Origin of the sequence: Pseudomonas kitaguniensis (genome assembly GCF_009296165.1) — a bacterium.
Taxonomy (GTDB): Bacteria; Pseudomonadota; Gammaproteobacteria; order Pseudomonadales; family Pseudomonadaceae; genus Aquipseudomonas; species Aquipseudomonas kitaguniensis.
Genome location: NZ_VUAZ01000105.1, coordinates 1 through 90364 on the forward strand (window position 1 = coordinate 1; position 90364 = coordinate 90364).

Sequence of the window (90364 nt, forward strand, 5' to 3'; positions counted from 1 at the left end):
TTGAGCCAAACCTTGCGCGCGGCCTGCATGCGCTGCCAGAAGGTGGCCATGTCCGCGCTGGTGCTGAAATCGTCGGTTACCTTCACCCACATTTTTAATTGAGGCCCACCACCGGGTACTTCCCACAAGGTGGTGAAGCTGTGATGACCGTCGGTCAGGTACAACTGGCCGCCGGGGCCGACCACCACGGTTTTCATCGGCATCGGGATGGGGCGCCCACCGGGTCTTTGCAGGTGAAGCTTTGAGGTTGCTGCAGGTCGGCCTTTTTGGGCACGTTGTCGGCCTCGCCCTGGCCGTTGGTTTCGCAGTATTCGTCGAAGACTTTGGCCGGCTTGTCGGCGAACAACGCCAGGCTGTAGCCAATCTGGTCAAACCCGACCACGGCTTGGGTGGGGTGCAGTTGTTCGAGGCTCACCTCGACTACTTGGCCAGGCTTGGGCGTTGAGAACGCTTGGGCTTGAGCCGCCAGCACGCTGAGCAGCAGCGCAGCGGTCCATGGGTATAAACGCATAGGTTTTCAGATCCTTGTGAAGGGTGTGAGCCGATACTACAAACGATTGCCGGTGCCAGGCTGTACCGCTGCTGAAAAAGCCAGCGGTCATTTACGGCGCGAGCGGCTAGAATCAACTGTATCCGTGAACCCCCAAATAGCCAGGAGCCATGATGAGCTCGACTAACCCGCCCTCCCACACTGCCAAGCTGGACCGCATCCTTGCCGATGCCCAGCGCGACCGGGAAATGGGCTACCGCGACAAAGCCTTGAAGATGTACCCGCACGTGTGTGGTCGCTGCGCGCGAGAATTTGCCGGCAAGCGCTTGAGCGAACTGACCGTACACCACCGTAACCATAATCATGATGACAACCCCCAGGACGGTTCCAACTGGGAGTTGCTGTGCCTGTACTGCCACGATAACGAACACTCGCGCTACACCGATCAGCAGTACTTCGGCGAAGGCTCCACCAGCAGCCCGACGATTGCCAAGGCGACGCACAACCCGTTTGCGGCGTTGGCCGGATTGATGAAAAAAGACGACTGATTACGCGTGTTTGCCGGGCGGGCCTCTTCGCGAGAAGCCCGCTCCCACAGTTGACTGCATTGCAACTGTGGGAGCGGGCTTGCTCGCGATGGCGGCAGCGCCGGCAACACACCTCTTCCCGTATAATCGCGCTTTTACTCCAAGGCACCCTTCCCCGTGGGCAATAAACGCTACAGCTGCATCGGTCTGTATAACCCCAAATCCCCCGAAAACGTCGGTTCGGTGATGCGTGCCGCTGGCTGCTACGGCGTGGCCTCGGTGTTCTACACCGGGGTGCGTTACGCGCGCGCGCGGGATTTCATCACCGACACCAAAAAAGTCCACCACGACATTCCGTTGATCGGCATCGACGACTTGAAAAAGATCCTGCCGCTGGGCTGCATCCCGGTCGCTGTGGAACTGGTCGAAGGCGCGCGCCCGCTGCCCGAATACACCCATCCCGACCGCGCGCTGTATATTTTCGGCCCCGAAGACGGCTCGCTCGATAAAGACATTCGCGACTGGTGTGAAGACGTGGTGTACATCCCGACCACCGGCTGCATGAACCTTGCCGCCACCGTCAACGTGGTGCTTTACGACCGCTTGGCCAAAGGCAACAACACCCGTTCAGGCCCCAAATACTGATTTTTCGGGAACATCCGACGCCTGCCAACAGTCAGCTATTCACACTAGCCCTTGTTGGAGACAGACCATGAGCGACAGCAAAATCCTGCGACCTATCATCGAACACGCGCCACTTGAAACCCAACCCGGCCAAAACGTGCACGGCTGGGAACGCATCGGCTCAGTCGCCGGCGGCGTTATGCTGGTCGGCAAGGGCCTGCGCCGAGGCGGGATCTTCGGGCTGATCCAGGTGGCGATTGGCGGCGTGGCGCTGGTGCGCGGCGTGACCGGGCACAGCTCGCTCAAAGACAAGCTGGAGGAGGGCCGTCAGGAAATGAACACGGTGCGCACAAAGATCGAGCGCGCAGGCCAAGAGTTGAAAAACTTGAAGACCAAGGCCGAAGTGGCGGCTGAAAAAGCCGTTAAAACTCCGGCCTGATCCACGCCTTGCAGAGGTGCAAGGCCAAACTGTGAGAGCGGGCTTGCTCGCGATGGCGCTGTCTCAGACGAGTATTTTTCGACTGACCTACCGCTATCGCGAGCAAGCCCGCTCCCACAAAAAAGCGCGTTTGACCTAACCCATCAGCGCAGCAGTTTGGAATCGAGCACCACTGAAGACTCGCCGATAACAGCGTCGGCCAACTGCACAAACTCGGCGGTGGTGACGCTGTTTGCACGCATCACCGCGTGTGCCAAGTCATCCAGCGAGCGTTTGTTGTGAGTTTTTACGCGGATCTCCCGGTCCAGCTCCTGCAACACCACCACCGCGCGTGAAACGGTTGCGCCGCTGACGTGCTCGCCGCGCAGCGTGGTCACGTCCTTGCCTTCCTTGGCCAGTCGCGCCTGGATCGCGGCATACCGATCATCGGTGATACCGCCCGCACGGCGCATCAGTTCGATGGCATAGAACTGCGCCATGCCTTCGCTGATCCAGTCACTCTTGCCGTGATCGTTAAAACGACCGACGGCCTGCACCACTTCGCGAATCAGCGGGCTGCTGCCGTTCTCGCTGACCAGCGGCGTGCGGCTGTTGAGGTAGAGTGAGTCGCGCGACGCAAACACCCCGCGGCGCATCGGATCGCTGGCGCCCAGCACCAGCAACTTGGCAGGGTGACGCGGGAACGCGGCCTCAACCTGCGGCCAGACGAACGTCAGCAACGTGAGCACATCCATGCGGTGCATGCCCTGGCCCTTGGGCGACGCCACCGTGACATCGGTGTCGCCCAAGCGTACGCGGCGGCTGCCAAGATTGCCGGCGAGCATCCATCCGGTGGGCCGATCAAACAGGCGGGATACGTTGTCGATGCGAAAGGTGTTTTTGCCGATGCGCGGCCAAGCGGTTTCGACGCTTTTCCAGCCTGCCGGCAATTCGAACGCCAGCCGCGAGACCAACTCGACGCCGTCCTGCTGGTCGAGCCGCGCCGGCGGCACCAGGTCTTCACCCCGAAACAGCGCCCAACCGGGGGTCATCCGCGCTTCATAAATGCCGGTTTTACGCGCGTGGGTCAGGCGTACACGGTAGGTCAGGCTGGCCTTGCCGGCGCTCGGTTGCCACAGGCCACGGTGCCCGTTGAGGCTCCATTGGCCGTCGGCCTTGAAGTCACTGTAGTCGCCGCCTGCGCCCAGGTCGAAGTTCAGGCTGCGCACCGCCGAGCCTTGCGACACGCTCACGCGCACTTGCGCCTGATCGCTTTGCGGCAGCAGTTTGACGTGGTAGTCCAGCTTGACTTTGTTCGCGCACCACGCGGGCAGGCTCAGCGCCAGCAACACCAAAAGCGCCGCCAGCCGGGTTTGCAGCGTCATACACACGCCTCCTTTAGCCTGCACGGAAGATCAGGTAATCCTCCCAGTCGTCTTCGGGCACGCTGCCTTCGGCGAGCATGCGGCCAGACTGGGAAATGCGTTCCTGGTGCACCGCATCGCGGTCGCCGCAGACCAGGTGATGCCACAGCGGCAGGTCTTTGCGCTCGCTGACCAGGCGATAGCCGCAGGTTGGCGGCAACCATTTGAACTGGTCGGCCTGGCCCGGCGTGAGCTGGATGCAGTCGGGCACCGAGGCGCGGCGGTTGGGGTAGTCGGTGCACTGGCAGGTTTTCAGGTCGAGCAGTTTGCAGGCGATACGCGTGTAATAGACGCTGTTGTCGTCCTCATCCTCAAGCTTTTGCAGGCAGCACAGGCCACAGCCGTCACACAACGACTCCCATTCCTCCTGGTCGAGGTGTTCAAGGGTTTTGCGTATCCAGAAAGGTTCGACTTTGGCGGCCATGGCTCTGCATCAGTATCGGTAGGTGAAAAGGCCGCCAGTCTAGTGCCCAAGGCCGTTGCGGCCAAGCGCTTACGAGTGGCTGCGTTACACCACTTGTCAGTCTGGCGGGGGCGCAGTAGTTTTGAGCGCCCAATTGTCGATCAGGAAGAGCCCATGACACGCGTTGCCGATTACCCGATCCACCCGCAGTTCACCGAGCGCTGGTCGCCCCGCGCCTTCAGCGGCGAGAGCATCGCGCAGGACACCCTGCTGAGCTTTTTCGAAGCCGCACGCTGGGCGCCATCAGCCTACAATTCGCAGCCTTGGCGGTTTCTCTACGCGCGCCGCGACACGCCGGATTGGGAGCGTTTTTTGGGCCTGCTGAATGAATTCAATCGGGGGTGGGCGCAGCACGCGTCGGCGCTGGTGATTATCGCGTCGAAAACCGACTTCATTGCCCCCGGCGCCACGGAAGAAACCCCGGCCCTGTGGCACACCTTCGACACCGGTTCGGCCTGGGGCCACCTGGCGCTGCAAGCCAGCCTCAGCGGCTGGCACACCCACGGCATGGCCGGGTTCGATCAGGAGCTGACGCGCAAAGAACTGAAGATCCCGGATGGGTATGCGCTGCACGCGGCCGTGGCCGTGGGCAAGCTGGGCGACAAATCGACCTTGCCTGAATACCTGCAAGGCCGTGAAGCGCCAAGCCCGCGCAAGCCGTTGAGCGAGCTGGTGTGCGAAGGTGACTTCAGCCTTTAACGCCGCTGCAACCCTGCCGTTGAAAAACGGCAGGGTGCACCCTCAATGTTAGGCGGCGATCAGTTCATTGAAGGTTTTGCGCAGTTCGGCCTTTTTCCGGTTATACGTGTCCATTATCTCCGCCACCATGAACTCAGCAGGCAGGCCATCCATATCGACGGGGTAAATTTTATTGTCCTTCCTGGAATACATGAAATTGCTCATTTGCGGATCGCCGTGATAAATGTCATTCGCTTCCATGCGCGCCAGCATGTCATCCACTAATGACCGCGCGGAGGGCGGCAAACTGCCCTTTTCAATCTTGCTAAGGTCCACACCGTCGATTCTTCTCATTTTTATATATTTGCGCCCTTCCTCAACGATGACTTCAGCAACATCCTCCCCGTAGTATTTGTTCATATTGACCACTTCCATAGAGGTGTAGCCTTCGGCGCTGGTTAACCAGGTCGGCCCCGTGTCTTTGTAAACATTTTGCCCGTCCAGGCTGGCATAAACCGTCCCCTCCCCGCCTCGGCCAATCTCTGGCCCCAAATCGGACTTCACCGACACCGGGCTACCGCCACGCGCCCCCAGCCGCCGCCACTGGTCACCCTGCACATGCTCGAGCAACAGCGGGGTTTGTCGATTGTTGTGATAAACCCGCGCCTGTACCGTGCCGTCTGCCGTGCGCGTCACCTGACGCACTTCGTAAACAGCGGTTTGGCCGGCACTGTCGGTGTGGCGGATATGCGACAAGTGCCCGTCAGCGGCAACATATACACCCTGATGGTTGCGCGTTAGCCCGGTAATTCTGGACGCCGGCACGTTGAATTGGCCAAACAGGCCGTTGCTCAGCTCGCCATTCGGCACTGCCGAGGCGCGGGTAATCTGGCCATTCACCGCACGGGTTGCAGGCGCGAAATCGTCGAGTGGGCGACCGTAGGGCAGCATTGTTTCGGCATCAAAGGCATACCATTTGCCCTTGTGTAACACGGCGCCGCCTTCAACACTCTCACCCGCGACTTTGAACACGCCCGTGGCCGCTTCTGCATAGTGTTTACTGGCGACCTTCAACAGGGCATAACTGCCGGCCGCGCCCCTGAGCTGATTAAGTCGCCGGCTCACAGCACGACTGCCTTTGACCACCAACCTGCCACCACTTGCGAGCAAATCTCCCGCGCCGCTCAAGGGGTTGAAGGCCTCGACAAGCGTTGCCCCGACAAACCTCGAAACCTTCGCCACCTTGCCCGCCGTCGACACCGCACTGCCCACCAGCTTGCCGGCCTGTGCAGCCTTGCCCGCGCCCAACGTGATCAGGCCAACCGCATCCATCGCCAGGTCGAAGACGCCTTGGCCAATGTTGCCATTACCAAAGTTGACGATGGCCGAGCGCAGCGGAATGAGGTTCAGGAAAAACTCGGAAATCGCCGCGTTACGCGCGCTGTCCTGATCATAAGAGGTGACGCCCCTGGCCTCTTTCAACAGGTCATCATTCTTCAGGTCAAGGGCCTGCACAAACACATCGGCGATAGCATGACTGCGCGCCGAGCTGAAACTGTCAGGCGTCCCCGCGCCCTCGGGTCGCGCGTGAAACTGCTCGGCGTACTTGGCTTTATCGGGCTCAAACAACTGCGTCTTCGAGAGCACATTGGCCTCGCGCTGGTGCATTTTGTTCGCGGTAAAAGGCTCAGTGCGGCGGCGTATCAGAAAGTTTTGTTTCTGCACCGTACCGCGGCGCGTGTCGATCCGGTAAAGATCCACTTGGCCGTCACTCCCGGTGGCTTTCACCTCCAGCGTGTGCCCCCTGGCGTAAAGCGCTGGCGGGGTAAATAAATCACCGGCGATTTTGTATTGGTCGGTACGGAAGAATTCCAGCTTGGCGCTTTCGAGGCGCTTGCGATCTGCCAGCGGCAACGTCGAGATCAGATGCCGGACCCTGGCTTGCTGCCCGCCTTCGTGGGCTGTTATGGACGCATCGAACTGCGCCTTGAACGAGGTGGAAACATCCAGTTTGCCCTGGCCGTAAAGGCTGCAAAACCGATTGATGGGCAAGCGTTTGTCATTGCTGATCCAATGATCTTCGCCCCCCAGCTTGCTCCCTTCCATCACGATGTCGAGCATTGAACGCAGGCCGGGGTAGAGACCAGGACGGCCTGCCTTCAACCTGGCCTTCTGGATGTTCCTGAGCTTGAAGAGGCTGACGTCCACGCCAGGAAACGCCTCTTGAAGCTGGGCAAGCGCCATCGCTTCTCGACTGGGAATGGGCGTTTGCAGCAAGGTGCTGGTGGTTTTCAACACGCCCAACTGGTCGTTATACGCGGCCCTCACGCGCTCCATCTCAATCGTCGACGGTGCCTGTTCAGCGGTGGCGAGAAAACCGTTGGCGACGCCCCAATTTATCAGTGCCTGACGGTCGATCTGCTGGCTGACGGCGGCGTCGGTATCGAGCTGCTCGGCAGCCAGCAAGACTTCTGCATAGCGCATGCCGAGCGTGCGGCCCGGGGTTTGCGCTTCGAGCCTGCCCACCGACATCGCCAAGTGTGCCCAGAGCACGCTGGCGCAGGTCACGCCCGCCGGAATATCCCTGATCAGGAACTCCGGCGCCGTTTTGGCCAGCAGCAATGAAGCGGCCAGGTCGGCGGTTTGGGCGCTGGCGCGACCTTTCTCGACCAAGTGTTTGCCCAACCCTTCAATCACCACCGAAGGCGGTTGCCCCCAGTGCTGACGGCTCGCCAGATCAAACCCGGCAACGCTGTTGCGCGCGGGTGTGGCGAGGGACTCCGGGTCAAGCCCCAGATGGATCGCCGTCAACACATAAGCGCTGCTGCCGATACCTGAGTCACTGCCGTCCAACCTTGACTGAATGGCTTGCCCCAGCGCCTGAGCTTTGGGTGAGCCGAGCAGTTGTTCCATCGCCAGGACCGGCGCGTTCAGCGCCGTTCCAACCACCGCACTGCCGCTGAGCAAATAACCGAGCGCACCCTTCGCGCTGTCGGCCAACGGCAAATCCGCCAAGCCGCTGCTGTTGTCGTGCATCAGGGCAATGATGTCGCGCTGGTCTTGCGCCGGCATCGCGACGGGCCACGACAGCGCGCCGCTGAGGTTGCCCAGTGGATGGGCCTGTGCCTGCCTGCCGATAACGTTTTGCTGCTGCACCAGCGCTTCGAGGGTTTTCGGCACTTCCAGGCCGCAACTGAGCAGGTAGGCCTCAAGGCTGACCAGGCGGTTGGCAGGCAGAGCCTCGGGTGCCGGATAGATCGAGTTTTCACACACGTACATCGTTGTGTTTTTCAGCTGCGCTGCCAGCGCGGTTTCCATCTGCGCCCTGGCCCTGGATAACGGCTGGTTCGCCACGAGCTGCCGGGGCAGGTCTTGAATGATGTGGCGCAGTTTATCCGCCAGGGTTCGCCGATTGCAGTGGGCTGCCAGCGTTGCGTCCAACAGCGCGGGTGGCGTCGGCGTTGGGTTAGTGTGCGCGGGCACACGCGTTGCAAGCGGTTCGCCCGTGGGCACGCTGGATGAGTTTGAATGCACGAATTGGGGCGTATAAACCCCAGGCGAAGTGAGCGTGGTCATGGTGATACCTGTCCTTAGTCAAGAGAAAACCTTCAAAACGCGCAACCCTGCGCCTTTTGCGATCACTGGGTGGGGGCACCCGCGAAAGAGGTTCCATCTTGACTGTCAGGTTTTATGTACATGACCCAATGTTAAGCAATGCGCCCATTGCCGGGCGCTGCCTTCAATAACCGCGTTCGAAGCTGACTTCGCCGCGCAACGCTTGCCTGGCCTGATGCGCCCGCAGGTTTTCGACAAACAACGCGACCATCAACGCTGGCGATGTCGGCGCCGAGCTGTGCCCGGTCAGCAACAAGCCCCAGGCGGTCCAGAACGGGTGGCGTTGCGGCAGCGGTTCCTGGCGACACACGTCGATGACCGCGCCGGCCAGGTGCCCTTCTTTCAACGCCTCGACCAAATCGGCATCGACCACCGCCACGCCGCGCCCGACGTTGATAAACAACCCGGTCGGCTTGAATTGCTTGAACAGCGCCGCGTCGTACAGGTCATGCGTGCTCGGCGTGCTCGGCAGCAGGTTGATCACGTAGTCGACCTCACCCACCAACCGGCCCAATTGATCGAGCCCGGCGACTTCGATAAACGGCGCCTGCTCGCGTGGGGAACTGGCGATGCCATACAGCTTGACGCCAAACGGCAACAGAAAATCGGCAACGCTCTGGCCAATATCACCGGTGCCGACGATCAGCGCCTTGCGCCCCGCCAGGCTTTGGCCCAGCCGGTTGTCCCATTTGCGCTCGACCTGGCTGACCAGCCGCGCGAGTACTTCGCGCTCGTGGCCCAACATATACGTGAGCACAAACTCGGCCATGACCTGGCCAAAAATGCCGACCGCGCGGGTCAGTTGATAATCGCGCGGCAAGCCCTCGGCCAGCAGCGGCGTGATGCCCGCCCACGTCGATTGCAGCCATTGCGGCGTATGGCCTTGGCGCAGCAACGTGGCGAGCAAATCCGGTTGGCCGAGCCAGACAGGGCAATCGGCGGCCAGGCGCGACAATTCGGCCGAGTCGCCGCTGGTCAACACTTCAACGTCCGGCGCCGCTTCGCTCAGCAATTGGGCGTAAAGCGGGTGATCCTGTTCAGCAATCAGAACACGCATGGTTCAAACCTTTCAAAAACAGTGCAGACGGCCGCCCGCATCCATGCGGCCACCGCCAACTAATACGAGTACAGGGAAGCATGTGCCCTGAACAGGGCACTGACCGATCACATCGGGTCGTTGCGGCGCAGCAGCTCTTCGGGCAAGTGTTCGATGTACTCGTCCTCGGCCGGTGGCATTTGCAGGTGGTAGCCCTGCTTGTCGAGGTTTTCCAGGACTACCGTGATGTCCTCACGCGACAGCTTGCGCTCCGGCGTCAGCACCATTTCAAAGGCCAGATGAGCCTTGCCGAACGCGATCATCAGGGGTTCCGGCACACGCTCCAGCGCATCGCTTTTGAGCACGTAGAGGTACATCCCGTCTTTTTTCAAGCTGCGATAGATCGAGCAAATTCGTTTCAAGGCTGTTCTCCGGCAGTCGCCAGGCTGTCGAGCAGCGCCTGGCCCATCAACTCGCGGCGCCAGCCACGCAGCGAGTCTGGCAATTTATACGGCCCGTCGGGGTAGCCACTTTTGACCAACGCCTCAAGGGTTTTCTTGCGCAGCATCAGTTCCGGCGCCATTTCCAGGCGCTCAGCTTCGGCCTGGCCCAAGGCGCGCAGTTGCTTGATCAGCGTGGCGGCATCCACCGGCAGTGGTTCAGCAACGGCGGGCGGCCATTGGTCCATCGGCACGCTGCTGGCACGTTTGATCAGGTCCAGCAGAAACTGGCCATCCTGACGCACGGTGCGCGGGTGCATGTCTTCGATTTTGCCCAGCGCGGCAAGGTTATCCGGCTGGGATTTGGCCAGCGGCCACAACGAGTGTTCACGCACGATGCGGTTGCGCGGCAGGTCACGGGCGCGGGCTTGCTGCTCGCGCCAGGCGCACAGTTCGCGCAGCACGGCGAGTTGCGAGCGCGAGAGTTTCCACGCCAGTTTGGCCTCGCGGTACACCTCGTACGGGTCGACTTCGCGGCGCAAGTTGGCCACCAACTCGGCACCGTCTTCCAGCACCCAGTTGTATTTGTCGTCGGACAACTGCGGGCGCAGCCGGATATACACTTCGGCCAGGTGCACCGCGTCTTCGGCGGCGTAGCTCACCTGCGTCTCGGACAACGGCCGCTGCAGCCAGTCGGAGCGCGTTTCACCCTTGGGCAACTCGATGTCGAGCACCGCTTGCACCAGGCGCGAGTAGCCCATGGAGAAACCGAGGTTCAGGTAAGCCGCCGCCAATTGAGTGTCGAACAACGGCACCGGCAAGCTGCCGGTCAGGCGCAGCAACACTTCGAGGTCTTCGCTGCAGGCGTGCACCACTTTAATAACGCCGGGGTTTTCCAGCAAAGCGGCCAGCGGTTGCCAGTTGTCGATGGTCAGGGGGTCGATCAGGTAAGCGCGTACGCCATCACCAATCTGGATCAGCCCGGCAATGGGGTAAAAAGTGTCGACCCGCATGAATTCGGTGTCGAGGGCGACGAATGGCAACTGCTGCCATTCGGCGCAATGCTGGCCGAGGCTATCGTTGTCGCAGATCCAGTGAATATCGATGGCCACACGGCTCTCCCTTGAAGAATGGCGCGCAGTATATATCGTGAAAGCGCTTAGCGAGCATCCGCAGTGCACACGCCATCATGAAAACTCCGACAGGAGCTGAAGAATAGTCGGACAGGCGGGAGTTAGCCTCTCTTACGTAGAACGTAAACACGCCAACGTTTTGAGCCCGGCAGGAACTCCTGGTGATTCAGCACCTTGAAGCCGGCCTGACGGAACTCATCCTCTACCGACGCCTGCGAGCTGACGGACACAATCACCGTGTCCCGGCTGACCCGATGGAATTCGCGCAGCAGCGCCAAACGCGCGTCGCTGTGGGTACATGGCGAAACAACTCCAGGCAGAAAATGCAGTCCACCGCATTCGCCGACAAGCCGATGGAAAACGCTGAGCCCTGGAACGTTTTGACACGCTTGAGCAGCGCCGCCGGGTGATGGCTGCACGCGTGGTCGAGCATGTGCTGGGAGTTGTCTGAAGCCAAAATCACCCGATTGATGTGTTCGGCCAGCACCGGCCAGAAGCGGCCGGCGCCACAGGCCAGGTCAAGAATCAGCCCGGGTTCGCCGGCCACTTTCAACGCCTGGCGCACCAACCGCTCATCGCGCCACACCGCCAGGCGCTTGCGCAGCGCAGGCGGGCGCGTGTCGCCGCAGACCCTGGCATGCTCGCGGTCGCAGTGTTCGGCAAATTCAATCTCGATAGAGGAAGGAGGTTGTGGCGACATCACGGGCTCATGTGGGTGGAACGGTAGTAAATGACCTTGATTCGTAGCTTAACCATTGCAACGTGAAAAAAAGGTCGAAGCCCTAGCGTGGTAAACCCGGCCACGCCCCTTGCTACCTGCGCGCGCAGCTGGAAATAATGACGCCCCCGATCATGCCCCCAAGGACTCGCTTGCATGAAAGCTGCCCTAGCCCTGTGTTTATTGGCGAGCCTGGCGACTAACGCCCTGGCCGACACCGCCCCCTCGCGCCTCGATGAAGTGCTGCAGCGCGGCACGCTGAACGTCTGCACCACCGGCGACTACACGCCCTACTCCGCCCTGCGCGCAGACGGCACGTACGAAGGTATCGACATCGCCATGGCCGAATCACTGGCCAAAAGCCTCAACGCCAGCATTCACTGGGTGCCGACCACCTGGAAAAGCCTGATGCCGGACTTTCTGGCGCAGCGCTGCGACATCGCTGTGGGCGGTATTTCGGTGTCGCTGGAGCGCCAGAAAAAGGCCTTCTTCAGCCAGACGCTCGGCGTCGACGGCAAGATCCCGCTGGTGCGATGCGCCGAGGTACAGCGCTACCAGAGCGTCGAACAGATCAACCAGCCGCAGGTGCGTGTGATCGAGCCGGCGGGCGGCACCAACGAGGCCTTTGCCCGCGCCCACTTGGCCAACGCGCAAATCCGCCTGCACGACAATGTGACTATTTTTGACGAGTTGCTCGCGGGCAAGGCCGACGTGATGATCACCGACGCCAGTGAGGCGCGCTTCCAGCAAAAGCGCAAGCCGGGGCTGTGTGCGGTCAACCCTGAGCGGCAGATGCAGTACGGCGAAAAAGCTTACTTGCTGCCCCGCGATGATGTGGCCTGGAAAAGCTACGTCGACCAGTGGTTGCACCTGAGCGTGGCCAATGGCGTTTATGCCGGCATTCTCGATCAATGGCTGGCGGCGCCCTGAGTCACGCCGGTCTACGCTGTTGTCACACCTATAATAATGAGGGATGAGCAATGAAAGGACTGTTCCGACTCACCTGGCTGCTGCTGTTGTGTTTCAGCCAGGTGCACGCCGACACGGCAGAAGATACCGACGCCCACGCCGCCAAGGCATTGCTGGCAAAGGCCCTGGCGTATTACCAGAGCAATGGCGACAAGGCGTTTGCCGCGTTCAGCCGCCAGGGCGAGTTTATTGACCAGGACCGTTATGTGTTTGTGGTCGATACCCAAGGCGTGTTGCTGGCGAGTGGCGGGCCATCCTCTGCATTGATCGGCCGCGATGTGTCTGAAGTACTGGGGCCGGATTTGCGTCAGTCATTCAAGGACGCACTGGCGGTGCCCGAAGGTCAGGGTGTGCAACAGGCCGACTACCGCTGGCAGAACTGGAACGACGGCAAGGTTGAGCACAAGCATGTGTTTTATCAGCGCGTCGGCGCACGGATTCTGGCGGTGGGGTATTATTTGCCACGCGCTACGCCGGAGCAGGCACGGGCGTTGCGCGACAAAGCGGTGAAGGCGCTGGCCAAGGATGAAGCGGGCACGCTGAAGGCGATCAATTCGTTGCAAGGCGGGTTTCTGCAGGATGACTTGTATGTGTTTGTGGTGGACCTGAGTACAGGCCGCTATGTAGCGCATGGGACGAATGCGCGCTTGGTGAATACGGATTTCGCCAAGGTCAATGACCCGGACGGCAGGCCGGTGGGGGAGCCGATTTTGAAGCTGATGGCTGAGCAGGGTCAGGGGGAATACAAATACCGCTGGAAAAACCCGGTGACTGACCGGGTCGAGAACAAGCACGCTTATTTGCGCAAGGCGGGGCATTTGATGGTGGCTGTGGGGTATTACAGCCCTTGAGCTTAAAAGCGCTTTTGTGGGAGCGGGCTTGCTCGCGATTGCGGTGTGTCAGTTGAAACATATTTATCTGATAGACCGTAATCGCGAGCAAGCCCGCTCCCACTGTTGACCGAGTTGAGCCGTAAGCGGCCGTTACGCAAATAACAAAATTACCGAGCCTTATCGCCGCGCCCGCGCAAAACCCGGTCAGGCATCGCAACAGCGGCCGCCAGCCCCAACAGCGACACCGCCGCACTGACCATCAACAAATGCCGAAACGTCAGCGCCAGTTCCCCACGCAACGCATCCTGCGCCGGGCCGGGCGCGGCGTTGAGGCCGTCAAGCAATACGTTGCCGGAACTGCCCTCGCCGCCCAGCGCGCCACTCGCCAAATGCGCAACACTCGAATCCTGCAACAATGCCAACAACAGCGCCGACATACAGGCCACGCCCACCGCTCCGCCCAGGGAGCGGAACAGGTTGGTGGTGCTTGTGGCCACGCCAATATCGCGCTGCTCCACCGAATTTTGGGTGCCCACCAGCGACGTCGGGAACTGCATGCCCGCCGCAATCCCGCACAGCAACATACACACTGCGGTCAGCCAAACATCCTGAGGCGCGCTGTACGCCATGCCCAAAATCGCCACTGGGCTCAGCAATGCGCCGGCCAGAATCATCGGTTTATAACGCCCCGTCACCGACGTCAGGCGCCCGGCCGTGTAGGCGCCCACCGGCAAACCAAACGCCAGCGGCAGCAGATGCAAGGCCGCGCTGTCGGCCCCCGAGCCGGTCACCGTCTGATACCGCAGCGGCATCAACACCGTCAGGGAAATCGCCTGAAAGCTGGTAAAGAAAATCGTGCACCAACACAACACCGCGCTGCGGTTGGCGAATAAATGCATGGGCAACAAAGGCTCCGGCGCGCGGCGTTCGTGCCACACAAACACGCTGAGCGCCAGCAACGCGCAGCCCAACAGCCCCAGCACTTGCGGGTCACGCCAACTATGCCCCTGGCCGATTTCAGTGATACCCAGCAGCAAGGCCGTCAGGCCGATGATCATCAGCAAGGTGCCGAGGTAGTCAATAATCGGCTTGCGTTGCGGCACCGGCAGCCCCACCAGGGTGCGGTGGGCCACATACCAGGCGCCGGCGCCCAGCGGCAGGTTGATCAAAAACACCCAGCGCCACGACAGGTACTCGGTCATGTAGCCGCCCAACACCGGCCCGGCCACGCTGGCCACCGCGTACATGCTGCTGAAGTAGCCTTGATAACGCCCACGTTCGCGCGGCGGGATGATGTCGCCGATAATCGCCTGGCTGACCGAGATCATGCCGCCAGCGCCGATGCCCTGAAGCACACGCGCCAGCACCAGTTGTTCCATGCTTTGCGCCATGCCGCAAAACAGCGACGCCAGCGTGAACAGGCCCATGCCGATCAGCATCATCGGCCGCCGCCCGTACAGATCACCGAGCTTGCCGTAGATCGGCACCGCCACAGTCATTGCCACCATGTAGCCGGCGATCACCCACGCCAGCAGGTTAACGTCATGGAACTGCGCGGAAATGGCCGGCATCGACACGGCAACAATGGTTTGGTCCAAGGCCCCGAGGAAGATTGCCAGCATCAAGGCGGCAAGCACACTGCGTATGGCCGGAACCGGTGGTGCGGGTTGATTCAGGTTAGTCACGGCAGACCCTTCGAGCAAAACCCGCAGGTAAAGAAGGGCCCTGCGGGAATGCTCAACATACTACTCGATAGCAGCCTATTCGATAGCTTCGTAAGGAAGTCCGACGTAATTTTCAGCGATGGTTTTTCGACCGGCCTCTGAGTGGATGAAATACGCCAGTTCGCTGTCGGCGATGCGCTGGCTGAAGCCATCCGCCTCGGGAAACTGATGCAGCATCGAGGTCATCCACCACGAGAACCGCTCGGCCTTCCACACCCGTCGCAGGCAGGTCGCCGAATACGTCTGCAGCAAGTCCACGCGACCTTCGCGATACACCTTGAGCAAAATCCGAAACAGCGTGCTCACGTCACTGGCCGCCAGGTTCAAGCCCTTGGCCCCGGTGGGCGGGACGATGTGCGCGGCGTCCCCGAGCAGGAACAGGCGCCCGTACTGCATCGGTTCCACGACGAAGCTGCGCAGCGGCGCGATGCTTTTTTCGATGGAAGGACCGGTGACCAGTTGCTCGGCCAAAGAACTGGGCAAGCGGGTTTTTAGTTCATCCCAGAAGCGCTGGTCCGACCATTGATCAACGCGTTCCTCAGCCGGCACTTGCAAGTAATACCGGCTACGGGTCGGCGAACGCATGCTGCACAGCGCAAAGCCGCGCGGGTGCTTGGCGTACACCAACTCGGCATGCACCGGCGGGGTGTCGGCGAGAATGCCCAGCCAGCCGAACGGGTAGGCCCGCTCAAACACCTGCAGCGCCTGCGCCGGGATCGATTGGCGCGCCACGCCATGGAAGCCATCGCAACCGGCGATGTAGTCGCACTCCAGGCGAAACGCCTCGCCCTGATGCTCGAAGGTCAGCCACGGTCGATCACTTTTGAGGTCATGCGGCTGCACGTTGTGCGCTTCGTACAGGGTGATCGCGCCAGCGGCTGCGCGCGCGGCCATCAGGTCGTGGGTAACTTCGGTCTGGCCGTAGATCATCACTGACTGGCCGCCGGTCAGGGCGTGTATGTCGATATGCGTGAGCTGGCCATCCAGCGCCAATTCGAACCCGTCGTGCACCAAGCCTTCGGCGTCCATGCGCTGGCTCACGCCCGCCTCGCGCAGCAAATCGACCATGCCTTGCTCCAGCACGCCGGCACGGATGCGGCCCTGCACATACTCGGCGTTATGGCGCTCCAGGATCAGGGTTTGGATACCGGCGTTATGCAGCAGTTGGCCGAGCAACAGTCCGGAGGGACCGGCGCCGATAATGGCAACTTGAGTGGTCAGGGTTTTCATTATTTTTGTGGCCCGCATGCTTCACCCGAACGGATCAGGTGAAAGAGTTGTCATTGGTGTTGTTGCTGACATTTTTCACTTGAGTTGACGCCACAGGAAGGTGAAAACTGAGACAAAGCCTGCGCTTTTTGCCAATCGGGGCGATTACCGCACCACTATCCTGAGCATCGGATTGAAACCATGACCAAAACTGCCAGTACCGCGATTCCGGTCTTCAAGCTTTACGGTGAAAGCCAGCAATGGCCGACCCCGGATTTGTTGCACTGTGAAACTATTTCGCGGCGCAGTCGGGAATACCAGTGGGAAATCCAACCCCACCGGCACGCGGATCTGTGCCAGTTGTTGTACGTGCATAAAGGTCAGGCGCAACTGCAAATCGAGGGCCAGCGCACCACGCTCAGTGAAGCCACGTTGCAGGTGCTGCCGCCGCTGTGTGTGCACGGGTTTCGTTTTTCGGAGGATGTGCAGGGCTACATCGTGACGCTGGCGGCGCCGCTGGTCAGCCATTTACAGAAACAACTGGGCGCCACAGTGGACGGCTTGCAAGCCCTCGGCAGCTACCCGGCGGGCAAGGACAGCGACTACCTGAATGCGCAGTTCGCGCGCTTGCAGGACGAATACGCGAATGAGCAACCGGCGCGCGACATGATGCTGCACGCGCTGGTCAGCGTGCTGCTGGTGTGGATCAGCCGCCAGGCCATCCAGCGCCGCCACCCGCGAGCGCCGCGTGGCCGCGAATACTTTCGACGTTTCACCCAACTGGTCGAACAGCATTACCGCGAACACCCGAAGATTGAGGATTTGGCCCACAAGCTGGGCATCTCGGTCTCACACCTGAATGGCACGTGCAGGGAATTGGGCGGGCAGCCAGCGTTGCAGATCATGCACGACCGCCAGCTACTGGAAGCCAAGCGCCTGCTGACCTACACCAGCATGACCATCAATGAGATGTCGGAGGTGTTGGGGTTTTCCGACCCGACCAACTTCTCGCGGCTGTTCCGCCGACGGGTCGGGTTTTCGCCCAAGGCGTTTCGCGAGCAGTTGAAGGCTGAACAGGTTACCTGAGCGCGCTGAAACTGCCGGTGTGCGGAACGCATAGGTCGTGATGGCAACTGATCGCGAAGCTCGGCTGCATGCGCGTTTGTTCAACGCGCAAGGCGGCGAAGCCGTACAGCGCGGTGGTCAGGGCAGACAGGATAAAAATCATCACGTACTTTCTGGTTTTTAGGGTCATGGCACAGACCTCTGAACGGATCTACGGGGTGCTGCTTTAAGCATAGGTCAGTCAGGGCGAGTTGCCATTATTGGGCGCCATTCAAACTGTTTATGTCGGCTCAGAGACCAACATCCCAAGCGGGCTCTTCCGGGAACCACAGCACCAGAAAATCCAGCAAGCTGCGCAGCGCCGCAGGCATGTGTTTGCGTGAGGCATACACCGCGTAGATGCTCATTTGCCGAGGCTCGGCTTCGGGCAACAGGCGCACCAGCTCGCCAGCCCGAATGCAGTCACCGGCCTGGTAACTCGGCAGCATCGCCACGCCCGCCCCGGCCAGCGTCACACGCAACAAAGTGCTGGCCTCGTTGCAGGTGATATTGCCGCTGATGGGCACCGAGACGTGCTCGCCGCGCTCTTCGAAATGCCACAGGTGTTTACCGAAATAGCTATGGGTCAGGCAGTTGTGCCGAGCCAGGTCTTCGACTTTTTGCGGGGCCGGATGCTCCAGCAAATACGCAGGCGTTGCGCACACCACCGAACGGCACACGGTCAGGCGCCGGGCGATAAGGTTGGGGTCCAAGTCATTACTGGTGCGGATGGCCAGGTCAATGCGCTCGTCCACCAGGTTCACCGTGCGGTCGAGCATCTGCAAGTCGACCGTCACCAACGGGTAGCGCTTGACGTACTCGGCGATGGCCGCCGCCAGTTGCGCCTGACGAACGAGGTGCTGACACTTAGCCGCAACAGGCCACGGGGCGCGTCATCGGGTGCGCTGACGGCGGCTTGCAGGTCGCCGCAGAGTTCCAGCAACTGGCGGCAGCGCGGCAAGGTTTCACCACCGGCGGCGGTCAGGCTGAGCTTGCGCGTGGTGCGGTGCAGCAGGCGCGCGCCGACCCAGTCTTCCAGCTCGGCGAGGTAACGCGAGACCACCGGCCGGGACAGGTCGAGATGGTCGGCAGCGGCCGATTGGCTGCCCAAATCGACCACGCTCACAAACACCCGCATTGCTTGAAGACGATCCATGATTTGCACGCTTTTAGAAACAAACTATATGCGAGCATCGCATTTTTTGTTGTGTTTGGTGCAACTAAGCTCTGTGCATCCCTTAGCGATTACTGGAGCTGCCCCCAATGTTACGCATGTTAACCACCTTCAAGCGCCTGACCCTGGCGACCGCCGCGCTGGCCTTCGCCGCCCACGCGTCGGCAGCAGCCCTTACGCTCGACGTGTACAACCCAGGCGCTGAAGCCATTTTCCCGGTCAGTTCGGTACTGGTGAGCGGCGCCAAAGACGCGATTCTGGTGGACGCGCAATTCGGCAAAAGCCAAGCCGAGCAACTGGTGCAAAAAATCCGCGCCAGCGGCAAACACCTGACCACCATCTACATCAGCCACGGCGACCCGGACTACTACTTCGGCCTCGACACCCTGACCACCGCCTTCCCCGACGCCAAGGTGCTGGCGCCGCAGCCGGTGGTCGACCATATCAAGGCCACGGTCGCCGGCAAGCTGGCATTCTGGGGCCCGAAAATGGGCGCCGACAAACCGGCCAAAACCATCGTGCCGCAAGTGCTTGAAGGCCACAGCCTGATGCTCGAAGGCCAGCCATTGGACGTGATCGGCCTGGACGGCGCGCAGCCGGATCGCAGCTTTGTGTGGATCCCCTCGATCAAGGCAGTAGTGGGTGGCGTAGTGGTCGCCGACAACATCCACGTGTGGATGGCCGACACGCAGAGCGCGCAGTCCCACAAAGACTGGTTGGCGACGCTGCAACGCATCGAACAACTGAAACCGCTCACGGTGATTCCGGGCCATTACCTGGGCAGCCCGTCGCTGAAATCGGTGGCCTTTACCGCCGACTACATCAAAGCCTTTGACCTCGAAACCGCCAAAGCCAAAGACTCCGCCGCGCTGATCGCGGCCATGAAAAAACGCTACCCGAACCTCGCCGACGAAAGCTCGCTGGAACTCAGCGCCAAAGTCGCCAAGGGCGAAATGAAGTGGTAAACGGTTTTTAAACCCTGACTGACTGGAGAACTGCATGAGCAAGATCGCAATCATTGGTGCTACTGGCCGTGCCGGTAGCCAACTGCTGGAAGAAGCGCTGCGCCGTGGGCATACCGTTACGGCCATAGCGCGTAATACCGACACGCTGACTGCGCGCCCAGGCGTGACCGTCAAGCAAGTCGACGCCTTGAATGCCGAGGCGTTGCAACAGGCCGTCAGCGGCAGCGATATGGTGATCAGTGCGGCGCACTTCGCCACGCTGCCGGCCAGTGCCGTGATCGGCCCGGTGACCAAAGCCGGTGTGAAACGCCTGCTGGTGGTGGGCGGTGCGGGGTCGTTGCTGTTGCCGGATGGCAGCCGCGTCATCGACAGCCCTGGCTTCCCTGCCGAATACAAAGCTGAAGCCAGCGCCGGGGCTGAATTCCTCGACGCGCTGCGTCAGGAACAGCACCTGGATTGGACGTTTTTGTCGCCGTCTGCGGAGTTTGTAGAGACCGAGCGCACCGGCAAATTCCGTGTCGGCCAGGATGAGCTGCTGGTGAGCGCTGAAGGCCGAAGCTGGATCAGTTTCGCCGACTACGCCATTGCGTTGATTGATGAAGTGGAAACACCAAAGCACTCGCGCCAGCGCTTTACCGTGGGTTACTGAGCCACAGCGCATTGAGCGGGCTGATGCTGTGAGTTAGCCCGCTCACTGTGCACACCCATTCACTGCAAAAACCTGCCGTCTGCAATTTTTAGATAGCACCTGCGACTTTCTCGTTTGCCCCTCTTCCCCATGCGTGGCCTGATCCGCACTTGTCTATTCAAGGCCTGCCCATGGAAACCGTTCACGCAAAACCCAACACCAGCGTTTGGCTGATGCTCAGCATTGTAATGGTCGCCCTTAACCTGCGCCCATCAATGGCCGCCATCGGGCCTTTGTTGTCATCGATTCGTGGCGAGGTGCCGCTGAGCTTCAGCGGCGCGGCGTTGCTGACCATGCTGCCGGTAATGGCCATGGGCTTGGCGATGTTCTTCGGCATGGGCCTGGCCAAGCGTTTTGGCGAGCACCGCAGCACAGTGCTGTCGTTGCTGGTGATTGGACTGGCCACACTGTCACGGCTGTTTGTGGATTCGGCCTCGGCGCTGATCGCCAGCGCCATTGCGGCCGGTGTCGGTATTGCGCTGATCCAGGCCTTGATGCCGGCGCTGATCAAGACACACTTTCGCAACAACGTTTCGCTGTTCATGGGCGTTTACGTCACCGCCATCATGGGTGGTGCAGCGCTGGCGGCTGCGTTCGCACCTTTTGTGCAACTACACACCGGCAGTTGGCGCATCGGCCTGGCAATCTGGGCGGCACTCGCGTTGCTGGCACTGATGTTCTGGTCGGCACAGCGTTCGGCAATGCCTGCATTACCGCAAACCGATTGCGGCCCGCAAGAAGCGTTTTTCGGGAATCGCCGGGCATGGTTGCTGGCGATCTTTTTCGGCCTCGGTACGGCGTCCTACACCTGCGTGCTCGCGTGGCTGGCGCCGTACTACGTAGAGCTGGGCTGGAGCGAGCAGAACGCCGGTTTGCTGTTGGGTTTCTTGACCGCGATGGAAGTGGTGTCCGGGCTGGTGACACCGGCTATCGCCAACCGTCGTCAGGATAAACGCGGCGTGGTTGCCGTGCTGCTGGTTCTGATCATCCTCGGCTTTTGCGGGCTGATTTTAAGCCCGCAACACATGAGCCTGCTGTGGCCGTGCCTGCTCGGCTTGGGTATTGGCGGTTTGTTCCCGATGAGCCTGATTCTGTCCCTCGACCACTTGAACAACCCGCGCCGCGCCGGTGGCTTGACCGCGTTTGTGCAAGGCATTGGTTACCTGATTGCTGGCCTGTCGCCACTTCTTGCCGGGATGATCCGCGACCAATTGGGCAGCTTCGAATGGGCCTGGTGGTCGCTGACGGCGGTAATCGCGGTGATGCTGGTGATCGTCACGCGGTTTAACCCAAAGCATTACGCGCAACATATCCGCTGACGTCGTGTTGCCAACATAATTTGTCCCACGCCAAACATAGAAATCCCCTACAGCGCTTTCTATTGGCACGACCGTTCCGTTAAGCTTTTGCCCTTGTCGCGCGCTGCCTCAGTGCCAGGGATTACCGGACGGAATGGATGCTAAACAGTAATTTGCTCAGAAAGCTCGATATGCAGGACTTGATGGTGTTTATCGCCGTCTACGACCAGAGCAGCGTTACCGAGGTGTCTGAAACGCTGTTCGTCAGCCAGTCGACCGTGAGCTACAGCCTGAAAAAACTGCGCACCAGTTTTGAGGATGAGCTGTTTATCAACACGCGTGCGGGCATGCGCCCTACGGATAAAGCCACCACCATGTACGGGCATGTGCAGGAGATCCTCAAAAGCATCAACCTGTGCCACGCCGGTCGCAAGGGCTTCGACCCGGCGCACACGGCCGTGACCTTCAACGTGTGCGCGCCGGAATACTTCGAACAGTTGATTTTGCCGCGCCTGTTGAAAAACTTCGACCGCGCCGACCTGCCCGTGATCGTCAATGTGCAGAAGCTGGAAGCCGAGATCCCCGCCAACGACCTTCGCGAAGGCCGCCTGGACCTGGTGATCGGCTTCGGCCCGCACTTTCACCGCGCCCACAAAGAGTTCAAAACGCAGAGGCTGCTGGAGGACGACTTGGTGTGTGTGTTCGATAAACGTTGGGCACCGCAGGCACCGGCGTTCAGCCTGGAGGCGTTCGCCGAGCGGCGCCACGTGTTCCCCACGCCGTGGACCTCTGACACCAACATGATCGACGGCTGGCTCGCACGCCAGTCTCATAAACGTCAGGTAATCGCCCGGGCCAACAGCTACAGCGCAGCGCTGAAGATGATCACCGGCACCGACTTTATCCTCACCCTGCCCCGCCGGGTGCAACAGCAATTGGCGCCGGCGACGGTGTTCGGCCATTGCGAAGCCCCCGAGGGTTTACCGGGGTTCACCCTGGACATGCACTGGAACCCGACCAGTGCGCAAGACAGCGCCAATACGTGGTTCAGAGAGCAAGTGGTAAAAGTCTGCGCGGACCCAGCGTTAGTTTAAGCGCCCTCGCCGCCGCTTAATTGCGCTCAGCCGATCGCGACTTTGCTGTAGGAGTCGCGGTCCATGTCTACCAGCAGCACACTCAGCTGAACCTGTATATCCGCTGGCCAGTCGCCCATATCCTGCAACACCGCCAGCAGGCTTTCCGACAGTTGCTTTTTGACCTGAGGTGAGCGCCCGCTGAGCAACGACAGTTTTAACGCGATAAAACCGCGCGGCGCGATGGACGTGCCGACCTGGAAACTCTCAAGCTTGATTGCGCGGCTTTTGATATCGAACTCGGCACCGAACTGCCCGGACGCCATCAGCACGTTGTTGAGCCGCAACAGGGTTTTTTCGACGGCAAGGTCCGGCAGGTTGGCGGTGTACTCCAGATGCAAGTGCGGCATGAAAGCTCCTGATGGTTGTGGGAATAGAGTGGTACGTATAGCACAAGGCCAAACCGGCCCCGCGCGCGTGCCGTGTGAAGGCGGCGTCGGTGGGCCTGCCTGATGAGGCTATTTCACGAGGTTGCCGCCAGCGTCTCGCGCTGGCTCATGAACGCTTCCAGCCGCGAGCGCATCCAGCGTTCCGCCGGGTCGGTGTCGACGTGGCTGAGCCAGACCATCGACAAATCGAGGGTCGGCGTTTCGAACGGAAACGCCTCGCAAAACAACTTCCCCCCGGCGGCCATGGCGTGTGCGGTGTAGTCCGGCAGGCTGGCGATCATGTCGGTGCCGGCAAGCAGCGCCGGCAGCGCGCTGTATTGCGGCACCGACAGCACCACGTGACGCTTGCGGCCAATTTCTGCCAGCCATTCATCGGCAAACCCGGACACGTTGGCGGTGTGGGACACCAGCACATGCGGCCGTGCGCAATATTCGTCGAGGGTCAGCGGTGTGTCCGAAGCATCGGCACGCAACAGGCACGGCCGTATATGCCGCAACAATTTGCGTTTGGCATTCGCCGGCAGGCCGCGTGTCTGGGTGATGCCAACGGTAATATCGCCGGACGCCAGCAGGTCCGGGATGCGCCAGTAATCAACGTGCTGCACCACGAACACCACCGACGGCGCTTCCTGGCGCAAGGCCCGCAGCAACGGCGGCAGCAGGCCGAACTCAACGTCATCGGACAGGCCGATGCGAAAGGTCATGGTGCTGATGGATGGGTCAAAATCGTGGGTCAGGCTTAGCGCCGACGACAATGAATCAAGGGCCGGCGACAGGTGTTTGATGATCTCTTCTGCGCGGGCGGTAGGCTCCATGCGATGGCCGACGCGAATGAACAGCGGGTCATTGAACAGCGTGCGCAGCCGGTTCAGGGCAGAACTGATGGTCGGCTGGCCGAGAAACAGCTTCTCTGCCACACGGGTTACATTGCGTTCGAGCATCAATGTTTCAAAGACCACCATCAGATTGATGTCGGCCTTGCGTAATTCATTGCGATTCATTCGGCGCTCGCCCCATTCCCCAAGACAGCCCGCAGTGTAGAAAGCCCGCGGGGCTGCGTCTATTAGACGGCGCGAAAACACCCACGGTCCACTGTGGGAGCGGGCTTGCTCGCGATGGCATCAACTGGGTGTTCCTGATGGTCCGAGGTGCCGCCATCGCGAGCAAGCCCGCTTCCACATTTGACTGAGTTCGGCTCGTAGGATGGCGAGCGATCGAGCGGGTTGGGGCGATCAGGGTTTGAGCGGGCGCTCCTGATCTTGCTCGGAAAGCTCCGTGCCGTCGTCCGGGTGCTTCCAGGTCTGGGGCTTTTCTTCCTCACGCTGCCGGGGTTGCTCGCGCGTGGGCTCATCATGCGGTTTGTGTTCGTCAGCCATTGGCACCTCCCTTCATCAAGCATTGATCAGCATTTCAAGCATAGATCAGGCGCGGGATTTTGGAGGTGTGGCTGGATTGATAGCCTGCACGCATCAATCCATCCAAATTACTCACTTATCATTTCTAAATGTGTCAGCCACTATCCGCGGTCTTAAGCGAAACAAGCACTTTAAAAAGAACGCTGGAGACACAAAACCATGACTAGCCCTTCCCGGCCCGATTCTGCCCGCTCGAAAGTTGGTGCGGTTTTCCGCGTAACTTCCGGTAACTTCCTCGAACAGTTCGATTTCTTTCTGTTCGGCTTCTACGCCACCTACATCGCCGCAGCGTTCTTCCCCGCCGCCAATGAGTTCGCGTCATTGATGATGACCTTCGCCGTGTTCGGCGCCGGCTTCCTGATGCGTCCACTCGGCGCGATTATCTTGGGTGCTTACATCGATGATGTCGGTCGCCGCAAAGGGTTGATCGTGACCTTGTCGATCATGGCCAGCGGCACGCTGTTGATCGTGCTGGTGCCGGGTTATCAAACCATCGGCCTGTGGGCACCGCTGCTGGTATTGCTGGGTCGCTTGCTGCAAGGCTTTTCGGCCGGTGCGGAACTGGGCGGTGTGTCGGTTTACCTCTCCGAAATGGCCACGCCAGGCCGCAAGGGTTTCTACACCAGCTGGCAATCGGGCAGCCAACAGATCTCCATCGTGGTCGCCGCTGCACTTGGCTATGGCCTGAACGTGTGGATGGAACCTGCGGTGGTTGCCGATTGGGGCTGGCGCATTCCGTTTGCCGTCGGTTGCGTGATCATCCCGTTCATCTTCGTGCTGCGCCGTAACCTGCAGGAAACCGAAGAGTTCGCCAACCGCACGCATCGCCCCACCATGCGCGAAGTGCTGGCCACGTTGGCGAAAAACTGGACGATGGTGATTGGCGGCATGCTGATGGTGGCCATGACCACCACCGCGTTCTACCTGATCACCGTGTACGCGCCGACTTTCGGCAAAACCGTATTGAAACTGAGCACCTCGGATGCCCTGCTGGTGACGCTGCTGGTGGCGGTGTCGAACTTTGTCTGGCTGCCGATTGGCGGCACCTTGAGCGACCGCTTCGGCCGCAAGCCGGTGTTGGTCGCCATGACCGCGCTGACCGTCCTCACCGCCTACCCTGCGCTGTCGTATGTGGTGAACGCGCCGAGCTTCGCGCACATGCTCGAAACCCTGCTGTGGTTCTCGTTCCTGTACGGCATGTACAACGGCGCAATGATCCCGGCACTGACCGAAATCATGCCGGTGGAAGTACGCGTGGCGGGTTTCTCGCTGGCGTATAGCCTGGCCACCGCGATTTTTGGCGGGTTCACCCCGGCGATCTCGACCTGGTTCATTCACATCACCGAAGACAAGGCCTCACCGGCCTACTGGATGATGTTTGCCGCGCTGTGCGCCCTGTGCTCGACCCTTGCGCTGTATCGCCGCGCTAACGCCCGTGGGCAAGTGATGCAGGGGGCGGCGTGATGAGCGCGCTGCGCAACGCACTGACGGCCCTGGCCCTCGGCGCCCTGGCGCTGACGGCACAGGCGGAAGAACTCAAGGTGATGACCTCGGGCGGTTTTACTGCCGCCTATCAATTGCTCGGCCCGCAATACGCCAAGCAAAGCGGCGATACGCTCCAGACCTTCCTCGGCCCGTCAATGGGCAAGGCGCCGGAAGCGATTCCCAACCGCCTGGCACGTGGCGAACACGCTGATGTGGTGATCATGGTCGGCTACGCATTGGATGACTTGATCAAACAGGGCAAGGTCGACAAGGCCTCGCGCGTGGAACTGGCGGATTCGCGCATCGGCATGGTGGTGAAGCAAGGCGCAGCCAAACCTGCGATCGGCACCGATGCCGAACTGAAGGCGGTGCTGAGCCAAGCCAAGTCTGTGGCGTATTCGGACAGCGCCAGCGGCGTGTATGTCGAGCAGGAGCTGTTCAAGAAACTCGGCATGCCGGCCAAAGGCAAGATGATCGAACGCATCCCGGTGGCTTCAGTGGTGGCCAAGGGTGAGTACGAGGTGGGCTTGCAGCAGGTCGCGGAATTGTTGCCGGTGCCGGGCGTGACGTACGTTGGCAAGATCCCGGAAGACGTGCAATCGGTGACGCGCTTTGCCGCCGGCATTCCGGTTAACGCCGAACACCCGGCGCAGGCCAAGGCGCTACTGCAATTTATGGCGTCGCCCGAGGCGCAACCGGTGGTGCAATCCACCGGCCTGGACTCGGTATCACGCTGACCGAAACGGCATCTCCCGCACTAACCGCTCCAACTCCAGCGCCGCTGGCGGCAAGGTCCGCCCGCGGCGTTTGATCAAGCCCACATTGCGCATCACCTGCGGCTCCACCAGCGGCACACTCACCAGAATCGGGTGCGTGCCCGCCGGCATCGCAATCGACGGCACCATCGCCACGCCCAACCCCGCCTCCACCAGCCCAATCATCGTGGTCACGTGGTGCGTCTCGCAGATACTCGGCTTTTTCACCCGTACACCGCGCAAGGCCTGGTCGAGCAAAAAGCGATTGCCCGAGGTTTTATCCACGGTGATGTAGTCGTGCTCATAGGCCTCGGCCCAGGCCACGCTTTCACGCTCGGCCAACGGATGATCACGCCGACACGCCAGCACGTAGCGCTCCTGCAACAGCAGCTCGAATTCCACTTCATCGGACAAGCTGCCGCTGAAACTCACGCCGAAATCCGCCTCACCACTCTCCACCGCATTGCACACCTCGCCCGCGCTGGCATCCAGCACGCGCAGGCGAATCTTCGGGTACAGCGTGTGAAACGCAGAGATCACATGGGGCATGAAGTAGTAGGCGGTGGACGGCACACAGGCAATGGTGACGTTGCCCATACGCGTGGACGCGACATTGCTGATGCCCATCAAGGCAATGTCGAGGTCATCGAGCATGCGCTCGACTTGCGGCAGGAACGCCCGCCCAACCATGGTCAGGCTGACGCGCCGCGTGGTGCGCTCGAAGAGTTTTACATCCAGCGCAGACTCAAGCTTTTCGATACGCCGGCTGAGCGCGGGCTGCGAAATACGGATCGCCTCGGCGGCACCGCGAAAACTGCCCTTGTCTACCACGGCGCGGAAGGCTTGGAGGTCGTTGAGGTCGAAGTTGATGATCACGGAAAGGGCCAGTGTGGTCGATGTGGCGGGCATTATCGTATGGACGGTCACCGGGCGCCATGCGTGGCTGGGGCCGCGGGGGCTAATAACCCTACTTCAAATATGAAGTCATACATATCAGTAGGTTATTTGCCGGCCGGCGCCACACAGTTGCGAAAAAGCGTCAATACTTGCGGCTTGAATGACGCAATCGGAGAGACACACGCACATGGAAACTTGCCAGAACCCACTCTCGTTTTGGGCAGACGATGACACGCCGGGTAGCCACATCGGTCAGTTGCTTCTTGCAACACGCCAATGGTCGAGTAGGATTGAATCCTACTCATCGCCTGCGGACGTTAAAATGCGCTCAACCCAGCAAATGAGCATTACCTTGCCACTCGAAATGGCGGCATTGGTCAAAGCCAAGGTGGCGGCCGGTGAATATGCGACCGAAAGTGAAGTTATTCGCGACGGCCTGAGGGCGTTGCTGGCGCGTGATCGTGCCATGGAAGACTGGCTGCGTGATCAGGTTATCCCCGCCGCCGCCGCGCTCAAGGCTGACCCTTGCCGGGCGCTATCCGCCACTCAGGTTCGCGAACACATGGAGGCCAAACGTCAACGCAAAGGCACCGATAAAGCGTGAGTCATTCGGTAGTCTTTTCGCCTGAGGCACTGGCGCAACTGGACGCCCTTGAAAATTTCATCAGCGACGCCGGTTGCCCCCACGTAGCGGCGCGCTTTATCGACAACCTGATCAACTACTGCGAAAACCTTTCGTTGTTTCCCCTACGCGGTAGCCCCCGTGATGACCTGCACCCCACGTTGCGTATCACTCACTATCGGCGCACCACTGTCATCGCCTTTGTAGTGGGCTGCGAGATAAAAACCGTATCGATCCTCGGGGTGTTTTACGGCGGGCAGGATTACGCGACGCTTTTACAAAATAACGACGCGATGAATAAACAAGGAAGATAAATGTGAAGGGCACCGTTTTTTTGTATAGGCCTCTGCGGTGGGGCTTGAGCCTGCTCGGCGTGATGGGCATTGCAGCCTTGGGCTTTTTCGCCTGGCAAAGTTTTTACCCCGTCAGCGCGGCAGCCGGCTGGAGTGTCAAGACGGTGCACCGCGATGTACCAAAAGCCGCCTCGCTGATGCCATTGCCGGACGGCTCGTTGATGGTCAGCCAGGAACTCGACGATGCGCAAGGCAGCATCGTGCGCATCCACCCCGATGGGCACCGTGAAGTGGTGGTGGCCAACCTGTCCAAACCTGACGGCATGTTCGCTGCTCGCGGTGGATGGGTGTTCAGCCAGGAAACCGGTAACGCACCCGTCAACTTTCTGAAGGATGGCGTGGTCACTGAGCTGTTTCGCGGCGAAAACGTACAAGGCTTGTGGGTCGAGGGCGATGACCTCTACGCCATCGAAGACCGCAAGCAAGACGGGCGAATCCTGCGCTATCGCTGGAGCGACCAATCGCTGACCGTGCTGCGCGACCAACTGCACGAAGGCGAGTCCATCACGCGCTGCACCGATGGACGAATGCTCTACACAGAAAAGGCAAAGGGCGTGGTGCGCGAACTGACCGATAGCGGCAGTGACCCGGTGGTGCTGGCAGGCTTGAACAAACCGACGTTCTTGATGTGCGACCAACGCGGCTTGTGGATCAATGAAGACTCGACCCACCGCGCAAGGTTACTGCTGGTGAGCCCGGAGGGAAAACAGCGCACCATCCTTACGTTTTTAAAGGCGCCGCAGTCCATCGTCGCGACCGGTCGGGGCACCTATCTGTTGGCCGAAGGTGGCCGCAATCGGGTGTTGGAATTAGTGCCCGACACCCGCGCGGTCGCCCCTTGACAGGCTACAGCTGAAACCGCGCCACTGCCTGGTTCAGCTCCACCGCCAAACGCGCCAGCTCATGGCTGGAACCGTTGATTTGCCCTGCACCGGAAGACGACTGCGCCGACAAATCACGGATATTCACGATGTTGCGGTCCACCTCCTTAGCCACCTGCGCTTGCTCCTCGGCGGCACTCGCGATCACCAGATTGCGCTGGTAAATCTGGTCGATGGAGTCGGTGATCTGACTCAACGCGCCGCCCGCCCCTTCGGCGAGAATCAAGGTGTCGGTAGCACGCTGTGTGCTCGACTGCATGGACGTCAGCGCCTGGTTAGAGCCGGTACGCATGGCAGTCACCATCTGGTCGATTTCCAGTGTCGATTGCTGCGTACGGTGAGCCAACGCCCGCACCTCATCAGCCACCACCGCAAACCCACGGCCAGACTCACCGGCACGCGCAGCCTCGATGGCGGCGTTCAGCGCCAGCAGGTTGGTCTGCTCGGCGATGGAGCGAATCACGTCAAGCACCTTGCCAATATCGCGCGATTGCTCGGCGAGGTTTTGCACCAGAATCGAGGTTTCCCCGATATTGCTGCTCAGTGCCTGAATCGCGGTAACTGTCTCGCCGACACGGTGCTGGCCTTCACGCGCTGTTTCATTGGAGAGCCGGGTTGACTCGGAGGTTGAGACCGCATTGCGTGCCACCTCTTCAGCGGCCGAGGTCATCTCATTGACCGCTGTGGCGGCCTGTTCAATTTCTGCGGTCTGCTGTTGCAGGCTACGGCTGCTCTGGTCGGTAATACCGTTGAGGTCGGTGGCGGAAGCGGCCATTTGCCCGGCCGACTGCCGAATCAGTTGCAAGGTGCTGCGCAGGCTACCCTGCATGCTTTGCAGCGCCACGAGCAAACGGGTCACTTCATCGTTGCCGGTGACTTGCACGGTCTGGGTCAAATCACCCTGCGCCACGTTTTCCGCCGCGCGCATCGCTTGCCCCAACGGACCGACAATGCTGCGCGTCAGCAACCAGGCCAAGGCCACCGTGCTCAAGCCCGCGAGTATCACGAAGCCGAACACCATGGTGCGCGAGCGGCTGTACTGCGACTCAGCCGCCTGGCCCTGCTGGTTAATCTGCGCGTTGTAGTAGTCCGCCAAGGCATTCAACTGGCTGCCAGAGCCATCGACCACGGTTTTCATGTCCACCAGCAACAACTTGTTGAGCTCGGCGCCCTGTTGCTTGTCGGCGAGCACAAAGGACTGCGCGAGCCCCTGCTGGTACTGGCGCAAAGAAACCAGGAACTGGTCGTAGAGCGTACGCACCTCAGCCGTGTCGATCACGGCATTGAGATCAGCCAGCCTTTTCGTCAGGTCCTGGCTGCGCGTGTCCATCTGGCTGCGGTATTGCGGCATGCTCGCAGGGTTGGGGTCGAGCGCCATACGCAAAGAGATCGTACGAATGCGCAGCATTATTTCGCGAATGTCAGACACCAACCGCATCTTCGGCACCAGACCGCTTTCAACCTGCACCGCGCTTTCGCGAATGCTCGCCATGTTGGAAAGTGCGAAGAACCCAAGCATGGCCACGAGCAAAGCAATCAAGGCAAAACCCAGACCCGCACGGCGGGCGATGGACAGGCTGCGAAGTGACATTTTGGCGCTCTCTTTTATTAGGCATACGACATCGTATGAGAGTGTTTCGGCCAGCGTAGCAAGGACTTTAGCGGTGTATTGAGTGGGCGAAGCGCCTTCGAATCAAGCGCTCAAAGATGGGTGATCACGTCGCTATTCATTGACGTATTTTGGCGGTCATTTCATGCGCCGCAGCGCGTCGAAAAGGTGTAGCAGATGAAGCGTGGAGGCACGGTCAGCCCTTGGGCAATTGCCACCTGATACACGCTAAGTAATTAGCACGAGACCTATCATCAACATAGCAACGCCCGACAATGAAAAAGCCCCAAGGCTTACCGCCTACGGGGCTTTGCTGCGTAACGGTGCACGATAACTACGTGTATTCAGTTGCCCCGCTCTCTGTTGGCTTGGGAGAGCACCGAGGCAGCCAGGGATTTCGTACCCGCACTGTATTTATCGCTCTGAAGCGCCTTCCCGGCTTTTTCTTCCATGTGCGCACTCGTCTGCTTGTCGGTACCACTCTGGGCCAACGCTGAGGCAGCAAGGCTTTTGGCGATGGCTGAGGCGTTTGGATTACTCAGCACTTCTGCTGCCAACGTCGCCATTTTGCCGGAGGTCTTTTTCGTATTTTTGCTCATGATGCATTTCCTTTGCAGTGTGGGAATTTCTACCTGAAAAACCGTTGAGCCCAAGGTAATCAGTTACGCAGAGGCTCGCAACGCGTGCGCTGTAGGCAATGTTGGAGAAGCATGTAAGACAAGCGTAATAGCGCGGCCAACCCCCTCAGAGGGGTCGAATTGATTGCACTGATGGTGACTATCAAAACGACGGCCTAGTTGATTGCCGAAACCCATTTATATAATCGCCGCCTATTTTCCTGTCCCCACGCCTGCAGTCAGGCGCCCTCCCCCCGGAACCCAACACAATGCCAAGCGCAAGCCCCGCCCCAAGCGGCCGCCCCGAACATAGCCAACAAAGTGTCGTACAGCAGTGGCTGGCGATTCTCTCGGTTGCCGTGGGCGCCTTCGCCTTAGTCACCAGCGAATTTCTACCGGTGGGCGTACTCAACGACGTCGCCAGCGACCTCGGCATCAGTGCCGGCCACGCCGGCCTGATGGTCACGCTGCCCGGCATCATGGCCGCCCTCGCCGCGCCATTGCTGTCGGTGTTCATTGGCGCGATGGACCGCCGTTATCTGCTCATCAGCCTGACGCTGATCATGATCGTCGCCAACACGGTCGTGGCCTACGCGAGCGACTTCAGCCTGCTGCTGTTCGGCCGCGTACTATTGGGCATCAGCATCGGCGGTTTTTGGGCGACCGCCATCGCCCTCAGCAGCCGCCTGGCGCCCAAGGGCGTGGGCGTTGCACAAGCCACCTCGATCATCATGGTCGGTGTGACCCTGGCCACCGTTCTGGGCGTGCCCGTCGGCACCTGGCTCAGCGGCCTGATGGGCTGGCGCATGACCTTCCTGGTCACCGCGCTGGTGGGCATACCCGTGCTGTTGGCGCAGATATTTTTGCTGCCCCGCCTCACCCCGGAAAAAGCCATTCAGATCCGCGACCTGCCGGCCTTGTTTATCAACCCGCAAGCCCGAGTCGGCTTGATCGCCGTACTGCTGATCGGCCTCGCGCACTTTGCCGCGTACACCTACGTCGCACCCTTCTTCAAAAACAGCGCCGGCTTCGACGGCCCGACCATCGGCTCACTGCTATTGCTGTTCGGCGTGGCTGGCGTAGCGGGCAACATCTTTGCCGGGTTCGCCGCCAACCGCAGCGTGCGTTACACCCTGCTGCTGGTCGCGCTGATGATCGGCACCAGCACCGCCCTGTTCCCCTACTTCGCCACCGGCATGACCGGCGCAGCCATGCTGATCGCCCTCTGGGGCTTCGCCTTCGGCGCCTTCCCGGCCTGCGCCAGCATCTGGATGTTCGTCGTAGCGCCCAAGGACGTCGAACGCGGCATGCCGCTGTTCGTCGCCTTGTTCCAAGTGATTATTGCCTTGGGCTCATTCTTCGGCGGACGGATTGTTGATCAGATGGGCAGCTCGGTGCTGCTGAGTTTGGCCACGGTGCTGGTCGGCTGCGGTTTTGTAACCGTGCTTGTGCTGGGGCGTAGCGTTAGTAATAACGTGGTGGCGCAACCTGCTTAATCAGCCGATGTAAAAACTACAGCACCGAAAGCCCCGTCGCTTACTCAGCTTCGGGGCTTTTATGCTTAATAGCGGAGATTGGAAAATTCAACGCATTGAAGGGGTGCCGCGAGCCGCCTCCAACCGCCTAGCTCGAAATGCCGTATCAAGGCATCAAGGTTAGAGAAAACCACTTACAACTCATCGGATGCAGGCGAGGGAGCGAGGGATTAGCATTGCTGAAAACTAAGCCATTGGCGTACGTTAGCGATGATTTTCATCGAGACTTCTAGCTTCACCCGTCGCGTTAAAGACCTTACCGCTGACGAGCGTAAATCGTTGAAAGCTGCAATCGAGCACTGGAGATAGCGATGAGCAAGTTTTTTGATGAGCTGATGGAGAGCGTTCAAGAGATGAACGAAGTCCTGCGCGGGGAGCGTGAACCTTCCCGCGAATTCCATGTTGATGCGATGCAGGTTAAAGAAATTCGTAAAGCAACAGGGCTGACCCAAGCCAAGTTCGCAGCCTTGATTGACGTTCAGCTCGGCACGCTACGCAACTGGGAACAGGGCCGTCGTGATCCAACAGGGCCAGCAAAGGCATTGTTAAAAGCCATTCATAACGACCCGGTGCATGTTCTGAACGCTCTTGCCACTTAAGCCAGGCGACGTGAAAGGTTTCGCATGGCGCGAGATGCGAGCGCGATTACTCAATCCGTGAGTTTCCCGGAGACAGTATCGACTAAAAAGCCTGCTGAGCATCGAGCTCAGCAGGCTTTTTCAGTTTCAGATGCAGGTCATTATTTACTTGGCTTATCTGCCGGGAAATCACGCTCAAGCACAGAATGCACCAGCGCTTGGGCATTCTCGATCAATTGCGCCAAGCCCATGATTACGGGTGACTGCGTGCTGTGCGGATCTTCGGCGCATTGATAGGCGGTTTGCAGTGCGGATGAAAGGATTTCGGAGGCGTTTGCCAGGGCTTCTTCGGTGCCGATGTCTGCGCCTACGTTGAAGATTTTACGGGGAGGAAACTCGGAATCTGAATCGAGCTTGGTCATGTTCATTGTGTAGCTCCTGTATGCAATGGGAGCTGTCACATCCTGCTGTCAAACAGGAACAGGTGGCAGCTATGCGCGGGTTGACAGACCGGTATACAGGACCCGGCGCACCCGAAGATGCCCCACGCACAGCCGCCATAAAACGACGTCACAGCAGAAAAAGCCTGTAATCGTATGGAGGTCGTACACCTGTACATCGGTCTGTCAAAACCGGTCGCCATGAGGGCGACGGCGGAAGGTTAGCGTCCTGTGTTACCTAGCGCAACCCTGCAAAACTACCAAAAGCCCAAGATATCCTTAAAGCCAGAAGAGCATTCGGGAGTTTTCTGACTAATTTATCGGATATCTCCCGCGACAAAGCCCAAGGAGAAAGCCCTCGACAAAATACATCCTTGGGATGTCTGCGAGCGGATGTAATCAGAAACTGTCTTTTCATGCGCTTTTTGGAAATCCCGGTAAGACAAAATCAAAAAAGACTACCTTCTCGGCACGTTTTTACGTGTGATATTAGTGTCTGGGCGATCACCTCCCCCAATCTTACCGGAACCGCATTACCTATAAGTCTCCCCATTTTATTGAATCTAATCGGCGTACCTGATGGAGCAAATTGATAGTTAGCTGGAAATGTTTGAAGCATTGCAGCTTCTCTAAGAGATATAGCCCGATTTTGTACCGGATGCCCAAATCTGCCATTACCATATCCGAAACACTGCGTGGTTATAGTTGGTCCTGGTTTATCCCACTCCATCCGGCCGTAAACACTAGGGTATGTCGCCCCAGTAGCCTTCTTATGGCACGCCGCCTGCAAAGATTCAGGCCAGTCTCGCCAAGTACCTCCCGGCACTGAGGCCTCTATTCTTTGTAGATTTAGATCGCTGAGCGAGGACGCAAAGTGAAGTGCATCGCTAGGATCCCTACCCCCAGCTACTAAGGCTGGAAGACTGCCGATAACATCCCTAACTGTAACCGCCTCATCGTGAGTAGGGATCAATTTAAGATTTTGATCTCCTAAACGCGAGGCAAGCAGCACCAATCGCTTACGTGTTTGAGGAACACCATATAACGAGCAATCTACTACGCCCCACCATGTGTGATATCCAATCAGGCTATTTACAAAATCTTGAAATACAGGGTGGTCCGCGAGCTGCGGCACATTTTCCATCGCCACTAAATCCGGCTTTAACTCATTTACCAGATTTCCGAATGCAAGGGCTAAAGGCCACTGTGCTTCATATTGGCTATTTCGCCCACTTCTGCTGTAAGTAGAAAATGGCTGGCAAGGGGCGCATCCTGCCAAAAGGGTTGCTCCAGAGCCATTATAAAATGCCCTGAGGTCATCTCCTTTTAGCTGACTGACATCACGTTCTAAAAAAACGGCTGAGTTATTTTTTTCAAATGGATATCTACTGTCAGGGTCAATATCAACACCTGCCGTAACAGAGACACCACCATCGATTAGTCCGCGCGTAAGACCACCAACGCCACAAAACAAATCAATAGCCGTTATAGCCGGAGCACAAACGCCGCTAAAATTAACTGACTGATTCAAGCTGGACGCCGCTCAGGGATAAGAAACTCATATCGTTCAACATAGCCGCCAAAGCAAGCTATCACCTCTTTTAAGTAGTTCGCAGTCTGGTCTTTTAAATCAATCAGACGGCCCACGGTCTCCGCCTCTGCACTTTCCGTAAACGAAATCGAGCCATGCGCAAGCTTATTTCTAAGCTTTTTTACCAGCCCTAAGGGACCAAGGTCATCTCTGAATTTCCGTTTTACATCACTATATACAGCTTGACTCACATTGAGCTGAAAACCTAGCCGGGTTGCCATCGCTTCAATTTCATTATCGTCCCAATTTCCGCCACCACCTTTTTCAATGGAAAACTCCGTGAGTGGTGATGCGGAAACGAGAAGACCACAAAGGGTTAGAGCATGGTCCAGTCGATGCTCGGGGGTTAACTCGGTGTGAGTCCTAGCAGTCAACCTTATCCACTCGCGGAATAGTGTCTGACTCAAATCGCTAGGACGCCATGTAGCGTCTCTAAAGGCGCTTTGAGCAACAAAATCTATGCACCTGGTCATTGTGGACTCGACTAGATTATAAAGTTGCAAATAAACGCCAGCGTAAAGAATTTTTTGCTGCTGGGTATTGATCACGTGTTCAGTACCCGAAAATTTCGGTGGCCCTGCCTGCATACTTTTTTGAAGTAATTTCAAAAATTCCAGATATTCCTCTACCTCGGCCAATCGCTCCTCAAATGCGGCGTTAAGTTCTTCCATGATTAATTGCCTAGCAGACGTTGGTGTACAAATCTAATTCGCTCGCGTAGACGGGCAACAGCATTGGCCCCATCAGAACCAGTCACGACTTTGAATTCAGGGATATCTAACCACTGGACATCTATGTTCTGAGCGTTGCGAAGAGCAGGGTCATCAGCCAACGCCAATTTCGTACCAATCGCTATCGCTTCAAACCTCGCCCTAGGAGTTGCCTTCGCAGTGGAGGTTTTCCTAAATCCGTTAGGAAACACTCTCCCCACAAAATCTATTACTACACCAAACTCATCACGATATTGCTGCGTTAGACTCTGATCAGCAGCCACCCGCTCGTTCATTTTTTTGACGTATTCAAATAGAAACTCGGAAGGACGATCTTTATAGCCGTCCAATCCATCGCCATAAGCAAAAAGTCGGGTCACTAAATCTTCGCGACCTCTTTCTTTCTCGTCTTTAGAAGAAACGGGAGCGAGCCTTTTAAGTCGAGGATCTTCGGCGAGCTCAATGATAAGACTCATGAATCCCCCTGCTAAGGCTCCTCTACGTACCTCAGCATGATTAGCTATTTTGCTGCCCGTGTTAATTCGTTCAAACAGGTCGAAGCGAGCTTGCTCATCAGCATGCTCGTTCAAAACGATGCCGCGAATTGACCTATTGTTGATCTTTCGCTGGCGAGACTCTGGCAATTCTGAAAATGAGAAATTTGATAGCTTAGTCAAGCTCTCAAGATCTCCTAAGCGAAAATCACCGTGCACAAACTGCTCAATCGTCCTCAGACGCTGAGACCCATCGACGATTTCTAGCCTGCCGTCTGGCATCTCCCAGAAAAAAAGAAACGGGATTGGCAAGCCCAGAAGAAGGGACTCGATGAAGCGTGATCTACGATCATCTTCCCAAGTGAAGCTTCGCTGATATGAAGGGACTACAAATTCTCCATTCCGAACCTTCCCAGCCAAAAGCTCAACCGAGTATTCGGTCAGATAGAACTCGATTCGCTTAGATAGCTCAACGATTTGAGCCTCCGCATTTGCAATTTCGTCCTTGGTTTTCGCAACATTTTGCTTTGGAGGTCTCATAAGTTCGGGGTTCTCTAGTAGGTTCGCGCCCTGAACGCGCCGCCTATCACCTGACTGACGGGGAATTATTTGACATATTTGGCAGGATCGAACTGTCTGCAAAATAGGTGTCACCCTACGATACCACAAGGCTTTTGGGGAGTTGCGAACCAACCATTGATTCCTAAGTGTCGCGTCAACTCACTATCTGCAGGGATAGCAGCTAGCCGCCCGTTCTACTAACGCGTCGTTGGCACTGTGGAGCTAGCAGATCAAAGAGGATACGCGATCTGGCATGAAGCAAGGGCTTCATCACAACAAATGCTCTGCTCTACCCTTGGCAAGAGAAATAAAAAAAGCCCGCAAGGCACTAATGCACTATGCGGGCTTCATGTGATCGCTGCTGGATCACCTTGCAACTACTAGTAAAATTTCGATATCACGTTTTAAGTGATTCATTAATCTAACTAGCTAAATATGGCGGAGAGATAGGGATTCGAACCCTAGGTACCGGTGAAGGTACAACGGATTTCGAATCCGTCCCATTCGGCCACTCTGGCATCTCTCCAACGGCGCGCATCATAACAGTGTGTTTCGCGGAAGCAAACCCCAAAAGCGATTTTTTTCCGTTCTATCAGATGCTTGCGTCGATTAAAGCGGTACGCCGAGGCGGTTGGCGACTTCTTCGTAGGCTTCGATGACGTCACCGAGGCCTTGGCGGAAGCGGTCTTTGTCCATCTTCTTCTTGGTGTCTTTGTCCCACAGGCGACAGCCGTCGGGGCTGAATTCATCGCCCAGGACGATGGAGCGTCGTGGAACACGCCGAACTCCAGTTTGAAGTCGACCAGCAACAGGCCCGCGTCGTCGAACAGCTTGCTCAGCACTTCGTTGACCTTGAGGGACAACTCTTTCATGCGCGCCAGTTGCTCGGCGGTGCCCCAGCCGAAGGCCACAACGTGGGATTCGTTGATGAACGGGTCGCCCTTGGCGTCGTCCTTCAGGAACAGCTCAAACGTGTAAGGGTTGAGCTTGAGGCCCTCTTCCACGCCGAGGCGTTTGACCAGGCTGCCGGCGGCGTAGTTACGCACGACGCATTCGACCGGGATCATGTCGAGCTTTTTCACCAGGCATTCGGTGTCGCCCAGCAGTTTGTCGAATTGGGTCGGGATGCCGGCCGCTTCGAGTTTCTGCATGATGAAGGCGTTGAACTTGTTGTTCACCATGCCTTTGCGATCAAGCTGTTCGATGCGCTTGCCGTCGAACGCCGAGGTGTCGTTGCGAAACAGCAGGATCAGGCGGTTGGCGTCGTCGGTTTTGTACACCGACTTGGCTTTGCCGCGGTAGAGTTCTTCACGTTTTTCCATGATGGGCTCCGCTTTGAGTGAGGTGGGCTAGGCGATGTGTCGCCAGTCGAGCCCTGAATCTTGATCGGCCAATTGCAGCCAGTCCGGGTCGCACCCAAGGGTGTCGACAAAACATTGCCGGGCAAGCGTCGGCAGGTTGTTCTTGCTGCTCAGGTGGGCCAGGACCAGGTGCTGCAGGTCTTGCCAGCCCAACTCATACACCAGGTACGCGGCCTGGTGGTTGTTCAAATGCCCCAGCTCGCCGCCCACCCGTTGCTTGAGAAAGTACGGGTAGTGCCCACGCGCCAGCAGGTCTCGGCAGTGGTTGGACTCGATCATCAATGCATCGAGGTCGCGGTAACCGTCCAGCACCTTGGCGCAGTAGGAGCCCAGGTCGGTGAGCACGCCGAAACGTCGCTCACCGTCACTGAATACGTACTGTGTCGGCTCCTGTGCGTCGTGCGCCACAGCAATCACATTGATGCTCAACGCGCCAATTTGCAGCTGCTCGCCACCGGCCAGGAAACCTGCGGGTTCTATGGGTTTGCGCATCCCGCGCAAGGTGCCGCGACTCAGGTATACCGGAAGATTGTAGCGCCGAGACAGCAAACCCACGCCATGCACGTGATCGGCATGTTCGTGGGTTACCAGAATCGCGCTCAGTTGCGAGGGGTGAACCCCCAAACGCAACAGGCGCCGCTCGTTTCTTTTAACGAGAAACCACAATCCACCAGCACATACGTGTCGTCATGTGCGACCAGCGTGCCGTTCCCTTGGCTACCGCTGCCGAGAACGGCAAAACGCATCGGATCAGCCCAGGTTGTCCTGAATCACGCCCAACACTTTGCGCGCTGTTTCAGCTGGCGCGACAGTGTTGATGTTTTTCTCGACGGTGACTTGTACGCTTTCGCCAACCTTGCTCAAACGAACCTGGTAACGCTCGGCGCGGGTTTCAACTTCTTCCTTGGTCGGCGTGGTGCCGAACAGTTTGCCGAAGAAACCTGGCTCTTCGTCTTTCTTCACGGCTTTTTCAGCCACGTTGATGTAGTACAGGCCAAGGCTGCGGTTGATGTCTTCAACGCGCCAAGGGCCCTTCTCCAGCGCGCGACCTACACTGGCCCAGGCACGGTCGAGGTCTTCACCCAGGTTGAGCACCACGTTGCCGCTGCCGTCTTCGGTGAGGCTGACGCGGTTAGGCGTGTCGTAATCGCGTGCGGCGAGCAGGGAAACGGAACCGCCCTTCTCGGAGATACGGCTCATGCTGGCCAGCATTTCGTCGACCAACGCGGCGTCAACGCCCAGGTTGACCGAGCGCGGGGTGAAGTCGACGTTGGCGGTGCTGCCGGCTGGGCGCTCGGCGCTGACCACATAGACTTCACTGGTGTTGCGCTGCACGCCGGGCTCGATGCGTACACGCACACGGGCTTCGCTGTCGGCGGCTACACCGCTCGCCTGCAGGCGCTGGGCCATGTTAGCGGACAGTTCGCTGCTGCGCTGCCATGCAGTGGTGAACTCACCGGTCTGCGGGCGTTGCTGGTCAATGCGAAAACCGTTGTCCTGGAAGAACTGCACGGCCACCGGCCAGACTTCGGCAGGCGGGCGTTGCGCGATGATCCAGCGGTTGTCGCCGCTCTTTTGCAGGCTGTAGTCGCTGGCGTCCGCCACGGCCGTGATCGGCTGTGGGCGTGGCACCACGTACTCACCCTTGGCGGTGTCGTCGGCGACGTTGCGCGGAATAGGCAGCAACGGGTCAAGGCGCTTGGCGACATTGACGTCCGGCGGCAGTTGCATCGGTTTGGTTGCTTGTGCTTCCAGGTAATCGCTGCCGCGGTCACGGAAGTAACCATCCGGGCCCCAAATCCAACCGCAGCCACTGGTGCTGGAGATAATCAAGGCAAGTGCGGAAAGTCCGGCCAATCGCTTCATGCGTAGTGCTTCCTCAATTAAACCAGGACGCCGGACTGGCGCAGGGCCTGTCGCAGCGGTTCGTGACAGGCTTCGCTGAGCCGGGTGAGCGGCAGACGGATACCGTCCGGCATCAAGCCCATTTCAAACAGCGCCCATTTCACGGGAATAGGGTTGGATTCGATAAACAGTGTTTTGTTGAGCGGCATCAGCTTCTCGTGGATGGCACGGGCGGTTACGGCGTCACCGGCGATGGCGGCGGCGCACATCTCGCTCATGGCACGCGGAGCGACGTTGGCGGTCACCGAGATATTGCCTTTGCCACCCAGCAGGATCAGCTCGACAGCCGTGGCATCGTCACCGGAATACACCAGGAAGTCGCTGCTCACGCCGGCCAGGATGTCTTTGGCACGTTGCAGGTCGCCGGTGGCTTCCTTGATACCGATGATGTTCGGCACGCTGGACAGACGGATCACGGTCGCCGCCTGCATGTCGCAAGCAGTGCGGCCGGGTACGTTGTAGAGGATCTGCGGAATATCAACCGCTTCGGCAATGGTGCGAAAGTGCTGATACAGGCCTTCCTGGGTCGGCTTGTTGTAGTACGGCGTCACCAGAAGGCAGGCATCGGCGCCGGCTTTCCTGGCGTTTTTGGTCAGCTCGATCGCTTCACGCGTCGAGTTGGCGCCCGTACCGGCGATCACGGCGATGCGACCCGCGACACGCTTTACCACAAATTCGATCACCTTGATGTGTTCTTCCACATCCAGCGTGGCCGATTCACCTGTGGTGCCGACCGCCACGATGGCGTTGGTGCCTTCTTGCAGGTGGAAGTCCACCAGTTTGCCCAGGCTATCCCAGTCGAGATGACCTTGTGCATCCATGGGTGTGACCAGTGCCACCATACTGCCCGCAATCATGCAACCGCTCCTGCCGGAAAAAGAGAGCCGTAATGGTACTGGCGCCAAGATGCTTGTACAAGCGAAGTACCGCCTGAGGACGCGTTCTCGATCAACTAAACGACGGGCAATGCCATCATTGGGCCAAAGCCTGCTCTGAAGCACGTTGAAATCAGACCGATCACGCAATGAAAACGCCACCTCCTATCCCTTGGCGACGCTTTTCGCTACCCTTCATGCTTTGATCGATACGGCCCGCACAGTATCGACCGCTCATCGTTTAGGAAGGCTGCATGTCCACCCCCACAGTTCGCGAACAATTCCTTGTTATCAGTGCCCTCGGCGCCAACCCCATGGAGCTGACCAACGTCCTGTGCCGCGCCAGCCATGAAAATCGCTGCGCCGTTGTAACCTCGCGCCTGACTCGCCATGGCGAGTGCAGTGCGCTGGTGCTGCAGATTTCCGGGACCTGGGACGCCCTGGCGCGCCTGGAGACCGGCTTGCCGGGCCTGGCCAAGAAGCACGACTTTACGGTTAACGTGGTACGCAGCGCCGCGCTGGAAAATCGTCCACAGGCCCTGCCTTATGTAGCGTATGTCAGCTCGGCTTACCGCTCGGACATCGTCAACGAGCTGTGCCAGTTTTTTATCGACCACAACGTCGAGCTCGAAAACCTGACCTGCGACACCTATCAGGCCCCGCAAACCGGCGGCACCATGCTCAATGCCACGTTCACCGTGACCTTGCCGGCAGGCGTGCAGATCAGTTGGCTGCGTGACCAGTTCCTGGATTTCGCCGATGCCTTGAACCTCGACGCACTGATCGAGCCTTGGCGCCCACAAAACCCAATGTAAGGAAGTACTCATGCCGGTAGCGATCGACACACCCGTGGCCGACTTCGAAGCCCAGGCCACCAGTGGCCAGACCTTCAGCCTCGCCGCCCTCAAGGGCAAGCAAGTGGTGATCTACTTCTACCCGAAAGACAGCACCCCGGGCTGTACCACTGAAGGCCAGGGTTTTCGTGACCAGTACGCAGCGTTCAAGGCCGCCAATACAGAAGTGTTCGGCGTGTCGCGCGACAGCGTGAAGTCCCACGAAAACTTCAAGGGCAAGCAGGAGTTTCCGTTCGAGCTGATCAGCGATAAAGACGAAGCGGTTTGCCAGCTGTTTGATGTGATCAAGCTGAAGAAACTGTACGGCAAGGAATACCTGGGCGTGGATCGCAGCACTTTTCTGATCGACCAGGATGGCGTGCTGCGTCAGGAATGGCGCGGCGTGAAAGTGCCAGGGCATGTGGATGCCGTGCTGGCAGCGGCGCAGGCTTTGAACAAGGCTTGAATTCCCTCTGTGGCGAGCCGGCTTGCTATAGCAGGCCCACTCGCCGCAGCCAGGTTGTGTTACAACAAAGGCGCCACAACCGGCTCTCGCCGTGGCCACGCATCCAGTACGGCCTTGAACAGCGTCGCCAGGGGGATCGCAAAAAATACCCCCCAAAAACCCCACAACCCGCCAAACAACAACACCGCGCAGATGATCGCCACCGGGTGCAGGTTGACCGCCTCCGAGAACAGCAGTGGCACCAGCACATTGCCGTCCAGGGTCTGGATGATCCCGTAGACCGCCATCAGGTAGATAAACTGGTCACTCCAGCCCCACTGGAACAACGCGATCAACGTCACTGGCACCGTCACCACCACCGCGCCGACATACGGCACCACCACAGACACGCCCACCAGCAGTGCCAACAGCGCCGCGTAGTTCAGGTCCAAGGCTATAAAGGCGATGTAAGTGACGCCCCCGCAGATAACAATTTCAATGACCTTGCCGCGGATGTAATTGGCGATCTGCCGGTTCATCTCCTCGGCCACCCGGGTAATCAGCGCGCGTTCACGCGGCAGGTAACCGCTGACCCAACGGCCGATCATTGCGCGGTCCTTGAGGAAGAAAAACACCAGAATCGGCACCAGCACCAGGTAGATCATGATGTTGACCAGCAGCGGCAGGCTCGACAGGGAAAAGGTCAGCGCCCATTGCCCGAACTTGCCGATCTCGCCGCGTGCCAGCTCGATGGCCTGCAATACCTGCTCGTCTGACACCAGGTGCGGATAGCGCTCCGGCAACAGCAGCAACAGCGATTGCCACTTGGCGAGCATGCCCGGAAGCTCGTTGAACAAGGTGATCAATTGATGCCACAGCAGGGGCAACACCACCACGATAAACACCACCAGCACACCCATGAACACTGCAAATACCAGCCCCACCGCCACCCCGCCCGGCAAACGCAAACGCTCCAGGGTGGTGACCAAGCCTTGCATCAGGTACGCCAGCACCATCCCCGCCAACACCGGCGCCAACATCCCACCTAACGTGAGTACGGCGCTAAAGGCCAGGAACAGCAAAACGGCCAGCACCACGGCTTCTTCATCCGAGAAGTAGCGCTGAATCCAGTCTCGTAACACTTTGAACATCAATTAACCTCGGGTGGTGGGGCAAACGGCTCAGGCCTTGCGCAACCAATAACGGTACACACCGGCGAGGTCGTCTTCGTGCAACAGGGTATGCCCGGCCAACTTGGCGAACGTGCGGAAATCGCGCTGGGAGCCCGCGTCCGTGGCGGTCACTTTAAGCACCGCACCACTGGCCAACCGGTTCAGCTCCAGCTTGGCCTTGAGCAACGGCAACGGGCAATTGAGGCCACTGGCATCGAGTTCGGCATCAAAGGCTACAGCGTCAGTCATGGTTTTACTCCGGGCAGGCGTTTGGGGTGCTTAGAATATCTGGTCCCACGCTCAGTGTCCGGCTACAGTAAGCTCTTTGTCGAAAGGCCCTGTGCATGACTTTTTTGCGCCCCACCCTGCTGACGCTGGCCTGCCTGCTGGCCTCTCCAGGCTTCGCTGACGACCTGCCGTCACTTGGCGACGCCAGTTCTGCCATTGTCTCGCCACAACAGGAATATCAGTTGGGCCGCGCATGGCTGGCCTACTTGCGGGGCCAGGTCTCGCAGCTCAATGACCCACAGCTCAAGGATTACGTCGAAACCAGCGTGTACAAGCTGGTAGAGACCAGCCAGGTGAATGACCGGCGCCTGGAGTTCATCCTGATCAACAGCCCGCAGCTCAACGCGTTTGCCGCACCCGGCGGCATCGTGGGGGTTAACGGCGGTTTGTTTCTGAATGCACAAACCGAGGGTGAATATGCCTCGGTACTCGCCCACGAATTGGCCCACTTGTCCCAGCGCCACTTTGCCCGTGGCGTGGAAGCGCAGTCGCGCATGCAGCTCCCGATGATGGCCGCGCTGCTCGGCGGCATCATCGCTGCCGCAGCGGGCGCCGGTGATGCCGGTATTGCCGCGATTGCCGGCAGCCAGGCGGCGGCCATTCAGGAGCAGCGCCGGTTCTCGCGCCAGAACGAGCAGGAGGCTGACCGTATCGGCATCGTCAATCTGGAAAAGGCCGGTTACGACCCGCGCTCCATGCCAACCATGTTCGAACGCCTGATGCGCCAATACCGTTTCGACGCCAAGCCGCCGGAGTTCCTGCTGACTCACCCGGTGACCGAATCGCGTATCGCCGACACCCGCAACCGCGCAGAGCAAGCCAAAGCCGGCGGCAAGGAAGACAGCTTGCGCTATCAACTGATTCGCGCACGCGTGCAACTGCAATACGAAGACACCTCAGGCCTCGCCGCCAAGCGCTTCCGGGCGCAATTGGACGAGAACCCGAAAAACGATGTGGCGCGTTATGGCTTGGCCATCGCCCAGATCAAAGGCACGCAGTACAAAGAGGCGCGCGAAAGCTTGCAGCCGCTGTTGGCCAAGGCACCCAACGACATCACCTACAACCTGGCGCAGATCGAGTTGGACATCGCCAACAACCGCTTGCCCGATGCGCAGCAACGCACCGATCAGATGCTCACCCAGTACCCTGGCAACTATCCGTTGAACCAGGTGCGAGTGGACTTGCTGCTCAAGCAGAACCGCACCGCCGATGCCGAAAAGGCGCTGGATGCCCTGCTCAAATCGCGCCCTGATGATCCGGACGTGTGGTACCAGGTCGCCGAAACGCGCGGCTTGTCCGGCAATATCATCGGCTTGCATCAAGCCCGCGCCGAGTACTTCGCGCTGGTGGGCGATTTCCAGCAAGCCATTCAGCAACTGGACTTTGCCAAGCGCCGGGCAGGCAACAACTTCCCCTTGTCCTCGCGCATTGACGCACGCCAACGCGAGCTGATCGAACAGGAACGCTTGGTCAAAGGGATGATGAGCTAAAACTTTCACCCACAAAAAAGCCCCGCCTTCGTTAACCGAAGGCGGGGCTTTTTGTTGTTACCGGGTTACAGGCTAGCGGATTACTCGGCCAGCTTGAAGGTGATGAAGCTTGCGCGGCCCTGACGCAGAACCCGCATCGACACCGAACGGTTCTTCGGCAGCGCCTTGGCGATGTCGGTGAACTGTTTGGTGCTGTCGATGGCTTGGTTGTTCAGGTGCGTGATCACGTCACCCGGCTGCAAGCCAATCAGAGAGGCAGGGCCGTCCTGCACTTCTTTGATGACAACGCCACTTTTAAGGTCGAAGCTCTTCTTCTGTTCATCCGTCAGCTCAGCCACGGCGATGCCCAGGCGGTTACTGCTGCGCTCGGCGCCAGGCTTTGCATTGCCCAAAGCATCCAGGGCAGCACCCTCTTCCGGGATGGCACCGACCGTCAGCTCTACGCTTTGGCGTTTACCTTCACGAATCACTTCCAGCTTGGCTTTACTGCCCGCCTTGAGCGCGCCTACCAAGTGCGGCAAGTCTGCCGACATGATGATCGGTTGGCCATTCATGCTCAGAATCACGTCACCCACTTGCAGGCCACCTTTGGCAGCCGGGCCGTCATCCTGGATCTGCGCGACCAGTGCACCGGCCGGCTTATCGAGGCCGAAGGACTCAGCCAGGTCTTTGTTCACTTCCTGAATCACTACGCCCAACCAACCACGGCTAACCTTGCCACCGCTTTTCAGTTGATTGGAAACGTCCATGGCCACGTCAATCGGGATGGCGAAAGAAACACCCATGAAACCACCGGAGCGGGTGTAGATCTGCGAGTTGATCCCGACCACTTCACCCGCCAGGTTGAACAGCGGACCACCCGAGTTACCCGGGTTGATCGGCACGTCGGTCTGGATGAAAGGCACGTAGTTTTCGTTTGGCAGGCTGCGACCGATGGCGCTGACGATGCCCTGGGTCACGGTATGGTCAAAACCAAACGGCGAACCGATCGCCACTACCCATTGCCCCGCCTTCAGGTCTTGGGATTTACCGAGTTTCAATACCGGCAAATCTTTGCCTTCGATTTTCAGCAAAGCCACATCGGAACGCGGGTCAGTGCCCACCAGCTTGGCTTTCAGCTCGCTGCGATCAGCCAGGCGCACGAGAATCTCGTCAGCGTCGGCAATCACATGGTTGTTGGTGAGAATGTAGCCATCGGGAGAAATGATGAACCCCGAGCCCAAGGACTGCGCCTCACGCTGGCCACCACCGCCACGCGGGGAACGCGGCTGCGGCATGCCACGCTCGAAGAACTCGCGCAGCATCGGCGGCAAGCCCTCAAGGTCCGGCATCTGCTGGTTCGAGACTTTGCGATCCGGCAGTTTTTGCGTGGTACTGATGTTTACCACCGCAGGCGATGCTTGCTCCACCAATTGGGTGAAGTCAGGCAGTTCGACGCTTGCGCGGGCACGGCCTGACCCAGCACCAACACCGTGGCGACTATGGATAGGTAAGACTTCAAACGTGGTATCGACATACAGCTCCCGTTACGACGAGCAGGGTTGAGCGACAGGGTTCAAGAAACGCCGAAAACTGCGACCGGCATTTTTGTTCCGCGAACAAAACAAGGCCAGCGCCGTTAAGCCCTGACCTATAAAAAACATGGGGGATTTTTGCAAGTGAAAATACTGATCCAGAAATTTCATGCTCTCAGCACTCGACCAAGCACACGCTCAGATTGAAAGGTCAGGATGAACACAGGATTAACAATTCACTGGTGGGTGACTGCCTTTTCGCCACGCACCGACAGTGCAATGCGCTCGGCGGTGCCGATCGGGATTTCCCCCACAACCGTCACCATTACTTCGCCATCGACGGTGTTAAGGCGGCGAGACACCGCAACCGTCGGGCCCAACTGCGTGCGTGTTTCATTCACAGTGGCGCCGTCAGTTGATTCAACAAACACCGAAAAACGCGCAAGCCCATCTTCGAACATCAAGCTGTCGACAGTCGACTTGGTGTGGGGATCTTTGCGCGCAATGCTGTTGGTAAGCTGGAAACCAGGAGGCAGCCAATCCAGATGCCACACTTGGGTAGCGGGCACTTCAAGCGCTTTGCTGGTCGAGAGCGCTACCGGTGCGCAATCGCCCGTAGGCTGCAAGTCTGCATCAGAGGGCGGTGGCGAAGTGTTCAGTCGCGTGAACTGGAAGCGCTCCAACAATTGCCCCTGATCATTGAGCAACAGGGACTTAAGCGGCAGCGCTGTTTCACGATCCAAGTGCAACTCAAAACCATAGCGGTAGGGATCGCGCGGAGTGATCGATACGATTACCGCTTTCCGGCCGGCCACGCGAGATTTACCAATGACGGCAAGTTCATAAAATTGAGTTAGTTTTTTTGGATCAAGTGCGCGCGAAGGCGCTTCAGGCGAATTACCCAGGCCGGCAACCAAGGTGCCACTGACGCATTGCGTCCGGCCATCTACACGCACGACTTCCTGGGCAGAACCGTCGAGTTGCAAAAGCCGCTCACGGACTTGACCATTCTGGACGCGGTGCCAGATGTCATGGGTAGAGAAACTGCCGTTGCGTTCGTAGACAAACGTGCCTTTAAAACTTTGCTGCTGCTCGGCACGCCCAAGTCGAGTCAGCCAGTTTTGGGCTTCATCGGCATGGGCGGGGAGTGCAAAACAACCACTGAGCAAAAACGTAAGGAGCGGTATGGCGCGCATAGGGCTCCTTAGCGGTCTAGCGGTTTTCCAGGCTTGCAGCACGAGCGTATGGCAGCGCGCTTTCAGTGCCTTTCAAGGCTGATTCCTGCGCATGTTGACGCAGATAGCCTGGAAGACGCTGATCTTGCCAGCCGGATTGCCCTTGCAGTACACCAGTGGCCATAGGGCCGGTGGTGTCCGAGCTTTCCTTGTAGCCGGCCAGTACCGCTGGGCCTTTGACTTGCGGACCGGCCATGACCGGCTGCTGAGTCTGTTGGGCCAATTCGGCACCCGCGATTTCGTCCTGGTTGTACAGACGAACACCGGCCAGCACAGCAACAGTTACCGAAGCAGCCACTGCCAAGCGACCCAGGCTACGCCAAGGACCACGAGCAGCTTTTGCCGGAACGGCTTCATCAGCCAGCGCGGCAGAAACGGCCGCAGCAATATCCAGACGAGGGATTAGAAGATCCTTGTGCATCACCGCCCGAGCGACTTGGTAACGAGACCAGGTATCACGGGTATCGGCATCATCAAATGCATTGAGCACTCGACGAAGTTCCAGTTCATCCGCTTCGTTATCCATCACTGCGGACAGCGATTCCTGCAGGGCATCACGACTCATGGCGGTTCCTCTCTTGGCTGTCGCCGCTGTCTTTAGTTTTCCTGCAACAACGGTTGCAAGGCTTTATCGATGGCTTCCCGGGCCCGGAAAATCCGTGACCTTACAGTCCCCACCGGACATTGCATGACGCTCGCAATGTCTTCATAACTCAGACCATCGAATTCGCGTAAAGTTAACGCCGTACGCAAATCTTCTGGCAGTTGCTGAATTGTGCGATGAACGGTTCCTTCGATCTCGTCGCGCAGCAATGCACGCTCCGGCGACTCGAGATCTTTGAGGCCGTGGTCCCCATCATAAAATTCAGCATCTTCTGAACTAACATCACTATCGGGTGGGCGACGACCGCGAGACACCAGATAGTTCTTCGCCGTGTTAATGGCGATGCGGTAAAGCCACGTATAAAACGCACTATCACCGCGAAAATTGCCCAGTGCACGGTACGCCTTGATAAAGGCTTCCTGTGCAACGTCCTGCGCTTCATGGGTGTCGTGCACAAACCGCACGATCAACCCGAGAATTTTGTGCTGGTATTTCAGCACTAGCAGATCAAATGCCCGCTTGTCGCCGCGTTGAACGCGCTCGACGAGCTGCTGATCCTCTTCCTGGGTTAGCATGAACACTCCTCGTTGTACTGGGAGGAGGCTTGCATAACTAAACGATCAGGCTTGCAAACATAGACTCGGACTTTTCGCAAAAGTTCTCCCCCTCCAAGCAAGTTTCCGGCGCGCACTGATTTGGCACACACGAAAAACGCAGTACGGGCAATGCCGACTGCGCGAATAATCTTGTCGCCGGTTTTATGACGCGTCCAATGCTCCCGACGGGCCAATAAAATCAACGCTTTCCCAGCTTCCGGGCAACCTGCTATTGAGTCGGGGCTTATGCAAAAAGTTCCCGATTCAATAACCGTTCGATTTTACCCTAGCTGTGCTTCGTAATCTCACATTGCCACGAATGCCTTGCTATTGTGCCGCTCCCCCCCTCTATATACTAGTGGCCCGTGTGCCCCTTTGATTCGCCGATCCGGGCGTCGTGTACGCGCCAGCCCTTGGATCGCTATTTGCGGAATCCCTGAAATGAGCCAACAGTTTCAACACGATGTTCTGGTTATCGGTAGTGGCGCGGCCGGCCTGAGCCTGGCACTGACCCTTCCCGGCCACCTGCGCATTGCCGTCCTGAGCAAAGGCGACCTGGCCAACGGCTCGACATTTTGGGCTCAGGGCGGTGTTGCCGCCGTGCTGGACGACACCGATACCGTGCAATCGCACGTTGAAGACACGCTCAACGCAGGCGGCGGGCTGTGCGACGAAAACGCCGTGCGTTTTACCGTCGAGCATAGCCGCGAGGCTATCCAGTGGCTGATTGATCAGGGCGTGCCGTTCACGCGTGACGAACACGCAGGCAGCGACGACGGCGGATTCGAGTTCCACCTGACCCGTGAAGGCGGCCATAGCCATCGCCGCATCATCCATGCTGCCGATGCAACCGGCGCCGCGATCTTCAAGACGTTGCTCGACCAAGCCCGCCAACGCCCCAACATCGAGCTGCTGGAGCAACGGGTGGCCGTCGACCTGATCACCGAAAAACGCCTCGGGCTGGAAGGCGATCGCTGCCTTGGCGCCTACGTGCTCAACCGCGCCAGCGGCGAAGTCGACACCTACGGCGCGCGCTTCACCATTCTCGCCTCAGGCGGCGCGGCCAAGGTTTACCTGTATACCAGCAACCCCGACGGCGCCTGCGGCGACGGCATCGCCATGGCGTGGCGCTCGGGCTGCCGGGTGGCCAATCTGGAATTCAACCAGTTCCACCCCACCTGCCTGTATCACCCGCAGGCCAAAAGCTTTCTGATCACCGAAGCCCTTCGCGGCGAAGGCGCGCACTTGAAACTGCCCAATGGCGAACGCTTCATGCAGCGCTTCGACCCGCGCGCAGAACTGGCGCCGCGCGACATCGTGGCCCGCGCTATCGATCACGAGATGAAGCGCTTGGGCATCGACTGCGTTTACCTGGACATCAGCCACAAGTCCGAAGCCTTCATCAAGACCCACTTCCCCACCGTTTACGAGCGCTGCCTGGCGTTTAACATCGACATCACCCAAGGCCCAATCCCGGTGGTGCCAGCCGCGCACTACACCTGCGGCGGTGTGATGGTCGACCAACACGGTCGCACCGACGTACCCGGCCTGTATGCGATTGGCGAAACCAGCTTCACCGGCCTGCACGGCGCCAACCGCATGGCCAGCAACTCGCTGCTCGAATGTTTCGTCTACGCCCGCTCAGCGGCCGCCGACATTCTCGAACAACTGCCACGCATCGCCGTGCCGGCTGCCCTGCCCCGCTGGGACGCCAGCCAGGTCACCGACTCGGACGAAGACGTGATCATCGCCCACAACTGGGACGAGTTGCGCCGCTTCATGTGGGACTACGTGGGGATTGTGCGCACCAATAAGCGCTTGCAACGTGCGCAACACCGCGTGCGCTTGCTGCTGGACGAGATCGACGAGTTTTACAGTAACTACAAAGTCAGCCGCGACCTGATCGAGTTGCGCAATCTGGCGCAAGTTGCAGAGTTGATGATCCGCTCAGCCATGGAGCGCAAAGAAAGCCGTGGCCTGCATTACACCCTCGACTACCCGCAGATGCTGCCCGAGGCACGCAACACTATTCTGGTGCCAGCCACCTACGGCGGCTGAACTTAAGACGTACGCGCAGGCGCCGGTGCACATCGGCGGCCTGCGCATCCATTGGCACACAGATCGAACGCACGCGCCACTCGCCTTGCACCCGGTAGCGCAGCACCACAATCAGCGGCAGGGCCAGGCTGTCGGGGCGCAGTTGCACGCTGTGCCAACCTCGCGCGGTGCTCCACAACTGCCAGCCGTCTTCGTCACGGCGCAGGCCACGAATCGACGAACGGTGAGTGAGCAGCACATGCCGCGGTAAAACCCAGGCAGCATGAATCAGGCACAGCACTGCGCCAACGCTTGAATACTGCAGATCGACAACGAGCAAGGCGCCCAGCGCGAACAACTGGGCAACAAGATACGCCGCCAGCAATAGCCGTGAGGCGCGCCAGCGGCATTCAAAGCGGTTATTTGGGCTGAACACGGTCCAGAATTATCCGAACCATGCGCTGCAGCTCAGGATCTTCAGATTCAGCGCGCTCCATGAACCAGCCAAACATGTCCTGATCTTCACACGTCAGCAGCCTGACGTAGAGGTCGCGATCCACCTTATCAAGCGTCGCGTAAACCTCCTTGGTGAAAGGCACCAACAACACATCCAACTCCAGCATGCCGCGACGGCTGTGCCAGTAGAGGCGATTGATTTCTACGTCTTCGACCATGGAGCGCTCCTCAAATAGTGCGCAAGTATACAGGCACGACCGCTGCGCAACAGTCGGCTTTAGTAGCCTGATACGGAAACTATCCATTTGGCGGGCGCCCCTCTATGATGCACCCATGACTTTTCGACCTGCGATGACCCATGGCTGACTCTGCTTTTTTCTGCGCCCTGTCCCACGAAGGCGTTCTGGCTGTTCGCGGTGCTGATGCCGCCAAGTTCCTGCAAGGGCAGCTGACCTGCAACCTCAATTACCTGAGCGATACGCAGGCCAGCCTTGGCGCGCGCTGCACGCAAAAAGGACGCATGCAGTCGAGCTTTCGTATCCTGCTGCAAGGTGACGGCGTACTGCTGGCCATGGCCACCGAGCTGCTCGAACCGCAGTTGGCGGACTTGAAAAAATACGCCGTATTCTCCAAGTCCAGGCTCACCGACGAAAGCGCGGCCTGGGCACGTTTCGGCCTCTCACAGGCAGATCACGCCATGGCCTGCCTCGGCCTTGACCTGCCCGCCGAGACGGACAGCGTAGTGCGCACCGAAACCTTCATCGCGCTTCGCGTTTCCCCAGGCCGGGCGGAACTCTGGGTGCCCATCGAGCAAGCCGAAGCCGTACGCAACTCATTGGCCACACAGTTGCAACACGCTGACTTGAATGATTGGCTGCTCGGCCAAATCCGCGCCGGCATCGGCCAGGTCATGCCTCAAACCCGCGAACTGTTTATCCCGCAGATGCTTAACCTGCAGGCCGTCGGCGGCGTGAGTTTCAAAAAAGGCTGTTACACCGGCCAGGAAATCGTCGCGCGCATGCAGTATCTGGGCAAGCTCAAACGTCGCCTGTATCGGCTGAGTGTGAATGCGGCCGAATTGCCGCAGCCAGGCACCGCACTGTTTTCGCCCAGCCATAACAGTTCGATCGGTGAAGTCGTCATCGCAGCGAAAGCTGACCAATCGATTGAACTTCTGGCCGTGTTGCAAGCCGAAGCTGCCGACAGTGGCGAGGTCTACGTAGGCTCCCTGGAAGGTCCTGGTGTGCAGTTGCTTGACCTGCCTTACTCACTGGACCGCGATCGAGAGATCCAGCGTTAACCGTCGCCCCCTTTTTGCAATACCCTAGAGAGCATCAATGAGCACGCTGGCGGAAAAAGTCCAACAGGCTTTGGTGACGGCCATCGACAACGATGACCTGGTTCTGCCGACATTGCCGGAAGTGGCGCTGAAAATTCGTCAGGCCGCTGAAGACCCGGAGATCAGCATCAGCCACTTGAGCAAAGTGATCGGTCGCGATACCGCGCTGTCCGCACGCCTTATAAAAGTGGTCAACAGCCCGCTGCTGCGTGCCACTCAGGAAGTCACCGACCTGCACACCGCCATCACTCGGCTGGGCACCAATTACAGCAGCAACCTGGCGATAGGCCTGGTGATGGAGCAGATTTTCCACGCCCGCTCTGAAGTCGTTGAACAAAAAATGCATGATGTGTGGCGCCGCAGCCTGGAAGTGGCAGGCGTGAGCTATACCTTGTGCCGCAACTACAGCCAGCTCAAGCCAGACCAGGCTGCGCTCGGCGGTTTGGTGCATCAAATTGGCGTATTGCCGATCCTCACCTACGCCGAAGACCATTACGAACTGCTGGCCGACCCGGTCAGCCTCAACCACGTGATCGACAGTATTCACCCGTTGCTGGGCGACAAGCTGTTGGGCGGCTGGGATTTCCCGGAGATGCTGGCAAAACTGCCTGGGCAATACCTGGACCTGGAGCGCGACTCGGCCCGCCTCGACTACATCGACCTGGTACAAATTGCCGTGCTGTATTGCCACGCAGGCACCGACCATCCGTTGGCGAGTGTGCACGTCTCCACCTTGCCTGCGATGAAAAAACTGCGCATCGACCCCTACAGCGAGACCCTGCGTGCCGAGCTGGATGAAGCACGGTCGATGTTTTACTGATCAGCCTGCGATAAAACTCACGCGCACTTTCAAGCCGGCCAGCTCACCATCGTGCAGGCTGATTTGCGCCAAATGCGCGCGGCAGATTTCCCCGACAATCGCCAGCCCCAAGCCCGAGCCCATGCTCTGCTGGTTGCGCCGGTAAAACCGCTCGAATACCCGGTCCCGCTCGTCCAGCGGGATGCCCGGGCCATCATCTTCTACTTCCAGAATCGCGGGCGCCGAGACCCGCAAGATGACATTGCCGCCCGGTGGCGTGTGGGCCAAGGCGTTATCGACCAAATTGCTCAGCAGCTCGTTCAACAAGATGGGCTCACCGCGCAACCACACAGGCTCGTCCGCCTCCAACGCCAAGGCAACGCCGCGCGCGTGGGCCAACGGCGCCATGGCCATCCCCAACTCGCGTGCCAACTGGCTGAGGTCAAGCAGTTGCGCACCGCCTTCAGCAATCGCCCGCGCGCCGTTTTCGATACGCGCCAGCGACAGCAATTGATTCGCCAGGTGAGTCAGGCGGTCGGTGCCTTGTGCAGCGGTTTCCAAGGTGCTGTGCCAGGTGGCCGGCGCGTCGCTGCGCAGGCCCAGTTCCAGCCGCGCCTTGAGCGCTGCCAGCGGGGTGCGCAGTTCGTGGGCGGCGTCGGCGATAAACTGCGCCTGGCGCTCGAACTGGCCGCGCAGGCGCTCGGTAAAGTGGTTGAGCGAACGCACCAGCGGGCCAAACTCAAGCTGCACCTCGACCAGCGGCAACGGCCGCAGGTCGTCGGGCTGGCGCTCTTCCACTGCCGTGCGCAGGCGCTCCAGCGGGCGCAGCGCCGCACTCACGGCAAACCACACCAACAGCAACGCGCCGATCGCCAACATCCCGAGGCGCAGCAACGTGTCGGCCAGCAGGCTACGGGCCATGCTCTCGCGCGCCTCGTCGGTTTCGGCCACGCGAATTTCCGCCATGCCATTCATGTTCGGCTCGGAGACCGCCTTGAGCAGGCTGACCACACGCACCGCTTGGCCTTGATAGGTGGCATTGTAAAACCGCGCCAACGCGGGGTAATCGTCGGTGCGCGGCGTGCCGGGCGGCGGGCCTGGAAGGTTTTCGTAACCGGAGATCAGCTTCTTGTCAATGTCATTGACCTGATAATAAATACGCCCGGCGCTGTCGTAAGCAAAGGTGTCCAGCGCCACATAAGGCACATTGGCACTCAAGGTGCCGTCCACCTGCGTCAACCCGGCGGCGATGGTGCGCGCCGAAGCCAAAAGCGTGCGGTCATAGGCGGTGTCGGCCGCCTCGCGACCGTTCCAGTACGCACTCATGCCGCTGGCAAGCATCAACACCACCAGCAACAGCGCCAAATTCCACAGCAGCCGCCAGCGCAGGCTGCTGGGCTTATGCATCGCGGGCTTCCAACAGGTAGCCGAGGCCGCGGAAGGTCACGATGGCGATGGGTTGGCCGTCGAGTTTTTTACGCAGCCGGTGCACATAAATTTCGATCGCATCGGGGCTGGCTTCTTCATCCAGGCCGAACACTTGGGAAGCCAGTTGCTCTTTGCTCATCACGCGGCCGGGGCGAGCGATCAGCGCTTCAAGCACCGCTTGCTCACGTGAGGTCAATGTCAACAGTTCGCCGCCCGCAGTGAAACGCCGCGTATCCAGGTCATAGACCAGCACGCCGCACGCCTGCTGACGCTCACCGCCCAACACGCTGCGCCGCAACAGTGCCTTGACCCGCGCTTCCAGTTCCGTGAGTTCAAACGGCTTGGCAAGGTAGTCGTCGGCGCCGAGGTTGAGGCCGTGTACGCGGTCCTTCACGTCGCTGCGCGCGGTCAGCATCAACACAGGCAGATTTTTCCCACGCGCTCGCAGACGTGCCAGCACCTCAAAACCGTCCATGCGCGGCAGCCCCACATCAAGCACTACCACCGCGTATTCCTCGCTGGTCAAGGCCAGGTCCGCGGCGACCCCGTCGTGCAGCACGTCGACAGTCAAACCCGTGCTCTTGAGCGCTTGGGCGACACTTTCGGCGAGCTGCAAATGGTCTTCAACCAAGAGTACACGCATGGATTTTTACCTCGTTCGGGCATGGTCAACGCCACGCTTTGCGGGGCAGTTTACAGGCGCCGCCTACCCTGTGAAGCCCGAAAACATTGAAAGGCAACTGAAAGGTTAGTGAAAGCTTCGCCCTTTAGCATCCAGCCACGGTGGGTCGTGCCTGCATGCGTACCTGCCGAGTTACCTGGTCCGTAGCGCTGAAAAAACGCCTCGAAGCGTTTTAGCCAAAAAATAAGAACAATAACGGAGTACACAACCATGCTGTCGACACAGCCCCAGGCACTCGTGCCTGCTCGCTTTTCTTGCCTCTCCCACACCGCCTTTGCCAGTGCCGCCGCCCTCGCCGGCTTTTCGCCGCTCAGCCAGGCTGACTTCTTCGAAGACAGTAGCGCCAGCCTGGAAACCCGCAACATGTACTTCAACCGCGACTTTCGCGACGGCACCAGCGCCCAGCAATCCAAGCGTGATGAATGGGCGCAGGGCTTCATGCTCAACCTGCAATCGGGCTACACCGACGGCACTGTCGGTTTTGGCGTGGACGCGCTGGGCATGCTCGGGGTCAGGCTCGACTCCAGCCCCGATCGCACCGGCACCGGCCTGTTGCCGACCCACGATGATGGCCGCGCCGCCAATGAGTACAGCAAGCTGGGCCTGACCGGCAAGGTGAAGGTCGCAGCCACCGAGCTTAAGGTCGGCGCGCTGATCCCCGAACTGCCGACCCTCAAGCCCAACGACGGACGTATCCTGCCGCAGACCTTCAACGGTGGCCTGCTGACTTCCAGGGAACTCAAGAATCTGGTGTTCACCGGCGGCCGCCTGGATAAAGCCAAGGACCGCGACGCCACGCATTACCAAGACATCACTCTGAACAACCGCAACAGCCGTTTTGTCAGCGGTGCCAGCGGCAAGCACTTCAACTTTGGCGGCGCAGATTACAAGTTCGCCGACAAGATCACCGGCAGCTACCATTTTGCCCAGCTCGACGATGTTTACCGCCAGCACTTCCTCGGCCTGGTGGCCGCACGCCCGATGGGTCCCGGCGCCTTCGCCAGCGACCTGCGCCTGGCGATCAGCGATGACACCGGCGGCGCGCGTGGCGGCAAAATCGACAACACTTCGTTCAGCAGCCTGTTCAGCTATGCCCTTAACGGTCATAAGCTCAGCGCCGGCTACCAGCGCATGTTCGGTGAAAGCGCTTTTCCCTACGTGGATGGGAGCGATCCTTACCTTGTTAACTTCGTGCAAATCAACGACTTTGCTGGCGCCGAAGAGCGCTCCTGGCAGGCCCGTTACGATTATGACTTCACCAAGCTGGGCATTCCCGGCCTGAGTTTCATGAGCCGTTACCTTTCGGGTGACACCATCAAGCTCAAAAACGGCGACACCGGCGAGGAGTGGGAGCGCAACAGCGAGGTCAAGTACGTGGTGCAAAGCGGCGCGCTCAAGGATGTTGCCGTGCGCCTGCGTAACGCTACGTACCGCTCCAACTATTCAGCGCGTGATGCGGATGAAGTGCGGGTGCTGGTGAGCTACAGCGTAGCGCTCTGGTAAGTCGTGCCTTAGAGGTCATGCCTTTAGTAGCAACTAGTAACAACTAATAACAATAAAGACGGAGAAAAAAAATGAGCTTTTCACTGCGTAAACTTTCCCTCGCCGCAGGTTGCCTGCTGTTCGCCGGCCAACTGCTCGCCGCCGATGAACCCAAGCGCCCGGAATGCATCGCCCCGGCCTCCCCTGGCGGTGGTTTTGACCTGACCTGCAAACTGGCGCAAAGCGCGCTGGTCAACCAGAAATTGCTGAGCAAGCCGATGCGCGTCACTTACATGCCAGGCGGCGTGGGCGCGGTGGCGTATAACGCGGTGGTGGCACAGCGCCCCGCAGACGGCGGCACGCTGGTGGCATGGTCCAGCGGTTCGTTGTTGAACCTGGCCCAAGGCAAATTTGGCCGCTTCGATGAAAGCGCCGTGCGTTGGTTGGCAGCGGTCGGCACCAGCTACGGTGCCATCGCGGTAAAAAGCGATTCACCCTACAAGACCCTCGATGATCTGGTTAAGGCCTTGAAGGCCGATCCAGGCAGCGTCGTGATTGGTTCCGGCGGCACCGTCGGCAGCCAGGACTGGATGCAAACCGCGCTGATTGCCAAGGCCGCCGGGATCAACCCGCGCGAGCTGCGTTACGTGGCCCTTGAAGGCGGCGGTGAAATCGCCACGGCCCTGCTCGGTGGCCATATCCAGGTCGGCAGCACCGACATCTCCGACTCCATGCCGCACATTCTCAGCGGTGACATGCGCCTGCTCGCCGTGTTCGCCGAAGAGCGCCTGGACGAGCCGGAAATGAAGAACATTCCTACGGCCAAAGAGCAAGGCTACGACATCGTATGGCCAGTGGTACGCGGCTTCTACCTCGGGCCAAAAGTCAGCGACGCCGACTACGCCTGGTGGAAAGACGCGTTCGACAAGCTGCTGGCCTCCGAAGAGTTCGACACGCTGCGTGACCAGCGCGAGTTGTTCCCGTTCGCCATGACCGGCCCGGAGCTGGACACCTACGTGAAAAAACAGGTGGCTGACTACAAAGTGCTGGCCAAAGAGTTCGGCCTGATCCAGTAACCACCGGTCTTTCACTCGGCCGCGTCCTGCCTGATGAGGCGCGCGGCCCAGGAGTTCAACATGCTCTTACAACGCATTTTTGCCGCCGTGATGCTGCTGGTCTGCGCGGTTCTCGCGCTGATGGCCTGGCCGTATCAAGCGGCGTTTTCCTACGAGCCGGTCGGGCCTCGGGCTTACCCACTGTTGATGCTCGGGCTGATGAGCCTGGGCCTTGTCTACATGCTGTTTCGCCCGCAGCCGACCAAACATACCGAAGAAGAACCGGCGCTGGACCGCGACACGCTGGTTAAGATCGGCGCTTGCGTGGCGCTGTTGCTGGTGTTTGCCGGCACCTTCGAACCGCTGGGTTTCATCCTCAGCAGCATGCTGATCGGCATCCCGATGGCACGCCTGTATGGTGGCCGCTGGTTGCCCAGCGTGGTGATAGTCAGCCTGATGGCCGTGGGTCTTTATTTGCTCTTCGATAAAGCCATGGATGTACCGCTGCCCCTCGGCCTGCTTGAAGTTCTGGAGAACTGATATGGATACGTTCAGCTATTTGGGCCAGGGCTTCGGCGTTGCGCTGACGCCTTACAACCTGATTACCGCCCTGTGTGGCACCTTGATCGGCACGGTGGTTGGCCTGCTGCCGGGGCTCGGCCCGATCAACGGCGTGGCGCTGTTGATCCCCATCGCATTTGCCTTGGGCCTCCCGCCGGAGTCGGCATTAATCCTGTTGGCAGCCGTGTACCTGGGCTGCGAGTACGGCGGCCGTATCAGTTCGATCCTGTTGAACATTCCGGGCGAAGCCTCCACCGTGATGACCACCCTCGACGGCTACCCGATGGCCCGCAAAGGCCTGGCCGGTGTGGCGCTGTCCTTGTCGGCGTGGAGTTCGTTCATCGGCGCGTTTATCGCCACCTGCGGCATGGTGCTGTTTGCGCCGCTGCTGGCAAAGTGGGCGATTGCCTTCGGCCCGGCGGAATATTTCGTACTGATGGTGTTCGCGATCGTCTGCCTCGGCGGCATGGCCGGTGACAAGCCGCTGAAGACGTTTGTGGCGGCGCTGATCGGCCTGTTCCTTTCGGCCGTGGGCATTGACGCCAACAGCGGCGTGTACCGCTTTACCGGCGACAATATCCACCTCACCGATGGCATCCAGTTTGTGGTCCTGGTGTTGGGCTTGTTCTCGATCAGCGAAATTCTGTTGCTGCTGGAAAAAACCCACCGTGGCCAGGAAGCGGTAAAAGCCACAGGGCGGATGATGTTCAACCTCAAGGAGGCGTCCTCTGTTTTCGTGGTTAATATCCGTTGCGGCCTCTTGGGCTTCATCATGGGCGTATTGCCCGGTGCCGGTGCGACACTCGCCTCGGCCGTTGCCTACATGACCGAAAAACGTATTGCCGGTGCCAGCGGTAAATTCGGCCAGGGCGACATGCGCGGCCTGGCGGCGCCAGAAACCGCGATTGGCGCTTCGGCCTGCGGCGCGCTGGTGCCGATGCTGACCCTTGGCGTACCCGGTTCAGGCACCACGCCGTGATGATCGGCGCGCTGTCGCTGTACAACATCACGCCCGGCCCGCTGCTGTTCCAACAGCAACCGGACATCGTCTGGGGCCTGATCGCGTCGTTGTTCATCGCCAACATCATGCTGGTGATCCTCAACATTCCGATGATCCGCATCTTCACCCGCATCCTCGCCGTGCCGAACTGGGCGCTGGTGCCGGTAATCGCCATCATCACCGCGATTGGTGTGTACGCGGTGCACGCCACCACGTTCGACCTGTTCCTGATGGTCGGTATCGGCATCTTCGGCTACATCTTGCGCAAGCTGGACTTCCCGCTGTCGCCGGTGCTGCTGGGCTTTATCCTCGGTGGCCTGATGGAGCAGAACCTGCGCCGCGCGCTGTCGATCTCCAACGGTGCGCTGGACATCCTCTGGTCGAGCCCGATCACCTTTGGTGTATGGGTGCTGACTGCGCTGATGCTGGCCTTCCCGTTGGTGCGCATCTACCGCAAACGTGCGCTGGCGCGGCGTGCAGCGGCCGATGTCTGAGGTCACCTTTAAACACTGGTGGGGAACACCGCTGGTCGGCCTGGCCGGCGGTTACCTGGCCAGCCTGGTCGGCTGGCCTTTGCCGTACATGGTCGGCTCGTTGCTGGCGATTATCCTGGTGCGCTGCCTCACGCCGTGGCAATTGGCGGAAATTCCCGGCGGGCGCAAATGCGGTCAATGGGTGGTGGGCATTGGCATAGGCCTGCACTTCACGCCGGTGGTGATCGAGCAGGTGATGAGCCACTTCGGCCTGATTTTTTTCGGTGCATTGGTCACCAGCCTGTCGAGCGTCGTTGGCGTGTGGTTGATGCGCCGCAGTGGCGAAGACCGCGCCACCGCGTTTTTTTCGAGCATGCCGGGCGGTTCCGGTGAGATGGTTAACCTGGGCGCGCGTAATGGCGCGGTGCTCAGCCGTGTCGCGGCGGGCCAGAGCTTGCGCGTGCTGGTGGTAGTGCTGTGTGTGCCGGCGATCTTCAAGTATTTGCTGGAAGGCGGCGCACCGCAGTTTCACCGGCGCCGGTAAGTTGGGCGTGGCTGGCGGTGTTGTTTCCGATTGGCGCGCTGGTGGCGTGGGGCTGGCAGCGTTTGCGTCAGCCCAACCCTTGGCTGTTCGGGCCGCTGTTGGTAAGCGCTACCGCCAGCGTTGTCTGGGACTTGCACATAGGCCTGCCGAACGGCGGCAGCCAGATCGGCCAATGGCTGATCGGCAGCGGCCTGGGCTGCCATTTCAACCGTCAGTTCTTTCGTCGCGCGCCGTCGTTTATGCTGCGTACGCTGCTCGGCACAGCCCTGACCATGGTGCTGGCGACGTTGGCGGCCGTTGGCTTGAGCGCGCTGACGCAGTTGGATTTGCGCGCACTCACCCTGGGCATGATGCCAGGCGGCATTGCTGAAATGAGCCTGACGGCCGAGACGTTGCAACTGTCGGTGCCCTTGGTCACGGCGATGCAGGTCATGCGTTTGTTGTTTGTGCTGTTTCTGGCGGAGCCCCTGTTCCGGCACTGGAACCGTCAGCCTGAAAAAGTTTGAAGCCTGGTGTCATTAAAAGGTGGGAGCTGGCTCCCACATCCCATTACCTTAAGCCTCAAAGGGGCGGTAACCGCCACTCAATCGGCGTCTCGCCATTCTGCTCAAGAAATTTGTTGGTACGGCTAAAGTGCCCGCACCCCAAAAACCCTCGATAGGCCGACAACGGCGACGGATGCACCGACGTCAACACCAAGTGCTTGGTCGCGTCCACCAGCTTTTGCTTGCCCTGTGCATGAGCCCCCCACAACAAGAACACCAAGTGCGGCTGATGCTCGCTGACCACCTCAATAATCCGGTCAGTAAAAAACTGCCAGCCCTTGCCCGCGTGCGCGTTCGCGTTGGCTCGCTCAACCGTCATGGTGGTATTGAGCATCAACACACCCTGGTCCGCCCAACTCTGCAGGCAACCATGGTTTGGAATGTCGATGTTCAAATCGCGCTTAAGCTCTTTGTAAATATTGACCAAGGACGGCGGCGCAGGCACGCCAGGCTGCACCGAAAAGCACAACCCATGCGCCTGACCAGGCCCGTGGTAAGGGTCTTGCCCGAGGATCACCACCTTGACCTTGTCCAAAGGCGTTGAATTAAGCGCATTGAAAATCAACGGGCCAGGCGGGTAAATCTCTTTGCCGGCCGCGTGTTCCTGGCGCAAAAACTCGCGCAACTGGGCCATGTAGGGCTGCTCGAACTCATCACGCAGCGCGTGTTTCCAGCTCGGTTCGAGTTTGATACGGTCGCCTTCGGTCATGATCGAATCATCGTCTAAAAAAGAATGGGCGAACCCTAGGAAAGCCCACCCCGCTTGTCAATTGATCTGACACACAACCGGCACTTTCCTTTGAAGCGATCATACTGAACCTTCACTTTCTGGATTGAGGTCGCGATGAACCTGCACTTCGAAGAACTGGCCTGCAGCAACGGTGCCCACCTCGGCATTGCCAGCCTGGATGCTGAAAATTCCCTGAATGCCCTCTCATTACCGATGATTCAGGCCTTGGACGAACGCCTGGATGCCTGGGCCAAAGACCCGAATATCGCCTGCGTACTGCTGCGCGGCAATGGGCCAAAAGCTTTTTGCGCCGGCGGCGAAGTGCGTAGCCTGGCGCAGGCCTGCCGTGAAGAGCCGGGCGTTGTACCGCCTCTGGCCGCGCAATTTTTTGCGGCGGAATACCGCCTCGACTATCGCCTGCACACCTACCCCAAGCCGCTGATGTGCTGGGGCCACGGTTACGTGCTGGGCGGTGGCATGGGCTTGTTACAAAGTGCGGCGGTGCGAATCGTGACACCCAGCAGCCGTTTGGCGATGCCCGAGATCAGCATCGGCTTGTACCCGGATGTCGGGGCCAGTGGGTTCCTGTCGCGCCTGCCGGGCAAGCTCGGCCTGTTCTTTGGCCTCACCGGTGCGCATATCAATGGTCGCGATGCCTTGGACCTGGGCCTGGCCGACCGATTTTTGCGCGATGACCAGCAAGACGAACTGATCGATGGCCTGCTGCAACTGAACTGGCAGGAACAAACCGCGATGCAGCTCAACAGCCTGCTCAAGGCGCTCGCGCAGGAAGCCGTCAGCCAGCAACCCGAAGCGCAATGGCTGCCACGCCGCGCGCAGATCGACGAGTGGCTGGACGTGGGCGATGTGCGTTGTGCCTGGCGTGCGTTGAGCTTGCTACGCGACCACGCCGACCCGCTGTTCAGCCGCGCCGGCAAGACGCTCGGCGAAGGTTGCCCGCTGACCGCGCATCTGGTGTGGGAGCAAATCCAGCGGGCGCGACATCTATCGTTGGCCCAAGTGTTCCAGATGGAATACACCGTGAGCCTCAATTGCTGCCGTCATCCGGAATTCAGCGAAGGGGTTCGGGCGCGCTTGATCGACAAGGATCAACAGCCGCATTGGCATTGGCCGGATATAAACACGGTGCCGGACGCTGTGGTGCAAGCGCACTTTCACAAGGCTTGGGAAGGCAGGAACCCTCTGGCAGATTTGTCGGACTACTGACAGCAATCAATTGAGCATGCCGACCTTGAATGCACAGTTGTCCGGCTGGCTGTCCTGGCAGATGTAAACGTACTGCTCCAATGGATCTCTGGCGAGTTGCCAATGCTGGGTCGCGGTCAGTGACACCGTGTTGAGTGTGCCTGGCAGTTCATATCGCAACGCCACCACTTGACCGCTGCCCATGCGGTACATGCACTTGTCCAGGTGGCCGTTCTCGCGCTCCTGGCCTTTGCCCGGGGTAAACAGCGCGCCGATGAATCGATCGGCAAAATCATCAGACTCCACTTTTGAGCTTTGCCACAGCGCCTTTCCCTCAAGGGCCTGGAAATAGCCATCCGTAAACTTGACCGAAGAGGGATAGGGGCACCCCTGCTCCGCCTGTACCTGTGCAATCCCTGCCATCAACAGAGAAAACAAACACGCTAGTCGCTTGATCATTGGGCGCTTGCTCCTTTAAACCCGCTGGTTTCCAGGACACCTACAGCGGCGCTCACGCAGTTAAATACATCTAAATCACATTAGATACCTGTTAGAACTGACAGTATCGATAAACGGCACGCAAAAAAAAGCGGCGCTTGGCGCGCCGCTTTAAGTCAACCGCTGTCAACGATGGCCGCCGCGACCACCGCCATGATCGGGTCCACGGCTGTGCCCGCCATTGCCGCCGCGATCACCCCAAGCCTGATTTGGATACGGCCGGTAACCGGGCCTCGGGTAATAACGCGGTGCCGCCTGGTAATAACGGGGCGCTGGCTGGTAGTAACGCGGCGCCGGATAGTAACGCGGCGGTGGCGCGTAGTAGCTGCGCCCATATTGGTAAGTGGGGCCGCCGTAGTAATAGGCCGGCGCAGGGGCGGTGTAGGCCTCGGAGCGATAGTAAGTGGCACCGCCATCGTAATAGGGCACACACGCAGAAAGGGTCAGACCGAGTACAGCGCTAAGAAGCAGTCGTCGATACATGGCGGCCTCCTGGACCGCGGAAGAGCTCATCCAGCGACGCTGGAAAGCGGCATTCAGCTTTCACCGAATGACGAAATATCTGACATCAAAAACCGAATCTGGTGCGTTTTGGTAATGGTTTGAAACATCTAAGTCGACACTCGATCGCTCGGTTTTTCACGCAGTGGCTAGAGAACCCGCCTATCACACGAGTGTATCGATTCAATCATTTTATTTGGGCTGAAACTTCTGCATTTGCAGTGATGTCACTGTGACATCGCCTTTGGACACGGAGCGCCAGCGCGAAGTCCCTTTTATTACTACCGCTGGATTCGACCCATGAAAATCTCAACCAAGCTGTTGCTTTCGTTTGTACTGTGCGCTTTCGTCACCCTGGGGGTGGGTTTGCTGGGTATCAAAGGGGTCGTTCGGCTCGCCAATGCTCTGGATTTAACCTTCTCCAACAACCTCGTATCGGTCAGTAATACGGCGGCCACCCTGAATGGTTTTGTCGCTCACAACCGCGGCCTGTACCGCTTGCTTGACGCCAGCCATGGCGACGTCGCCGCGCAAGACCGCGACCGCGTCCGCCAGGACATCGCCGACCAACTCAACCGCGCCAAAGCGGCCTATGACACTTACCGCGCCACGCCGCTTGAAGATGATGAGCGGGCTGCCGGCGACAAGCTGGATCTGCTCTGGCCCACCTACGTCAGCAACTCCGAGCAAATTATCGGGCTGATGGATACCGGCAAGACTGAACAGGCCCGCGCGCAACTCAATTCCTCCAACAATGACCTCTTCAGGCAGGCGCGCGAGTTGATCCGCGTGATGATCGACTCCAATAACCGCCAGATCAAAGAAGGCGCCGAATCCGCCGACGAGCTGCGCGGCAGCGCGTTGACCTGGATGATCAGCGGCATTGTGCTGGCGTTCATCATCGCAATCACGGTTGGTTTGCTGATCACCCGCCTGATCACCCGCCCTATCGCACAAGCCGTAGAGAGCGCGCAACGCATTGCCAAAGGTGATCTCACCCAGCCCATCCTCACCGAGCGCAACGACGAAGCCGGGCTGCTGTTGATGGCGCTGTCCGACATGCAGGGCGGCTTGAAAAGTACGTTGCTGGAAATCGCCAATGCGTCCGACCAGCTCGCGTCGGCAGCCGAAGAACTGAGCGCCGTCACCGATGAAAGCACGCGTGGCCTGACGCGCCAGAATGACGAAATTCAACAAGCAGCCACGGCCGTGAACCAGATGACGGCGGCGGTAGACGAAGTGGCGAGCAATGCTGTGTCGACGTCGGAAGCGTCCCGCCAGGCCACCACCGAAGCCGAGGATGGGCGCAAGCAAGTGGAGCAGGCCGTGTCGGGCATGGGTTCGATGGTGGTCGAGATCAACGACTCGACGCAATCGGTCGTGGACCTCGCCAACCAGGTGCGCGAGATCGGCAAGGTGATTGACGTGATCCGTGGCATCGCCGACCAGACTAACCTGCTGGCGCTCAATGCTGCCATCGAAGCCGCGCGTGCCGGCGAGCAAGGCCGAGGGTTTGCGGTGGTGGCCGATGAGGTGCGCGCGTTGGCGCATCGCACCCAAACCTCCACGGTCGACATTGAAAAAATGATTGGCGAGGTACAGGTTGGCGCCGACGAAGCGGTGGCCGCGATGAACAAGAGCCTGACGTGGGCGAACAACACCCAAAGCCTGGCGGAAAACGCCGGCGAAGCGCTGCAGCGAATCACTGCCAGCGTGTCGAAAATCAACGAGCGCAACCTGGTGATCGCCTCCGCCTCCGAAGAGCAAGCCCAAGTGGCGCGCGAAGTGGACCGCAACCTGCTTAACATCCAGGACCTGTCGACCCAGACCGCCGCCGGCGCCCACCAGACCAACGCCTCCAGCCAAGACCTGTCGCGCCTGGCCACCTCGTTCAATACGTTGGTCAGCAAGTTCCAGCTCTAACCCTCCATTACCGACGCCTGCGCGCCAGCTTGGCGAACAGGCGTCGGCCTTACGACGGCTGGCGCCGCTACCGGCGCAGCTTGCAATAGCGGCGCGGCGCTGTATCGTGCAGGCAACTGCGGCCTTGCCCGACGCCTGCCTGAACTGAACGATGACCACACCCACTCTTTGCCCGGCTTGCGGTGCCCGTAACGACTGCACCTTGGCCGACCCGCGCACCGCTGACCAAGCTTGCTGGTGCTACAGCGTCACTATTGACCCTGCGGTGCTCCAAGCTCTGCCCGATGCACTGCGCAACACCGCCTGCCTGTGCCCGCGTTGCGCTCAGGTGGATGTGCAGTTGCGTGGGGCTGAGCCTGCGTAATGCGCGTTGACCGTTTCCTCAGCAACCTGCCGCGTTTCAATCGTCAGCAAGTGCGCTTGCTGTTGGTTGAACGGCGGGTGACGGTCGATGGCATCGCTGTCACCGACCCACACCATGAAGTGCGCGAATTCAGCCGCGTGTGCGTCGACAATGAGGTATTGCAGGCGGGCAAACCGGCGCGCTATTTCATGCTGAATAAACCCCAAGGCTGCGTCAGTGCCACCTCGGACCCGCACCACCGCACAGTGCTCGACCTGCTGGATGTGCCGGACAAAGGCGAACTGCATATTGCCGGTCGCCTGGACTTCAACACTACGGGGCTGATGCTGATCACCAACGACGGCCAATGGTCACGACGCCTGACCCAACCGCAAACCAAACTGCCCAAGGTCTATCGGGTTCAAACCGAGCAAGACATCGGGCCTGAGTACGCGGTGACGTTTGCGGCGGGTGTGTATTTTGCGTTTGAAGACCTCACCACCCAACCCGCCGAGCTGGAACTGCTCGGCCCAAGAACGGCGCGCTTGAGCATCATCGAAGGGCGCTATCACCAGGTGAAGCGTATGTTTGGGCATTTCAATAATAAAGTAATCGCCCTGCATCGAGAGCGAATGGGCAAATGGCTGCTGGATGCAGCACTGGCGCCGGGCGAGTACCGCGCACTTGGCGACGACGAAATCTGACCGCTGCGGCGACCGTTCAGCCGGTGATGGCAAAAAACCACTTCAGCGCCTTGCGGGTGGGCCAACCTGCTGCTTGAATCCTGGGTACCCGCCAGCTTATGGCTGACGAGTCACCCTAACCTCCAAGAAACACCCTGCCCCGCCCGCGCTTGATTCACGGGCCTCCCAGGCAAACAGCCCGCTACAACAACAGCCGTCGGCCAGCCGTCATTGGACCGACCTGGGCGCTGACTTTTCAGGCGTATGCCTACCTGTCACAAAGCTTGTGCAGAGTGATCTGTGCGCCCTACCCGCTTGCCAGGAGTCTTACGACATGAGGCCAGAAATCGCTGTGTTGGATATACAGGGTCAGTATCGGGTTTACACGGAGTTCTATCGCGCGGACGCTACTGAAAAGACCATCATCCTGGTCAACGGCTCCATGGCGACCACGGCGTCCTTCGCCCAAACCGTAAAAAGCCTGTACCCGCAATTCAATGTGGTTTTGTACGACCAGCCCTACGCCGGTCGCTCCAAAATCCATAACCGCCATGAGCAAATGCTGACCAAGGAAGTTGAAGGCCAGATCCTCCTGGAACTCATCGACCACTTCGCCGCCGAACACGTGCTGTCGTTTTCATGGGGCGGCGCCGCCGCCCTGATCGCCCTCGCCCAACGGCCCCGCCGCGTAGAAAAGGCCGTGATCAGCTCGTTCTCGCCGGTGATCAACGCCCCGATGCGCGATTACCTCGAGCGCGGCGTCGACTACCTCGGCAACCTCGACCGCGACCGCGTCGGCCACCTCGTCAACAGCACCCTCGGCAAACACCTGCCGTCGCTGTTCAAACGCTTCAACCACAGACACGTCAGCAGCCTCGCCGAGCACGAGTACGGGCAGATGCACTTCCACATCAGCCACGTACTCAACAGTGATCGCCTGTGCTACCTCAAGGCGTGCAAGCAGATCGATATTCCGGTGCTGTTTTTGAATGGCGAATGGGACGAATACACCAGCGCCGAGGATGCCAGGCTGTTCGCCCAGCATGTGCCTGACAGCAGCTTCAGCACCGTTCAGGCGACCGGGCATTTTCTGGACATGGAGCACAAGGCGGCGTGTCGGGATAGCCGGGAGGCGGTGGTAGGCTTTTTAAAACCGCAACGGCAAGTGGGCCAGTTGCGCTATCACCATGATCACACGCAGCATGCGTGGGCGATATGAAACCGGGCCGTTCGGCGAGTGCGCGCAACCCACACATTTTTCGAAGAAAAACTTCAAATTGCGGCAAACATCTGGTACAAAGTCAGCCGCTCTGAGCGGGTATAGTTTAGTGGCAAAACGAAAGCTTCCCAAGCTTTAGTTGAGGGTTCGATTCCCTCTACCCGCTCCACTCAGATTTTGCTCGCGTCAGCCTGGTTGTGACGAAGCAAGCCTAAAAAACCGGCATTTGAAAGCCGGTTTTTTTATGCCCGCGATTTGAGATAACAGATCAGCGACGCTAAAACCTGTACAAATCAATTATTTTGTACAAGTATCAATACCGAGCGTTGGCGCTGCGCCACGCATGATCACGGAGCCGGATAATGACGCGTCTACTGGTTTCATTGTTGTTGGTATTGAGTGTAAGCAGTTGCGGCAACGTAGGGGTCGACCGCTACGCAGACCAGCAACCGCAACTGGATCTGGTGCGCTTTTTTAGCAAGCCGGTGAAGGCGTGGGGCATATTCCAGAAGCGTTCGGGCGAAGTGGCCAAGCGCTTTGAGGTGACTATCGCCAGCCGGCGTGAGGGCAACGCTTTAATTCTCGACGAACGCTTCCTCTACAGCGACGGCACGCGCCAGCAGCGGGTGTGGACGCTTACGCCGGACGGTCCGGGGCGCTGGCGTGGGCGAGCCGGGGATGTGGTCGGCGAGGCTATCGGCGAAGTGGCGGGCAACGCGCTGCGCTGGCGCTACCGCCTCAACCTTCCAGTGGATGCTCGGTGTACGAAGTCAGCTTTGACGACTGGATGTACCTGATGGACGAGGACACGCTGATCAACCGTTCCAGCATGTCCAAATTCGGCGTCGAATGGGGCCAGGTCACCTTGTTCTTTCGCCGCCAATAAACGATCCGAAGCGAGCGTGAATCATGAATATACAAATGCTGACCGAACTGGCCGTCAAAGGCGAGGTACGTGAACTGGAGTTGCTGTCGCTGGAAGGTGGCTTTTATATCGCGCGTATCCGGCTTGATCACGCCGAGATGACGCTGCTCGACCATGACGGCAAGCCGCTGCGCATCGGCTCCACCACGCACCTGCGCGACCTGTTGCAGCGGGTTCCGCCGTTTCCATGCGTGCTGGTGCAGCACTGCGTACACGACGAAATGTGCGGTGTACGAGAAGGCCCGATTGGCGCGTTGCGTATTCCATTTACGCTGGCTTCTTCTCTTTAATCAGGCGTTTTTCGCCTTTCTCGCGCAGGTTTTACACACTCGGTAACGCCTGCGAAAGACCTCGCAACACCTCTCTCCGGCGCCGTTTCCAGGGGCTCATACACTGCATTCAACGCCAACCGAAGCGCCGGTCATCAACCGTCGGTAGGTAGCGTGTTGATAATTTATTTTTAGTGGTTATAGTCGCCACCAACACACACCACAAGGAGGTGCTGTGGATAGCCGATATTTGATAGGTCACATTGTGGCGGACGGCTGGTATCTGGTGCGCACCCGGGGCAGTCATCACCACTTTAAACACCCGACGAAACCTGGGTTAGTCACGATTCCTCATCCCAGGAAAGACCTGCTGGACAAGACCGCCAAGAGCATTTTGAAACAGGCCTTGTTTAGTTAACCGCCCCGGAGGGCAACAGACATGCTTTACCCGATCGCAATTTCAACCGGTGACGAAGCGCACGCCTGGGGCGTGGAGGTTCCGGATATTCCTGGCTGCTACTCGGCCGGCGATGACCTGGACGACGCCATGGCCATGGCGCGCGAAGCCATCGAAGGGCACTTCGAAATCCTCGCCGAAGAGGGCTCGCCGATTCCCGCCGCGCAAAAGCTTACCTTGCATGCGGCCAACCCGCAGTACGCCGGCTGCACGTGGGCAGTGGTAGACATCGATGTCACACGGTACCTGGGTAAAGCGCAGAAGCTGAACATTACCCTGCCGGGTTATCTGCTGAACCGCATCGATGAATACGTGCTGAATCACCCTGAAGAAAAAAGCCGTTCGGGGTTTCTGGCGTCGGCGGCGCTTAAGGTACTGCAACAGGGCCGGTGATCGAATCGAATTCAACCGCAAGAAATGTAGTTCTCTGCCGGGCAAGGTGCTCTAGATTCACACCACACCTGCGCCAAGGAGCCCGCTCATGCTTTACCAATACATGCTAATGCCCTCGCCCGTCGGCCAGCTCACGCTGGTGGCGCGTGATGGCAAGCTCAACGCGATCCTGTGGGAACACGAGCGCGCCAACCGCGTGCGCCTGGGTGAGTTGCACCACACCCACGACAGCCCGGTGCTGCTGGAAACAGAGCGCCAGTTACACGAATATTTTGCCGGCACGCGCACTCAATTCGCACTGGAACTGGACTTCACCGGCACGCTTTTTCAGCAGCAAGTCTGGCAGGCGCTACTGACGATACCGTTTGGCGAAACCCGCAGCTACAGCCAGATCGCCCGGCAGATAGGTAACCCGAGCGCCGTGCGCGCGGTGGGCGCCGCCAATGGGCGCAACCCAATCTCGATTGTTGCGCCCTGCCACCGCGTGATTGGTGCTTCAGGCGCGCTGACGGGCTTCGCCGGTGGGCTGGCGGCCAAGCAGTATTTGCTTGCACTGGAAGGCACAGGCCAGGCGGAACTGGCGTTCTAGCGGCTCGGCGACAAAAACGTACAACTTTGCCACCCGGTTAATTGTAAAAAGAAATTTCAGAAGAGTGCTGCGGTCCATACGTTCATCACCCACCCCATTAAGGAAAACGGTCATGAAATTCTCCGCAGTCTCGCAATCCCTGTCCCGCTGGGCAGGCAGCGCTCGGACGTTCTATGCCGCCGTCGCGCTGATCTTTCTGTGGAGCTTGAGCGGCCCCTATTTCCACTACAACGACACCTGGCAACTGATCATCAACACCTCGACCACCATCATTACCTTCTTGATGGTGTTCCTGATCCAGAACACGCAAAACCGCGACAACGACATCCTGCATATCAAGATCGATGAGCTGCTGCGCGTCTCCAAGGATGCGCAGAGCGCTGTGCTGAGCCTCGACGGCCTGGACCGCAAAGAGCTCGAAAAACTGCGCAACGATTATCGCAGTATCGGCGCCACCGGCAGCATCAACCTCAACAGCAGTTGCGGTGAAGCCTTCGACGATGCGGCACCGAATAAAACCAATTTGAACCAGGCATAAAAAACGGCGGCTGGACATGATCCAGCGCGTTTTTTTCATTTCAAGTCACGGGTTCAACCGTCGCCTTGATGACTTTTACCGTAGGTCGACGCCAGGGCGCGGGCTTTTTGCAGGCGCTCTTCGAGCTTGGGCAGTGTCTCATCCACCAGCGCCTTTATTTCCGGTACATTCGACGCCGCGCCTTCCTTTTTGAACAGGGCGATAGCGTCTTCGTTTTCCTTGACCTGTTGCGCGGTGTAGGCGGCGTCAAACGAGTCGCCGTCCTTGAGTTCGGGCATCAGCGTTTCGGCCTTGTCGACGATCTTCTCGCGCGGCGCTACCGGCAGGTCGAGCTTCTTGGCGATGGCTGCCAAGTGTTGGTTGGCCAAGGTGCGCTCGTTGATCACCTCAATGGTGTAATCCTTGATCTCTTGGGACGAGGTTTTGGCGTGGGCCATGCGACTGGTTTCGATATCGGCCATACCTTTGGCCGAAGCCTGCTCGATGAATTCAGCAGGCGTCTGGGCGAAAGCATTGCTGGCGCCGAGGCCCAGCAGCATCGCGAAACTGGCGGTGCGTAACCGGATAGCCATGCGGCTCATGATGGGTTCCTCCAGGGCAAAAATAAGTGCAGGCGCAATACTGCCCTGCCCTGAATTCGAATTTCATGGGCGACAAAGGTTTAGAAAAAACTTGCCAGTGCGACGAACGGTCTTCGTCGTATCAGGCTGGCTTGCTCGCGAAAAGCCCCGGCAATGCGTGCGCCAGCGCATTGATCGCGAAGCCGATAAACATCACCCCGCAGAGCCTGGTGATCAGAATTTCATGACGCTGATACACCGTGCGCACTCGCTGGGCGCCGACTACGCCGATCAAAATCGCGTAGGCCAGCACGCCGCCGACGAAGCTCAAGAAGATCAACCAAGGCAGCATCGACCACGTCAACAATTCAGCGCGGCTCGACAGCAGCGCGGTGAACGTCGCCACTGCCACCGGGTAGGCCTTGGGGTTGGTCAAACCGAACAAAATACCGTGCCAGAATGGATGCCGCGCTGCACCTTGAGCGGTATCGCCGCTGCGCCGCTGGGTGCGAATAGCGCGCCAGCCAAGCCAGAACAAATACACGCCGCTGAGCACACCGAGTACATCAAACGCACCGCTGCCGATTTCGCGGGCGCCAACGATGGCGATCAACGCCGTACTGCACCACACCACGTCCCCAAGCAAATGCCCACACAGGAAACCCGCGCCGCGCGACGCCCGCGAGCCGCGCCAATGCCGAACACTGCCAGCACGCCAGGGCCAGGCGTAATCCCGTAGATAAAACCCGAAGCGAGTACAGCGAGCAACAAGGATGGCGTCATGGCTAAGACTCTGACAGACGGTTGAGAGGTGGATGGATTCTGCCCGTTCTGTGGCTACGGGTAAAACTTCATTCCTGCATAAGGCTGGGTGCGACAGGCCTGCAAACGCGAGGCCAAATCGCCGACATGCGCTTCAAGCTTATGCCCGTCGGGGTCGAGAAAATAAAACGACGCGCCTTCGCTGCGGTTGTCGCGCCATTCCCGAACACCGCCGGCTCGCAAGCGCGCCACCAGTGCGCTGAAATCATCCACATGCGCGGTGAACGCATAGTGCGTGTATTCAGCCAGGGGCGCTGAGGAGCGCGACGGGTCGAGTGACAAACACAGCCATAATCCCGGCAACGAGAGGTACGCGCCGTTGTCCCAGGTGGCATCGAGCCGAAGCTGCAACAGCTCATGGTAGAAGCTGACGCTGCGGTTCAAATCGGTCACGGCAAGGGTCAGGTGGTTGAGGCCGCAGAGCATGGTTTTTTCCTGTTATGGGCTGCCTTCGGACACCACACCCTGCACCTGTTCGATCAACCACTGCAACCCGCAATCGCCGCCGCGTCGGGGGTTTATTGCGTTGGCCATCGCCGGGCAGATGTTCGCCTCACTGCTACTCGATCACTTCGGCCTGTTTGGCCTGGTGGAGCGCCAATTGACGATGACGCGAGTGCTGGGAACGCTGTTGTTGATTGGCGGGGTCGCATTGATTCAGTTCGGCGCCACACCGGCGCGCGCCCTTGCAACAGCGGGCTGATCAGCTTCGTGCAAGGCAAGCCGCACAGTCAGCGTGACTCGCTGGCCAAACGGTTGATTTCGGCTTGTTCCACCACCGCGTGCGGCGGGCCATGGCGCACTGCCGCCAACATCGCCTGGCCGACGGTTTCGGTACTGACCACCCAGCCCGGCTTGAGCCGGCGCACAACCGAGAGCAACGGCCCAAGCACGGCATAAAACGTTTGATACAGCGGCGTTTTCGAGCGCACGCCGTGCAACGGCTGAATCACTCCTGGTCGAAACACGTACACCGCCTTGAACGGCAGGCGCATCAAGGCGTTTTCAGTCTTGCCTTTGACCCGCGCCCACATCGACTTGCCTGCTTCGGTACTGTCGGTGCCGGCGCCGGACACGTAGATAAACGTCATCTGCGGGTTGAGCCGCGCCAAGGTGCTGGCGGCCAACAGCGTGAGGTCATAGGTGAGGTGGGTGTAGCGGGTTTCATTCATGCCGGCCGACGACACGCCGAGGCAAAAAAAGCAGGCGTCAAAGCCTTGCAGCAAGTTTTCCAGCGGGTGGAAGTCGAGCATGTCGCAGTGCAATACCTGGTGCAGCTTGCCATGCTCCTGGGTCAACGGCGTACGGCCGACGGCGACGACTTCCTGTACGTCCGCGGCCAGCAGGCACTCGCGCAGCACGCCTTGGCCGACCATGCCGGTGGCGCCGAATAGCAGAACTCTCATCAGGGGACCTCAGCGGCAAGCCGCACGCTTCATGCTCAAGTTGGATGCCGCTCAACCTGTAGCTTAACGCGTGCAGCGTGCGACTGCGCCCTTTAGAACGCGCTGCGAAAAATCTCTTCAATCTGACGCTGATCGGCGCGCCGTGGGTTGGTCAAGCCGCACGCATCCTTCAATGCATTGGCGGCCAGCAGCGGAATGTCCTGCAACCTGGCGCCCAACTCGCGCAACCCGGCAGGGATCTCGACATCCACGGCCAAGGTGCGAATGGCGACGATGGCGGCCTGGGCGCCCTCTTCCGGTGTGTTGCCTTTGATGTCAGCGCCCAACGCGCGCGCCACGTCGCTCAAGCGCTCTGCACTGACGCTGGCGTTGAAGCTTTGCACGTGCGGCAGCAGCACTGCGTTGCACACCCCGTGCGGCAGGTCGTAGAGGCCGCCGAGTTGGTGGGCCATGGCGTGCACAAAACCCAGCGACGCATTGTTGAACGCCATCCCGGCGAGGAACTGCGCGTAGGCCATGTTTTCGCGTGCGACATTGTCGCTGCCGTTGTGCACCGCCGTGCGCAGGTGGGCGCTGATCAGTTCGATGGCCTTGATGGCGCAGGCGTCGGTGATCGGCGTGGCGGCAGTCGACACGTAGGCTTCGATGGCGTGTGTCAGGGCGTCCATGCCGGTGGCGGCGGTGAGGCCTTTGGGCATGCCAACCATCAGCGCCGGGTCGTTGACCGACAGCAGTGGCGTGACGTTGCGGTCGACGATGGCCATTTTCACGTGGCGGGTTTCGTCGGTGATGATGCAGAACCGGGTCATCTCGCTGGCGGTGCCGGCGGTGGTGTTGATGGCGACCAGCGGCAGTTGCGGTTTGCCCGATTGGTCGACACCTTCGTAGTCACCAATGTGCCCGCCATTGGTGGCGCACAGCGCGATACCCTTGGCGCAGTCGTGCGGCGAGCCGCCGCCCAGCGACACCACGAAGTCGCAGGCGCTTTGCTGCAACAGCGCCAGGCCGTTCTCGACGTTTTCCACATTCGGGTTGGGTTTGGCGCCGTCGTAGATCACCGACTCGATGTCTTGCAGCGCGAGTTTCTCGGCGATCATGCCGGCCACACCCGCTTTGGCCAGGCCGGCGTCGGTGACAATCAGCGCTTTGCGAAAGCCGTAATTGCGGATCGCAAGCATGGCTTCGTCGAGGCAATCGGTGCCCATGATGTTGACGGCGGGGATGAAGAAGGTGCTGCTCATGGCGAATCCTCAGAGGCTTTATACCGACAGCATCAACCTCAGTGGCCTGCGGCATATTGACCAGGATCAACGCTGGCTCGTGATAAAGTTACCCTTCAGCCGATTTTGAGTAGACCCGCCGCAATGAAGGATTTCCAGGATATTGACGCCCACCTTGAAGACTGGAGCGAACTGCGCAGCACCGTCGACTTCAACGCGATTCTGATCGGCAACGGCGCCAGCCGGGTCATTTGGGAAGATTTTGCCTACGACTCGCTGTTCGAAAACGCCCGCACCGTCGAAGAAAAACCGCTGAGCGCGTCCGAACTGAGTGTGTTCGATGCCCTGCAAACCCGCAGTTTCGAGCAAGCCCTCGGCGCGTTGAAAACCACCAGCCGGGTCAACAAGGCGCTGGCGGTAAGCTCGGCGGCACCGCGCAATCGCTACTACGCGATCAAGGAAGCGTTGATCAATACCATCCACGCCGTGCATATCCCATGGCGCCTGGTACAGCCCTCGACGCTGGCAACCATCAGCGCGGAACTGGCGCAGTACCGCAGCGTTTTCACCAGCAACTATGACTTGCTCAACTACTGGGCGATCCTGCACACGCCGGGCATTGACGACCTGTTCCGCAGCGCCGACGCCAGCTTCGACCTGCGCAACACCCGCACCGACGCCACGCGCATTTTGTACCTGCACGGCGGCCTGCACCTGGTGCGAAACCTCGACGGCACCGCGCGCAAATTGCCAACCACCGACAGCACGTTGCTCAGCAGTTTTGCGATCAACAACACGATCAAGACCCTTGACGACGTGCCGCTGTTTGTCAGTGAAGGCAAGGTTGAGGAGAAGCTCAAGACCATCCGCAGCTCGGACTATCTGTCGTTCTGTTACGAGCAATTGCTCAGCCATGAAGGCGCATTGTGCCTCTTCGGCCATGGCTTGGGGCCACAGGACCAACACTTGGTGGATGCGCTTCGTCAGGCCAACCTGACCACGCTGGCCATTTCGATATCGGGCCGCAGCGACGGGTTTATCCGCCAGCAGAAGCGCCGTTATTCGGAGTTGTTTGATGGCACCGGGGTGCACTTGAAGTTCTTCGCGGCGCGCACTCACCCGCTGGGCAGTTCTGCGCTGTCAGTGCCGGTCGAGCGCTGATTACCTCTACCCAGCCGCTAGCCACAGCGGGGTTCTGCTGCCCTTTAAAGAGGTGTAGACACCTAATATAGCGCGACAAATGATAATAATTCTCGATATGATCCGCGACTTTTCTACGTCGTGCTTCGTCAAGAAGGATACCCATGTCGCGCCCCAAGCCCGACCCGTTGTCGGCCGATGCCTTTCGCGGGTTTTATGCAGATATTCTGTATTTCCTGCGCAAGCGCACGGACAACGCCAGCGACGCGGCAGACATGACCCAGGATGTCTTTACCCAATGGCTGGACTACCGCGACCGGGGCAAGGTCGAGCAGCCTCGGGCGTTTCTGTTCCAGATGGCGCGCAACCTGCTGCGCGATCATTGGCGTAAACAGAAGGTACGGCAAACCGTCCATGCAGAGCAGGCCGACAGAGACGCCGAGCCTGCCACCGATGAGCAAAACGAGCCCATGGCCGCAGCGCTGCGCTTGCAACGGCTGGAACAGTTGAAAGAAGTCCTCGCCGAACTCTCGCCCCGCAGGCGAGAAGCCCTTATGCTGCACCGCTTCGAAGGCTTGAACCAGGCACAGATCGCCGAGCGCATGGGCATTTCGACCAGCATGGTAGAAAAGCACATCGCGTTTGCCCTGCTGCATTGCAAGCGACGCCTTCAACACGACCGCGGCACGGAGCAGCCAGAATGAACCGCCTGAGCGACATTGACGCACTGGACATCGAAGCGAGCGACTCCATCGATGCCCAAGCCGCCAGTTGGTTTGCCCGCAACCGCAATGACCCCGGGCGTGCCGACCGTAAAGCGTTTGCCGCCTGGCAGGCAACGCCAGCCCATGCGCGTGCCTACGCTGAATTCGAGCAACTGTGGGCCGACCTTGCCCAGTTGCAGCAACTGAACAAACCCGTGCCGCTGCCCACGCGTGCACCGTCGGTTTGGCGCCCTGCCCTTGGCGTGGCCGCCGCACTGGTCTGCGCGGTAATCGCCAGCCCACTCGGCGCGCCCCGCGAGCTCTACCACAGCCACATTGCCGCGCACGCCAAAGGCATGCGCACGCTTGGTCTGCCCGACGGCAGCACGCTGTTCGTGAATGCCAATACGCGTCTGCGCGTGGATTTCAGCGCCGAGCAACGCGTGGTGCATCTGGACAAGGGCCAACTGTACATTGAGGTGGCTGCCGACAAAGAGCGCCCGTTGTACGTGCAAGCCGGCGAGGCGAACGTGCGCGTGGTCGGCACCGGGTTCGATGTGCGGCGCAGCCAACAGCAATTGGTGGTCAGCGTGGCCCATGGCCAAGTGGCCTTTACGCCCGCGCCCAAAAGCCCGGTTGCCTTGCTCGGCGCCCGTCAACGCGCGGCCTACAGCTATGCCAAGGGCAGCGTGCAAGAGCAAACGCTCAGCGTTGACGAAGTGGCCGATTGGCGCAGCGGGCACTTGTCGTTTCGCAATCGCGAGTTGGCCAGCCTGATCGATGAGTTGAGCCTCTACCGTCCGCAAGCGCCGTTGCAGGTCAGCCATGCCGTCGCGCAACTGAAGGTCTCGGGCAACCTGGACGTGAATGACCCGGACGCCTTGCTCAACGCCCTGCCTGCCCTGCTACCGGTGAAAACCGTGACGTCAGCCGATGGCATCGTGAGAATCGAGCCGGTCAAGTAAGCTCAGGAAGCGCTCATTTGAGAATATTTTGCATTCGCATGTGTGGTTTTTTTCACCTGCCGCGTCTTCCTCCCGTCTGCGTTTGATACGCACACCTTTTGGCTAGTTAGCCACCCTGGGGGATTCCATGTTTCGCGCGCCTTGCCACGCTTCGCAGCTGTTTCTTCGACCGACGCTTATCGCCACCTGCCTGGCGTTCAGCCTGAGTGCCGAGGCCGAGTCAGTTAAGCTGCAATTGCCCGCCCAGTCGCTGGCGACCTCGTTGAGCCAAGTGGCGCAGCAGGCGAAAATTCAACTGTTGTTCGATGAAACGCTGCTCAAGAACGTGCAGGCGCCGGCGCTCAACGGTGAGTTCAGCGCGGAAGCGGCGATTCGCAGCCTACTGAAAAACGGCGCGTTCACCTTGATCAAGGTCGGCACTACTTACGTGGTGCGCCCCGACCAGGGCAAGGCCACCCAAAGCGGCGCGATCCAACTGGACGCCCTCAGCGTGATCGGCACCGGCAACGACGTCGACTCCAACACCGTCAACCGCTCCACCCTGAGCCAGGCAGACATCGACCGCTACCAGGCCAATAACATTCCAAGCCTGTTGCAAACCCTGCCCGGCGTCAGCCAGGGCGGCTCGCTGAAACCGGGCGGCCAGACCATCAACATTCGTGGCTTTGGCGATGCCGAAGACGTGCCGCTGACCGTCGACGGCGCGACCAAAAGCGGCTTTGAGCGCTACCAGCAGGGCACGGTGTTTATCGAGCCCGAGCTGATCAAAAGCATTGAAGTCGAGAAAGGCCCCAACTCCCCGTTCACCGGCAACGGCGGTTTTGGCGGCACGGTCAACATGACCACCAAGGACGCCCCGGACCTGCTTCAAGACGGCCGCAACAGCGGCGCGATGCTCAAATACGGTTACTCCAGCAACGACCACGAACAGGTCTACAGCGGCGCCGTGTATGGCCGCACCGACGACGGCCGTTTCGATGCCTTGGCGTACCTCACCCAACGCGACGCGCGACATGAAAGTCGCCGCCGAGCTGCCGAACGAGAACAACCAATACCCGATCAACCCCAAACGCCTGCCGAATACCGCCCAGGATGTGGATGGCAAGCTGTTCAAGGTCAACGCACACCTCACCGATGAACACAGCGTTGGCGTGTCTTACTCACGCTCCCAGAGCAATCGCTGGACACCGTTCTCGGCGGCCAGCTACCCGACGCCGCCGACCCAGGCCAACATCGACCGCTACGGCTACGAAGGTGCGTTGAAGCGTTTTTTAGCGCAGCGCGACACCACCGACACCACCTGGTCCGGCAAGTATGAATACACGCCGCTGAACAACCCGCTGGTGGACCTGAGCGTCAAATACTCGCAGTCCAACACCGACCAGACCGACGAGCGCGACGCCACCGCCTTTTACCAACTGGCCAGCGGCGGGCGCAAGATGGATACGGCCTACACCGATAAGCACCTCGACATCCGCAACGTCAGCCTGTTTGACACCGGCCCCTTGCAACATGCGCTGACCACCGGGGTGCAGGTCCGCAAGCACATCCGCGAAACCGAGATGTGGATGCCCGGCGCCACTTACGACACCGCGCGCTACAACTATGGGCATTTCCAGCCGGGCTTTATGCCGCACGGCAAGGTCGACACCAACAGCTTCTTCATTCAGGACGCGCTGACCGTGGGCGACGTGACGATCACTCCGTCCCTGCGCTACGACCATGTGCGCAACCGCGGCGAAGGCAACGATGCGCCGTACTACAACAACCCGGACCCGGCCATCGGCCACGATTACAGCGACCGCACCTACACCGGTTGGTCGCCGCGCCTGGCGCTGTTCTGGAACGTTACCCCGCACTTGGGGCTGTTCGCCAACTGGAGCAAAACCTGGCGTGCGCCGGTGATCGACGAGCAGTATGAAGTACAAGGCCTGGGCAACCGCACCGCCACCAGCGTTGACCTCGACCCGGAACGCATCACCTCAATCACCGCGGGCAGCGTTTTAAGCTTCGACAACCTGATTGCCCAGAGCGATAACCTGCAAGTGCGCACCACCCTCTTCCACAACAAAGTCGACGATGAAATCTTCAAGGCTACCGGCGTCGGCTGCCAGAATCAGGCGATTAATGGCGGCACGATTTCCACGGCTTGCCCAGCGGGGGCGATGCCCAATTACCGCAACATCGGCGGCCTGACGATCAAGGGTTTTGAGCTGGAATCGTTTTACAACTCCACCTACCTGTTCGGCTCGGTGTCGTTCGCCTATGCCAAAGGTCAACACGAAGGCGCCTACACCAACCCATGGGGCCCGGATGTGTCGGCACGCGATATACCGCCGACCAAATGGGTGGTGGTACTCGGCACCCACCTGCCGGCGTGGGACGCGCAAGTCGGCTGGATGGGCCAGTTCATCGGCGCCACCGACCGCCTGCCCAGCGACAAATATTCCAGCGGCCCGGGCAGCAGCGTGGGCGACCTGTTCTACGACCAATACGCCAACAAGGCTTACAACACTCAAGGCCTGTTCGCCAAATGGAAACCGCAACAGGCTTACCTCAAAGGCACCGAGGTAAACCTCACCGTGGACAACCTGTTCAATAACAACTTCCGCCCGGCCTTGAGCGGCGACCGCGCCTACACCAAAGGCCGTGATGCAAAGATCAGCGTCACGCGGTTCTTCTAAAGGCTGACACGGTTAATGTGTGTGCGGCTTGCTCCGATGGCGGTGTGCCAGATAACTATTTTTCAACTGACACACCGCAATCGCGAGCAAGCCCGCTCCCACAGAAAGCAAAAAAAAGCAGATCTGCTGTGTATGCAAAAGCCGCCTTTGATCTGCTTAAACCACTCACTGTTAAACCACGATGGCCGCCCACGGATTCAAGCCTGCCTGATGTGGGAGCAGGTGTTCAGTTCAGGTAGCCATCCACACGCAGCAAGGTTTCCAGGCAGTGCTCGGTGATGTGGTAGAACGCCTTCAGCGCCTGGATTTTCTCCAGTAACTGCGCGTTGTCCAGCGGCTGGTTGCGCTTGACCGCCAGGATCATCTTGTTCTTGTTGGTGTGTTCCAGCGAGATGAACTCGAACACCTTGGTCTCGTAGCCGCAGGCTTCAAGGTATAACGCGCGCAAGCTGTCGGTGACCATCTCTGCCTGCTGCCCCAAATGCAGGCCGTATTGCAGCATCGGCTTGAGCAACACCGGGCTTTGGATCTGCAGGCGAATCTGCTTGTGGCAGCATGGCGAGCACATGATGATCGACGCACCCGAGCGGATGCCGGTATGAATCGCGTAGTCGGTGGCAATGTCACAGGCGTGCAGCGCAATCATCACGTCCAACTCGCTGGGCGCCACGCTGCGCACGTCACCGCATTTGAAAACCAAACCGGGATGCTCCAGGCGCGCGGCAGCGGCGTTGCACAAGCTGACCATGTCTTCGCGCAGCTCCACGCCCGTCACTTCACCCTCGGCCTTGAGCGTGTTGCGCAGGTAATCGTGAATCGCGAAGGTCAGGTAACCCTTGCCCGAGCCGAAATCGGCCACGCGCACCGGCTGGTCCAGCTTCAACGGTGAGGTGGTCAGCGCATGGCTGAACACTTCGATGAACTTGTTGATCTGCTTCCACTTGCGCGACATCGACGGGATCAGCGCCTGCTTGGCGTCGGTCACGCCGAGGTCGGCGAGGAACGGCCGGCTGAGGTCAAGGAAGCGATTTTTCTCGCGGTTGTGCTCAGCCGTAGGCGCCTCGCGCAATTGCTGCGGCTTGCTTTTGAACAGCGAGCTTTTGTTCTTCTTGCTGTATTCCAACTGAGCTTCGTCGGTCAGCGACAGCAAGTGCGCGTTCTTGAACGACGCCGGCAACAGCTCGGCAATCGCCGCCACAGCGTCGGCCAGCGCGAAGTTCTTGGTGATGTCACGGGTCTTGTAGCGGTAGACGAAGGACAGGCACGGCTGCTCCTTTACCGTCACCGGCTTGATAATCAGCCGCTGCAACTCGGCTTCCTCGCCTGCGTACTTGGCCAGCACCAGCTTGATAAACGCATGCTGCGCGAGGCTTGCGCTGAGCAGTTCGATGAACTGGGCGTGATGATCCGGCGCAGGGCGGGCAGGTTGAGCGGTGGCAGACATGAACAAAAACGCCTCGGGCTGAGAATGCCGGGCATTTTAGGGTGGATAAGCAGTGAGGGCACGGAGAATTTAGCAAATATCACCAACGGTCAATGCACACCCGGCCATTAACTGAAATATTACGCCGCCTCTTAATGCCCATTAAGAGGCAGCACTTACCGCACGTTAAGCAGTTCAATTAACAAAATGGTAGGGGCCAGAGCGATACCAATAAGACCATTTACCATTGCTTAACTTATAGCAATAACAGAGATTATAAGTCCCTGGCGGAGTGTTAAACGTTACCGAAAAGCCAAAAGGATTGGTATTGATTGGAACATCGATCCACTGATAGTTCCCCCCCCAGGCAGGGTCCTTTCCATTAGGGTACAGCCGCAGCGACACCTCCACATCACTTGAACTTTGACCTGTGGGTCCCAGCACCTTGAAGTAGGTTCCCAGCTTTATGGTCGTTCCTTGAACCGGCTGCTGCAAAGCACGCGCCTGAACGACAGGATTTTTTCCAGGGGACGGACCCTCTGAAGCACGCGAGCCGACATATTCATGTGCGATAGAACCTTGATCTTCGGGCATGACAATAATCTCCAGTTTCAACTATTGACTCATTATTTGGAGATGTTATTGGGCGCCCTAAAATCAAGAAGCCATACCTGTGAATACTACCAGTTCCGACCAAAGGCAACTAAGGCCTACTCCAGGACGATCAGGCGATTCGGCAACTCATTACGCGCCTGCGTCACCGGCACATGCACCTTGAGCAACTCGCCACAGGCCTCGATGCACGCAATAAACCCCGCCAACGTCTGCCCCTGTTTCACCTGCTGGGTGAACGTCTTGACGATGCCATCCCAACTGTCGTCATGCATGCGTTTGGAAATACCTTCGTCCACCAGGATCTCCACATAGCGCTCCGCCTCGCTGACAAAAATCAGCACGCCGGTGCCGCCTACCGTGTGGTGCAGGTTCTGCTCCAGAAACTGCCGCCGCGCCAGGTTCGAGGCGCGCCAGTGGCGCACGGATCGCGGGATCAACCGCGTGGTGATTTTGGGCAAACGAAACACCAGGCACAGCACGATAAACGTCGCCCATTGCGCCAACAGCAAGGTGTACATGGTCAGGAAGCCCGACAAATAATGCACCACACCGGGCACCACCAGGGCGATCAGGCTGGCCCACAGCAACGGGATGTAGGCGTAATCGTCGGCACGCGCGGCCAGCACGGTGACCAGTTCCGCGTCGGTATTTTTTTCGACGCGGGCGATTGCCTCGGCGACCTGGCGTTGTTCGTGTTCACTCAGTAATGCCATGGTTGATGCTCTGTTCCAGTTATTGTCATTACCAGCCGCCCGAGGCACCGCCACCGCCAAAACCACCGCCGCCGCCTCTGAAGCCACCCCCACCGCCGCTGCCACCGCCACCGCCGCGCCCACTGCTGCTGAGGATAGCCAACAGGATCGCGCCCACTGGCAGGCCCATGCGATTGCACAGCCACAACACGCCGATCAGCAAAACAAACAAGCCGATGGAAAACCCTGGGTTATCCTTGGCGAAATTTGCGTCCGCCACATGCGCCGGCACTGCCAACGGCTCACCGCCGACCACCTGCACCATCGCCGCAACGCCGTCGCTGATGCCCTGGCTGAAATTGCCGGCCTTGAACTTGGGCGCGATCACCTGGTTGATGATCACCCACGACTGCGCATCCGTCAGCACACCTTCAAGGCCGTAGCCGACTTCGATGCGCAGCTTATGCTCATCGCGGGCGACAATCAGCAGCGCGCCGTTGTCCTTGCCCTTTTGGCCGATGCCCCACTGGCGGCCCAATTGGTAACCGTAGTCTTCAATCGGCACGCCCTGCAGGTCGGGCACCGTGACCACCACAACCTGGGCGCCACGGCTTTGCTCCAACGCCTGCAATTGCTGGGTGATTTGCTCGCGCGTTGCCGGGTCGATCATTTGGGCGCTGTCTACCACCCGCCCGGTCAACGCCGGGAAGGTCAGCGCCGCCTGAGCAGCGCCCACGCAGGCCAACAACCACAGCGCCAGGCCTATCCGTAATAAACGCATCGACACCTCGCAACAGCCTTATTTGAACTTCACTTGCGGCGCTTTATCAGCGTCGGCACTGGTGGCTTCAAACGTGGCACGAATCGGCAAGTCGCTGTACATCACGCTGTGCCACAGGCGACCAGGGAAGGTGCGAATCTCGGTGTTGTACGCTTGCACCGCTTGGATAAAGTCGCGACGAGCGACGGCAATCCGGTTTTCGGTGCCTTCAAGTTGCGATTGCAGGGCCAGGAAGTTCTGGTTGGCCTTGAGGTCCGGGTAACGCTCGGACACCACCATCAAGCGGCTGAGTGCGCCGCTGAGGCCGTCCTGGGCTTGCTGGAACTGCTTGAGTTTTTCCGGGTTGTCGAGCGTGCTGGCGTCCACTTGAATCGAAGTGGCCTTGGCCCGCGCTTCAATCACCGCGGTGAGCGTGTCTTGCTCATGCGCCGCGTAGCCCTTGACCACTTCCACCAGGTTGGGGATCAGGTCGGCGCGCCGTTGGTACTGGTTCTGCACCTGGCCCCAGGCGGCCTTGGCCTGTTCGTCCAGGGTGGGAATGGTGTTGATGCCGCAACCGCTGAGCACGCTGCTGATCAGAAGCAAAGCTGCGGCCTTCAGGCCCCAGCGCGAATAGTGTGCTGCTTGCATGGTGGTTCTCCTGGCGTAACTTGATGGTATTTGATCGCTGACCCTATCGATCACGCGCTTGAGGCATAATCGGCTACCGCTACTGGATTGCATCGAATCAATCAGCTAAAAGATGCGCTGGGTGACTGATAGTTCATAAAGAGCGCCGACGTGTGGCGTTTTTACTGCCGTAACACTCAAACAACAACATATGTTCCCCACATTTTGGCAGAACAGCGCATTTTTGCTGTGCCGTGAGCCGAAAAAGGATATTCATGAAAAAGCTGTGTTTGCTCGGCCTTGTTGCCACGCTGGCCACCCACCCCGTTTGGGCAGAAACAACGCCTGCTGCGCTTAAAGACAAGGACGCGTTTGTCAGCGACTTGCTCAAGCAGATGACCCTTGATGAAAAAATCGGTCAATTGCGCCTGATCAGCATCGGCCCCGAAATGCCCCGCGAGCTGATCCGCAAGGAAATCGCCGCCGGCCACATCGGCGGCACGTTTAATTCGATCACCCGCCCGGAAAACCGTCCGATGCAGGACGCAGCCATGCGCAGCCGGTTGAAGATCCCGATGTTCTTCGCCTACGACGTGATCCACGGCCACCGCACGATTTTCCCGATCAGCCTGGCCCTGGCCTCAAGCTGGGACATGGACGCCATCGGCCGCTCCGGGCGCATTGCCGCCCAGGAAGCCGCCGCCGACAGCCTCGACATCACCTTTGCGCCGATGGTCGACATCTCGCGCGACCCGCGCTGGGGCCGCACCTCTGAAGGGTTTGGCGAAGACACGTACCTGACGTCGCGTATTGCCGAGGTGATGGTCAAGGCCTTCCAGGGCACCAACCCGGCGAATGCCGACAGCCTCATGGCCAGCGTCAAGCACTTTGCCCTGTACGGCGCGGTGGAAGGCGGTCGCGACTACAACGTGGTCGACATGAGCCCGGTCAAGATGTACCAGGACTACCTGCCGCCGTACCACGCGGCAATCAAGGCCGGGGCCGGCAGCGTGATGGTGGCGTTGAATTCGATCAACGGCGTGCCCGCCACCGCCAACACCTGGCTGATGAACGACCTGCTGCGCAAAGACTGGGGCTTCAAAGGCCTGGCCGTCAGCGACCACGGCGCAATCGTCGAGCTGATCAAGCACGGCGTGGCCAAAGACGGGCGTGAAGCCGCCAAGCTGGCGATCAAGGCCGGTATCGACATGAGCATGAACGACTCGCTGTACGGCAAGGAATTGCCTGGGCTGCTCAAGTCCGGCGAGATCGAGCAAAGCGACATCGACAACGCCGTGCGCGAAGTGCTCGGCGCCAAGTACGACATGGGCCTGTTCAAAGACCCGTACCTGCGCATCGGCAAGGCCGAAGATGACCCTGCCGACACCAACGCCGAGAGCCGCCTGCACCGCAGCGACGCACGCGACATCGCGCGCCGCAGCCTGGTATTGCTGAAAAATCATAACGACACGCTGCCACTGAAAAAATCCGCGACCATCGCACTGGTGGGCCCGCTGGCCAAGGCGCCGATCGACATGATGGGCAGTTGGGCCGCCGCCGGTAAACCTGAACAATCGGTGACCCTGCTCGACGGCATCAATGCCGTGATCGGCGAAAAAGGCAAAGTAATCTACGCGCGTGGCGCCAACATCACCAACGACAAGGCCGTGGTCGACTACCTCAACTTCCTCAACTTCGATGCCCCGGAAGTAGTGGATGATACCCGCCCGGCGCAGGTGCTGATCGACGAAGCCGTCAAAGCCGCCAAGGAGGCCGACGTAGTGGTTGCCGCCGTGGGCGAATCGCGTGGCATGTCCCATGAGTCCTCCAGCCGTACCGACCTGAACATTCCGCAAAGTCAGCGCGACCTGATCAAGGCCCTGAAAGCCACCGGCAAACCGCTGGTACTGGTGCTGATGAATGGCCGCCCACTGTCGATTGTCGATGAGAACCAACAGGCCGACGCCATTCTGGAAACCTGGTTCGCCGGCACCGAAGGCGGCCACGCCATCGCCGACGTGCTGTTCGGGGACTACAACCCGTCGGGCAAGCTGCCGATCACCTTCCCACGTTCGGTAGGGCAGATTCCGACGTACTACAGCCACCTGACCATCGGCCGGCCGTTCACTCCGGGCAAGCCGGGCAACTACACCTCGCAGTACTTCGATGACGTCACCGGGCCGCTGTTTCCGTTTGGTTACGGCCTGAGCTATACCACGTTCAGCCTGTCGGACATGGCGCTGTCGTCCACCACCCTGAACAAGACCGGCAAGCTCGACGCCAGCGTCACGCTGAAAAACACCGGCAAGGTAGACGGCGAAACCGTGGTGCAGCTGTATATCCAGGACGTGGCCGGCTCGATGATCCGCCCGATCAAAGAGCTGAAAAACTTCCAGAAGGTCATGCTCAAAGCGGGTGAAGAGCGCACGTTGCACTTCACCATTACTGAGGAAGACTTGAAGTTCTATAACGCCCAGCTCAAGTTCGCGGCGGAACCTGGCGAGTTCAATGTACAGATCGGCCTGGATTCCCAGGCGGTGCAGCAGCAGACCTTCGAGTTGCTGTAAAACCCGCAGCCCCTCTTTTTTGAAGAGGGGCTTGCGCACTGGCCCATCTCGGCCAGTAAAGGCGAACGTTCACTCATCGAAGCAAGCAAAGTCCTACATTACCCACCCTACTCATTCGCACATCCTGTCAGCCCATTTTTTACAGGTGTGTGTGGATTATGTCGCCCACGAAAAACGCCCAAGCGGTAGCCAAAAAAGCGCCCGCTCAATCATCGTTCAAGCTAAGTGCGATTAGCCTTTGTGTACTCGGCAGCCTGTCGGTCATGCCTGTTGAGGCCGCGAGTTATGTCGAACAAGGCCGGCTGCACGATGCTGCCAGTTGGCGCAGTGAAGAGTTCAAGAAAGACTGGGGGCTGGGTGCGGTCGGCGCTGACTACGCCTATGCCAGAGGCCTGAGTGGCGCGGGAGTGCAGGTAGGGGTTTACGATTCTGGAACCGACTTGCGCCATCACGAGTTTGCCGGCAAGCCCAATTACGGCGTGCGCCTGGCAGCCCCCGGTTGTATGAGTGAGGCGGTGCTGGACGGTGGTTGCTTCTTCACCGAGGGCGACCGTTCCCAAGTGAACGTAATCGCCTCATTGCCGCCGCAGGCATTGCTCGGCCTGGAGGAAGCCATTGCCAACGGCGACCTCACCAGAGAGGAGGTGGATGACTATCTCAAACAGGTGGGTGCTCGATACAACCCGCACGGCAGCCATGTTGCTGGCAGAATACTCGCCAATCGTGATGGCTCCGGGGTTCAGGGTGTAGCCTACGCCGCCAACTTGAGTGCGGTGCGCAGGTTCAGTAATACCTACCTGGCCGGGCCGGGTTTGAGTGCTTTCAACGTTACCAATGTACCGCCGGAGGCAGTCAACATCGCGTACGCCCAACTGCACGAGCAAAATGTGCGAGTCGTCAATCATAGTTGGGGACCCACAACCCCCCTCGCGGACGAGGCGGCACTGGACAGATTTTTAGGCCAAATCAACCAATTTCCAGAGCTCAAAGCCATAGCAGACGGCGCGATCAAATACGACATGCTGCAGGTATGGGCAGCAGGCAATACGCAGACAACCAACGCCTCACCGCAAACAGCACCCTTCGCGGGACTTCATTCAAGCCTGCCACGGGCAATCAAGGAGCTGGAGCCCTATTGGCTGACCGTGGTAAACCTCAATCAAGGCCTGACCTTGAGCGATCGCTCCTACCGTTGCGGCTTTAGCAAAGACTGGTGCCTGGCGGCGCCGGGAACCGATATCACCTCAGCTTGGGTCACGGGGACCATCAACACCGAAAACCACTATAACGATGAAGGTGAAGCCGACGGTTTTCAAATCACCGGCGATAATCCCGACTTCGGTTACCTGACTGCGTCCGGCACCTCCATCGCCGCCCCCCACGTCACCGGTGGCCTGGCACTGCTGATGGAGCGTTTCCCCTACCTCGACAACCCGCAAATCCGCGACATATTGCTCACCACCGCCACCGACCTCGGCGAACCAGGCGTAGACGACGTCTACGGCTGGGGCCTGATGAACCTGAAAAAAGCCATCGATGGCCCCGGCCAGTTGCGCGTCGACACCCACGTCAACATGGACCGCCCCGC

Annotated in this window: 84 protein-coding genes, 2 tRNA genes and 12 pseudogenes; 48 read left to right on the forward strand and 50 right to left on the reverse strand. The window is 59.3% G+C overall.

What is annotated here, in order from left to right:
• Positions 1–511: pseudogene (locus F0169_RS17470) on the reverse strand (ParB/Srx family N-terminal domain-containing protein); the annotation flags it as partial.
• Positions 512–663: 152 nt separating this feature from the next.
• On the opposite strand from F0169_RS17470, the gene F0169_RS17475 reads away from it, so the two are divergent.
• The 3 genes from F0169_RS17475 to F0169_RS17485 all read left to right on the forward strand — a co-directional run bounded on the left by F0169_RS17475 (position 664) and on the right by F0169_RS17485 (position 2080).
• On the forward strand, positions 664–1038 hold the full coding sequence (locus F0169_RS17475) for a YajD family HNH nuclease (protein WP_003210675.1): 375 nt from the start codon (positions 664–666) through the stop codon (positions 1036–1038).
• 156 nt (positions 1039–1194) lie between these two features.
• Complete coding sequence (locus F0169_RS17480; protein ID WP_058411061.1) at positions 1195–1662, forward strand: RNA methyltransferase; 468 nt, start codon at positions 1195–1197, stop codon at positions 1660–1662.
• Positions 1663–1729: 67 nt separating this feature from the next.
• Positions 1730–2080, forward strand: a complete 351-nt coding sequence (locus F0169_RS17485) for a YgaP family membrane protein (protein WP_058411062.1) — start codon at positions 1730–1732, stop codon at positions 2078–2080.
• A 143-nt stretch (positions 2081–2223) separates the two neighbouring features.
• Here F0169_RS17485 and F0169_RS17490 read toward each other — a convergent pair whose 3' ends face one another.
• Together F0169_RS17490 and F0169_RS17495 are read right to left on the reverse strand one after the other, a co-directional pair.
• On the reverse strand, positions 2224–3444 hold the full coding sequence (locus tag F0169_RS17490; protein ID WP_152747185.1) for a hypothetical protein: 1221 nt from the start codon (positions 3442–3444) through the stop codon (positions 2224–2226).
• A gap of 13 nt (positions 3445–3457) precedes the next feature.
• Positions 3458–3907 (reverse strand): YcgN family cysteine cluster protein, encoded by a 450-nt coding sequence (locus tag F0169_RS17495; protein ID WP_058411064.1) that lies wholly within the window; start codon positions 3905–3907, stop codon positions 3458–3460.
• A gap of 153 nt (positions 3908–4060) precedes the next feature.
• On the opposite strand from F0169_RS17495, the gene F0169_RS17500 reads away from it, so the two are divergent.
• Positions 4061–4645 carry a nitroreductase family protein gene (locus F0169_RS17500; RefSeq protein WP_058411065.1) on the forward strand — a complete coding sequence of 195 codons (585 nt, stop codon included), beginning with the start codon at positions 4061–4063 and terminating at the stop codon, positions 4643–4645.
• Positions 4646–4693: 48 nt separating this feature from the next.
• Here the strand turns inward: F0169_RS17500 and F0169_RS17505 are convergent, their stop codons facing one another.
• The 5 genes and pseudogenes from F0169_RS17505 to F0169_RS17525 all read right to left on the reverse strand — a co-directional run bounded on the left by F0169_RS17505 (position 4694) and on the right by F0169_RS17525 (position 11548).
• Positions 4694–8200 carry an OspG family effector kinase gene (locus tag F0169_RS17505; RefSeq protein ID WP_152747186.1) on the reverse strand — a complete coding sequence of 1169 codons (3507 nt, stop codon included), beginning with the start codon at positions 8198–8200 and terminating at the stop codon, positions 4694–4696.
• Positions 8201–8363: 163 nt separating this feature from the next.
• A complete protein-coding gene (locus tag F0169_RS17510) occupies positions 8364–9296 on the reverse strand; it encodes a D-2-hydroxyacid dehydrogenase (RefSeq protein WP_058411067.1) in 933 nt (310 codons plus the stop codon).
• A gap of 107 nt (positions 9297–9403) precedes the next feature.
• Entirely contained in the window at positions 9404–9697 is a 294-nt protein-coding gene (locus F0169_RS17515; protein WP_058411068.1) for a YcgL domain-containing protein, read from the reverse strand.
• Positions 9694–10827, reverse strand: a complete 1134-nt coding sequence (rnd, locus tag F0169_RS17520) for a ribonuclease D (protein WP_172979466.1) — start codon at positions 10825–10827, stop codon at positions 9694–9696. The genes F0169_RS17515 and rnd overlap by 4 nt, the downstream gene beginning before the upstream one ends.
• 122 nt (positions 10828–10949) lie before the next feature.
• Positions 10950–11548: pseudogene (locus F0169_RS17525) on the reverse strand (class I SAM-dependent methyltransferase).
• Positions 11549–11722: 174 nt separating this feature from the next.
• Between F0169_RS17525 and F0169_RS17530 the strand changes: the two are divergent.
• Together F0169_RS17530 and F0169_RS17535 are read left to right on the forward strand one after the other, a co-directional pair.
• Positions 11723–12496 (forward strand): transporter substrate-binding domain-containing protein, encoded by a 774-nt coding sequence (locus F0169_RS17530; protein WP_058411071.1) that lies wholly within the window; start codon positions 11723–11725, stop codon positions 12494–12496.
• Between the two features lie 50 nt (positions 12497–12546).
• The gene (locus F0169_RS17535; RefSeq protein ID WP_058411072.1) at positions 12547–13386 is read left to right on the forward strand and encodes a cache domain-containing protein; all 840 of its coding nucleotides are present in this window, start codon (positions 12547–12549) and stop codon (positions 13384–13386) included.
• 149 nt (positions 13387–13535) lie between these two features.
• Here F0169_RS17535 and F0169_RS17540 read toward each other — a convergent pair whose 3' ends face one another.
• Together F0169_RS17540 and pobA are read right to left on the reverse strand one after the other, a co-directional pair.
• The gene (locus tag F0169_RS17540) at positions 13536–15053 is read right to left on the reverse strand and encodes a DHA2 family efflux MFS transporter permease subunit (RefSeq protein ID WP_172979467.1); all 1518 of its coding nucleotides are present in this window, start codon (positions 15051–15053) and stop codon (positions 13536–13538) included.
• Between the two features lie 75 nt (positions 15054–15128).
• Positions 15129–16322, reverse strand: a complete 1194-nt coding sequence (gene pobA, locus F0169_RS17545; RefSeq protein WP_152747188.1) for a 4-hydroxybenzoate 3-monooxygenase — start codon at positions 16320–16322, stop codon at positions 15129–15131.
• 180 nt (positions 16323–16502) lie between these two features.
• Here pobA and F0169_RS17550 point away from each other — a divergent pair, with 180 nt between their 5' ends.
• Positions 16503–17387, forward strand: coding sequence for a helix-turn-helix domain-containing protein (locus F0169_RS17550; protein ID WP_122249428.1), 885 nt, complete (start codon positions 16503–16505; stop codon positions 17385–17387).
• Here F0169_RS17550 and F0169_RS27430 read toward each other — a convergent pair.
• Both F0169_RS27430 and F0169_RS17555 read right to left on the reverse strand, forming a co-directional pair.
• Positions 17380–17556, reverse strand: coding sequence for a hypothetical protein (locus tag F0169_RS27430; protein ID WP_162839863.1), 177 nt, complete (start codon positions 17554–17556; stop codon positions 17380–17382). The genes F0169_RS17550 and F0169_RS27430 overlap by 8 nt on opposite strands.
• A 100-nt stretch (positions 17557–17656) precedes the next feature.
• Positions 17657–18561, reverse strand: a pseudogene (locus F0169_RS17555) (LysR family transcriptional regulator).
• Positions 18562–18677: 116 nt separating this feature from the next.
• Here F0169_RS17555 and F0169_RS17560 point away from each other — a divergent pair.
• The 4 genes from F0169_RS17560 (at position 18678) to F0169_RS17575 (ending at position 22624) form a co-directional block, all read left to right on the forward strand.
• Positions 18678–19544, forward strand: a complete 867-nt coding sequence (locus tag F0169_RS17560; protein ID WP_152747225.1) for an MBL fold metallo-hydrolase — start codon at positions 18678–18680, stop codon at positions 19542–19544.
• Between the two features lie 34 nt (positions 19545–19578).
• Complete coding sequence (locus tag F0169_RS17565; RefSeq protein ID WP_152747189.1) at positions 19579–20193, forward strand: NAD(P)-dependent oxidoreductase; 615 nt, start codon at positions 19579–19581, stop codon at positions 20191–20193.
• A gap of 170 nt (positions 20194–20363) precedes the next feature.
• The gene (locus F0169_RS17570) at positions 20364–21551 is read left to right on the forward strand and encodes a cyanate transporter (protein WP_152747190.1); all 1188 of its coding nucleotides are present in this window, start codon (positions 20364–20366) and stop codon (positions 21549–21551) included.
• Positions 21552–21688: 137 nt separating this feature from the next.
• Entirely contained in the window at positions 21689–22624 is a 936-nt protein-coding gene (locus F0169_RS17575; RefSeq protein ID WP_122249432.1) for a LysR family transcriptional regulator, read from the forward strand.
• 26 nt (positions 22625–22650) lie between these two features.
• Here the strand turns inward: F0169_RS17575 and F0169_RS17580 are convergent, their stop codons facing one another.
• The 3 genes from F0169_RS17580 to F0169_RS27435 all read right to left on the reverse strand — a co-directional run bounded on the left by F0169_RS17580 (position 22651) and on the right by F0169_RS27435 (position 24428).
• Positions 22651–23013 (reverse strand): 5-carboxymethyl-2-hydroxymuconate Delta-isomerase, encoded by a 363-nt coding sequence (locus tag F0169_RS17580; protein ID WP_058411079.1) that lies wholly within the window; start codon positions 23011–23013, stop codon positions 22651–22653.
• A 113-nt stretch (positions 23014–23126) separates the two neighbouring features.
• Positions 23127–24053, reverse strand: a complete 927-nt coding sequence (locus F0169_RS17585; protein WP_152747191.1) for a LysR substrate-binding domain-containing protein — start codon at positions 24051–24053, stop codon at positions 23127–23129.
• A 231-nt stretch (positions 24054–24284) separates the two neighbouring features.
• Positions 24285–24428 (reverse strand): hypothetical protein, encoded by a 144-nt coding sequence (locus F0169_RS27435; RefSeq protein WP_172979468.1) that lies wholly within the window; start codon positions 24426–24428, stop codon positions 24285–24287.
• A gap of 198 nt (positions 24429–24626) precedes the next feature.
• On the opposite strand from F0169_RS27435, the gene tcuC reads away from it, so the two are divergent.
• Both tcuC and F0169_RS17600 read left to right on the forward strand, forming a co-directional pair.
• Complete coding sequence (tcuC, locus tag F0169_RS17595; protein ID WP_058411081.1) at positions 24627–25931, forward strand: MFS transporter; 1305 nt, start codon at positions 24627–24629, stop codon at positions 25929–25931.
• Complete coding sequence (locus F0169_RS17600) at positions 25931–26689, forward strand: substrate-binding domain-containing protein (RefSeq protein ID WP_152747193.1); 759 nt, start codon at positions 25931–25933, stop codon at positions 26687–26689. The genes tcuC and F0169_RS17600 overlap by 1 nt, the downstream gene beginning before the upstream one ends.
• Here the strand turns inward: F0169_RS17600 and F0169_RS17605 are convergent.
• The gene (locus F0169_RS17605; RefSeq protein ID WP_058411276.1) at positions 26681–27583 is read right to left on the reverse strand and encodes a LysR family transcriptional regulator; all 903 of its coding nucleotides are present in this window, start codon (positions 27581–27583) and stop codon (positions 26681–26683) included. The two genes, F0169_RS17600 and F0169_RS17605, sit on opposite strands and share 9 nt — an antisense overlap.
• 343 nt (positions 27584–27926) lie before the next feature.
• Here F0169_RS17605 and F0169_RS17610 point away from each other — a divergent pair, with 343 nt between their 5' ends.
• The 3 genes from F0169_RS17610 to F0169_RS17620 all read left to right on the forward strand — a co-directional run bounded on the left by F0169_RS17610 (position 27927) and on the right by F0169_RS17620 (position 29421).
• Positions 27927–28208 carry a ribbon-helix-helix domain-containing protein gene (locus tag F0169_RS17610; RefSeq protein WP_152747195.1) on the forward strand — a complete coding sequence of 94 codons (282 nt, stop codon included), beginning with the start codon at positions 27927–27929 and terminating at the stop codon, positions 28206–28208.
• Positions 28205–28540, forward strand: a complete 336-nt coding sequence (locus tag F0169_RS17615; RefSeq protein ID WP_172979470.1) for a type II toxin-antitoxin system RelE/ParE family toxin — start codon at positions 28205–28207, stop codon at positions 28538–28540. The genes F0169_RS17610 and F0169_RS17615 overlap by 4 nt, the downstream gene beginning before the upstream one ends.
• A gap of 62 nt (positions 28541–28602) precedes the next feature.
• Positions 28603–29421 carry an SMP-30/gluconolactonase/LRE family protein gene (locus F0169_RS17620; RefSeq protein WP_152747227.1) on the forward strand — a complete coding sequence of 273 codons (819 nt, stop codon included), beginning with the start codon at positions 28603–28605 and terminating at the stop codon, positions 29419–29421.
• A gap of 4 nt (positions 29422–29425) precedes the next feature.
• On the opposite strand, the gene F0169_RS17625 is transcribed toward F0169_RS17620, so the two are convergent.
• The gene (locus F0169_RS17625; RefSeq protein ID WP_152747196.1) at positions 29426–31051 is read right to left on the reverse strand and encodes a methyl-accepting chemotaxis protein; all 1626 of its coding nucleotides are present in this window, start codon (positions 31049–31051) and stop codon (positions 29426–29428) included.
• Positions 31052–31413: 362 nt separating this feature from the next.
• Positions 31414–31668: a hypothetical protein gene (locus F0169_RS17630; protein ID WP_152747197.1), complete on the reverse strand. Its 255-nt coding sequence runs from the start codon at positions 31666–31668 to the stop codon at positions 31414–31416.
• Positions 31669–31955: 287 nt separating this feature from the next.
• On the opposite strand from F0169_RS17630, the gene F0169_RS17635 reads away from it, so the two are divergent.
• Complete coding sequence (locus F0169_RS17635; RefSeq protein ID WP_058411087.1) at positions 31956–33182, forward strand: MFS transporter; 1227 nt, start codon at positions 31956–31958, stop codon at positions 33180–33182.
• Between the two features lie 350 nt (positions 33183–33532).
• Positions 33533–33820, forward strand: a complete 288-nt coding sequence (gene nadS / locus F0169_RS17640) for a NadS family protein (RefSeq protein ID WP_034118626.1) — start codon at positions 33533–33535, stop codon at positions 33818–33820.
• Positions 33821–33960: 140 nt separating this feature from the next.
• Here the strand turns inward: nadS and F0169_RS17645 are convergent, their stop codons facing one another.
• From F0169_RS17645 to dapA, 9 genes and pseudogenes are all read right to left on the reverse strand, one after another.
• Entirely contained in the window at positions 33961–34227 is a 267-nt protein-coding gene (locus F0169_RS17645; RefSeq protein WP_241679140.1) for a DUF6124 family protein, read from the reverse strand.
• A 460-nt stretch (positions 34228–34687) separates the two neighbouring features.
• Positions 34688–35770: a DNA cytosine methyltransferase gene (locus F0169_RS17650; RefSeq protein ID WP_152747198.1), complete on the reverse strand. Its 1083-nt coding sequence runs from the start codon at positions 35768–35770 to the stop codon at positions 34688–34690.
• The gene (locus F0169_RS17655; protein ID WP_152747199.1) at positions 35767–36501 is read right to left on the reverse strand and encodes an MAE_28990/MAE_18760 family HEPN-like nuclease; all 735 of its coding nucleotides are present in this window, start codon (positions 36499–36501) and stop codon (positions 35767–35769) included. Before F0169_RS17655 ends, F0169_RS17650 begins: the two co-directional genes overlap by 4 nt.
• A gap of 2 nt (positions 36502–36503) precedes the next feature.
• Positions 36504–37574 (reverse strand): DUF262 domain-containing protein, encoded by a 1071-nt coding sequence (locus tag F0169_RS17660; RefSeq protein WP_152747200.1) that lies wholly within the window; start codon positions 37572–37574, stop codon positions 36504–36506.
• Positions 37575–38031: 457 nt separating this feature from the next.
• A tRNA-Ser gene (locus tag F0169_RS17665) sits at positions 38032–38121 on the reverse strand.
• 83 nt (positions 38122–38204) lie between these two features.
• A pseudogene (gene purC / locus F0169_RS17670) lies at positions 38205–38917 on the reverse strand (phosphoribosylaminoimidazolesuccinocarboxamide synthase).
• 27 nt (positions 38918–38944) lie between these two features.
• Positions 38945–39702, reverse strand: a pseudogene (locus F0169_RS17675) (MBL fold metallo-hydrolase).
• Between the two features lie 4 nt (positions 39703–39706).
• Entirely contained in the window at positions 39707–40822 is a 1116-nt protein-coding gene (gene bamC / locus F0169_RS17680; RefSeq protein WP_058413282.1) for an outer membrane protein assembly factor BamC, read from the reverse strand.
• A 17-nt stretch (positions 40823–40839) separates the two neighbouring features.
• Positions 40840–41718, reverse strand: a complete 879-nt coding sequence (gene dapA, locus F0169_RS17685; protein ID WP_099240152.1) for a 4-hydroxy-tetrahydrodipicolinate synthase — start codon at positions 41716–41718, stop codon at positions 40840–40842.
• A 272-nt stretch (positions 41719–41990) separates the two neighbouring features.
• Between dapA and F0169_RS17690 the strand changes: the two genes are divergently transcribed.
• Together F0169_RS17690 and F0169_RS17695 are read left to right on the forward strand one after the other, a co-directional pair.
• Positions 41991–42551 (forward strand): glycine cleavage system transcriptional repressor, encoded by a 561-nt coding sequence (locus F0169_RS17690; protein ID WP_003172487.1) that lies wholly within the window; start codon positions 41991–41993, stop codon positions 42549–42551.
• A gap of 10 nt (positions 42552–42561) precedes the next feature.
• Positions 42562–43035 (forward strand): peroxiredoxin, encoded by a 474-nt coding sequence (locus F0169_RS17695; RefSeq protein WP_058413284.1) that lies wholly within the window; start codon positions 42562–42564, stop codon positions 43033–43035.
• Positions 43036–43094: 59 nt separating this feature from the next.
• Here F0169_RS17695 and F0169_RS17700 read toward each other — a convergent pair whose 3' ends face one another.
• Both F0169_RS17700 and F0169_RS17705 read right to left on the reverse strand, forming a co-directional pair.
• Complete coding sequence (locus F0169_RS17700; protein WP_058413285.1) at positions 43095–44165, reverse strand: AI-2E family transporter; 1071 nt, start codon at positions 44163–44165, stop codon at positions 43095–43097.
• A gap of 30 nt (positions 44166–44195) precedes the next feature.
• Positions 44196–44435, reverse strand: a complete 240-nt coding sequence (locus F0169_RS17705) for a sulfurtransferase TusA family protein (RefSeq protein WP_058413286.1) — start codon at positions 44433–44435, stop codon at positions 44196–44198.
• Between the two features lie 95 nt (positions 44436–44530).
• On the opposite strand from F0169_RS17705, the gene F0169_RS17710 reads away from it, so the two are divergent.
• A complete protein-coding gene (locus F0169_RS17710; protein ID WP_122249445.1) occupies positions 44531–45964 on the forward strand; it encodes a M48 family metalloprotease in 1434 nt (477 codons plus the stop codon).
• Positions 45965–46044: 80 nt separating this feature from the next.
• Here F0169_RS17710 and F0169_RS17715 read toward each other — a convergent pair.
• The 4 genes and pseudogenes from F0169_RS17715 to rpoE form a co-directional block, all read right to left on the reverse strand.
• Positions 46045–47480 (reverse strand): annotated as a pseudogene (locus F0169_RS17715) (DegQ family serine endoprotease).
• Positions 47481–47714: 234 nt separating this feature from the next.
• A complete protein-coding gene (locus tag F0169_RS17720) occupies positions 47715–48674 on the reverse strand; it encodes a MucB/RseB C-terminal domain-containing protein (RefSeq protein ID WP_152747201.1) in 960 nt (319 codons plus the stop codon).
• Positions 48675–48690: 16 nt separating this feature from the next.
• Entirely contained in the window at positions 48691–49278 is a 588-nt protein-coding gene (locus F0169_RS17725) for a sigma-E factor negative regulatory protein (RefSeq protein WP_058413290.1), read from the reverse strand.
• A gap of 32 nt (positions 49279–49310) precedes the next feature.
• Positions 49311–49892, reverse strand: a complete 582-nt coding sequence (rpoE, locus tag F0169_RS17730) for an RNA polymerase sigma factor RpoE/AlgU (RefSeq protein WP_003172477.1) — start codon at positions 49890–49892, stop codon at positions 49311–49313.
• Between the two features lie 462 nt (positions 49893–50354).
• On the opposite strand from rpoE, the gene nadB reads away from it, so the two are divergent.
• Complete coding sequence (gene nadB, locus F0169_RS17735) at positions 50355–51971, forward strand: L-aspartate oxidase (protein ID WP_152747202.1); 1617 nt, start codon at positions 50355–50357, stop codon at positions 51969–51971.
• Here the strand turns inward: nadB and F0169_RS17740 are convergent.
• Both F0169_RS17740 and F0169_RS17745 read right to left on the reverse strand, forming a co-directional pair.
• On the reverse strand, positions 51940–52386 hold the full coding sequence (locus F0169_RS17740; protein WP_172979471.1) for a protein YgfX: 447 nt from the start codon (positions 52384–52386) through the stop codon (positions 51940–51942). The genes nadB and F0169_RS17740 overlap by 32 nt on opposite strands.
• Positions 52370–52624, reverse strand: coding sequence for an FAD assembly factor SdhE (locus F0169_RS17745; RefSeq protein WP_058413293.1), 255 nt, complete (start codon positions 52622–52624; stop codon positions 52370–52372). Before F0169_RS17745 ends, F0169_RS17740 begins: the two co-directional genes overlap by 17 nt.
• A 140-nt stretch (positions 52625–52764) precedes the next feature.
• Between F0169_RS17745 and ygfZ the strand changes: the two genes are divergently transcribed.
• On the forward strand, positions 52765–53706 hold the full coding sequence (gene ygfZ, locus F0169_RS17750) for a CAF17-like 4Fe-4S cluster assembly/insertion protein YgfZ (RefSeq protein WP_152747203.1): 942 nt from the start codon (positions 52765–52767) through the stop codon (positions 53704–53706).
• 37 nt (positions 53707–53743) lie between these two features.
• Positions 53744–54565, forward strand: coding sequence for an HDOD domain-containing protein (locus F0169_RS17755; protein ID WP_058413295.1), 822 nt, complete (start codon positions 53744–53746; stop codon positions 54563–54565).
• Here the strand turns inward: F0169_RS17755 and F0169_RS17760 are convergent, their stop codons facing one another.
• Entirely contained in the window at positions 54566–55951 is a 1386-nt protein-coding gene (locus F0169_RS17760) for a sensor histidine kinase (protein ID WP_058413296.1), read from the reverse strand.
• On the reverse strand, positions 55944–56615 hold the full coding sequence (locus F0169_RS17765; RefSeq protein WP_058413297.1) for a response regulator: 672 nt from the start codon (positions 56613–56615) through the stop codon (positions 55944–55946). Before F0169_RS17765 ends, F0169_RS17760 begins: the two co-directional genes overlap by 8 nt.
• A gap of 249 nt (positions 56616–56864) precedes the next feature.
• Here F0169_RS17765 and F0169_RS17770 point away from each other — a divergent pair, with 249 nt between their 5' ends.
• The 5 genes and pseudogenes from F0169_RS17770 (at position 56865) to F0169_RS17790 (ending at position 62275) form a co-directional block, all read left to right on the forward strand.
• A complete protein-coding gene (locus F0169_RS17770) occupies positions 56865–58157 on the forward strand; it encodes an OprD family porin (protein ID WP_152747204.1) in 1293 nt (430 codons plus the stop codon).
• 71 nt (positions 58158–58228) lie between these two features.
• Complete coding sequence (locus tag F0169_RS17775) at positions 58229–59212, forward strand: Bug family tripartite tricarboxylate transporter substrate binding protein (RefSeq protein ID WP_058413299.1); 984 nt, start codon at positions 58229–58231, stop codon at positions 59210–59212.
• 60 nt (positions 59213–59272) lie between these two features.
• Positions 59273–59731, forward strand: a complete 459-nt coding sequence (locus tag F0169_RS17780) for a tripartite tricarboxylate transporter TctB family protein (RefSeq protein ID WP_058413300.1) — start codon at positions 59273–59275, stop codon at positions 59729–59731.
• 1 nt (position 59732) lies between these two features.
• A pseudogene (locus tag F0169_RS17785) lies at positions 59733–61246 on the forward strand (tripartite tricarboxylate transporter permease).
• Positions 61239–62275 (forward strand): annotated as a pseudogene (locus F0169_RS17790) (AbrB family transcriptional regulator). Before F0169_RS17785 ends, F0169_RS17790 begins: the two co-directional pseudogenes overlap by 8 nt.
• A gap of 55 nt (positions 62276–62330) precedes the next feature.
• Here F0169_RS17790 and ung read toward each other — a convergent pair.
• Entirely contained in the window at positions 62331–63023 is a 693-nt protein-coding gene (ung, locus tag F0169_RS17795; RefSeq protein ID WP_058413302.1) for a uracil-DNA glycosylase, read from the reverse strand.
• Between the two features lie 135 nt (positions 63024–63158).
• Here ung and F0169_RS17800 point away from each other — a divergent pair, with 135 nt between their 5' ends.
• Positions 63159–64271 carry an enoyl-CoA hydratase/isomerase family protein gene (locus tag F0169_RS17800; protein ID WP_152747205.1) on the forward strand — a complete coding sequence of 371 codons (1113 nt, stop codon included), beginning with the start codon at positions 63159–63161 and terminating at the stop codon, positions 64269–64271.
• A gap of 6 nt (positions 64272–64277) precedes the next feature.
• Here F0169_RS17800 and F0169_RS17805 read toward each other — a convergent pair whose 3' ends face one another.
• Positions 64278–64709, reverse strand: a complete 432-nt coding sequence (locus tag F0169_RS17805; RefSeq protein WP_152747206.1) for a DUF3757 domain-containing protein — start codon at positions 64707–64709, stop codon at positions 64278–64280.
• A gap of 165 nt (positions 64710–64874) precedes the next feature.
• The gene (locus F0169_RS17810; protein WP_152747207.1) at positions 64875–65231 is read right to left on the reverse strand and encodes a hypothetical protein; all 357 of its coding nucleotides are present in this window, start codon (positions 65229–65231) and stop codon (positions 64875–64877) included.
• A 318-nt stretch (positions 65232–65549) separates the two neighbouring features.
• Between F0169_RS17810 and F0169_RS17815 the strand changes: the two genes are divergently transcribed.
• The 11 genes and pseudogenes from F0169_RS17815 (at position 65550) to F0169_RS17865 (ending at position 72588) form a co-directional block, all read left to right on the forward strand.
• Positions 65550–67172: a methyl-accepting chemotaxis protein gene (locus F0169_RS17815; RefSeq protein ID WP_152747208.1), complete on the forward strand. Its 1623-nt coding sequence runs from the start codon at positions 65550–65552 to the stop codon at positions 67170–67172.
• A gap of 151 nt (positions 67173–67323) precedes the next feature.
• Positions 67324–67536: a cysteine-rich CWC family protein gene (locus tag F0169_RS17820; RefSeq protein ID WP_058413307.1), complete on the forward strand. Its 213-nt coding sequence runs from the start codon at positions 67324–67326 to the stop codon at positions 67534–67536.
• Positions 67536–68219 (forward strand): 16S rRNA pseudouridine(516) synthase, encoded by a 684-nt coding sequence (locus F0169_RS17825; protein WP_152747209.1) that lies wholly within the window; start codon positions 67536–67538, stop codon positions 68217–68219. The genes F0169_RS17820 and F0169_RS17825 overlap by 1 nt, the downstream gene beginning before the upstream one ends.
• Before the next feature lie 313 nt (positions 68220–68532).
• Entirely contained in the window at positions 68533–69417 is an 885-nt protein-coding gene (locus F0169_RS17830) for an alpha/beta fold hydrolase (protein ID WP_152747210.1), read from the forward strand.
• Between the two features lie 95 nt (positions 69418–69512).
• Positions 69513–69586, forward strand: a tRNA-Gly gene (locus F0169_RS17835).
• A gap of 193 nt (positions 69587–69779) precedes the next feature.
• Positions 69780–70303: pseudogene (locus tag F0169_RS17840) on the forward strand (DUF3833 domain-containing protein).
• Positions 70304–70326: 23 nt separating this feature from the next.
• Positions 70327–70632 carry a DUF6482 family protein gene (locus tag F0169_RS17845; RefSeq protein ID WP_152747211.1) on the forward strand — a complete coding sequence of 102 codons (306 nt, stop codon included), beginning with the start codon at positions 70327–70329 and terminating at the stop codon, positions 70630–70632.
• A 214-nt stretch (positions 70633–70846) separates the two neighbouring features.
• Positions 70847–71029 carry a type II toxin-antitoxin system HicA family toxin gene (locus F0169_RS17850; protein WP_172979472.1) on the forward strand — a complete coding sequence of 61 codons (183 nt, stop codon included), beginning with the start codon at positions 70847–70849 and terminating at the stop codon, positions 71027–71029.
• A 21-nt stretch (positions 71030–71050) separates the two neighbouring features.
• Positions 71051–71461 (forward strand): type II toxin-antitoxin system HicB family antitoxin, encoded by a 411-nt coding sequence (locus F0169_RS17855; protein WP_122249458.1) that lies wholly within the window; start codon positions 71051–71053, stop codon positions 71459–71461.
• Positions 71462–71549: 88 nt separating this feature from the next.
• Complete coding sequence (locus F0169_RS17860; protein ID WP_152747212.1) at positions 71550–72050, forward strand: methylated-DNA--[protein]-cysteine S-methyltransferase; 501 nt, start codon at positions 71550–71552, stop codon at positions 72048–72050.
• 112 nt (positions 72051–72162) lie between these two features.
• The gene (locus F0169_RS17865; RefSeq protein ID WP_152747213.1) at positions 72163–72588 is read left to right on the forward strand and encodes a low affinity iron permease family protein; all 426 of its coding nucleotides are present in this window, start codon (positions 72163–72165) and stop codon (positions 72586–72588) included.
• Positions 72589–72641: 53 nt separating this feature from the next.
• Here the strand turns inward: F0169_RS17865 and F0169_RS17870 are convergent, their stop codons facing one another.
• The 3 genes and pseudogenes from F0169_RS17870 to fos form a co-directional block, all read right to left on the reverse strand.
• Positions 72642–73169 (reverse strand): DUF4142 domain-containing protein, encoded by a 528-nt coding sequence (locus tag F0169_RS17870; RefSeq protein ID WP_099240104.1) that lies wholly within the window; start codon positions 73167–73169, stop codon positions 72642–72644.
• A gap of 121 nt (positions 73170–73290) precedes the next feature.
• Positions 73291–73931, reverse strand: a pseudogene (locus F0169_RS17875) (LysE family translocator).
• 54 nt (positions 73932–73985) lie between these two features.
• Complete coding sequence (gene fos, locus F0169_RS17880; protein ID WP_152747214.1) at positions 73986–74396, reverse strand: fosfomycin resistance glutathione transferase; 411 nt, start codon at positions 74394–74396, stop codon at positions 73986–73988.
• Positions 74397–74484: 88 nt separating this feature from the next.
• Here fos and F0169_RS17885 point away from each other — a divergent pair.
• Positions 74485–74673: pseudogene (locus tag F0169_RS17885) on the forward strand (DMT family transporter); the annotation flags it as partial.
• Between the two features lie 28 nt (positions 74674–74701).
• Here the strand turns inward: F0169_RS17885 and F0169_RS17890 are convergent.
• Positions 74702–75376, reverse strand: a complete 675-nt coding sequence (locus F0169_RS17890) for an NAD(P)H-binding protein (RefSeq protein WP_152747215.1) — start codon at positions 75374–75376, stop codon at positions 74702–74704.
• A 92-nt stretch (positions 75377–75468) separates the two neighbouring features.
• The gene (yiaY, locus tag F0169_RS17895; protein ID WP_152747216.1) at positions 75469–76617 is read right to left on the reverse strand and encodes an L-threonine dehydrogenase; all 1149 of its coding nucleotides are present in this window, start codon (positions 76615–76617) and stop codon (positions 75469–75471) included.
• 123 nt (positions 76618–76740) lie between these two features.
• On the opposite strand from yiaY, the gene F0169_RS17900 reads away from it, so the two are divergent.
• The 4 genes and pseudogenes from F0169_RS17900 to F0169_RS17915 all read left to right on the forward strand — a co-directional run bounded on the left by F0169_RS17900 (position 76741) and on the right by F0169_RS17915 (position 82089).
• Positions 76741–77757: a DUF4917 family protein gene (locus F0169_RS17900; RefSeq protein WP_058413323.1), complete on the forward strand. Its 1017-nt coding sequence runs from the start codon at positions 76741–76743 to the stop codon at positions 77755–77757.
• 143 nt (positions 77758–77900) lie between these two features.
• Complete coding sequence (locus F0169_RS17905; RefSeq protein ID WP_152747217.1) at positions 77901–78440, forward strand: RNA polymerase sigma factor; 540 nt, start codon at positions 77901–77903, stop codon at positions 78438–78440.
• On the forward strand, positions 78437–79405 hold the full coding sequence (locus tag F0169_RS17910) for a FecR family protein (RefSeq protein WP_152747218.1): 969 nt from the start codon (positions 78437–78439) through the stop codon (positions 79403–79405). Before F0169_RS17905 ends, F0169_RS17910 begins: the two co-directional genes overlap by 4 nt.
• A gap of 127 nt (positions 79406–79532) precedes the next feature.
• A pseudogene (locus F0169_RS17915) lies at positions 79533–82089 on the forward strand (TonB-dependent receptor).
• 226 nt (positions 82090–82315) lie between these two features.
• On the opposite strand, the gene F0169_RS17920 reads toward F0169_RS17915, so the two are convergent.
• The 5 genes from F0169_RS17920 to F0169_RS17940 all read right to left on the reverse strand — a co-directional run bounded on the left by F0169_RS17920 (position 82316) and on the right by F0169_RS17940 (position 86230).
• A complete protein-coding gene (locus F0169_RS17920; RefSeq protein ID WP_152747219.1) occupies positions 82316–83533 on the reverse strand; it encodes a class I SAM-dependent methyltransferase in 1218 nt (405 codons plus the stop codon).
• A gap of 174 nt (positions 83534–83707) precedes the next feature.
• Positions 83708–84127: a hypothetical protein gene (locus F0169_RS17925; protein WP_152747220.1), complete on the reverse strand. Its 420-nt coding sequence runs from the start codon at positions 84125–84127 to the stop codon at positions 83708–83710.
• Between the two features lie 95 nt (positions 84128–84222).
• The gene (locus F0169_RS17930; RefSeq protein WP_152747221.1) at positions 84223–84840 is read right to left on the reverse strand and encodes a TPM domain-containing protein; all 618 of its coding nucleotides are present in this window, start codon (positions 84838–84840) and stop codon (positions 84223–84225) included.
• Between the two features lie 28 nt (positions 84841–84868).
• Positions 84869–85600, reverse strand: a complete 732-nt coding sequence (locus F0169_RS17935; RefSeq protein WP_058413329.1) for a TPM domain-containing protein — start codon at positions 85598–85600, stop codon at positions 84869–84871.
• Between the two features lie 18 nt (positions 85601–85618).
• Positions 85619–86230: a LemA family protein gene (locus F0169_RS17940; RefSeq protein WP_099240083.1), complete on the reverse strand. Its 612-nt coding sequence runs from the start codon at positions 86228–86230 to the stop codon at positions 85619–85621.
• 254 nt (positions 86231–86484) lie between these two features.
• Here F0169_RS17940 and bglX point away from each other — a divergent pair, with 254 nt between their 5' ends.
• Both bglX and F0169_RS17950 read left to right on the forward strand, forming a co-directional pair.
• Positions 86485–88776 (forward strand): beta-glucosidase BglX, encoded by a 2292-nt coding sequence (gene bglX / locus F0169_RS17945; protein ID WP_152747222.1) that lies wholly within the window; start codon positions 86485–86487, stop codon positions 88774–88776.
• A gap of 158 nt (positions 88777–88934) precedes the next feature.
• A partial coding sequence (locus tag F0169_RS17950; protein ID WP_152747223.1) for a S8 family peptidase occupies positions 88935–90364 on the forward strand: 1430 nt, incomplete at its 3' end.

Excerpts from the sequence above, each read along its gene's own strand:
- F0169_RS17475 (WP_003210675.1), top strand. The coding sequence starts at position 664 with ATGAGCTCGACTAACCCGCCCTCCCACACTGCCAAGCTGGACCGCATC.
- F0169_RS17485 (WP_058411062.1), top strand. The coding sequence starts at position 1,730 with ATGAGCGACAGCAAAATCCTGCGACCTATCATCGAACACGCGCCACTT.
- F0169_RS17490 (WP_152747185.1), bottom strand. The coding sequence starts at position 3,444 with ATGACGCTGCAAACCCGGCTGGCGGCGCTTTTGGTGTTGCTGGCGCTG.
- F0169_RS17495 (WP_058411064.1), bottom strand. The coding sequence starts at position 3,907 with ATGGCCGCCAAAGTCGAACCTTTCTGGATACGCAAAACCCTTGAACAC.
- F0169_RS17500 (WP_058411065.1), top strand. The coding sequence starts at position 4,061 with ATGACACGCGTTGCCGATTACCCGATCCACCCGCAGTTCACCGAGCGC.
- F0169_RS17505 (WP_152747186.1), bottom strand. The coding sequence starts at position 8,200 with ATGACCACGCTCACTTCGCCTGGGGTTTATACGCCCCAATTCGTGCAT.
- F0169_RS17510 (WP_058411067.1), bottom strand. The coding sequence starts at position 9,296 with ATGCGTGTTCTGATTGCTGAACAGGATCACCCGCTTTACGCCCAATTG.
- F0169_RS17530 (WP_058411071.1), top strand. The coding sequence starts at position 11,723 with ATGAAAGCTGCCCTAGCCCTGTGTTTATTGGCGAGCCTGGCGACTAAC.
- F0169_RS17535 (WP_058411072.1), top strand. The coding sequence starts at position 12,547 with ATGAAAGGACTGTTCCGACTCACCTGGCTGCTGCTGTTGTGTTTCAGC.
- pobA (WP_152747188.1), bottom strand. The coding sequence starts at position 16,322 with ATGAAAACCCTGACCACTCAAGTTGCCATTATCGGCGCCGGTCCCTCC.
- F0169_RS17550 (WP_122249428.1), top strand. The coding sequence starts at position 16,503 with ATGACCAAAACTGCCAGTACCGCGATTCCGGTCTTCAAGCTTTACGGT.
- F0169_RS27430 (WP_162839863.1), bottom strand. The coding sequence starts at position 17,556 with ATGACCCTAAAAACCAGAAAGTACGTGATGATTTTTATCCTGTCTGCC.
- F0169_RS17560 (WP_152747225.1), top strand. The coding sequence starts at position 18,678 with ATGTTAACCACCTTCAAGCGCCTGACCCTGGCGACCGCCGCGCTGGCC.
- F0169_RS17565 (WP_152747189.1), top strand. The coding sequence starts at position 19,579 with ATGAGCAAGATCGCAATCATTGGTGCTACTGGCCGTGCCGGTAGCCAA.
- F0169_RS17570 (WP_152747190.1), top strand. The coding sequence starts at position 20,364 with ATGGAAACCGTTCACGCAAAACCCAACACCAGCGTTTGGCTGATGCTC.
- F0169_RS17575 (WP_122249432.1), top strand. The coding sequence starts at position 21,689 with ATGCTAAACAGTAATTTGCTCAGAAAGCTCGATATGCAGGACTTGATG.
- F0169_RS17580 (WP_058411079.1), bottom strand. The coding sequence starts at position 23,013 with ATGCCGCACTTGCATCTGGAGTACACCGCCAACCTGCCGGACCTTGCC.
- F0169_RS17585 (WP_152747191.1), bottom strand. The coding sequence starts at position 24,053 with ATGAATCGCAATGAATTACGCAAGGCCGACATCAATCTGATGGTGGTC.
- F0169_RS27435 (WP_172979468.1), bottom strand. The coding sequence starts at position 24,428 with ATGGCTGACGAACACAAACCGCATGATGAGCCCACGCGCGAGCAACCC.
- tcuC (WP_058411081.1), top strand. The coding sequence starts at position 24,627 with ATGACTAGCCCTTCCCGGCCCGATTCTGCCCGCTCGAAAGTTGGTGCG.
- F0169_RS17600 (WP_152747193.1), top strand. The coding sequence starts at position 25,931 with ATGAGCGCGCTGCGCAACGCACTGACGGCCCTGGCCCTCGGCGCCCTG.
- F0169_RS17610 (WP_152747195.1), top strand. The coding sequence starts at position 27,927 with ATGCGCTCAACCCAGCAAATGAGCATTACCTTGCCACTCGAAATGGCG.
- F0169_RS17620 (WP_152747227.1), top strand. The coding sequence starts at position 28,603 with ATGGGCATTGCAGCCTTGGGCTTTTTCGCCTGGCAAAGTTTTTACCCC.
- F0169_RS17625 (WP_152747196.1), bottom strand. The coding sequence starts at position 31,051 with ATGTCACTTCGCAGCCTGTCCATCGCCCGCCGTGCGGGTCTGGGTTTT.
- F0169_RS17630 (WP_152747197.1), bottom strand. The coding sequence starts at position 31,668 with ATGAGCAAAAATACGAAAAAGACCTCCGGCAAAATGGCGACGTTGGCA.
- F0169_RS17635 (WP_058411087.1), top strand. The coding sequence starts at position 31,956 with ATGCCAAGCGCAAGCCCCGCCCCAAGCGGCCGCCCCGAACATAGCCAA.
- nadS (WP_034118626.1), top strand. The coding sequence starts at position 33,533 with ATGAGCAAGTTTTTTGATGAGCTGATGGAGAGCGTTCAAGAGATGAAC.
- F0169_RS17645 (WP_241679140.1), bottom strand. The coding sequence starts at position 34,227 with ATGAACATGACCAAGCTCGATTCAGATTCCGAGTTTCCTCCCCGTAAA.
- F0169_RS17655 (WP_152747199.1), bottom strand. The coding sequence starts at position 36,501 with ATGGAAGAACTTAACGCCGCATTTGAGGAGCGATTGGCCGAGGTAGAG.
- F0169_RS17660 (WP_152747200.1), bottom strand. The coding sequence starts at position 37,574 with ATGAGACCTCCAAAGCAAAATGTTGCGAAAACCAAGGACGAAATTGCA.
- bamC (WP_058413282.1), bottom strand. The coding sequence starts at position 40,822 with ATGAAGCGATTGGCCGGACTTTCCGCACTTGCCTTGATTATCTCCAGC.
- dapA (WP_099240152.1), bottom strand. The coding sequence starts at position 41,718 with ATGATTGCGGGCAGTATGGTGGCACTGGTCACACCCATGGATGCACAA.
- F0169_RS17690 (WP_003172487.1), top strand. The coding sequence starts at position 41,991 with ATGTCCACCCCCACAGTTCGCGAACAATTCCTTGTTATCAGTGCCCTC.
- F0169_RS17695 (WP_058413284.1), top strand. The coding sequence starts at position 42,562 with ATGCCGGTAGCGATCGACACACCCGTGGCCGACTTCGAAGCCCAGGCC.
- F0169_RS17700 (WP_058413285.1), bottom strand. The coding sequence starts at position 44,165 with ATGTTCAAAGTGTTACGAGACTGGATTCAGCGCTACTTCTCGGATGAA.
- F0169_RS17705 (WP_058413286.1), bottom strand. The coding sequence starts at position 44,435 with ATGACTGACGCTGTAGCCTTTGATGCCGAACTCGATGCCAGTGGCCTC.
- F0169_RS17710 (WP_122249445.1), top strand. The coding sequence starts at position 44,531 with ATGACTTTTTTGCGCCCCACCCTGCTGACGCTGGCCTGCCTGCTGGCC.
- F0169_RS17720 (WP_152747201.1), bottom strand. The coding sequence starts at position 48,674 with ATGCGCGCCATACCGCTCCTTACGTTTTTGCTCAGTGGTTGTTTTGCA.
- F0169_RS17725 (WP_058413290.1), bottom strand. The coding sequence starts at position 49,278 with ATGAGTCGTGATGCCCTGCAGGAATCGCTGTCCGCAGTGATGGATAAC.
- rpoE (WP_003172477.1), bottom strand. The coding sequence starts at position 49,892 with ATGCTAACCCAGGAAGAGGATCAGCAGCTCGTCGAGCGCGTTCAACGC.
- nadB (WP_152747202.1), top strand. The coding sequence starts at position 50,355 with ATGAGCCAACAGTTTCAACACGATGTTCTGGTTATCGGTAGTGGCGCG.
- F0169_RS17745 (WP_058413293.1), bottom strand. The coding sequence starts at position 52,624 with ATGGTCGAAGACGTAGAAATCAATCGCCTCTACTGGCACAGCCGTCGC.
- ygfZ (WP_152747203.1), top strand. The coding sequence starts at position 52,765 with ATGGCTGACTCTGCTTTTTTCTGCGCCCTGTCCCACGAAGGCGTTCTG.
- F0169_RS17755 (WP_058413295.1), top strand. The coding sequence starts at position 53,744 with ATGAGCACGCTGGCGGAAAAAGTCCAACAGGCTTTGGTGACGGCCATC.
- F0169_RS17760 (WP_058413296.1), bottom strand. The coding sequence starts at position 55,951 with ATGCATAAGCCCAGCAGCCTGCGCTGGCGGCTGCTGTGGAATTTGGCG.
- F0169_RS17765 (WP_058413297.1), bottom strand. The coding sequence starts at position 56,615 with ATGCGTGTACTCTTGGTTGAAGACCATTTGCAGCTCGCCGAAAGTGTC.
- F0169_RS17770 (WP_152747204.1), top strand. The coding sequence starts at position 56,865 with ATGCTGTCGACACAGCCCCAGGCACTCGTGCCTGCTCGCTTTTCTTGC.
- F0169_RS17775 (WP_058413299.1), top strand. The coding sequence starts at position 58,229 with ATGAGCTTTTCACTGCGTAAACTTTCCCTCGCCGCAGGTTGCCTGCTG.
- F0169_RS17780 (WP_058413300.1), top strand. The coding sequence starts at position 59,273 with ATGCTCTTACAACGCATTTTTGCCGCCGTGATGCTGCTGGTCTGCGCG.
- ung (WP_058413302.1), bottom strand. The coding sequence starts at position 63,023 with ATGACCGAAGGCGACCGTATCAAACTCGAACCGAGCTGGAAACACGCG.
- F0169_RS17800 (WP_152747205.1), top strand. The coding sequence starts at position 63,159 with ATGAACCTGCACTTCGAAGAACTGGCCTGCAGCAACGGTGCCCACCTC.
- F0169_RS17805 (WP_152747206.1), bottom strand. The coding sequence starts at position 64,709 with ATGATCAAGCGACTAGCGTGTTTGTTTTCTCTGTTGATGGCAGGGATT.
- F0169_RS17810 (WP_152747207.1), bottom strand. The coding sequence starts at position 65,231 with ATGTATCGACGACTGCTTCTTAGCGCTGTACTCGGTCTGACCCTTTCT.
- F0169_RS17815 (WP_152747208.1), top strand. The coding sequence starts at position 65,550 with ATGAAAATCTCAACCAAGCTGTTGCTTTCGTTTGTACTGTGCGCTTTC.
- F0169_RS17820 (WP_058413307.1), top strand. The coding sequence starts at position 67,324 with ATGACCACACCCACTCTTTGCCCGGCTTGCGGTGCCCGTAACGACTGC.
- F0169_RS17825 (WP_152747209.1), top strand. The coding sequence starts at position 67,536 with ATGCGCGTTGACCGTTTCCTCAGCAACCTGCCGCGTTTCAATCGTCAG.
- F0169_RS17830 (WP_152747210.1), top strand. The coding sequence starts at position 68,533 with ATGAGGCCAGAAATCGCTGTGTTGGATATACAGGGTCAGTATCGGGTT.
- F0169_RS17845 (WP_152747211.1), top strand. The coding sequence starts at position 70,327 with ATGAATATACAAATGCTGACCGAACTGGCCGTCAAAGGCGAGGTACGT.
- F0169_RS17855 (WP_122249458.1), top strand. The coding sequence starts at position 71,051 with ATGCTTTACCCGATCGCAATTTCAACCGGTGACGAAGCGCACGCCTGG.
- F0169_RS17860 (WP_152747212.1), top strand. The coding sequence starts at position 71,550 with ATGCTTTACCAATACATGCTAATGCCCTCGCCCGTCGGCCAGCTCACG.
- F0169_RS17865 (WP_152747213.1), top strand. The coding sequence starts at position 72,163 with ATGAAATTCTCCGCAGTCTCGCAATCCCTGTCCCGCTGGGCAGGCAGC.
- F0169_RS17870 (WP_099240104.1), bottom strand. The coding sequence starts at position 73,169 with ATGAGCCGCATGGCTATCCGGTTACGCACCGCCAGTTTCGCGATGCTG.
- fos (WP_152747214.1), bottom strand. The coding sequence starts at position 74,396 with ATGCTCTGCGGCCTCAACCACCTGACCCTTGCCGTGACCGATTTGAAC.
- F0169_RS17890 (WP_152747215.1), bottom strand. The coding sequence starts at position 75,376 with ATGAGAGTTCTGCTATTCGGCGCCACCGGCATGGTCGGCCAAGGCGTG.
- yiaY (WP_152747216.1), bottom strand. The coding sequence starts at position 76,617 with ATGAGCAGCACCTTCTTCATCCCCGCCGTCAACATCATGGGCACCGAT.
- F0169_RS17900 (WP_058413323.1), top strand. The coding sequence starts at position 76,741 with ATGAAGGATTTCCAGGATATTGACGCCCACCTTGAAGACTGGAGCGAA.
- F0169_RS17905 (WP_152747217.1), top strand. The coding sequence starts at position 77,901 with ATGTCGCGCCCCAAGCCCGACCCGTTGTCGGCCGATGCCTTTCGCGGG.
- F0169_RS17910 (WP_152747218.1), top strand. The coding sequence starts at position 78,437 with ATGAACCGCCTGAGCGACATTGACGCACTGGACATCGAAGCGAGCGAC.
- F0169_RS17920 (WP_152747219.1), bottom strand. The coding sequence starts at position 83,533 with ATGTCTGCCACCGCTCAACCTGCCCGCCCTGCGCCGGATCATCACGCC.
- F0169_RS17930 (WP_152747221.1), bottom strand. The coding sequence starts at position 84,840 with ATGGCATTACTGAGTGAACACGAACAACGCCAGGTCGCCGAGGCAATC.
- F0169_RS17935 (WP_058413329.1), bottom strand. The coding sequence starts at position 85,600 with ATGCGTTTATTACGGATAGGCCTGGCGCTGTGGTTGTTGGCCTGCGTG.
- F0169_RS17940 (WP_099240083.1), bottom strand. The coding sequence starts at position 86,230 with ATGCAAGCAGCACACTATTCGCGCTGGGGCCTGAAGGCCGCAGCTTTG.
- bglX (WP_152747222.1), top strand. The coding sequence starts at position 86,485 with ATGAAAAAGCTGTGTTTGCTCGGCCTTGTTGCCACGCTGGCCACCCAC.